Origin of the sequence: Bacillus sp. FSL H7-0578 (assembly GCF_038630855.1) — a bacterium.
Taxonomy (GTDB): Bacteria; Bacillota; Bacilli; order Bacillales; family Bacillaceae; genus Bacillus; species Bacillus safensis.
Genome location: NZ_CP152045.1, coordinates 115,344 through 229,633, shown reverse-complemented (window position 1 = coordinate 229,633; position 114,290 = coordinate 115,344). Strand labels below are relative to the sequence as shown.

General features: G+C 42.6%; 131 protein-coding genes, 7 tRNA genes, 3 rRNA genes, 1 pseudogene, 1 riboswitch and 2 other annotated features (2 of these 145 cut by a window edge). Of the genes and pseudogenes, 21 read left to right on the top strand and 121 right to left on the bottom strand.

The window, feature by feature from the left end:
- Window positions 1–763, bottom strand: the 5' portion of a protein-coding gene (locus MHB41_RS01320) for a PRD domain-containing protein (protein ID WP_024424409.1). Its footprint begins 74 nt before the window's first position; only the first 763 of its 837 coding nucleotides appear in the window; it begins with the start codon at window positions 761–763; the stop codon falls past the left edge of the window.
- Between the two features lie 185 nt (window positions 764–948).
- On the opposite strand from MHB41_RS01320, the gene MHB41_RS01315 reads away from it, so the two are divergent.
- On the top strand, window positions 949–1,149 hold the full coding sequence (locus tag MHB41_RS01315) for a hypothetical protein (protein ID WP_144496773.1): 201 nt from the start codon (window positions 949–951) through the stop codon (window positions 1,147–1,149).
- A 35-nt stretch (window positions 1,150–1,184) separates the two neighbouring features.
- Here the strand turns inward: MHB41_RS01315 and MHB41_RS01310 are convergent, their stop codons facing one another.
- Entirely contained in the window at window positions 1,185–2,804 is a 1,620-nt protein-coding gene (locus tag MHB41_RS01310; protein WP_340899471.1) for an APC family permease, read from the bottom strand.
- Between the two features lie 342 nt (window positions 2,805–3,146).
- On the bottom strand, window positions 3,147–4,115 hold the full coding sequence (locus MHB41_RS01305) for a rhodanese-related sulfurtransferase (protein WP_039176148.1): 969 nt from the start codon (window positions 4,113–4,115) through the stop codon (window positions 3,147–3,149).
- 197 nt (window positions 4,116–4,312) lie between these two features.
- Between MHB41_RS01305 and MHB41_RS01300 the strand changes: the two genes are divergently transcribed.
- Window positions 4,313–5,395, top strand: coding sequence for an iron-containing alcohol dehydrogenase family protein (locus MHB41_RS01300; RefSeq protein WP_101676995.1), 1,083 nt, complete (start codon window positions 4,313–4,315; stop codon window positions 5,393–5,395).
- 51 nt (window positions 5,396–5,446) lie between these two features.
- Here the strand turns inward: MHB41_RS01300 and MHB41_RS01295 are convergent, their stop codons facing one another.
- From MHB41_RS01295 to MHB41_RS01275, 5 genes are all read right to left on the bottom strand, one after another.
- Window positions 5,447–6,274: an aldo/keto reductase gene (locus MHB41_RS01295; protein WP_034283114.1), complete on the bottom strand. Its 828-nt coding sequence runs from the start codon at window positions 6,272–6,274 to the stop codon at window positions 5,447–5,449.
- A gap of 81 nt (window positions 6,275–6,355) precedes the next feature.
- Window positions 6,356–6,772 (bottom strand): DUF5301 domain-containing protein, encoded by a 417-nt coding sequence (locus MHB41_RS01290; RefSeq protein WP_034283111.1) that lies wholly within the window; start codon window positions 6,770–6,772, stop codon window positions 6,356–6,358.
- Window positions 6,773–6,801: 29 nt separating this feature from the next.
- Complete coding sequence (locus MHB41_RS01285; RefSeq protein WP_081123919.1) at window positions 6,802–7,263, bottom strand: DUF523 domain-containing protein; 462 nt, start codon at window positions 7,261–7,263, stop codon at window positions 6,802–6,804.
- Entirely contained in the window at window positions 7,260–7,490 is a 231-nt protein-coding gene (locus MHB41_RS01280; RefSeq protein WP_101676994.1) for a hypothetical protein, read from the bottom strand. The genes MHB41_RS01285 and MHB41_RS01280 overlap by 4 nt, the downstream gene beginning before the upstream one ends.
- Window positions 7,491–7,595: 105 nt before the next feature.
- Window positions 7,596–8,054: a MarR family transcriptional regulator gene (locus tag MHB41_RS01275; protein WP_034283105.1), complete on the bottom strand. Its 459-nt coding sequence runs from the start codon at window positions 8,052–8,054 to the stop codon at window positions 7,596–7,598.
- Between the two features lie 201 nt (window positions 8,055–8,255).
- Here MHB41_RS01275 and MHB41_RS01270 point away from each other — a divergent pair, with 201 nt between their 5' ends.
- Window positions 8,256–9,023 carry a GNAT family N-acetyltransferase gene (locus MHB41_RS01270; RefSeq protein ID WP_101676993.1) on the top strand — a complete coding sequence of 256 codons (768 nt, stop codon included), beginning with the start codon at window positions 8,256–8,258 and terminating at the stop codon, window positions 9,021–9,023.
- A gap of 59 nt (window positions 9,024–9,082) precedes the next feature.
- Here the strand turns inward: MHB41_RS01270 and MHB41_RS01265 are convergent, their stop codons facing one another.
- Window positions 9,083–10,255 (bottom strand): MFS transporter, encoded by a 1,173-nt coding sequence (locus tag MHB41_RS01265; RefSeq protein WP_065215402.1) that lies wholly within the window; start codon window positions 10,253–10,255, stop codon window positions 9,083–9,085.
- 76 nt (window positions 10,256–10,331) lie between these two features.
- Window positions 10,332–10,431: riboswitch (purine riboswitch) on the bottom strand.
- A gap of 387 nt (window positions 10,432–10,818) precedes the next feature.
- Here MHB41_RS01265 and proS point away from each other — a divergent pair.
- Both proS and MHB41_RS01255 read left to right on the top strand, forming a co-directional pair.
- Complete coding sequence (gene proS, locus MHB41_RS01260; protein ID WP_046313653.1) at window positions 10,819–12,252, top strand: proline--tRNA ligase; 1,434 nt, start codon at window positions 10,819–10,821, stop codon at window positions 12,250–12,252.
- A 143-nt stretch (window positions 12,253–12,395) separates the two neighbouring features.
- Window positions 12,396–12,572, top strand: coding sequence for a hypothetical protein (locus tag MHB41_RS01255; RefSeq protein WP_164512187.1), 177 nt, complete (start codon window positions 12,396–12,398; stop codon window positions 12,570–12,572).
- Between the two features lie 35 nt (window positions 12,573–12,607).
- Here the strand turns inward: MHB41_RS01255 and MHB41_RS01250 are convergent, their stop codons facing one another.
- From MHB41_RS01250 to MHB41_RS01220, 7 genes are all read right to left on the bottom strand, one after another.
- Complete coding sequence (locus tag MHB41_RS01250; RefSeq protein WP_041106144.1) at window positions 12,608–13,384, bottom strand: sulfite exporter TauE/SafE family protein; 777 nt, start codon at window positions 13,382–13,384, stop codon at window positions 12,608–12,610.
- A 58-nt stretch (window positions 13,385–13,442) separates the two neighbouring features.
- A complete protein-coding gene (locus tag MHB41_RS01245; RefSeq protein ID WP_340899477.1) occupies window positions 13,443–13,673 on the bottom strand; it encodes a sulfurtransferase TusA family protein in 231 nt (76 codons plus the stop codon).
- 33 nt (window positions 13,674–13,706) lie between these two features.
- Window positions 13,707–14,834, bottom strand: a complete 1,128-nt coding sequence (locus MHB41_RS01240; RefSeq protein ID WP_340899478.1) for an MBL fold metallo-hydrolase — start codon at window positions 14,832–14,834, stop codon at window positions 13,707–13,709.
- Between the two features lie 14 nt (window positions 14,835–14,848).
- Window positions 14,849–15,409 (bottom strand): sulfurtransferase TusA family protein, encoded by a 561-nt coding sequence (locus MHB41_RS01235; protein WP_061110451.1) that lies wholly within the window; start codon window positions 15,407–15,409, stop codon window positions 14,849–14,851.
- Between the two features lie 47 nt (window positions 15,410–15,456).
- Window positions 15,457–15,810: a rhodanese-like domain-containing protein gene (locus MHB41_RS01230; protein ID WP_340899480.1), complete on the bottom strand. Its 354-nt coding sequence runs from the start codon at window positions 15,808–15,810 to the stop codon at window positions 15,457–15,459.
- A 12-nt stretch (window positions 15,811–15,822) separates the two neighbouring features.
- Entirely contained in the window at window positions 15,823–16,305 is a 483-nt protein-coding gene (locus MHB41_RS01225; protein ID WP_041088802.1) for a DsrE/DsrF/DrsH-like family protein, read from the bottom strand.
- Window positions 16,306–16,429: 124 nt separating this feature from the next.
- Window positions 16,430–16,690: a metal-sensitive transcriptional regulator gene (locus MHB41_RS01220; protein WP_003217059.1), complete on the bottom strand. Its 261-nt coding sequence runs from the start codon at window positions 16,688–16,690 to the stop codon at window positions 16,430–16,432.
- A gap of 183 nt (window positions 16,691–16,873) precedes the next feature.
- Here MHB41_RS01220 and MHB41_RS01215 point away from each other — a divergent pair, with 183 nt between their 5' ends.
- Window positions 16,874–17,380, top strand: a complete 507-nt coding sequence (locus MHB41_RS01215; RefSeq protein ID WP_034283066.1) for a hypothetical protein — start codon at window positions 16,874–16,876, stop codon at window positions 17,378–17,380.
- 40 nt (window positions 17,381–17,420) lie between these two features.
- Window positions 17,421–18,029 carry a transglutaminase family protein gene (locus tag MHB41_RS01210; RefSeq protein ID WP_340899483.1) on the top strand — a complete coding sequence of 203 codons (609 nt, stop codon included), beginning with the start codon at window positions 17,421–17,423 and terminating at the stop codon, window positions 18,027–18,029.
- A 141-nt stretch (window positions 18,030–18,170) separates the two neighbouring features.
- On the opposite strand, the gene MHB41_RS01205 is transcribed toward MHB41_RS01210, so the two are convergent.
- Entirely contained in the window at window positions 18,171–19,007 is an 837-nt protein-coding gene (locus tag MHB41_RS01205; RefSeq protein ID WP_034283062.1) for a helix-turn-helix transcriptional regulator, read from the bottom strand.
- Between the two features lie 103 nt (window positions 19,008–19,110).
- On the opposite strand from MHB41_RS01205, the gene fabF reads away from it, so the two are divergent.
- Window positions 19,111–20,343: a beta-ketoacyl-ACP synthase II gene (fabF, locus tag MHB41_RS01200; RefSeq protein ID WP_211043957.1), complete on the top strand. Its 1,233-nt coding sequence runs from the start codon at window positions 19,111–19,113 to the stop codon at window positions 20,341–20,343.
- 334 nt (window positions 20,344–20,677) lie between these two features.
- On the opposite strand, the gene MHB41_RS01195 is transcribed toward fabF, so the two are convergent.
- Window positions 20,678–21,055, bottom strand: a complete 378-nt coding sequence (locus tag MHB41_RS01195) for a multidrug efflux SMR transporter (protein ID WP_034284218.1) — start codon at window positions 21,053–21,055, stop codon at window positions 20,678–20,680.
- A 278-nt stretch (window positions 21,056–21,333) separates the two neighbouring features.
- Between MHB41_RS01195 and MHB41_RS01190 the strand changes: the two genes are divergently transcribed.
- The 4 genes from MHB41_RS01190 (at window position 21,334) to MHB41_RS01175 (ending at window position 26,853) form a co-directional block, all read left to right on the top strand.
- Window positions 21,334–23,397, top strand: coding sequence for a thioredoxin domain-containing protein (locus MHB41_RS01190; RefSeq protein WP_326847820.1), 2,064 nt, complete (start codon window positions 21,334–21,336; stop codon window positions 23,395–23,397).
- Between the two features lie 152 nt (window positions 23,398–23,549).
- Window positions 23,550–24,320, top strand: coding sequence for a SurA N-terminal domain-containing protein (locus MHB41_RS01185; protein ID WP_039176104.1), 771 nt, complete (start codon window positions 23,550–23,552; stop codon window positions 24,318–24,320).
- Between the two features lie 224 nt (window positions 24,321–24,544).
- Complete coding sequence (gene glpT / locus MHB41_RS01180; RefSeq protein ID WP_340899489.1) at window positions 24,545–25,879, top strand: glycerol-3-phosphate transporter; 1,335 nt, start codon at window positions 24,545–24,547, stop codon at window positions 25,877–25,879.
- A gap of 92 nt (window positions 25,880–25,971) precedes the next feature.
- The gene (locus tag MHB41_RS01175; protein WP_340899492.1) at window positions 25,972–26,853 is read left to right on the top strand and encodes a glycerophosphodiester phosphodiesterase; all 882 of its coding nucleotides are present in this window, start codon (window positions 25,972–25,974) and stop codon (window positions 26,851–26,853) included.
- A 39-nt stretch (window positions 26,854–26,892) separates the two neighbouring features.
- Here MHB41_RS01175 and MHB41_RS01170 read toward each other — a convergent pair whose 3' ends face one another.
- The 28 genes from MHB41_RS01170 to MHB41_RS01035 all read right to left on the bottom strand — a co-directional run bounded on the left by MHB41_RS01170 (window position 26,893) and on the right by MHB41_RS01035 (window position 47,792).
- Window positions 26,893–28,281: an amino acid permease gene (locus MHB41_RS01170; protein WP_041115338.1), complete on the bottom strand. Its 1,389-nt coding sequence runs from the start codon at window positions 28,279–28,281 to the stop codon at window positions 26,893–26,895.
- Between the two features lie 287 nt (window positions 28,282–28,568).
- Window positions 28,569–29,174, bottom strand: coding sequence for an ABC-2 transporter permease (locus MHB41_RS01165; RefSeq protein ID WP_065215413.1), 606 nt, complete (start codon window positions 29,172–29,174; stop codon window positions 28,569–28,571).
- Window positions 29,158–30,033: an ABC transporter ATP-binding protein gene (locus tag MHB41_RS01160; protein WP_268480610.1), complete on the bottom strand. Its 876-nt coding sequence runs from the start codon at window positions 30,031–30,033 to the stop codon at window positions 29,158–29,160. The genes MHB41_RS01165 and MHB41_RS01160 overlap by 17 nt, the downstream gene beginning before the upstream one ends.
- A 5-nt stretch (window positions 30,034–30,038) precedes the next feature.
- The gene (locus MHB41_RS01155; protein ID WP_003217079.1) at window positions 30,039–30,410 is read right to left on the bottom strand and encodes a GntR family transcriptional regulator; all 372 of its coding nucleotides are present in this window, start codon (window positions 30,408–30,410) and stop codon (window positions 30,039–30,041) included.
- Between the two features lie 169 nt (window positions 30,411–30,579).
- A complete protein-coding gene (locus MHB41_RS01150) occupies window positions 30,580–31,707 on the bottom strand; it encodes a DUF418 domain-containing protein (protein WP_340899497.1) in 1,128 nt (375 codons plus the stop codon).
- Window positions 31,708–31,860: 153 nt separating this feature from the next.
- Entirely contained in the window at window positions 31,861–32,055 is a 195-nt protein-coding gene (locus MHB41_RS01145; RefSeq protein ID WP_340899498.1) for a hypothetical protein, read from the bottom strand.
- A gap of 18 nt (window positions 32,056–32,073) precedes the next feature.
- Entirely contained in the window at window positions 32,074–32,499 is a 426-nt protein-coding gene (locus MHB41_RS01140; protein ID WP_061110466.1) for a TlpA disulfide reductase family protein, read from the bottom strand.
- Window positions 32,499–33,014: a HEAT repeat domain-containing protein gene (locus tag MHB41_RS01135; RefSeq protein ID WP_340899501.1), complete on the bottom strand. Its 516-nt coding sequence runs from the start codon at window positions 33,012–33,014 to the stop codon at window positions 32,499–32,501. The genes MHB41_RS01140 and MHB41_RS01135 overlap by 1 nt, the downstream gene beginning before the upstream one ends.
- A 19-nt stretch (window positions 33,015–33,033) precedes the next feature.
- Window positions 33,034–34,455: a sporulation killing factor system integral membrane protein gene (skfF, locus tag MHB41_RS01130; RefSeq protein WP_340899503.1), complete on the bottom strand. Its 1,422-nt coding sequence runs from the start codon at window positions 34,453–34,455 to the stop codon at window positions 33,034–33,036.
- Window positions 34,448–35,170: an ABC transporter ATP-binding protein gene (locus MHB41_RS01125; RefSeq protein ID WP_340899505.1), complete on the bottom strand. Its 723-nt coding sequence runs from the start codon at window positions 35,168–35,170 to the stop codon at window positions 34,448–34,450. Before MHB41_RS01125 ends, skfF begins: the two co-directional genes overlap by 8 nt.
- A gap of 222 nt (window positions 35,171–35,392) precedes the next feature.
- Window positions 35,393–35,794 (bottom strand): RidA family protein, encoded by a 402-nt coding sequence (locus MHB41_RS01120; protein WP_340899507.1) that lies wholly within the window; start codon window positions 35,792–35,794, stop codon window positions 35,393–35,395.
- 115 nt (window positions 35,795–35,909) lie between these two features.
- On the bottom strand, window positions 35,910–36,674 hold the full coding sequence (locus MHB41_RS01115) for an ABC transporter permease subunit (protein ID WP_041115355.1): 765 nt from the start codon (window positions 36,672–36,674) through the stop codon (window positions 35,910–35,912).
- Window positions 36,671–37,588, bottom strand: coding sequence for an ABC transporter ATP-binding protein (locus MHB41_RS01110; RefSeq protein WP_041115357.1), 918 nt, complete (start codon window positions 37,586–37,588; stop codon window positions 36,671–36,673). Before MHB41_RS01110 ends, MHB41_RS01115 begins: the two co-directional genes overlap by 4 nt.
- Before the next feature lie 14 nt (window positions 37,589–37,602).
- Window positions 37,603–37,794 (bottom strand): PLD nuclease N-terminal domain-containing protein, encoded by a 192-nt coding sequence (locus MHB41_RS01105; protein ID WP_041115359.1) that lies wholly within the window; start codon window positions 37,792–37,794, stop codon window positions 37,603–37,605.
- Between the two features lie 162 nt (window positions 37,795–37,956).
- Window positions 37,957–38,313, bottom strand: coding sequence for a DUF2200 domain-containing protein (locus tag MHB41_RS01100; RefSeq protein WP_041115361.1), 357 nt, complete (start codon window positions 38,311–38,313; stop codon window positions 37,957–37,959).
- Entirely contained in the window at window positions 38,300–38,659 is a 360-nt protein-coding gene (locus tag MHB41_RS01095; RefSeq protein ID WP_041115362.1) for a hypothetical protein, read from the bottom strand. The genes MHB41_RS01100 and MHB41_RS01095 overlap by 14 nt, the downstream gene beginning before the upstream one ends.
- Before the next feature lie 62 nt (window positions 38,660–38,721).
- Entirely contained in the window at window positions 38,722–40,524 is a 1,803-nt protein-coding gene (gene glmS / locus MHB41_RS01090) for a glutamine--fructose-6-phosphate transaminase (isomerizing) (protein WP_007498541.1), read from the bottom strand.
- 575 nt (window positions 40,525–41,099) lie between these two features.
- Window positions 41,100–42,446: a phosphoglucosamine mutase gene (gene glmM, locus MHB41_RS01085; RefSeq protein ID WP_034284242.1), complete on the bottom strand. Its 1,347-nt coding sequence runs from the start codon at window positions 42,444–42,446 to the stop codon at window positions 41,100–41,102.
- A gap of 25 nt (window positions 42,447–42,471) precedes the next feature.
- Window positions 42,472–43,899 (bottom strand): YbbR-like domain-containing protein, encoded by a 1,428-nt coding sequence (locus tag MHB41_RS01080; protein ID WP_340899510.1) that lies wholly within the window; start codon window positions 43,897–43,899, stop codon window positions 42,472–42,474.
- Complete coding sequence (gene cdaA / locus MHB41_RS01075) at window positions 43,892–44,713, bottom strand: diadenylate cyclase CdaA (RefSeq protein WP_008344027.1); 822 nt, start codon at window positions 44,711–44,713, stop codon at window positions 43,892–43,894. The genes MHB41_RS01080 and cdaA overlap by 8 nt, the downstream gene beginning before the upstream one ends.
- A 217-nt stretch (window positions 44,714–44,930) precedes the next feature.
- Entirely contained in the window at window positions 44,931–45,557 is a 627-nt protein-coding gene (gene rsiW, locus MHB41_RS01070; RefSeq protein WP_034284245.1) for an anti-sigma-W factor RsiW, read from the bottom strand.
- 14 nt (window positions 45,558–45,571) lie between these two features.
- Window positions 45,572–46,135 (bottom strand): RNA polymerase sigma factor SigW, encoded by a 564-nt coding sequence (gene sigW, locus MHB41_RS01065; RefSeq protein ID WP_024424449.1) that lies wholly within the window; start codon window positions 46,133–46,135, stop codon window positions 45,572–45,574.
- Between the two features lie 187 nt (window positions 46,136–46,322).
- Entirely contained in the window at window positions 46,323–47,234 is a 912-nt protein-coding gene (rocF, locus tag MHB41_RS01060) for an arginase (RefSeq protein ID WP_024424450.1), read from the bottom strand.
- 136 nt (window positions 47,235–47,370) lie between these two features.
- Window positions 47,371–47,442 (bottom strand) — tRNA-Gln (locus MHB41_RS01055).
- A gap of 4 nt (window positions 47,443–47,446) precedes the next feature.
- Window positions 47,447–47,531: transfer RNA gene (locus MHB41_RS01050), tRNA-Tyr, on the bottom strand.
- 28 nt (window positions 47,532–47,559) lie between these two features.
- A tRNA-Thr gene (locus MHB41_RS01045) sits at window positions 47,560–47,632 on the bottom strand.
- A gap of 3 nt (window positions 47,633–47,635) precedes the next feature.
- A tRNA-Val gene (locus tag MHB41_RS01040) sits at window positions 47,636–47,711 on the bottom strand.
- A 6-nt stretch (window positions 47,712–47,717) separates the two neighbouring features.
- Window positions 47,718–47,792 (bottom strand) — tRNA-Glu (locus MHB41_RS01035).
- A gap of 220 nt (window positions 47,793–48,012) precedes the next feature.
- Here MHB41_RS01035 and murQ point away from each other — a divergent pair.
- The 6 genes from murQ to MHB41_RS01005 are packed head-to-tail and all read left to right on the top strand — an operon-like array spanning window position 48,013 to window position 55,742.
- Window positions 48,013–48,924, top strand: a complete 912-nt coding sequence (murQ, locus tag MHB41_RS01030; RefSeq protein ID WP_041115366.1) for an N-acetylmuramic acid 6-phosphate etherase — start codon at window positions 48,013–48,015, stop codon at window positions 48,922–48,924.
- A gap of 14 nt (window positions 48,925–48,938) precedes the next feature.
- Window positions 48,939–49,808 (top strand): MurR/RpiR family transcriptional regulator, encoded by an 870-nt coding sequence (locus MHB41_RS01025; protein ID WP_034283920.1) that lies wholly within the window; start codon window positions 48,939–48,941, stop codon window positions 49,806–49,808.
- Window positions 49,805–51,184, top strand: coding sequence for a PTS transporter subunit EIIC (locus MHB41_RS01020; protein ID WP_034283921.1), 1,380 nt, complete (start codon window positions 49,805–49,807; stop codon window positions 51,182–51,184). The genes MHB41_RS01025 and MHB41_RS01020 overlap by 4 nt, the downstream gene beginning before the upstream one ends.
- A gap of 13 nt (window positions 51,185–51,197) precedes the next feature.
- Window positions 51,198–52,553, top strand: a complete 1,356-nt coding sequence (gene pbp4b, locus MHB41_RS01015) for a penicillin binding protein PBP4B (RefSeq protein ID WP_034283923.1) — start codon at window positions 51,198–51,200, stop codon at window positions 52,551–52,553.
- Window positions 52,554–52,566: 13 nt separating this feature from the next.
- Entirely contained in the window at window positions 52,567–54,486 is a 1,920-nt protein-coding gene (locus MHB41_RS01010) for a glycoside hydrolase family 3 protein (RefSeq protein WP_061110479.1), read from the top strand.
- A gap of 11 nt (window positions 54,487–54,497) precedes the next feature.
- Window positions 54,498–55,742 (top strand): DUF1343 domain-containing protein, encoded by a 1,245-nt coding sequence (locus MHB41_RS01005; RefSeq protein ID WP_061110480.1) that lies wholly within the window; start codon window positions 54,498–54,500, stop codon window positions 55,740–55,742.
- A 43-nt stretch (window positions 55,743–55,785) separates the two neighbouring features.
- On the opposite strand, the gene MHB41_RS01000 is transcribed toward MHB41_RS01005, so the two are convergent.
- From MHB41_RS01000 to MHB41_RS00970, 7 genes are all read right to left on the bottom strand, one after another.
- A complete protein-coding gene (locus MHB41_RS01000) occupies window positions 55,786–56,751 on the bottom strand; it encodes a bile acid:sodium symporter family protein (RefSeq protein WP_034283929.1) in 966 nt (321 codons plus the stop codon).
- Window positions 56,752–56,812: 61 nt separating this feature from the next.
- Window positions 56,813–58,252, bottom strand: coding sequence for a SulP family inorganic anion transporter (locus tag MHB41_RS00995; RefSeq protein ID WP_061110481.1), 1,440 nt, complete (start codon window positions 58,250–58,252; stop codon window positions 56,813–56,815).
- Between the two features lie 355 nt (window positions 58,253–58,607).
- Window positions 58,608–58,680: transfer RNA gene (locus MHB41_RS00990), tRNA-Thr, on the bottom strand.
- Window position 58,681: 1 nt separating this feature from the next.
- Window positions 58,682–58,756 (bottom strand) — tRNA-Asn (locus MHB41_RS00985).
- Window positions 58,757–58,798: 42 nt separating this feature from the next.
- A 5S ribosomal RNA gene (gene rrf / locus MHB41_RS00980) occupies window positions 58,799–58,914 on the bottom strand.
- 61 nt (window positions 58,915–58,975) lie between these two features.
- A 23S ribosomal RNA gene (locus MHB41_RS00975) occupies window positions 58,976–61,906 on the bottom strand.
- 182 nt (window positions 61,907–62,088) lie between these two features.
- Window positions 62,089–63,637: ribosomal RNA gene (locus MHB41_RS00970) — 16S ribosomal RNA — on the bottom strand.
- Together the 16S, 23S and 5S rRNA genes with 2 tRNA genes alongside form the textbook arrangement of a ribosomal RNA operon.
- Before the next feature lie 376 nt (window positions 63,638–64,013).
- Between MHB41_RS00970 and pdaB the strand changes: the two genes are divergently transcribed.
- The gene (gene pdaB / locus MHB41_RS00965) at window positions 64,014–64,778 is read left to right on the top strand and encodes a polysaccharide deacetylase family sporulation protein PdaB (RefSeq protein ID WP_024425619.1); all 765 of its coding nucleotides are present in this window, start codon (window positions 64,014–64,016) and stop codon (window positions 64,776–64,778) included.
- Here the strand turns inward: pdaB and MHB41_RS00960 are convergent.
- Window positions 64,771–65,373: a KinB-signaling pathway activation protein gene (locus MHB41_RS00960; protein ID WP_034283864.1), complete on the bottom strand. Its 603-nt coding sequence runs from the start codon at window positions 65,371–65,373 to the stop codon at window positions 64,771–64,773. The genes pdaB and MHB41_RS00960 overlap by 8 nt on opposite strands.
- Before the next feature lie 90 nt (window positions 65,374–65,463).
- On the opposite strand from MHB41_RS00960, the gene gerD reads away from it, so the two are divergent.
- Window positions 65,464–66,048 (top strand): spore germination lipoprotein GerD, encoded by a 585-nt coding sequence (gene gerD / locus MHB41_RS00955; RefSeq protein ID WP_024425617.1) that lies wholly within the window; start codon window positions 65,464–65,466, stop codon window positions 66,046–66,048.
- A gap of 41 nt (window positions 66,049–66,089) precedes the next feature.
- Here the strand turns inward: gerD and MHB41_RS00950 are convergent, their stop codons facing one another.
- The 3 genes from MHB41_RS00950 to MHB41_RS00940 form a co-directional block, all read right to left on the bottom strand.
- On the bottom strand, window positions 66,090–67,148 hold the full coding sequence (locus MHB41_RS00950) for an Mrp/NBP35 family ATP-binding protein (RefSeq protein WP_024425873.1): 1,059 nt from the start codon (window positions 67,146–67,148) through the stop codon (window positions 66,090–66,092).
- A 103-nt stretch (window positions 67,149–67,251) separates the two neighbouring features.
- Window positions 67,252–67,965 carry an N-acetylmuramoyl-L-alanine amidase CwlD gene (gene cwlD / locus MHB41_RS00945; RefSeq protein WP_034283867.1) on the bottom strand — a complete coding sequence of 238 codons (714 nt, stop codon included), beginning with the start codon at window positions 67,963–67,965 and terminating at the stop codon, window positions 67,252–67,254.
- 58 nt (window positions 67,966–68,023) lie between these two features.
- Complete coding sequence (locus tag MHB41_RS00940) at window positions 68,024–68,467, bottom strand: DUF2521 family protein (RefSeq protein ID WP_044333888.1); 444 nt, start codon at window positions 68,465–68,467, stop codon at window positions 68,024–68,026.
- Between the two features lie 153 nt (window positions 68,468–68,620).
- Between MHB41_RS00940 and MHB41_RS00935 the strand changes: the two genes are divergently transcribed.
- Window positions 68,621–69,190 (top strand): DUF4825 domain-containing protein, encoded by a 570-nt coding sequence (locus tag MHB41_RS00935; RefSeq protein WP_046314389.1) that lies wholly within the window; start codon window positions 68,621–68,623, stop codon window positions 69,188–69,190.
- Between the two features lie 36 nt (window positions 69,191–69,226).
- Here the strand turns inward: MHB41_RS00935 and MHB41_RS00930 are convergent, their stop codons facing one another.
- From MHB41_RS00930 to gltX, 64 genes and pseudogenes are all read right to left on the bottom strand, one after another.
- Window positions 69,227–69,535, bottom strand: coding sequence for a hypothetical protein (locus MHB41_RS00930; RefSeq protein ID WP_340899522.1), 309 nt, complete (start codon window positions 69,533–69,535; stop codon window positions 69,227–69,229).
- On the bottom strand, window positions 69,532–70,302 hold the full coding sequence (locus MHB41_RS00925; protein WP_340899524.1) for a serine hydrolase: 771 nt from the start codon (window positions 70,300–70,302) through the stop codon (window positions 69,532–69,534). Before MHB41_RS00925 ends, MHB41_RS00930 begins: the two co-directional genes overlap by 4 nt.
- A 108-nt stretch (window positions 70,303–70,410) precedes the next feature.
- The gene (locus tag MHB41_RS00920; RefSeq protein WP_041115149.1) at window positions 70,411–70,884 is read right to left on the bottom strand and encodes a GNAT family N-acetyltransferase; all 474 of its coding nucleotides are present in this window, start codon (window positions 70,882–70,884) and stop codon (window positions 70,411–70,413) included.
- Window positions 70,885–71,006: 122 nt separating this feature from the next.
- On the bottom strand, window positions 71,007–71,531 hold the full coding sequence (locus tag MHB41_RS00915; protein ID WP_061110681.1) for a GNAT family protein: 525 nt from the start codon (window positions 71,529–71,531) through the stop codon (window positions 71,007–71,009).
- Between the two features lie 175 nt (window positions 71,532–71,706).
- Window positions 71,707–72,099 (bottom strand): 30S ribosomal protein S9, encoded by a 393-nt coding sequence (rpsI, locus tag MHB41_RS00910; RefSeq protein ID WP_039175996.1) that lies wholly within the window; start codon window positions 72,097–72,099, stop codon window positions 71,707–71,709.
- A 20-nt stretch (window positions 72,100–72,119) separates the two neighbouring features.
- Window positions 72,120–72,557 (bottom strand): 50S ribosomal protein L13, encoded by a 438-nt coding sequence (gene rplM, locus MHB41_RS00905; RefSeq protein WP_003217042.1) that lies wholly within the window; start codon window positions 72,555–72,557, stop codon window positions 72,120–72,122.
- 166 nt (window positions 72,558–72,723) lie between these two features.
- Window positions 72,724–73,467, bottom strand: coding sequence for a tRNA pseudouridine(38-40) synthase TruA (gene truA / locus MHB41_RS00900; RefSeq protein ID WP_061110680.1), 744 nt, complete (start codon window positions 73,465–73,467; stop codon window positions 72,724–72,726).
- Between the two features lie 11 nt (window positions 73,468–73,478).
- Window positions 73,479–74,276: an energy-coupling factor transporter transmembrane protein EcfT gene (locus MHB41_RS00895; protein ID WP_034283880.1), complete on the bottom strand. Its 798-nt coding sequence runs from the start codon at window positions 74,274–74,276 to the stop codon at window positions 73,479–73,481.
- A complete protein-coding gene (locus MHB41_RS00890) occupies window positions 74,273–75,142 on the bottom strand; it encodes an energy-coupling factor ABC transporter ATP-binding protein (RefSeq protein ID WP_039175989.1) in 870 nt (289 codons plus the stop codon). Before MHB41_RS00890 ends, MHB41_RS00895 begins: the two co-directional genes overlap by 4 nt.
- Window positions 75,118–75,960, bottom strand: coding sequence for an energy-coupling factor ABC transporter ATP-binding protein (locus MHB41_RS00885; RefSeq protein ID WP_340899527.1), 843 nt, complete (start codon window positions 75,958–75,960; stop codon window positions 75,118–75,120). Before MHB41_RS00885 ends, MHB41_RS00890 begins: the two co-directional genes overlap by 25 nt.
- A gap of 125 nt (window positions 75,961–76,085) precedes the next feature.
- Window positions 76,086–76,448: a 50S ribosomal protein L17 gene (gene rplQ / locus MHB41_RS00880; RefSeq protein WP_003216944.1), complete on the bottom strand. Its 363-nt coding sequence runs from the start codon at window positions 76,446–76,448 to the stop codon at window positions 76,086–76,088.
- Window positions 76,449–76,523: 75 nt separating this feature from the next.
- Window positions 76,524–77,468, bottom strand: a complete 945-nt coding sequence (locus MHB41_RS00875) for a DNA-directed RNA polymerase subunit alpha (RefSeq protein ID WP_003217009.1) — start codon at window positions 77,466–77,468, stop codon at window positions 76,524–76,526.
- A gap of 175 nt (window positions 77,469–77,643) precedes the next feature.
- Entirely contained in the window at window positions 77,644–78,039 is a 396-nt protein-coding gene (gene rpsK / locus MHB41_RS00870) for a 30S ribosomal protein S11 (RefSeq protein WP_003217231.1), read from the bottom strand.
- 20 nt (window positions 78,040–78,059) lie between these two features.
- Window positions 78,060–78,425, bottom strand: a complete 366-nt coding sequence (gene rpsM / locus MHB41_RS00865; RefSeq protein WP_003217023.1) for a 30S ribosomal protein S13 — start codon at window positions 78,423–78,425, stop codon at window positions 78,060–78,062.
- 21 nt (window positions 78,426–78,446) lie between these two features.
- Window positions 78,447–78,560, bottom strand: coding sequence for a 50S ribosomal protein L36 (rpmJ, locus tag MHB41_RS00860; protein WP_003156543.1), 114 nt, complete (start codon window positions 78,558–78,560; stop codon window positions 78,447–78,449).
- A 31-nt stretch (window positions 78,561–78,591) separates the two neighbouring features.
- On the bottom strand, window positions 78,592–78,810 hold the full coding sequence (gene infA / locus MHB41_RS00855) for a translation initiation factor IF-1 (protein ID WP_003217190.1): 219 nt from the start codon (window positions 78,808–78,810) through the stop codon (window positions 78,592–78,594).
- Window positions 78,788–79,076 (bottom strand): annotated as a pseudogene (locus MHB41_RS00850) (RNA-binding protein). The gene infA and the pseudogene MHB41_RS00850 overlap by 23 nt, the downstream one beginning before the upstream one ends.
- A 45-nt stretch (window positions 79,077–79,121) precedes the next feature.
- A complete protein-coding gene (gene map / locus MHB41_RS00845; protein ID WP_003217210.1) occupies window positions 79,122–79,868 on the bottom strand; it encodes a type I methionyl aminopeptidase in 747 nt (248 codons plus the stop codon).
- Window positions 79,865–80,518: an adenylate kinase gene (locus MHB41_RS00840; protein ID WP_034283883.1), complete on the bottom strand. Its 654-nt coding sequence runs from the start codon at window positions 80,516–80,518 to the stop codon at window positions 79,865–79,867. The genes map and MHB41_RS00840 overlap by 4 nt, the downstream gene beginning before the upstream one ends.
- Before the next feature lie 55 nt (window positions 80,519–80,573).
- Window positions 80,574–81,866, bottom strand: a complete 1,293-nt coding sequence (secY, locus tag MHB41_RS00835; protein WP_007496334.1) for a preprotein translocase subunit SecY — start codon at window positions 81,864–81,866, stop codon at window positions 80,574–80,576.
- A gap of 1 nt (window position 81,867) precedes the next feature.
- Window positions 81,868–82,308 carry a 50S ribosomal protein L15 gene (gene rplO, locus MHB41_RS00830; RefSeq protein ID WP_003216888.1) on the bottom strand — a complete coding sequence of 147 codons (441 nt, stop codon included), beginning with the start codon at window positions 82,306–82,308 and terminating at the stop codon, window positions 81,868–81,870.
- 30 nt (window positions 82,309–82,338) lie between these two features.
- Window positions 82,339–82,521, bottom strand: coding sequence for a 50S ribosomal protein L30 (gene rpmD, locus MHB41_RS00825; RefSeq protein WP_003217067.1), 183 nt, complete (start codon window positions 82,519–82,521; stop codon window positions 82,339–82,341).
- Between the two features lie 13 nt (window positions 82,522–82,534).
- Complete coding sequence (gene rpsE, locus MHB41_RS00820; RefSeq protein WP_007496332.1) at window positions 82,535–83,035, bottom strand: 30S ribosomal protein S5; 501 nt, start codon at window positions 83,033–83,035, stop codon at window positions 82,535–82,537.
- 24 nt (window positions 83,036–83,059) lie between these two features.
- A complete protein-coding gene (gene rplR / locus MHB41_RS00815; protein ID WP_008356544.1) occupies window positions 83,060–83,422 on the bottom strand; it encodes a 50S ribosomal protein L18 in 363 nt (120 codons plus the stop codon).
- Between the two features lie 32 nt (window positions 83,423–83,454).
- Window positions 83,455–83,991 (bottom strand): 50S ribosomal protein L6, encoded by a 537-nt coding sequence (gene rplF, locus MHB41_RS00810; protein ID WP_024425602.1) that lies wholly within the window; start codon window positions 83,989–83,991, stop codon window positions 83,455–83,457.
- 31 nt (window positions 83,992–84,022) lie between these two features.
- Window positions 84,023–84,421, bottom strand: coding sequence for a 30S ribosomal protein S8 (rpsH, locus tag MHB41_RS00805; RefSeq protein WP_007496327.1), 399 nt, complete (start codon window positions 84,419–84,421; stop codon window positions 84,023–84,025).
- A gap of 31 nt (window positions 84,422–84,452) precedes the next feature.
- Window positions 84,453–84,638 carry a 30S ribosomal protein S14 gene (gene rpsN / locus MHB41_RS00800; protein WP_008356542.1) on the bottom strand — a complete coding sequence of 62 codons (186 nt, stop codon included), beginning with the start codon at window positions 84,636–84,638 and terminating at the stop codon, window positions 84,453–84,455.
- A gap of 22 nt (window positions 84,639–84,660) precedes the next feature.
- Window positions 84,661–85,200, bottom strand: a complete 540-nt coding sequence (gene rplE / locus MHB41_RS00795; RefSeq protein WP_003217159.1) for a 50S ribosomal protein L5 — start codon at window positions 85,198–85,200, stop codon at window positions 84,661–84,663.
- Window positions 85,201–85,225: 25 nt separating this feature from the next.
- Window positions 85,226–85,537 carry a 50S ribosomal protein L24 gene (gene rplX / locus MHB41_RS00790; protein WP_008356538.1) on the bottom strand — a complete coding sequence of 104 codons (312 nt, stop codon included), beginning with the start codon at window positions 85,535–85,537 and terminating at the stop codon, window positions 85,226–85,228.
- A gap of 35 nt (window positions 85,538–85,572) precedes the next feature.
- Window positions 85,573–85,941 carry a 50S ribosomal protein L14 gene (gene rplN / locus MHB41_RS00785; protein WP_003216882.1) on the bottom strand — a complete coding sequence of 123 codons (369 nt, stop codon included), beginning with the start codon at window positions 85,939–85,941 and terminating at the stop codon, window positions 85,573–85,575.
- A 39-nt stretch (window positions 85,942–85,980) separates the two neighbouring features.
- Window positions 85,981–86,244, bottom strand: coding sequence for a 30S ribosomal protein S17 (rpsQ, locus tag MHB41_RS00780; protein ID WP_003216906.1), 264 nt, complete (start codon window positions 86,242–86,244; stop codon window positions 85,981–85,983).
- 25 nt (window positions 86,245–86,269) lie between these two features.
- A complete protein-coding gene (gene rpmC / locus MHB41_RS00775; RefSeq protein ID WP_003217155.1) occupies window positions 86,270–86,470 on the bottom strand; it encodes a 50S ribosomal protein L29 in 201 nt (66 codons plus the stop codon).
- Entirely contained in the window at window positions 86,460–86,894 is a 435-nt protein-coding gene (rplP, locus tag MHB41_RS00770) for a 50S ribosomal protein L16 (RefSeq protein WP_003156478.1), read from the bottom strand. Before rplP ends, rpmC begins: the two co-directional genes overlap by 11 nt.
- Window position 86,895: 1 nt before the next feature.
- The gene (rpsC, locus tag MHB41_RS00765) at window positions 86,896–87,552 is read right to left on the bottom strand and encodes a 30S ribosomal protein S3 (protein ID WP_003217241.1); all 657 of its coding nucleotides are present in this window, start codon (window positions 87,550–87,552) and stop codon (window positions 86,896–86,898) included.
- Window positions 87,553–87,555: 3 nt separating this feature from the next.
- Window positions 87,556–87,897: a 50S ribosomal protein L22 gene (rplV, locus tag MHB41_RS00760; RefSeq protein ID WP_007496316.1), complete on the bottom strand. Its 342-nt coding sequence runs from the start codon at window positions 87,895–87,897 to the stop codon at window positions 87,556–87,558.
- Window positions 87,898–87,914: 17 nt separating this feature from the next.
- Window positions 87,915–88,193, bottom strand: coding sequence for a 30S ribosomal protein S19 (gene rpsS, locus MHB41_RS00755; protein WP_003216920.1), 279 nt, complete (start codon window positions 88,191–88,193; stop codon window positions 87,915–87,917).
- A 57-nt stretch (window positions 88,194–88,250) separates the two neighbouring features.
- Window positions 88,251–89,084 (bottom strand): 50S ribosomal protein L2, encoded by an 834-nt coding sequence (gene rplB, locus MHB41_RS00750; RefSeq protein WP_024425599.1) that lies wholly within the window; start codon window positions 89,082–89,084, stop codon window positions 88,251–88,253.
- Between the two features lie 28 nt (window positions 89,085–89,112).
- Window positions 89,113–89,400 carry a 50S ribosomal protein L23 gene (gene rplW, locus MHB41_RS00745; RefSeq protein WP_003217016.1) on the bottom strand — a complete coding sequence of 96 codons (288 nt, stop codon included), beginning with the start codon at window positions 89,398–89,400 and terminating at the stop codon, window positions 89,113–89,115.
- Window positions 89,400–90,023, bottom strand: a complete 624-nt coding sequence (rplD, locus tag MHB41_RS00740) for a 50S ribosomal protein L4 (RefSeq protein WP_024425598.1) — start codon at window positions 90,021–90,023, stop codon at window positions 89,400–89,402. The genes rplW and rplD overlap by 1 nt, the downstream gene beginning before the upstream one ends.
- A 27-nt stretch (window positions 90,024–90,050) precedes the next feature.
- On the bottom strand, window positions 90,051–90,680 hold the full coding sequence (gene rplC, locus MHB41_RS00735) for a 50S ribosomal protein L3 (protein ID WP_024425597.1): 630 nt from the start codon (window positions 90,678–90,680) through the stop codon (window positions 90,051–90,053).
- A 37-nt stretch (window positions 90,681–90,717) separates the two neighbouring features.
- Window positions 90,718–91,026: a 30S ribosomal protein S10 gene (gene rpsJ / locus MHB41_RS00730; RefSeq protein ID WP_003156464.1), complete on the bottom strand. Its 309-nt coding sequence runs from the start codon at window positions 91,024–91,026 to the stop codon at window positions 90,718–90,720.
- A 218-nt stretch (window positions 91,027–91,244) separates the two neighbouring features.
- Window positions 91,245–92,204: an alpha/beta hydrolase gene (locus MHB41_RS00725; protein WP_340899529.1), complete on the bottom strand. Its 960-nt coding sequence runs from the start codon at window positions 92,202–92,204 to the stop codon at window positions 91,245–91,247.
- 109 nt (window positions 92,205–92,313) lie between these two features.
- Window positions 92,314–93,504: an elongation factor Tu gene (gene tuf, locus MHB41_RS00720; protein WP_034283892.1), complete on the bottom strand. Its 1,191-nt coding sequence runs from the start codon at window positions 93,502–93,504 to the stop codon at window positions 92,314–92,316.
- A gap of 118 nt (window positions 93,505–93,622) precedes the next feature.
- Window positions 93,623–95,701, bottom strand: a complete 2,079-nt coding sequence (fusA, locus tag MHB41_RS00715; protein WP_024425594.1) for an elongation factor G — start codon at window positions 95,699–95,701, stop codon at window positions 93,623–93,625.
- Between the two features lie 54 nt (window positions 95,702–95,755).
- Window positions 95,756–96,226, bottom strand: coding sequence for a 30S ribosomal protein S7 (rpsG, locus tag MHB41_RS00710; protein WP_003216884.1), 471 nt, complete (start codon window positions 96,224–96,226; stop codon window positions 95,756–95,758).
- Window positions 96,227–96,347: 121 nt separating this feature from the next.
- Entirely contained in the window at window positions 96,348–96,767 is a 420-nt protein-coding gene (gene rpsL / locus MHB41_RS00705) for a 30S ribosomal protein S12 (protein WP_003216962.1), read from the bottom strand.
- A gap of 113 nt (window positions 96,768–96,880) precedes the next feature.
- Window positions 96,881–97,129 (bottom strand): 50S ribosomal protein L7ae-like protein, encoded by a 249-nt coding sequence (locus MHB41_RS00700; RefSeq protein WP_024425593.1) that lies wholly within the window; start codon window positions 97,127–97,129, stop codon window positions 96,881–96,883.
- Window positions 97,130–97,274: 145 nt separating this feature from the next.
- Entirely contained in the window at window positions 97,275–100,874 is a 3,600-nt protein-coding gene (gene rpoC / locus MHB41_RS00695) for a DNA-directed RNA polymerase subunit beta' (RefSeq protein ID WP_034283894.1), read from the bottom strand.
- A 61-nt stretch (window positions 100,875–100,935) separates the two neighbouring features.
- Window positions 100,936–104,517, bottom strand: coding sequence for a DNA-directed RNA polymerase subunit beta (rpoB, locus tag MHB41_RS00690; RefSeq protein WP_024425866.1), 3,582 nt, complete (start codon window positions 104,515–104,517; stop codon window positions 100,936–100,938).
- Between the two features lie 255 nt (window positions 104,518–104,772).
- Window positions 104,773–105,378, bottom strand: a complete 606-nt coding sequence (locus MHB41_RS00685; RefSeq protein ID WP_034283897.1) for a class I SAM-dependent methyltransferase — start codon at window positions 105,376–105,378, stop codon at window positions 104,773–104,775.
- A 96-nt stretch (window positions 105,379–105,474) separates the two neighbouring features.
- Window positions 105,475–105,840, bottom strand: a complete 366-nt coding sequence (gene rplL, locus MHB41_RS00680; RefSeq protein WP_061110677.1) for a 50S ribosomal protein L7/L12 — start codon at window positions 105,838–105,840, stop codon at window positions 105,475–105,477.
- 48 nt (window positions 105,841–105,888) lie between these two features.
- The gene (rplJ, locus tag MHB41_RS00675; protein ID WP_024425590.1) at window positions 105,889–106,389 is read right to left on the bottom strand and encodes a 50S ribosomal protein L10; all 501 of its coding nucleotides are present in this window, start codon (window positions 106,387–106,389) and stop codon (window positions 105,889–105,891) included.
- A gap of 69 nt (window positions 106,390–106,458) precedes the next feature.
- Window positions 106,459–106,599, bottom strand: a sequence feature (ribosomal protein L10 leader region).
- Window positions 106,600–106,648: 49 nt separating this feature from the next.
- Window positions 106,649–107,347 carry a 50S ribosomal protein L1 gene (rplA, locus tag MHB41_RS00670; RefSeq protein ID WP_017359164.1) on the bottom strand — a complete coding sequence of 233 codons (699 nt, stop codon included), beginning with the start codon at window positions 107,345–107,347 and terminating at the stop codon, window positions 106,649–106,651.
- A 98-nt stretch (window positions 107,348–107,445) separates the two neighbouring features.
- Window positions 107,446–107,871, bottom strand: coding sequence for a 50S ribosomal protein L11 (gene rplK, locus MHB41_RS00665; protein ID WP_003216956.1), 426 nt, complete (start codon window positions 107,869–107,871; stop codon window positions 107,446–107,448).
- Between the two features lie 171 nt (window positions 107,872–108,042).
- Window positions 108,043–108,576: a transcription termination/antitermination protein NusG gene (nusG, locus tag MHB41_RS00660; RefSeq protein ID WP_003217197.1), complete on the bottom strand. Its 534-nt coding sequence runs from the start codon at window positions 108,574–108,576 to the stop codon at window positions 108,043–108,045.
- A 171-nt stretch (window positions 108,577–108,747) separates the two neighbouring features.
- A complete protein-coding gene (secE, locus tag MHB41_RS00655; RefSeq protein ID WP_008345422.1) occupies window positions 108,748–108,924 on the bottom strand; it encodes a preprotein translocase subunit SecE in 177 nt (58 codons plus the stop codon).
- Between the two features lie 34 nt (window positions 108,925–108,958).
- Complete coding sequence (gene rpmG, locus MHB41_RS00650) at window positions 108,959–109,108, bottom strand: 50S ribosomal protein L33 (RefSeq protein WP_008356502.1); 150 nt, start codon at window positions 109,106–109,108, stop codon at window positions 108,959–108,961.
- Window positions 109,109–109,184: 76 nt separating this feature from the next.
- Entirely contained in the window at window positions 109,185–109,841 is a 657-nt protein-coding gene (sigH, locus tag MHB41_RS00645; RefSeq protein WP_008345424.1) for an RNA polymerase sporulation sigma factor SigH, read from the bottom strand.
- 63 nt (window positions 109,842–109,904) lie between these two features.
- Window positions 109,905–110,417, bottom strand: coding sequence for a ribosome-dependent mRNA decay endonuclease Rae1/YacP (gene rae1 / locus MHB41_RS00640; RefSeq protein WP_024425589.1), 513 nt, complete (start codon window positions 110,415–110,417; stop codon window positions 109,905–109,907).
- Between the two features lie 2 nt (window positions 110,418–110,419).
- Window positions 110,420–111,169 (bottom strand): 23S rRNA (guanosine(2251)-2'-O)-methyltransferase RlmB, encoded by a 750-nt coding sequence (gene rlmB / locus MHB41_RS00635; RefSeq protein WP_024425588.1) that lies wholly within the window; start codon window positions 111,167–111,169, stop codon window positions 110,420–110,422.
- On the bottom strand, window positions 111,153–111,584 hold the full coding sequence (locus MHB41_RS00630; protein WP_024425587.1) for a Mini-ribonuclease 3: 432 nt from the start codon (window positions 111,582–111,584) through the stop codon (window positions 111,153–111,155). Before MHB41_RS00630 ends, rlmB begins: the two co-directional genes overlap by 17 nt.
- Window positions 111,585–111,587: 3 nt before the next feature.
- Window positions 111,588–112,988 (bottom strand): cysteine--tRNA ligase, encoded by a 1,401-nt coding sequence (gene cysS / locus MHB41_RS00625; protein ID WP_034283904.1) that lies wholly within the window; start codon window positions 112,986–112,988, stop codon window positions 111,588–111,590.
- A complete protein-coding gene (gene cysE / locus MHB41_RS00620; RefSeq protein WP_034283914.1) occupies window positions 112,985–113,638 on the bottom strand; it encodes a serine O-acetyltransferase in 654 nt (217 codons plus the stop codon). Before cysE ends, cysS begins: the two co-directional genes overlap by 4 nt.
- Before the next feature lie 81 nt (window positions 113,639–113,719).
- Window positions 113,720–113,950: a binding site (T-box leader), on the bottom strand.
- A protein-coding gene (gltX, locus tag MHB41_RS00615) for a glutamate--tRNA ligase (RefSeq protein WP_340899535.1) crosses the window boundary here: on the bottom strand, window positions 113,950–114,290 show its final stretch. 1,111 nt of this gene lie beyond the right edge of the window; 341 of the gene's 1,452 nt are visible here — the last part of the coding sequence; its start codon lies beyond the right edge, outside the window; it ends in the stop codon at window positions 113,950–113,952. It overlaps the preceding feature by 1 nt.

Genomic DNA, 114,290 nt, shown 5'->3' with positions numbered 1-114,290 from the left:
GATAGGTTTGATAGACATATTCTGCGATTTTCTTTGCGCAATCGTATGCTTTCGGATATTTCACTTTGATGAGCTGATATAAGTCCTGATCTTCGCTGACAAGGAGTGTTTCATTGATCAGACGCTGGACGAAAAAGCGCAAATGCGTGAGAAAACGATAGAAGTTGAGTGAGTCCTCATCAAATTCCATGTTGAGGTGATATTTCACAATGGTGAGAATGGCATTGACTTCCTTTGTGATATTGACCGTCGTATTCATATCCTCATTGAGCTCTGCGTTAATGATATGCATGGCAATAAAACCCGCTTCATCCTCAGGCAGTTCAATATGAAGACGCTCTTCAATCATCTCAAGACAGTCCTTTGCCACAAGAAATTCATCTTTGTATAAGCGTTTAATCTCCCAAATAAGCGAATTCTCAATCAGATGATTTTTCTTCAGCCGTTCGATGGCGTAATGAATATGGTCTGCCAGCGATACATGCAGACTTTCGTTTAATCTTCGGTTCAGCTTTGTATGTGCATATTGGATCATTTCCTCGGTCACCTTGACCACATCATACGGAACCTCTTGAAGCAGCATTTTCATCCGCTCGTGAACGGAATGATCCTCCAAGCGGAAGACTTTATCAATCAACGATTCGTCCACCGGGTCCCCGGGACGTCGCTGGAAAGCGATGCCTCTCCCCATGACAACGATTTCTTTTCCATGTTCATCTATGACACTAATGACATTATTGTTTAGAACCTTTTGAATCTGCATTTCCAAACACCTCCGTCTATGACCAACAACTTTACTCAAAATATGCTCTCATCTTAACACAATTGTCAAATCACTTGGTGCTTTTATCTGACTTTTGCAATAGATTTCACCATGATTCTACCCTTTCATAGATGGTCTGTTCCTTCAATTGCCTGCATACAATACTCCTGAGGAGGTGACCTTCTGTGAAATCTTTTTTCTGGTCTGCATCATTTTTATTCTTGCTCATGTTTACCCTCATCATTCTAGGCATCGTGTTCTGGCTGAGTGGACAAGGCTTAGGCCAGCTTTGGAGATATGTGCTCATTTCACTTGTCACAGCGGCCGTTTTGCGCGGCGTCACCACTTGGCTGAAACGGCATGTGATGCATCATTCAGCCAAATAAAAACGGCTGCCCGGAATGTTCAGGCAGCCGTTTCTTTATTCTTTGGTTGCTGCAGCTTCTTTCTGAGAAGCACGCAGCTCATCATTGATTTTTTTCGCATCCTCTAAAAACTCTGTTTCATATCCACTTTTGAGTGCCCACATATAAAATAGCAGAGCTACCACCGTAATCAGTGCCATGTCCCAGCCATAATGAATGATGTTATAACCGCCGAATTTATCACTGCCAAGACAGGAAATCGTCATCATCACAAGCAGGTACACAACCATCCAAGCACCCGCCTTAAAGTTGCGGCCGAAGCCTTTCCACTTCGCTTTTGCTTGATAGTAAAAATAGATAGGAAGACCAATGAGAATAATGAACAGCACCTGACCTGTTAACGGCCATCTTGCCCAATACAGCGTCAATGAGGCAAAGACAAAACCGAGAGGAGCAATGATGCTAAGTCCTTTTATTCGGAGCGGTCGATATAAATCTGTCCCTGTCTTTCTCAGCGTCATGACGGTCACTGGTCCAGTCAGATAAGAAATGAGTGTAGCGACCGAGATAATTTCAGCAAGTACACCCCAGCCTCTAAATAAAAACAGAAAGATAAACGATACGGCTAAGTTAAAAAACATTGCTGGACGAGGCACGCCGTAAATAGGGTGCAGACGGCCAAGCACACTTGGCATGTATTTGTTTTTTTCCATTCCATAAATCATACGAGACGTCGTTGCGGTATACGTAATTCCTGTACCAGAAGGCGACACAAACGCATCCGCATATAAAATCAGAACAAGCCAGTTAATACCAAGCGCAATGGCAAGGTCCGCAAATGGCGAGTTGAAATTCAAATAACCCCATCCATTCACGATCATAGATGGATCAACAGCACCGATAAAGGCGACTTGTAAAAGGACATAAATCACAGTCGCAATGAAAATCGATCCGACAATGGCAATTGGAATCGACCGGCCTGGATTTTTTGCCTCACCGGCCATGTTAATCGGGCTTTGGAAGCCATTGAAAGCAAACACAATCCCAGATGTCGCAACAGCTGTCAGCACACTCGCCCAGCCATTAGGGGCAATACTTGTTCCAGAAGTAAAATTCTCACTATGAAAACCTACGAATAAGAGCGCACCAATTGTTAATCCTGGAATGACAATTTTAAACACGGTAATGAATGTATTTGCTTTTGAAAATAACCCAACTGTCCAATAATTAAGCAGAAAGTAAATCACAAGAAGCACACTGGCAACCATAAGACCTTCTGTCGTCAATACCCCTTTTGTAACCAAATGAGATGTCCACTTTGCCCATTCCCAAGGCCAAGAGCTCATGTACTGGACGGAAGCAACCGCCTCAACAGGTATCACCGAGACAATGGCGATCCAGTTCGCCCAAGCTGCAATAAACCCAATAAAAGATCCGTGTGAATATTGCGTATATTTCACCATTCCGCCTGCCTCTGGAAACATCGATCCGAGTTCACTATAAGACAAAGCGATAAATAAAATCACAACCATCCCAATCAACCAGGATAAAATAGCAGCAGGACCGGCGATTTGAGCAGCACGCCAAGCACCGAAGAGCCATCCTGAACCAATGATTGAGCCAAGACCTACCATCATTAAAGCGAAAGTTCCCATCCTACGATGCAAATGATTCATGTTCATAACACCTTTCGATTAAAATACAGAGCATGTGTCAAGCAAGCGTCTTTCTTTCAAAGCAGCTCACTTTTCATTTTACTGGCAAATATTTCTTCTAATGAACCTTTACTCTTGTTCATTTTTTCGCCTGTTATATTATCTCTCAATTCTTCATTTTCTGAAATAGTCGAACATGCTTATTTCAAAAGAAAGCGCTTTTTTACCTGTTCAATCTATTAGACTGAATAACTACCTTTACCCTTATTTTGAAAAAAACAAAACAAAAAAGATAGAGGAAATGACTTCCTCTCCCTTCTAACCCACGCCATGTAAAGAAAAAAAGGATAAAGGGGGTTCCCTCTATCCTTGTGAAATCGCTTGTTCTTTTTCAATAACAGCTAGTCTTTCTTGAACTTCTTCTTCAGATAAATTGTGCTGTTTCACATACAGGTTCCGTTCGCTTGTGCGGCATTCATGACTGCAGCTGCGCATATACTTATGCTCACTCTCTTCAGTGGCAATCATCTTACGGTTACATGCAGGGTTCGCACAGTTCACATAACGCTCGCAAGGCTCACCAGTGAAGAAATCTTTTCCGACAACCACATGCTCTGTTTGATTCACTGGTACTGTTAAGCGATTATCAAATACATAGCATTGACCGTCCCATAGCTTCCCTTGTACTTCTGGGTCTTTTCCGTAAGTGACAATTCCGCCGTCGAGCTGAGAGACATCTTCAAAGCCTTCACGCTTTAACCAGCCTGAAAACTTCTCACAGCGTACGCCGCCTGTGCAATAAGTCAGGATTTTTTTGCCTTCAAGAATCTCTTTATTGTCACGAATCCACTCAGGTAATTCACGGAATGTCTCAATATCAGGACGAACTGCCCCTCTGAAGTGCCCAACATCAAACTCGTAATCATTACGCGCATCAATCACAACAGTATCAGGTGATTGCATTTGCTCGTAAAATTCAACCGGGCTAAGATGTTTCCCCGTTAATTCCAACGGATTCACATCATCCTCAAGGCTGAGGTTCACTAGTTCATTCCGATGACGGACATGCATTTTTTTAAACGCATGACCATCTGCTTCGTCAATTTTGATCGGCATAGACGCAAAGCGCGGATCTTCTTTTAACGCTTGCATGTACTTGTCCGTTTGCTCAATAGTTCCAGAAACCGTTCCGTTCAAGCCTTCTGCTGATACGAGGATACGGCCTAACAAACCAAGCTCCTTACAGAATGCTAAATGCTCTGCTGTAAACGTCTCTGGGTCCTCAATGGGGACATATTGATAGTAAAGTAAAACGCGATATTGTTTTTCCATCTATATAAACACCTCTTAAATTTAATCAAAACATACCATTCTTTATCATACAGGAAATACATACCTAAAGGCAATGTCGGCGGCTCAATTCCATAAAACGGAAGGGCCTTTCTTCTCATATATTTGACTATTTGACAGAACTTTCTGTAAAATGAGATGATTTATGAACAATATGATGTGTAAAGGAGCAATGATCCATGATCCAGCCAGAAGATATTGTCAGAAGCGGCCCTAACCAATTTATTTCTCAAAAGGGAATCTATCATGAACTTGAATCCCTTGTTTCTCCTTTTCAGTCACCTGCTGTAGTGACAGGATATGATTCATACCAAGCTTTTTCACAATACACAAAGCTGCCGTCCGAGTGGCCTTTCATTCAGCACAAAGGATACAGTTCACCTAATGCGGTCACACAGATCGCAGAAGAGCTTAACGGGTCAGATGTGATCATCGGCATCGGGGGCGGAACGATTTTAGATACCGCAAAATCAGTTGCAGACGCTCTTGAAATCGAAGTCATCATGGTGCCAACGATTCCCGGCACATGTGCTGCGTCTACACCTCTCAGCGTCATTTATGATGACAAAGGAAACTTCATGAGAGTTGATTATCATAAACGATCCAGCTACCTCACCTTAATTGATCATACTTTTTTGCTTTCCTCTCCTCTTTCCTACTTTCAAAGCGGAATTGGTGATACGCTGGCAAAATGGTATGAAGCAGAAGCGATTATTCGTAACACAAAAGGCGCCTTGCCGCTCATGGTACATGCAGCACTAAAGCAGGCGGTATATGTTCGAGACATTCTTCTTTCTCATAGTGAAGAAGCTGTCAACAGCTTAAAAACAGGTCAGCTTTCCCAAGCATTCGCGGATGTGACAGATACGATTATTACGTTAGCAGGAACAGTCGGCGGCTATGGGGGACGCTATGGAAGAATGGCAGGAGCCCATGCCGTTCATAATGGATTGACATTTATTGAAGAAACGCATCATGTGTTACATGGACAAAAAGTAGCTTATGGCATCCTCGTCCAGCTTGCCGCAGAAAACCGAATGTCCGAGGTTGAGGAATTACTTGAACTCTACAAAACTCTCGGATTACCTAGAAATATGCGCGATCTTGGTATGACAACTCAACTGGAAGAAGCGGCCCTTACGGTAGCAAACCATGCGGCACGTAAAGATGAAACCTTTTGTTTAATTGGAGACTATTCTAAAGAACAGATTGTTGACGCCATTCAAATCATTGAGACCTATCACCCCCAAAAATCTGTCTAAAGATGAGGGAAATAAAAAAGCACAGGCATCGCACCTGTGCTTTTCTTTCGATTAAAAATCAAAGTTATCTGGATCTGGACCTGTGCGCTCATCTTCATTGAGCTGATCAATGACACCCATCTCACGTGCGGACAGCTCGAAATCAAAAACTTGTGTGTTTTCGATGATTCGGCTCTTCGTCACAGATTTTGGAATGGTGATAATGCCATGCTGCAAGTCCCAGCGAAGAATCACTTGCGCTACTGACTTGTCATGTTTTTTCGCGATATCCTGGAGAACAGGATGGTTTAGAAGCTTCCCGCTGCCTAATGGCGACCACGCCTCTACATGAATTCCTTTCGATTTGCAGTAGTCTCGTAAAGGCTCCTGCGTCAGCTTCGGATGCAGCTCGATTTGATTCACCATTGGCACAACTTCTGCCTCTTCCAATAAATCCTCTAAATGATGCTGATGGAAATTACACACTCCGATCGCTCGAACGCGTCCATCCTTATATAGTTTCTCTAGCGCTTTCCATGTTTCTTTATATTTGCCTTCAACTGGCCAATGAATTAAATAAAGATCTAATACATCTAATCCCAGCTTGTTCATACTTGTTTCAAAGGCTTCGAGTGTTGATTCATAGCCTTGATCATTATTCCAGACCTTTGTCGTAATGAATAGATCATCGCGCGAGATACCTGATTGCTGAATGGCTTTGCCTACCCCTTCTTCATTTTGATAGGCGGCTGCTGTATCAATGCTGCGGTAGCCCGCTTCAAGAGCGTCTTTGACTGCATTTACAGCCTCATCTCCATCTTTTACCTGCCATACACCAAAGCCTAGCTTCGGCATTTTTACTCCGTTTGCTAATGTGACTGTATCTGTTAATCCACTCATCAAACAAACCTCCGCTTCCTTTTTACTTACCAAGCACTATACCCGAATTTTCGATTGATCATGCATGACATTCTGGCTGAGCTATTTGATATATTTTCCTATATCAACTTGATTGGTGTCAACGATTTGATATTCGCTGGTTTGATCTTTTGTTTTAGAAAAATCATATGTTTCTAAAAATGTTTGATCGTAAAAAGTCAGACCATATGTTTCCTTCTCATTCTCATACACTCTGATCCAATAAGACTCTTTTGAAGTTTTTTTAGTTTCATTCGTTTTCTTTAATTTCATACCCGAAAATTCCTTGAGTAACTTTTGAATATCTGCTTTCTTTTCCACCATAACACGCTCATTATCATGCTCAATTTGAATCGAAGTCACCTTGTTTTGATCAATTGAGGCCACATTATCAAAAGAGTATGTTTTTGCATTGATTAGAAAATAAATACCAATTCCTAATAAAATAATGACGACTAAACCAATCATCCACTTTTTCAACCTAACTCCTCCTTCTATTCACACCACACTTATAAAAACAGTGAAGTCCAATCATCCTCCTCAGAAAATACCTGAATTCCGTGCTGTTTAAGCAAGGCGGATGTCACTCCATCTCCAGCTTTTGTCCCCCCGTTAAAATCTCCGCGATAAATCATCCGGCTGCCGCAGGAAGGGCTGTACTCTTTTAACACAACCGCCGTCGCTTTCAAAGACTGAACCTGTTCCAGCGCGGCCTTCGCGCCTTTTACATACATCTCCGTAACATCATTTCCATGTACATCGATCACGGAGGCGAGGCCCTGTAATACATCATGTCCGTCTCCGCCAATGATTTCTGCGGGAGGCCTTGGCGTGGAAAGGCCGCCAAGCAGCTCAGGACAAACTGTGACTGCCTTTCCCTCCTCAACAAGCTCCTCAATTCGCTGATCTAATCGATGGCTGCCATTATAACGAACCTTCAATCCAGCAAGACAAGCACTGACGACAATCATGTATGTTCCTCATTTTTTTTGCTGACTTTAAAATAAATACATACAGGCAAGAAACATATCGTATTCACCAAAAAGGGCAGAGCACAATACAAAGCAGCAGCCCAAATTGGTTCTCCAGGTCCTGCAATACCAAAAAAATAAACAAATAATATCAAGCTGACAAACAATCCCACAAATGGCATGATGAATACGTATTTTTTATAATTTTCTATCATTTCTTTCTCCAATGAGCTCCCTCCCTTTCTTCATGGCTTCAAATAACATCAATATATGTTAATTTTACCATAAAAAACCGAAACCATCTCCTTTTTACGATGGTTTCGGTTTTTTATCTATATCTTTTCTTTCCAAGCTTTTAAGAAGCGTTCAATTACTTGTAATTCATCCTCATGAAACTGCTGAAGAAATTCTAAATAGGACGTGACTGCTTTTTCATGCAGCTCATCATGAAGCGCTGCCAATTGCTTGCCTTCCTCTGTCAAAGAATAATAGACAGATTTCTTATCACCCTGCCGGTGGCAATAGTCCACCATGCCTTTTTCAATTAGTTTTTTCACAGCCTTTGTAATAGCTGGCTTTGATAGTTTTAGTTGTTGAGATAGAAATGTATTGTTTGATTCGTTTGGATTGGCTTGAATCATCGATAAAATGTGAAGCTGTGTGAGTGTCCATTCTTGTTTGAGTGTATCAGTCGTGGTAATCAGTGGATCTGTTGGATCATTCCGTCTCTTTTCCCTATGCATAATCAGATCTTGAATCGCTTTTAATACAATCTGCTCTTTTGTTTCCATCTGAACCTCCACTCTTAACTGGTTAATAAAATGGTACTAATAATGAAGAAAGGAGTCAAAAGAAATGTGGTTGTTAGTAAAATAATAGGTCATCAGACCTTAAAATTGTATATGTACTTTTATACTAGATTCCCCTCATCCTGTCACATGCTATAATCATGGGGATGTCATTCAATTTATCATAATGAAAAGGTGAGCTAAATGAAACCTGAACAACTAATGGCCATTCGCCAATTAGAAGAAAAGATACATCTGTTTTCCTCTGCTGTAAACGGAATCTTCCTTGCATCGGACGATTTCGTTCTATCCAATACTCAAATATCGACTGACACGTTCAATTTGCTCTTACCGACATCAGCTCAAATCCAAGATCCAAAAAAAGTGAAAGCTGCCATTGAACACATGCGGTCACAGAAACTCATCTTCAGCACATGGGTCGATCACCGCTTACTCCATCCTGATTGGGCTGATTTATTAAAGGACTATCACCTTCAAGAGGTCGAACGCAATACCATCATGATGCTTGAGCATACAGGTGACATTGATCCAGTCACATCCTCATCACTTACAATCAAGGAAGTACTTGATGAGCAGACACTATTTGATTACACACATATCTTTATTGAACTATTCAAAGGATCGACTGAGGCCGCCGCCTTAGAAGACTATTTCCAGCATTTTTCGATTAAAAAATTACACTCAAAAGCTCGCATGTTCGTGGGGTATGAACACCACAAGCCGGTCACAACAGGCTTATTATTCGAGACAAACGACAGCTACGGTATTTATGATGTCATGACGAGGGAAGAACACCGCGGAAAAGGACTTGGCAGTGACATGTTCCATTACCTTCTGACCAAGACAGAGAATAAACAAAAATGTGTCATCTTACAAGCATCAGCAGACGGTAAAAATATTTATCAACGTGCCGGCTTCCAAGCAATCGGCGAAATGGCCGTCTTTGAATAGAAAGGTACTTTTCGTGTGAATTTGAAATGAACATAAAAAAGCTGCCTAAAGATAGGCAGCTATTCAGCATGATGCTGACGATCCATATAAAGCGGCGGTCTCTTCAGCGAAATCACCGCACAGCTAAAGGCAATCAGTACAAACACAGCACCGAATTTAGCCAGATCAACAGATGAACCGGTCATTGTAAACATGACTCCGCCAACCGCTGATCCAATCGAAATGCCGATTTGCAAGGCAGATGTATTTAAGCTCTGCTGAATATCAGACGTGACAGGATCTGTTTGAATCAAATAACTCTGCAAAGCAGGCGTCAGTGCCCAGCTGAGTGCTCCCCAAAGGACAACCATGACCATAAAGAGCGCGAACACCCCCGCTGTATAAGGAAGGATAAACATGACGATCGCAAACGCCATAGTCACAAGCAAAATGGCTTTTCCTGAACCCAGTTTGTCACTGAGCCAGCCGCCAAACCCATTCCCGCCTATAGACGCAAGTCCGAAGATCAAATAACAAATACTAATCCAAAACGGGGGCATATGCAGAACTTCCATCAGAAATGGAGTGAAATAAGAATAAAGCATATAATGGCCTGCAAGCATAAACAAACTGATCAAGTGTGCACTAAAAATTTTCGGATGCCCTAAAGAACGAATCTGTTCTCTAAGAGGCGTCACTTTTTCAACAGGCATTTTTTCCAATAGAAAATAGATCAGCACCATCGATATGGCAGAAAGAATACTGATTCCTAAAAACATCACTCTCCAGCCAAAGCTCTCTGTAATAAAAATACCGATCGGTACACCGAGAACAAGTGAGGAGCTAATACCAATAAAAATCAGCCCTAATGCTTTCGCACGATGCGCTGGTTCCACCAATTTGGCAGTGATCGTCAAAGACAACACCACCACAAGCGCTGTACTCATCGCAATCAACACCCTAGATATCATGACAAGGGCAAAGGTCGAACTAAAATAAGTGAACACATTTCCTATTGTAAACACCAATAACGCGATTAAATAAAGGCGCTTTCGTTCGATTTTGGCTGTCGCAGTCAGCAGCACGGGTGCTGAAATGGCATACACAATCGCAAATACCGTAATGAGCTGTCCGGCTGTTGCAAGAGACACATTCAAATCCTCTGCAAGACTTGGCAGAATGCCACCAACCACAAGCTCAACTAATCCAACCGCAAAAGTAGAAACGGCTAATAAATATACTCTCCAGTTCATGTCTAACATCCCTTCTGTATATCATCGCTTTCACTTTTGATACAGGGTGCAGACAAACAAAAAACCCTGATTACAAAAAAGGAAAGCGCGCTTTTGTAATCAGGATTTATCGGATCCTGGTAGAAACCCTCAAACCATATTATTGAGGTTATACAAGTCTATTTTTTTCTTCACATATATTAGCACAGCCTTACATAACTCGCAAGCTGTAAAAACAGAAAAATACTGCCATTCCATTACCTAAACAAAAGGCGCTGTAAAAGGAATCAGAACAGCTTGCTTTCTCCCCCATTTACAGGTAAACTGATGGAAAATCAACGAACAAGGATCAACGTAGATCTGGAATAGTAGCTTGAATCGATCTTTAACAGAGAGGGAACGGTGCTGAGAAGTTCCTACTGACATCTTCAAGTGAACCTGCCGATTTAGTTCTGTTTCATACAGCGGTTCATACCGTTATCATGATTGAGTGTAAAGCTGTGCTTTAAATTAGGGTGGTACCACCAGGAATGGTCCCTAACTTAAAGTACAGCTTTTTTGTTTTAAAAAAGGAGGAACCTGCAATGTCAAAAAAACAATTTGTTGAAAAAATTACAAGCATGGAAGACGACTTTGCCCAGTGGTATACAGATGTTGTCACAAAAGCGCGGCTCGTCGATTATTCAAGCGTGAGAGGCAGTATGATCATTCAGCCGTACGGCTTTAAAATTTGGGAGAATATTCGCGACGAACTTGACCGCCAGATTAAAGAAACGGGTCATGAGAATGTCTATATGCCCCTCTTTATCCCAGAGAGCCTGCTGCAGCAGGAAAAAGATCATATCGAAGGCTTTGCTCCTGAAGTGGCGTGGGTCACACATGGCGGTGAATCCAAATTACAAGAAAGGCTCTGCGTCAGACCAACCTCTGAAGTGCTGTTCGCTGAGCATTACAAAAACATTATTCATTCCTACCGCGATTTACCAAAGCTATATAACCAATGGGCCAATGTCGTCCGCTGGGAAAAGACAACACGTCCCTTCCTTAGAACCCTTGAATTCCTATGGCAGGAGGGACACACGTGCCATGAGACTGAGCAAGAAGCGATTGAAGAAACAGAAAGAATGCTTCACACTTACGCTTCTCTTTGCGAAGATCTCCTCGCCATTCCTGTCATTAAAGGGAGAAAAACAGAGAAGGAAAAATTCGCTGGCGCTCGCTTCACCTATACGGTTGAAAGCTTGATGCATGACGGAAAAGCGCTTCAAACTGCCACTTCTCATTTCTTCGGGAACGGATTTGCCAAAGCATTTGGCATCGAATTCTTAAACCGTGAAGGAAAACTAGAGCATGTCCAGCAAACCTCTTGGGGTTTCACAACAAGAATTATCGGCGCTATGATCATGGTGCATGGCGATGACAGAGGGCTCGTCCTCCCGCCAAATATTGCACCAACCCAAGTGCGTATCGTGCCAATCGCTTCTCATAAAGAAGGGGTGCTGGATCATGCCTACGAATTGAAGGATCGCCTCGCCCGCATCGCACGTGCTGACATCGATGCAAGCGATAAACAGCCAGGCTGGAAATTCAACGAATGTGAAATGCAGGGTATTCCGCTACGTGTAGAAGTAGGACCAAAGGACATCGAAAAAGGACAAGTGATGCTCGCACGACGAGACACTGGTGAAAAGCAAGCTGTCACATTAGATGCACTTGAACAAACCATCACAGCAACGCTTGAAGACATCCAGCGGACCATGTTCGAAAAGGCGAAGGAACGATTACATGAAAAAACATCACAAGCCCTCACAATCGAAGACATCGAGCAAATTCTTGCGGAAGAAAACCGATTGATTAAAGCCATGTGGTGTGGTGACGAAGCCTGTGAAAACGACATTAAAGAAAGAACAGGTGCGACCTCACGCTGTATTCCATTCGAACAGGAAACCATTTCTGACACATGTGTCTGCTGCGGAAAGCCTGCATCTGATATGGTGTTCTGGGCGAAAGCCTATTAAGAATATGAACGATAAAGAAGCATCTCTCATGATGCTTCTTTTTTGTTAAAAAGACCCAAACACCCATTGACCTCACCTGCATGATCCCCTATAATTCATATTAATATAATCGGTTTTTAAGACTTTAACTGGAGTGGTGATATATGAAACGCTGGCCCTCATTCTTTGCCGAACGCTGCCCTAAATGTAGAACAGCATTAGAAGTCTCAAAGTCCAATGCCCTGCAAGGCAAAGTCGTGAAAACATGTCCCAACCTTCATTATCAAAAAGAGTACCACCCCGCACTAGAAACGTATATCGAGCACGATGACGTCAAATAAAAAAGACCAACATGTTTGCTCTGTTGGTCTTTCTTTTATAAAATATCCAGCCAAATTTTGACCGCTGTCGCTGTAATCATTACAGCAAGGGCCCATTGCAAATAGACGGCATTGATTTTCTGACCGACCTTCGCACCAATCGGAGCTGCCACCAAACTTGCCGCCATCAGCACAACAGCAGGAAGAAGCATGACCTGACCCGTCAATACCTTTCCAGTCGATGCGCCTATCGCAGAAAGAAACGTAATCGCAAGTGACGATGCAATCGTCATCCGTACAGGAATTTTTAAAATAGACAGCATCACAGGCACTAAAATAAATGCGCCGCCTGCACCTAATACCCCGGAAACACTGCCAATCACAAAGGCAATAGCTGATGCCAGCCCTTTATGAAAAGTAACTTCTCCCTCTGCGTCTGCACGCTGTCCTTTTTTCGGAATCAGCATGAGAATAACCGCCACAATGGCGAGTAATCCATAGACGAGGTTCATCCCTTTCTCCGGCATAAAATGTGATACATAACTGCCTAATAAGCTGCCCGCCAATATACTGCTTCCCATATATAAAATCAGCGAGCGATGTAAAAATCCGCTTTTCCGATAAGCGAGTACACCACCCAGCGTCGAAAAAAGCACTTGAATGGCGCCAATCCCTGATACCTCGTGTGCTGATAGTGCCATCACACCAAAAAGAGGCGGGATATAAAGCAGCATGGGATAGTTGATCACAGATCCGCCGATCCCCACCATTCCTGATAAGAAGGAACCAATACATCCGATGATAAAAAGTGTAATCAAAAATGCAAAATCCACGCTGGTCTCCTCCTTTGCAAAAGGAAAAGGGGATCTTCAGCAGATACCCCTACATCCTTTAGGACCCTTTTCTCACCCAGAACTTCAGCACGTGACCTTCTTCTGTCTGCGTGATCAATTCATGTCCGCTTGACTTCGCCCATGCGGCCAAGTCAGCTTTAGCCCCTTTATCTGTTGCATGTATTTCTAAAACTTGACCTTTCGCCAAGTCGTTCATTTTTTTCTTCGTTCGAATAAGCGGCATTGGGCATGCGAGCCCTGTTACGTCTAAAATTTGATCTGATGTCATTTGATTGTTCCTCTTCTCTTATTTTATTGGACATTACCGAATCGCACAACGGTTTGGACCCATTTCCATTTCCCGCTGCTCTTCCACACCTGGGTTCAGCTTCCCCATATTGGCTTGACGAATCTCTTGAAAGGCATGCGGCTGTGCAGGCAGACCTTCCGTCACCATCTTTCTAAACACATGTTGATCTTCAATATGAAGCCCATGATTTTCTTTTAAAAGTGAGCCGAGCTCCTTCCAAACACTGCCGTCTTCATTCATTTCTTCTTTGGTCATGAAGTGCGCAGGCAGAACGATGTATTCCTTTGAAAACGCCATATACCGTTCATAAAGCGTCTCTCTCAAATCATCTACCCAGTCCTCCGCCATTCCAGCAAGATCAGGTCTTCCAATTGAATCAATAAACAAAATATCACCTGAAAGAAGATATTGATTGTCTACGATAAAAGATGTTGAGCCGATCGTATGTCCCGGGGAATAAATGGGTTGAATATCAATAGAAGCTGTTCCAATCGTTATCCGCTGTCCTTCTTCAAGACGTTCATATTCAAAGGTTACCTCTTCTGCATCTTTTGGCGGCAGCCAGTAGGTAGCACCAGTTTGTTCAGCCAGCTTTTTCCCACCAGAAATATGATCTGCATGAAGGTGAGTATCCATCACATGCGTCACAGAGACATCATGCTTTTTCGCAAAATCAATATAGACCTCCGTCATTCGAGCTGCATCCACAACCGCGGCTTCTCCATTGGACATGATCATATAGGACAGACACCCTTTGCCCATCCGTACAAATTGATACAGCTCTCCGCCGCCGCTTAAATCACCTATTTTCACTGGCTCTAGATGCTCACTCCATGCCTTCATGCCGCCCTGTAAATAACGAACAGGCACGCCAGCCTCTGACAGCATCTCCGCCACCAGGATAGAAGAACCTTCCTTGGCACAAACCACCAGCACTTCACGGTCACTAGGAATGTGCTGTAAAAGGCCCTCTACTCCGTCAAGCAGATCAAAATAAGGCACATTCATATCAACGATTGCTTCCCCTTCAATCTTCCAGTCCTGCACATCTGCTTGGTTTCGCACATCTAGCAAAAAGAGCGGCTCTTTGCCCACGATCTTTTTTGTTAACTGCTCTGCAGTCATGGCTTTTACCGTCATGTTTTATTCAGCTCCTATTTTTCAATGGCTCCTGTCCAGCTATTCATGCCTGGCACCACATTGATTAATTGTTGAAATCCTCTCTCTTTTAGCTTTTGCGCAGCTAATTCACTTCTTCTGCCTGAATGACAGATGAGATAAATGTCCGATTCTCTTGTTAACTCCTCTGCACGATCTTCCACCTCACCAAGCGGGATATGAACGGCTCCTGGGATATGCCCCGCTTCGTATTCATCCAGCTCCCTTACATCCAAAATAAACAGAGATTGATCTTCTTTTACCTTCTGTTGAAAGGCATTCAAAGATATTTCCGAAATCATGGGCTCCCCCTCTTCTTCTTGCGCTCCGCCCTTACGAATCAAATGATGAAGCACCTGTCCTTCTACTCTTGTTCCTAAAAACTCATGACCGGCACTTTTTGACCAAGCCGCTAAATCCGCTGCTGATCCTTTATCGGTAGCTTGCACTTCAAGCACATCTCCTGGCAAAAGCTCATTCATTTGTTTTTTTGTTTTCACAATCGGCATCGGGCATGCCAAGCCTTTTGCATCTAAAATGACTGTTGGTTGCTGCATGTGATGTCCTCCTTTATATAGGGGTGGGGGTATATTTTTATGCGTGCTTAATGCCAAGCATTCATACCACCCTTGATGTTTGTAATATGAGTAAATCCTTGCTTCTTCAATATTTTCGCTGCCTGCATACTTCTCATTCCACTTTGACATACGACATAGATCTCTTCATTTTTCTCAAGCTGAGAAGCTCGTTCTTTTAACTGAGGTAAAGGAATGTTTCGAAATCCTTTTATATGGTTTGTTTGAAATTCTACTGGAGATCGTACGTCAATGAGCTGTTGACCTTTGCTTTTCAGCTTTTTTTTCATATCGGCTGCATCTATTTGGTTCACACCTCGTGCCGGCAGGAAACGGCTCATAAGTAAGCCAATCACCAGGATGAACAAAATCGTTTGAATCATTTCATCACCTCACTAAATAAATAAATTCACATTCCCAATTTCAGCCTCTGCTAAATACGCCGCCACACCAGCATATTGAATATCATCTAATAACTCTTTCTCCTGCAGCCCTAAAAGGTCCATCGTCATTGTACATGCCACGAGGTTAATCTCCTGTTCCTTCGCCATATCAATAAGCTGCGGCAAAGTCATGGCATTGTGCTTTTTGATCACGTGCTTAATCATCTTTGGGCCCATTCCAGCAAAATTCATCTTTGAAATGCCCATTCGATCAGCCCCGCGCGGCATCATCTTGCCAAACATTTTTTCTAAAAAACCTTTTTTCATTGGCACCATCTCATCCTTGCGCAAGGCATTCAGCCCCCAAAACGTATGAAAAATCGTCACCTCATGATCATAGGCCGCTGCACCATTGGCAATAATGTAAGCCGCCATCGCTTTATCATAGTCTCCACTAAATAGCACAATCGTCGTGCGTTTTTTCTGTTCTTCCATTCTGCTCCTCCTTTTTCAATTACCCTTGGGGGTATATATAAAATAAAAAATATATACATATACCGGTAAGGGTATATTATAACAAGTAAAAAAATCCGTCAACCTCCAAAGGCTGAAGAATTTCTTACCGGCTTTTCACCAATAGCTCAACCGCTTCTTTCACAAGACCCTCCGTATCCTTCCCTTGTTCAAGACTTTCGCGGACACATTGCTCAAGATTTGTACTCACAATTACACCCATTGCACGATCAATGGCATTGCGTGATGCAGACAGCTGCGTCACCACCTCGCGGCAATCCTTTCCCTGCTCCATCATCGCAAGAACCCCTTTAATCTGCCCCTCAATCCGACGAAGACGGTTCTTCATCTGTTGATTATATTCCATGCACAAGTACCCCTTCCTATTCTTTCTATGAACAGATAGTATACCCTAAGAGGTATTTAGTCAAACGACTTGCCCTACTCTTTTGTAGAGAATGTATGTGAAAAGAATTGCACATTCCACCATTTATTGATAAAAAGAAAATAATCAACGAACGAGAAATCATTGAAGAAAAGAGGACAGCCCATGACTTTACATCATTATATTGGATCAAACAAAGAACTGCCGCTTGGTACCATTGGTCAAAATCCTACCTATAAACCATTCTCTGAACTCAATATCAACATGTTTGATAAAAAACAAAAAAAGCCAAAAACCTATCAAAAAGAAGAACTTTTGATAGAAGTATTTGAAACAGAAGAGGATTTCGAAGGCATTCACATTGATTATCTAGATCCCGTCTATGAAGCGGTAAGAAACAAATTCACGCATCCTTTTGTTTATGAATTAGGCATCATTCATTCTCTTCGTGCACTTTTTAAATTCATTGAAAAAGAGCTGTCAAAAGGAGAAAGCATCGAAATCTATTCTTGTCTAGATGAACTGGAAACGAAAGAAAAGGACGATCAATTGGATGTAGAAATTGACCTAAGCAAAAAACGGTTTGGAAAACATATCGATTTTAAAGAGATCGATGAACTGATTGATATGTTTGAATTAGAAAACTTACAATATGTGTTGGTGAAGAAATAGACCTCCTGCGGTAAAAGTATAGAGAAAAGGGGACATTATAATGAACTTGACATGTGAATCTAAAAATTTTGATGATTATTTATGTGAACTAGCTGAAGTTGATTATTCTCATCCTCTTATTCGAGCAAAATCAAATGAACTTTTCAACCCTTTGCAGACAGAAATAGAAAAAGCAAAAGTAGCCTATGAGTTTGTTCGAGATGAAATTCCCCATACATGGGATATTCAATCCAAACGAGTGACTTGTCATGCATCAGAGGTATTAACATTTAAAGAGGGAATTTGCTACGCAAAGTCCAACCTATTAGCTGCTCTATTGCGCTCACAAGGAATACCCACAGGTTTCTGTTACCAGCGATTAATGTTGTTCGATACGCCAGATAAAGGATATTGTATTCATGCATTAAATGCAGTATTTCTGCAATCACTTAATAAATGGATTCGATTAGACTCTCGCGGCAACAAAACAGGAATTGATGCTCAATTTTCACTTGATCATGAAAGATTAGCTTTTCATACCCAACAAGAATTAGATGAAGTCGACTATCCTTTGATATATGTTAAACCACATCCAAAGACAATGAGCGTTTTAAAAGAACATACAGATGCTATTGAGATGTATAAACATCATTTACCAGAAATGATATAGGCTTGGGGGCAAAAAGACTTTCGACAATGCCAAACGTGAAAATAAACCGGTGCATGTCAGCATCGGTTATGCCCCTTGTCACTGATTTGCATAGGATCTATTTTATATTAAATACACTCAATAACTTCATCCAAACGATATCTACCCTTCAATTAAACGTTTTAACTTAAGCTCCGTATCAGTATCCTCAACCGGAGTATAGACACTGCATCTTAAATCAGTATCCCCATACACTTGTAATGAAGTGAGATTAAACAACATTTTACCTGCCTTAGCATGACGAAATTCAATTAATACTTCAGGTGCATAGCTGATCTCATTTTCATTCCAAATTTTACGAAACTCCGGATATGCCTGCTCCATTTCTTCTATAAATTGCTCATACCAGTCATCCGCCACATACTGTCCATAATACGTTCTAAATATGGCTATATATCCTCTAACAAAATGCTCCCAATTCACCGCTAAACTTTTAAATTCCTTTCTTGCGAATAGTAAGCGTATGATATTCCTTTCAGCCGGATTGATTTGTTCAAAGTCCAAAAATACATTAGCTGCTGCTTGATTCCAGCCAACAATCTGACTTCTTCTATCAGATACAATCGTCGGGCAATAACGAAGCTCCTGCAACATTTTCACTAAAGCCGGACTGATTTCCTGCTCATTCTCAATGATAAAGGATTGTTTCACTCCTTCCTCTAACGCTAAAGCGTACAAATATCTCCTTTCATCGTTATTTAATTGTAATGCTCGAGAAATAGCATCTAATACCGAAGTGGATACTTTTATATCTCTGCCTTGCTCTAACCATGTATACCAAGTAAGACTCACACCGGCTAGTTGAGCCACTTCTTCTCTTCTGAGTCCTGGTGTTCTTCTGCGGGTTCCTACAGGTAAACCAACCATTTGGGGCGTAATTTTCGAACGTTGGTTTTTTAGAAATTCTGATAACGCTTGAAGTCTAGTTTCAGGTTTCATTTAGATCTCCCTTTAAAAGAGTATTAATTATACTAGGATAAACAACAACTTGTAATAGGATAACACAATGGATAAAGTTAATAAAAACAAGGAGGGAATGATCATGAAAAGAGTTGTCATTACTGGAATGGGAATTATTTCTCCACTTGGAAATGATGTAAATAGCTTTTGGAATCAACTAATCAAAGGACAATCGGGAATATCTCTCATTGATTCTTTTGATACAACTGATTATAAAACAAAAATAGCTGGAATCGTTCGTGATTTCGATGCAGATGAAATATTGGGAAGAAAAGAAGCAAAACGTTTAGATCGTTTTAGCCAGTTTGCCTTAGCAGCAGCCGAACAAGCATTAAAAAATTCGCAATTACAGTTAGATCAAGTTGATCTTGAACGTTTAGGCGTATATGTTGGTTCAGGAATCGGGGGAATCCAATCGCTTGTTGATAATGTCAATGTATTAGATAAACGTGGTCCCTCAAGAGTAAGCCCCAGCCTTGTCCCCATGATGATTTCAAATGCAGCTGCGGCCCAAATCAGCATTAAATTAGGGGCACAAGGGCCATCATTGTCACCAGTCACAGCTTGTTCTATTGGGAACACCTCTATTGGCGAAGCTTTCAATGCGATCCGAAATAATGATGCAGATATTATATTTGCCGGAGGAGCAGAAGCTGCCGTCTCACAGATATCTTTGGCTAGTTTTGGAAACGCACATGCACTATCTACTAGAAACCAAGACCCAAGTCGGGCCAGCCGTCCATTCGATACAGATAGAGATGGCTTTGTGATGAGTGAAGGCGCAGGTATCTTAGTATTAGAATCATTAGAAAACGCGATTCTTAGAGATGCGCCGATATTATGTGAAGTAGTGGGGTACGGAGCTAGTTCAGACGCTCATCATATGGTAGCATCCCACCCAGAAGGTAAAGGTGCCTACTTAGCCATGAAAAAGGCGTTGAGAAGTGCAAACATATCAACAGATGATATTGATGTTATTAGTGCACATGCAACAAGTACACAAGTAGGTGATCGTTCAGAAGTTCTAGCTATTAAGAAATTATTTGGTGAACGTTCAGGTGAAATTCCAACAACGGCAAACAAATCAATGACAGGGCATATGTTTGGTGCTGCCGGCGGAGTAGAAGCCATTGCTTTAGTGGAAAGTTTGAGACGAGGAATGATTCCGCCAACTATTAATGTAGAGAATCAAGATCCAGACTGCAACTTAGATGTTGTATTAGAAGCGAGACAGCTTCCTTTGAAATACGGGCTATCCAATTCTTTTGGTTTTGGAGGACATAATTCAGCCATCTTGTTAAAGCATTACGATTGATGTAGCTATCAAGGGTTTATAGCCCTTGATTTTTTTATTTTGGGAATACCTCACAGACGAATTATGAAGGGCCTCAATCTGATATATTAACCCCACAGATTTATAATATTATACTATATTTACATTTATTGTAATATATTAGATCAAAAAGCCATTAACAATTCTTAATGTAAAAAGGTACATTTTGGCTACGCGCAAGCAATTTGATTGCATTTCTTTGCTGCAATAGCAATACTTTCATGTCTTGACATGATAGATGTTGAAATGCAAAAAAAAGAAAAGAGGATAACAAAAGTTATCCTCCGCTTTGATATTTATGTTCATGCTTTTCTAATCACTCAGCTTCATTGTTTGTTGTAGCGCTTGCGTTTTCAACACTATGTGCTTCACCATGACCTGGCCCGAAAAGATTTAATATTACAACTCCTACAAGTATCAAAACAATCCCAGTAACACTGGCAACGTTAATTTTTTCTTTCCAAATCAAAATCGAGATTATTGTAGTAAGAATAATACCTATACCAGACCAAAGTGCATAGGCGGTATTCAAAGGTATGGTCTTCATTGCAAGTGATAAGAAGAGCAGGGAGCCTATAAAAGAAATAATTGTACCAATAGTAGGGTAAAGTTTTGAGAAGCCTTCTGCAGCCTTGAGCATAGAAGAACCAATAAGTTCACCAATAATTGCGAGCAATAAATATAAATATGCCATTATTACTCTCTCCTCCTGTATAAATAATCAACGACTTAAAAAACTGTATTAAACCTTTATAGGTTTACTTCACTAAATCTTTATTAAGTACAACTTTACAAGAAACCAAAAATGTTTTTAAGTCTTTATTTTTCAAAAAAATTGTGCGCAAAATGACTGGTGATCCTTAGTCCAGTAGATAAAATCTAATCTAGATAATCTAATAAGATATAAACTAAACTGCACTATGGTACAGTAAACATAAAAACAAATAATGAAAAGTGAAAGAAGGTGATCCAATGCCCACTAACAATAAGCCCAATAGATTAATCGCTGAGAAGTCTCCTTATTTACTTCAGCACGCTCACAACCCAGTTCACTGGTACCCATGGGGGCAAGAAGCATTCGATAAAGCCAAACGTGAAAATAAACCTGTGCTTGTCAGCATTGGCTATGCCACTTGTCACTGGTGCCACGTCATGGCACACGAAAGCTTCGAAGATCAACAAGTCGCTGACATCTTAAATGAGCATTTCATTTCAATCAAAGTCGATCGTGAGGAGCGTCCAGATATCGACTCGATCTATATGTCTGTTTGTCAGATGATGACGGGGCAAGGCGGCTGGCCGTTGAACGTGTTTGTGACGCCAGATCAAAAGCCTTTTTATGCTGGGACATATTTCCCAAAAAGAAGTGCATACGGGCGTCCTGGCTTCATCGAAGCACTGACACAATTGCTGGATGCGTACCATAATGACCGAGATCATATTGAATCATTGGCAGAGAAGGCGACAAATAACCTGCGGATCAAAGCAGCAGGGCAGACAGAAAACACGCTGTCACAAGAGGCAATTCACAAAGCCTATTACCAGCTCATGAGCAGCTTTGATACACTGTATGGCGGATTCGGCTCCGCACCGAAATTTCCTGCACCTCATATGCTCTCATTTCTGATGCGCTATCACGAATGGACAGGACAGGAGAATGCGCTGTATGCAGTCACGAAAACGTTAGATGGGATGGCAAATGGCGGTATATATGACCATATTGGTTCCGGTTTTTCTCGTTATTCAACAGACGAGAAATGGCTTGTGCCGCATTTTGAAAAAATGCTGTATGATAACGCCTTGCTGATGGAAGCTTACACAGAAGCGTATCAGCTCACCTCAAAACCTGAGTATGAAAAACTTGTCCAACGCCTGATTCAATTCATTAAACAAGATATGATGAATTCTAGCGGCTCCTTTTATTCAGCGATAGATGCAGATTCTGAAGGGAAAGAAGGACAATATTACGTCTGGGCAAAAGATGAGATCATCACCCATTTAGGGGAGGAGCTTGGCGCTTTATTTTGCGACGTCTATCACATCACAGAAGAGGGGAACTTTGAAGGGGAGAACATCCCTCATACCATTTCTACCTCTTTTGAGGACATCAAAGCCTCTTTTTCGATCGACGATAAAACCCTTCAATCCAAGCTGCAAGAAGCGCGGCATATTTTACAATCAGTCAGACAGCAGCGACCCGCGCCGCTTGTCGATGACAAGGTGCTTACATCTTGGAATGCGCTGATGATCGCAGCTCTCGCCAAAGCAGGAAGGGTCTTTGATGCAGAGGAAGCGATCCATATGGCGAAGCAGGCGATGTCTTTTCTAGAAACACATCTTGTTCAACATGAGCGGCTCATGGTCCGCTACAGAGAAGGTGACGTGAAGCATCTCGGCTTTATCGAGGATTATGCGCATATGCTAAAAGCGTATATGTCTTTATACGAAGCGACCTTTGAGTTAGCGTGGCTGGAAAAGGCGGCAGCCATTGCCGAGAACATGTTTGAGCTGTTTTGGGACAAGGAAAAAGGGGGCTTTTTCTTCTCGGGATCAGATGCGGAAGCGCTCCTCGTTCGAGAAAAAGAAGTGTACGACGGCGCCATGCCTTCTGGTAACAGCACCGCACTCCATCAGCTTTTGAAACTCAGCACAATGACAGGACGTCAAGACTGGCTGAAAACATTAGAACAGATGTTCAAAGCCTTTTATGTGGATGTCTCTTCCTACCCAAGCGGACACACAGCGTTTCTGCAAGGGCTCCTAAGTCAATATGCGGCGAAAAGAGAAATCATCATTCTCGGAAAAAACGGCGACCCTCAAAAAGAACAGCTTTTACAGGCGCTTCAAAAACGCTTCGTTCCATTTGATATCATATTGACTGCCGAAACAGGGAAAGAATTAGCGAAGCTCGCGCCCTTTACAAAAGATTACAAAACAATCGATGGCAAAACCACCGTGTATATTTGTGAAAATTACAGCTGCCGCCAGCCAATCACCGATATCGACGAAGTGATGGAACAATTATTCCACAATTGAGTTTGTCATGAGATGACTATGAGAAGACAAAATGAGGACAAACAGATAAAAAACATGTCAATCCGCTAACAAATTGTCTGTACGGTTTTATTTTTCCTAAAAAACGGTTAGAATGCGCACTAGACGTTCTCATACCGAAGGGAGAGAAAATGATGAAAAAGGTATCATACACACTCATCGCTTGTTTGTTATCTGTTGGACTTGCAGCCTGCTCGTCAAACGATGCCAAACAAGATAAGCAAAACGACGCAGCCAAAAACAAGGAAACAACACAGGCTGATCAAAAAGAGCAGCAAAAGCAAATGGAAGAAATGCAAAAGAAATTAGACGCACAAAAAATCGATGATCAAAAGGTCGTTGCGACCGTCAACAAAGACAAAATCACAGGCAGTGAATACAATAGCGCCTTATCTACCATTCAAGGCCAGCTTCAGCAATCCGGGCAAGACCCAACTTCTAAAGAAGGCGAGAAAGCAGTCAAGAAACAAACCATTGATGCGCTCGTAGGACAAGAGCTCATCCTGCAAGATGCTGAGAAGAAGGGCTTCAAAGCCTCTGACAAAGAGGTAGATAAGCAGCTAAAGGAAGAAAAGAAACAGTTCAAAGACAACGCTCAATTCGAAGAAGCACTTAAAAAGAGCGGACTCACATTGGATCAGCTGAAGAGTGACATTGCCGACAGCATCAAATACAGCCAATATGTCGATAAAGAAATCAAATCAGCCTCCGTCTCTGAGAAAGACGTCAAAGCGTACTATGATCAATACGCAGACCAAATGAAAAAACAAAAGCAAAAAGCACCAGAATACAAAGAGGTTAAATCACAAATTAAAAAACAGCTAGAATCTCAAGAAAAGCAAAAAGAAGTCCAAAAAGAAATTGAAAAACTAAAGAAATCTGCGAAAATTAATGTTTCTCTATAACCGCTAAGAAAAAATCCGCCATTGTGCGGATTTTTTTGTTACTTCATGAACTATTTTTCCAAATTTATGACAAAAGCCTCATCATAAACGTCTCTTCCATCCGATATGATGGGAGTACAAAAGAAAGCGCTAACAATTCTTTTGTCTCTGAAAAGGTACAGGATCAAAAGCCATTCTCGTACTTTTGCTTCAGTCAATCGGACATCTACAAAAGGAGGATCATTATGTTCAAATGGTTTAAACCTGCTCCGTATATCGACAGGCTTGATGATGCCAAAACAGACGAGACGTATAAGCGGCTGCGGCTGCAAGTCTTTCTAGGCATCTTTATCGGGTATGCGGGCTACTATTTGCTGCGCAAAAATTTCGCTTTTGCTATTCCATATCTACAGGAAGAGGGGTTCACAAAAAGTGAATTAGGCTTTGTACTCGCAGCCGTATCCATTGCTTATGGCTTTAGTAAATTCATCATGGGGATGATCTCAGACCGCTGTAACCCCAGATACTTTTTAGCTGCCGGACTCTTTTTATCAGCTCTTATCAATATCCTATTTGTCTCATTTCCATGGGTCACATCCAGTGTATGGATCATGTTTTTATTCATGTTCTTAAACGGCTGGTTTCAAGGCATGGGGTGGCCGCCATGCGGACGTACGATGGCGCACTGGTTTTCGGTTAGTGAACGTGGTACGAAAATGTCCATTTGGAACGTCGCTCACAATATCGGCGGGGGGATTCTTGCACCGCTTATCACATTAGGGATTGTACTGTTTGCGACGTGGAAAAGCATCTTTTTCTTCCCTGCCATCATTGCCATTATCGTCTCCTTCGTGATCATTCTTCTTGTACGGGATACCCCGCAATCCACTGGTCTTCCGCCAATCGAGGAATATCGAAATGACTATCCGGCACAAAACTATGAGGATCAAGAAAAAGAATTAACAGTGAAAGAAATTTTATTTAAATATGTACTCAACAATAAATTCCTATGGTATATCGCCATTGCCAACGTCTTTGTGTACTTCGTCCGTTACGGTGTCGTGGACTGGGCGCCGACCTACTTAACAGAAGCAAAAGGCTTTTCACCAGAGCATTCACGCTGGTCTTATTTTCTTTATGAATATGCAGGCATTCCCGGTACATTATTGTGCGGCTGGATTAGTGACCGGTTCTTCAGAAGCCGCCGCGCACCAGCTGGAGTCATCTTTATGGCCGGGGTGTTAATTGCCGTTCTCGTTTACTGGCTAAATCCTGCAGGCAATCCAATGGTCGATAACATTGCCCTTATCAGCATCGGCTTTTTGATTTACGGACCTGTCATGCTCATTGGACTTCAAGCCATTGATCTCGCTCCGAAAAAAGCGGCTGGCACTGCTGCCGGACTGACAGGCTTCTTCGGCTACATTGGCGGCTCTGCCTTTGCCAATGCCATGATGGGTGTCGTCGTGGATCACTATGACTGGACAGGAGGCTTCATTTTACTGGTTGGTTCTTGTGTGCTTGCGATTGTTTTCCTCGCCATGACATGGAATACAGGAAAGCGCGTAGAGCAAGCTTAATGAAAATCACATAAAAGATTCATATCCGCCCAACATGCTCTTTACATCTATTTCTTACGATGGAGGCAGTTACCGTAAAAGGAGGATAAAATATGAAGAAAAGTAGATTACTTGCTTTCGTGTTGCTCTCTTTTGCTTTACTGTCTTTTGCGTGGGTGCCGGCCACCGTATCGGCACATGAAAACCTTTTATCTCCAGATCGCATCTTAACCGTTGCACACCGCGGAGCATCAGGGTATGCACCAGAGCATACCCTGGCTTCCTACAAGCTCGCCAAAAAAATGAATGCAGATTACCTCGAACTCGACCTTCAAATGACAAAGGATGGACATCTCATCGTGATGCATGATGAAACCGTTGACCGAACCACAAACGGAACAGGCTGGGTCAAAGACCTCACACTTGCCGAAATCAAACAGCTTGATGCTGGTACCTGGTTTAACGAAGCCAATCCCGACAGACAAAATGCCAACTATATCGGACAGAGAGTCCTTACATTAGATGAGGTGCTGCGCTATTTCGGAAAACGAGAGAATTATTATATTGAAACAAAAAAACCAGACCTTTATCCGCAAATGGAAGAAAAACTATTGGCCGCCTTAAAGAAACATCATCTTCTTGGGAAACACACAAGAAAAGGGCAGGTTATCATACAATCCTTTAGTCAGGACAGCCTGATAAAGCTGCAGAAATTAGCTCCACGCCTGCCAAAAGTACAGCTATTAGACAGAAACCAAATGACATCCATCACAGACGATCAGCTCGACTTTATCAAAACGTACGCCGTGGGTGTTGGACCGAATTTCAGAGCATTAACACCTGAAAACGTCCAGCAGGTCAGAAGCCACGGACTCCTCCTTCATCCATATACAGTCAACAGCGAAGCAGACATGATCCGTCTACTGCAATACGGCGTCACCGGCCTTTTCACCAACTATCCAGATGTCTTTAACCGTGTAAAAGGCTCACTCTAAATAAAAAAAGCCTTGCGGTCCATCACGCAAGGCTTTTGATTATTTCACCGTTTGATCAGAAGAAGCTGTTTCAATCGGCTTTCGTTTTCCAATTCCAAATACAAAAAAGCTAAGTGCCACTAAAATCAAGAATCCAATTGCTACAATAAGAGAAATACGCGTATCCTGATTAATGAGCATAAACACAAGAACCATCAATAAAAATCCGATTGTAAGATAGTTAGAAAACGGTGCTAGCGGCATCTTGAACGGGTGCTGATCAAGTGCTGCCCCCTTTGCCTTTCTGAAGCCAATATGACTAATCAAAATGACAAACCAAGGCACCATCCCAGGAAGGACGCTCGCACTATACACATAGACGAAAATGTTTGGCGGAGAAACATAATTCAGGACCACTCCTATCGCTAAACCAATCAGCACAGCGAATGTCCCAAAATACGGTACACCGTTCTTCGAAATTTTCGTAAAGAAAGCAGGCGCCTGCCCATTCACTCCTAATGTATAAAGCATACGTCCCGCACTGAAAATACCACTATTACAGCCGGACATCGCTGCTGTAATGACAACAAAGTTAATAATACCAGCTGCTGCTGTAATCCCGATCTTCGCAAACGTCGCCACAAATGGACTGCCAAGGGTATTCAACTGATCCCAAGGATACACAGTCACAATGACAAAGATCGCACCGATATAGAAAATCAAAATACGCCAGATGATACTTTTGATGGCATTTGTCAGCGTCTTTTGAGGATTTTGCGCCTCACCGGCTGTAATCCCAATCAGCTCGACACCTTGATAAGCAGCAATGACTAGAGACAACGCAAACAGGAATCCGCTAAACCCACCTGTAAAGAACCCGCCATGCGCCCAAAGGTTAGACAGCCCAATAGGAGTTCCGCCATTTCCAAATCCGAAGAAAATAATGCCTAAACCTGCAATAATCATCAAGATAATTGTCACAATTTTGATCATCGCAAACCAAAATTCAAATTCACCGAACGACTTAACCGAAATCAAGTTGGCTGCTCCTAAAATGATCATCGCAATTAACCCTGGAATCCACGCAGGCAGCTCTGGGAACCAATATTTCATATAAGCCCCAACCGCAATAATTTCAGACATTCCGACAATGACCCACTGGAACCAGTTACTCCAAGCCGTCATATACCCTGCAAGCGGATGAATATATTGATGCCCGAATGTAGCAAATGACCCTGTACTCGGCTCAAGATATAACATTTCTCCCATCGCACGCATAATAAAAAAGATAAAAATACCACACACTGCGTACGCTAGAAGAACCGATGGACCTGTCCACTGAATGGCCTTCGCTGACCCCATAAATAAGCCAACACCGATTGTGCCGCCAAGAGCGATCATTTGAATATGGCGGGCACTTAACCCTCTCTTTAATTCCTTTTGAGCCACTTTTCTTCCCCCTCATCAACAAAACAACATAAAAAATAAAAATCAGAATTTTCATTCTGATTGAGAAACATCAATCTTTCGATGTATATTATCATAATAAATCTACCCTTAAAAAACAATTGTTTTTTTGAGGAAAACACTATTAACAAAATATTCTGACATAAAATTAAGTTCAAATTTTTTTATATTGATATAATCAATAACCAGAAAAATCTTCAAAAAAAGACCGCTCACACGGTCTTCTAAGCTCAAACTGTAAATTTATAGGAACATCAGCAATTGCTTTCCTAAAACACTTTCCTCTGATAAATCACAGTAGAAAGTCCCCAAGACAGCAAGTAGAAGAGCATAATCAGCACAGCTGACCCCGTATATAAAACAGGGATCGATAAATTCATAATAAAATCAGTGATCCCACTAAATTGCTCTGCCAAATAGAGAACAACAGGCGGTCCCATAGCAGATAATACGATAAAGCCAATGATCACTGCCGTTGTGATATAACCAGGCTTTAAGATATAAAACAATGGAAACGTACACGCCGCGAACAATAAAAACAACCCGCTGCCAATCGCAATATCTGACAGCGAAAACAGCTTCCCAAACACAAGTAATGCAGCACTTGTCAGCACGATCGCAATACTCATATAGAAAATGGCGCCAAGATAACGTGATGCGATAATTTCTTTACGTGTATAGGGCAAGGAGTTTAATAGAATATTCGTTTCTGCCTTTTCATCATACGCATATGTGTTAAATGGAATGAAGACACTAGCGACTAGAAACGTCAATACTGGATGGACATCCATGAAAATAAAAAATAAGATAAACGGAATAAAAATAAGTAACTGCTTCTTTTGCAAAATCACATCACGCTTAATTAAATGAAACATGCGCAACCCCGCCTTTCAAATAAAACATGATATCCTCAAGCGACGCCGGTTCAATCACAACAGCATCCCCAAAAATAAGTTTCACCTCATCAACACGATCGGTTAATGCTTCAAATCCGGCTGCTGTACGCTGGATATGGACAAAGGCCTTTTCTGTGTCTCGATCCAACAACTCCAGGCTCCCTTTCACAAGCGCATAACTTTCTGCCACTTCATGAATCGACTGTTGAAAGACCAATCTTCCATTTTGTATAAACGCAATATAATCCGCAATCCGGTCTAAATCAGTCGTCACATGCGTCGAGAAAAAGATCGTCTTATTTCCATCAATCATCAATTCTTGTAACGTGCTGAGCAGCTCTCTTCTAAAAACCGGATCTAAACCAGCAGTTGGTTCATCCATGATAATCAGCTCTGCATGATGTGACAGCGCAATCGCTAGTGAAGCCTTCATCTGCATCCCTTTTGAAAATGTTTTAATCGCTTTATTCAGCGGCAGACCAAACTGTTCAATATATTGATCAAAAAGCCGGTCATCCCAGCGTTTATAGGCTGGTGCCACAATCCGTTTGATGTCCTTTAAATTCAGCCCTGGAAAAAAAACATTGGCATCGTAAACAAATCCGATTCGTTCCTTAATTTCTTTTTCATGAGTATGATAATCCAATCCAAAGACCTTTATGTCACCTGAATCGGGTTTTAACAAATTCATGATCATTTTAATGGTGGTCGACTTACCCGCTCCATTCTCTCCAATAAACCCTGTGACAAAGCCTTTCTTGACCTGTAAATCAATATCCTGAACGGAAAAATCCTTGAATCGTTTCGATACTCCTTTGAATTCAATCACATGCTCCACTCATCTCACTCCTCATATAAGAACTTTAATAACTGCTGCAATTCATCAAAAGATAAGCCTAATTCTTTCCCGTTTGTGACTACTGCTCCAAGCTGTTCCTCGATCACCTTCAACTTCTTCTCTCTCATCACTTCTAGGTTTTGTTCCGCAACAAAAGATCCCTTGCCTACAATCGAATAAATAAATCCCGCTTTCTCTAACTCTTCATACGCTCGCTTTGTTGTAATCACGCTAATTTGTAGATCCTTCGCCAGTTTTCGAATAGACGGCAGCGCTGCACCTTCCGCAAGCTCACCCGTTAAAATCATCGATTTGATTTGATTCGTAATTTGCTCATAGATAGGCTCCTTAGAATGGTTTGAAATCGTAATTTGCATATAAAAACCTCTTTTTTCAGATAGTTGAAACAAAATATTGTATATACACTATATATACATTATATACACACTAAAAGAATATTCAAGCATTTTAAAAAGTGTTCTCCTCATTTTTTTAAAATAAAAAACCGCACAGCCCTTAAGCCATGCGGTTCTTTAACAAAATGCTTTATTTCCAATATACCCATTTTCCCATAAGCCACTCCACAGGACCTCTTCTCCATTTTTTCAAATAGAGATAGCTGATGAACAGCTGTGCTGTGTACAGTCCGACAGCAAGCAGCAGCCCAAACATTGATCCCAATTGTCCAAATAGACCAAGTCCATAAGAATAGAAAATCGTTGTACAAATAATCGACTGCGCCAAATAGTTTGAGAGAGACAAACGGCCAAGCCCTGCAAGCAGACGTTTGAGGCCGTCGGCTGCCTTCGAATAGTAGAAAACAATAAAAGCCTGAATATACCCAATCGCCAGCACATAACCACCAAGAATCATCACAAATTCACTCCAAGGCGCATCAATGAACGTCGCACATTTTAGTGCAAGGCCGACGACAATGACCCAGACCCAGCCTTTGCGATAGGTCATCCCTCGATCTTCTTCTGTGAGATGCCCTCGTTTACCAATCACCATGCCTAGCAAGGTGAACGGTCCCACCATCATAGTACCGAAAAGAAACCCTAGTATTGGCATGAACACAATGGTCACGATCGCCAGAATAATAGTCACAATCATCATATCGTCTTCAACAGTAATCCGGCTGACCAAAATATCCCCATAAGCCCCCTTCGCATACACATCAGTTAAAAGCTCATCGTTCCCATAAACGAGGTTCATCATATATGGCACAACGACTAAAGATAACGCCCCTAACGCACCAGACCAAATAAGCATTGTTTTAATCCGGCTTCTCAAAAACATCATCAAGAAAAATGTACAAGCTCCATAATAAAGAAGAATGTCACCATTCCAAATAAAGATGTAATGCAGCATCCCAAGCACAATAAGACCAAAACCTCGGCGAACGACTATGGCATTCGTATTTAATCCCTTGGCCTTCGTCGATTCAATCAGCTTGATAAAAGAATACCCAAACAAAAAGGAAAAGATCGGATAAAAAGACCCTTGGAACAAAATTTCCGTCACATATACACCGAATTCCTGCCCCCAAAAACTCGAATCAAACATTTTTTCAAAATCATAATCATATTGAAAATTAAGCATATTCACGATCAAAATACCTAATAAACTAAAACCACGTAAACTATCAATCAACTCAACCCTAGATCCCTTCAACACGACAGCTCCTTCGGACAATATAAAGATAAAGCATATTTATCCTACCACACTTTTAAAAAAATGGTTTCCATCCCCATGTGAAAAAGTGCGTTTTAAGGTAAATTTAATAAAAAAACCTAGAATCTATATTCTAGGTATCATACTGAATACTTATAACTTATGACTTTCTTCTTCCCGCAGCACACTCTTCAAATAAAACAAAATTCCCAAACCGAATAAAATCAACGCCATTTCCAAGTTTGCAGAAATCGGCAACCATTTCAGCATCATTAAAATTAGCAAAACCGCTTCAACACCTGCGAAAAAAATGCCGTTTCTTTTTAATTCTTTGTTTGATTGAAACAACACTCTCTCCTCCACTGTTTATCCAATTGAATGTTTTTCTAACTTTTTCAATATTCTTTCCCAGCCGGTATCTCCCATTTTTCGATCTATTAACTGCCCCTCTTGATCAAAGAGGCAAAAGCTAGGTAATCCTTGAATCTTATACTTTGAAACAATCTCATAATCTTGATCCAATACAATAGGAGCGTTCATATTCTTTTCCTCTGCATACTCTGAAACAACATCTGCCGATTTTTCCTCTTCTGTATATGGAACATGGACACAGGTTAAATGAATACCCAGCTCATTCACACGTTGTAGGATATGATTGGTTAATTCTTCACAATGAGGACAATTGACTGACCAAAAATAAAGAAGCTGATGCTGTCCCTTAGGTACACTCCTTTGATCTGAAGGGTAAATCCAAGGAAGATTCTCAGGCCAGTTGAGTTTCTGCGTTCCCACTATACATCCCCCTTATCTTTTAGCTGAAAGGCGATGATTTTTCCTAATGCTTCCTCAGCAGCAAAAGGAGTGACGCTGCCTGTTGGATTTTCTTGTTCTTGTTTTAAGCATTCGTACATGTTTTTTTCAATTTTTGATGGATCAATCCAAGAGATACACCATGATGCCCAGAAACAAGTAGGTCCCTCATAACGTTTAGCAAGTGCCAGAAGAAATGGCAAGCTAGGTTTCCCAATCCTCATGAGTGACATGGCAGCGGCCATTCTTGTATCTTCTTCGTCACTTTCTAATAGCCGAGCTAGCGGTTCTGCTGCGTCCCCCGCATCTGCTCCAAATTCACCAAGTACAGCTGCTGCAATGTTCCGCAGAGAGCCTTTTTCTTTTAAAGCCTCAACAAGGACGGGCACTGCATCTTTTCCATATTTTCTTAAATCACCTATTGCTTGAACGATCGTTACTTCATTTGTATTGGCCAATTGTTGAACGGATTGAGACAGCTTATTTTCTGGTTTCATTTACAATCAACTCCTCTTTTTAATGAACCGCACGGTATCGATAACAAAGCACATAAAATCCAGCCCCAGCCACTAGGGATACAATTGTAGTCAACAAGCCTTCAGTGATGAGATGAACGATAATAATGACCATAGCACTGATCACAGACGCAAATAGCAAGGATCGATAATAGGTGGCCAAAGCAAAACTCCTTTCTCGTCTCAGAGGCTGCATAAAGGCAAAGAGCCGTATGGCCAAAAACCATATATAAACTCCTCCACCAAATAAGGTCCAATACAATACATCCTGAATTTCAGCCAAATAAAGAGAAATCAAGTAGAACGCATACAGCCAAAAGGTTTGAAACACTTCTAACAGAATGATTTTTTGATATAAAGCACCTGGAAAAAGGTAGAGCACTCCTGTTTGTGCGTGTCTTACAATCCCTGCATAATATGAACTAAAAAGAACGGATGCCGCGATGACGATCAAGAATAGATTCAGCCAATCTGAAAAATAAGTAAAGACGACATAGTAAGTACCAATTAACAGCATGGTAAATAGCACATGGAAGGTGATATATTTTTTTATCAGCAATAATTCAATCCAAAGAAAAGCCCAAATGCCCGTTAATGCCGGAAGTCCCCACCATGTCTTGCCCTTTTTTTGAACCATTGGACTTGATTGAATATGTTTTCCCTCAAATTCCTCCCAAAATACTGCCTCCTTGACTAAAGACTCCTTCATCTCTAAACGATGACTAGCCCTGTACATCATCATGAAAGATAGGAACATCACTCCAATAAAGATGAAGACAGAAAGAATGGAGAACTCTTCGATCATACGTCCAGCTTGAAACATCAAAGAATCAGCAATGTTCATCAATGAGGGCTGTTTCATCATTAATTGATTCAAAACAAGCAGTGCATAGCTGAAAAACATCAATACAAAGCCGAGTAAGAGCAGTCGCTTGTATACTCTAATGGTTCTAGCACAAGACACCGCAATCATCCAAGTTTCGACCAAACATAACAGCCCTGTCAGGATGAGTGATTTGCCAAGCAGAAACGGGTACTGCTGCGTCATAAAAAACAGAAGAAGATCCGCAGCCAAAGCAGAGATAATGAGAAGAGCCCCTCGCCAGAAAATATGATACATCCACACACTGATAACAACCGTCCATAAAGAAGTGCCATTTCCATATAACCAAATGATATCGTTCATCTGACTAGGCAGCCGATTCGTAAACAAACCAAAACCCGTATAAAGAACAAACAAACAGACAATGATCCATCCTGCTGCACTTGTATCCCAATCACCCATACTTGAAATTGCGCTTAGCTGAAAACCAATTGCCGCTATGAAAAGAAGTAAGATCAGAAAAGGCATTTTCTTTTCTTGATTTTTACTGATCAAGCGCCTTTGAGATTTCATCCATAAAAGGGAGAGTGTGTTATTCACTTGACCACTCCCCCAAAAGTTGAATAACTTCTGCCCTCCACTCAACCTGTTCTTCCTTTATTTGAGGAACATCCATACTCTTCATGATGGCACCGTCTCGGATCAATACCACCCTGCTGGCCGTATCAAGGACAAACTCCAGACTATGAGTCGACACAAAGACCGCCCCACCTTGACTGCTTTTTTGTCTCAGCCAATCCGACAGCCACTGTTTTGACGGTATATCTAACCCAACAGTCGGTTCATCTAATATAAAAAGGGAGGCATCTTGAACAATGGCTCCTGCTAAGACGACACGCTGCTTTTGGCCTCTTGAAAGCCTTCCACACAGTTCATTCATCTTCTTTTCCATATGTACTTCTTTCAATGCTTCATATACTTTTTCCTTGATCTGTTTTAAGCCTTTATGATATCCACGTGCACGGAATTGAACATGTTCAGCAACCGTTAGGTCTGGATACAAATAGGGGTGATCAGGAATAAGCGCGACTTGTTTTTGAACATGGGAATGACCAGGCGGGAAACCCTCTATGAGAATTTCCCCTCCATCTGGTTTATATAGACCCGTTACACACCGAATCGTTGTGGTCTTCCCGGCGCCATTAGGCCCAAGCAGTGCCACAACCTCACCTGCTTCGATGGAAAACGACAAATCCTCTACCCCATCACCATTGCTATATCGTTTGCTTACATTCTGAACCTCCATGAATGGCATCAAATCTCTCCCTTTGATTAGAGTGATGTATGCTTATCTATGGTGTGTTATAAAATCAAAAAACGAATGTCATTAGACCTACTAATCTCTAACCCTAATATTACCATATAGAGAATAACAAGGTAATAGGAATGAGGTAATCTATTCTATATACAACGGGAAAATAAAATAGATTATGTACAAAATAAAAAAAGATTGGGTTGCAGCATCCCAATCTTTTATCTATTCACCCAAAACGATCTCCTGACACGCCCAAGCATCCACCTCTACCTTTAAAGCAGGAAAAGCCAATGCCACCACATAAATCATCGTCATACAAGGCAGATGATCGCCTAAAAACTGCCCCAAAATTTGTTTCCTGCTCTCAGCATCGAATTCTCCCACGAGATAAAATACTAGTTTCGTTATATCTTCCACAGCCATATCTGCCGCTTCTACATTTCGTCTCACATTCTCTAACGCTAATTCGAGCTGCTCCAACGGACTTTCGGGGATTTTCCCATCCGCCTCTATTCCCACCTGACCTGACAGGGTTAGCCACCGCTGTGGTCCAGTTGTCTCTATTTGATGGATATATGGTGCAAGTGGCGGGTGAATGGTCTCAGGATTACGTGATATTCTCATGAATAAAAACCCCTTTTCTGAAAATACAGTCAATTTTTATCATCATATCAAACTTTCTACCGTATTCAGACTTTTATGCTCATGGTAAACCTGAAGAAACAATCGCAACAGCCTGCTATAATTCCTGTTTTCTAAAAAGAAACCATCCGATGAGAAAAAAGAAAACAATCAATACCGATACACCTAGAAAACTTGTAAATGCCTGATCCGAATAAGTCCCCTTATGAATCACCTCTTCGGCTGCACTTGTCACGCCTTTAGGCGCAAACTTCCCTAATGTCTCTTCATAAAATGAAGGGACGGTAAACAGAATAAGGTTGATCAAAAGCGACACACCGCCAGCTGTGACAGAACGTTGAAAGAACGCCGAAGCACAAATGGTCGATACCACAATCAGCAATAAATTTGGATAATAAAGAAGTGTTCCTTTTAACACATTGACCCAATCCACATGACCAAATTGAATGTCCACATAATAAACAGAAGCAAGCACCGCCACCACCAGACTAAACAAAGTCAAACAGGCATAGGCGCATATTTTCGAGACATAGTAACTCGTTCGACTGATCGGTTTCACCATAATCATCGCGGTTACTCCAGAGGCACGCTCTCCAGCGATCGTCCCCATCACGATCATAATCAGGATAAACACACCTAGCGAATCAAATTTACTCAATGCACTCGCCAAAGCCTCTCCTGCACTAGGCTCTGGTATGTAAAATGTAGATCCTTCAGGTAAATTAGCTGATTTCGATAGAAGATCCGGCAGCATTTTGAGCGTAATAGGCTGCGTAATCATTAAAATCGTAAAAATGATTGGCACAAACAACATTTTATAACTAGTGAATAACTCCCTAAATTCCTTTTTCAACATCATCATGCATTCACAACCTTCATGAAAATATCTTCAAGCGTCAGCTTAGATAGTCGATAATGGAGGAGAACACCGCCAGATTCAGTGATGAGACGAGGCAGCTCCTTCAATGCTATTTGTTGATTGTTCACTCGCACCTGATAAGCATCTCCTGTCTCAAAGCATTCCTCCACCCAATCCCGCTCCTTTAACAAAGCCAATAATTTCGTATCCTGTTGTTCTAATTGAAATTCAATCACTGGCTGGATATAGTCTTCTTTGATCTGTTTCATGGAAGAAGACATCTCAATTTTGCCACTGTTGATCATGATAATATGATCTGCCACACGTTCAATGTCATCTAAAATATGGGTCGACATAAAGATTAACATCTCTTGTTTCAGACGCTCGATCAATGTCAGAACGTCTTTTCTCCCCATGGGATCAAGTGCAGACACAGGTTCATCCAAGATGAGAACCTTCGGGCTGTTGATAAGCGCTTGCGCAATGGCAAGCCTCTGCTTCATGCCTCCGCTATAGCTGCCAATGGCACGATCCTTCGCCTCATATATGCGGCAAAGCTTCAACAGCTCCTCTGTTTTGGAGCGAATGATTTTTTTCTCTAAATGAAATAACCCGCCAACCCAATGCATCCACTCCTGCCCCGTCATATCCTGATAAAATGCAGGATGCTGCGGACAATACCCAATCACATGACTGATTTGATCCATGTCCTTTGTGACATCCAAACCAGCCACCTTCACGACCCCAGAAGTAGGACGAGCAAGCCCCGTCAAAATCCGGATCGTCGTTGTCTTCCCCGCTCCATTGGCTCCTAAAAAACCGACACATCCAACCTCCCCAACAGAAAACGAGACATCTTTTAACACTTCATGCCGTCCATACGATTTCGTCAGCCCGTGACACTCCAACATATTCAAGCGAATCCCCCCTACTAAGATTGTTTACGACCAAAAATGAAATACGCAATAGGGCCGGCACTGGCCACAAACACAATCACCAAAGCCCAAACCCACTTCAACTCTCCTCTGATCCTCGATGGATCTCTTTTCAGCAAATCGAACAAACCAATCACCATCAAAATCGCTTGCAGCAAAATAAGAGGTAGTATCATCTTCATATCCATCCACGCCACTCCCTTTTCAAACACCAATTTATTTTGATATCACTTCTTTTGACGACATGAAGAGGGGATTCGTTCAAACGGATTTTATTTTTATCGATCGATTGATCTATAAGATATAAAAAAGCCCAGTGAAGGTTAGTTCATTGGGCTTGCTTGTTATTCTCATGATGAACCTCGCAAAATCTTCTCCATCGTCTTTCCTTTCGCTAACTCATCAATCAGCTTATCTAGATAACGAATATTTTTCATGGTTTCTTCCTCAATGTCCTCTACCCGTACACCACAGATGACTCCTTTGATTAAACTACGGGAAGGATGAAGCTCAGGAGCCTCAGCAAAAAAAGTTTCAATGTCTATCTGTTTATCTACCTGTTCCTCCAGCTCTTCTGGACTGTAGCCTGTTAACCAACAAATAATCGTATCGACTTCAGCTTTCGTTTTTCCCTTTCTCTCTGCCTTTGCGATATAGAGAGGATATACTTTTGCAAAACTCATTGTGTAAAGTTTATGTTTGGTCATTTGTTTTTCTCTCTTTCTTTATAAAATATTCAAGCTGTATGGCCTTCTCTATATGCTGCTCTCTTAGTATGCCTATTCTCTTTTTATTACCTGCATCTTTTTTGAAAGATCTATATTTATGAAATTGAACGAAACAGAATCCTAGAAATACACAAACCGGTCCTTCGATGGTAGCAGGACCGCCAATCAACAAATAAGAGCTTATAAACAATGCGATATAAACGATGAAGAAAAAAACAATTCCCCGTTTTTCCTTATTTAAATATTCACTCATAATGAACCCGCTCCCTTGAAAATATACGATTTTATCGAATCTATCTTTCATTTTATTCAGCTCTTTAGACACAAAAATACCCCTTTAGACAATTATATCTAAAGGGGTATCAAAAATCCGATTTTATTTAAAACCTACTCCACCGTCACACTCTTCGCAAGGTTACGTGGTTTATCCACATCACACCCGCGGTGAAGGGCTGCGTAGTAAGCGATCAGCTGTAATGGGACAACAGATGCAAGTGGTGCAAGTGCTGGGTGTACAGCTGGAAGGACGAAACGGTCGCCTTCGTCTTCTAGGCCTTTTAGTGAGATGACACATGGGTTTGCTCCGCGTGCAACGACTTCTTTGACGTTACCGCGAATGCTAAGGTTCACGTGCTCTTGTGTTGCAAGGGCAATGACCGGTGTGCCTTCTTCAATTAAAGCAATTGTGCCGTGTTTGAGTTCTCCGCCAGCAAAGCCTTCTGCTTGGATGTAAGAGATCTCTTTTAGTTTTAATGAACCTTCAAGGCACACATAGTAGTCAAGTCCTCTTCCGATAAAGAATGCGTTACGTGTCACTGTGAAGAAGTCACGAGCGATTTGTTCCATTTCATCCTTTTGATCGACAAGGGCTTCCATTGCGTTTGCTACAATACCAAGCTCTTTGACAAGATCAAAGTCAAGAGATTGACCGTTTAATTCAGCTGCAACTGATGCAAGGATTGCAAGTACAGCGATTTGTGCTGTGTAGGCTTTTGTTGAAGCCACTGCGATTTCTGGTCCTGCATGAAGAAGCAATGTGAAGTCCGCTTCACGAGAAAGCGTAGATCCTGGTACGTTTGTGATCGTTAATGCTTTATGACCAAGTTCTTTGACTTGAACAAGTACAGCACGGCTGTCCGCAGTCTCTCCAGATTGAGAAAGGAAGATGAACAACGGCTTTTTCGATAGAAGCGGCATGTTGTAAGAGAATTCACTTGCTACATGGACTTCTACAGGTACTTTTGCCCAGTCTTCAATGTATTGTTTACCGACAAGTCCAGCATGGTAGCTCGTTCCGCAAGCCACAATGTAAATGCGGTCTGCTTCTGCTACTGCGCTTGCGATATCGCCAGCGACTGACAGTTTGCCGTTTTCGTCTTGATATTCTTGGATGATTTTGCGCATAACAAGCGGCTGTTCATCCGTTTCTTTTAACATGTAGTGAGGATATGTGCCTTTCTCAATGTCGCTTGCATCAAGCTCAGCGATATAAGAAGGACGTGTCATGATATCACCGTCAAGGTTTTTAATAATAACCTCGTCTTTAGTAACAATGACCATTTCTTTATCCATTAATTCCGCATATTCGTTTGTTACTTGAAGCATCGCCATTGCGTCAGAAGCCACAACGTTGAAATCTTCGCCGAAACCAACCAATAATGGGCTTTTGTTTTTCGCCACATAGATTGTTTCTTTGTTTTCGTTATCGAAAAGAGCAATTGCGTAAGAGCCTTTTAGTTGAAGAAGCGTTTGACGGAAAGCTTCTTCTGTATCAAGACCTCTGTTTACAAATTGTTCGATGACTTGAACAACAACCTCTGTATCTGTGTCGCTTTTTAGTGTGACGTCTTGTAAATATTCGCGTGTCAATTGTACATAGTTCTCGATGACACCGTTATGAACAAGCGTAAAACGGCCAGAAGCACTTTGATGCGGATGCGCATTTAGATGGCTTGGTACACCGTGAGTTGCCCAGCGTGTATGTCCGATTCCTGCTGAAGATGCCACGTTTGCATCCACGACTTCACGAAGCTCAGCGATACGTCCTTTTTCTTTGAACACATGCACGCCATCTTCGTTTGCCACAGCGATACCTGCTGAATCATACCCGCGGTACTCAAGCTTCTCTAAACCTTTTAATAAGATTTCCTTCGCATCATTCTGACCAATATAACCTACGATTCCACACATAAATATTCTTCCTCCCGATCATGTGAAAGGGACAAAGAAAGCCTACTAAAATAGAAGGGACATTTCTTCGTCCCTCTCTACATGTTTAATTTGGGAGATCATGTGTATTCCCTTTGTACAAAGAGTCACCTCTTTGCTTTAAAGAAACACTTACGGCTGTGATCTCTTTTTTTGATCAGCCGGGAGGCATCCGCCGAAAATTCGATAACCTCCATCCTCGTCAACTAAGCATCTTTCGTCCGATCGCTTAGTTCGGGCGCTATAATTATAAGAGAGTTTCTGAACATCTACCCTGCCTTTCCTGATAGAATAAAAATCCAGTAACACAAGGATGATTGTACTATAAGGTCTGACCTCCGTCAATCACAATGTGCGGGTGATCCCCTTCATTTGAGAAAGTGAGACCTCCATACACTATATGCGATGAGGCTTGTCTCGTTCTACCTTTGATGTGCTCTCCTATGTATGAAGACAGCGGCAAATTGCCCTCGCTTATAAGATTCGTACAAATCCATCCATTTATGTCGCTTATTCGAAAAAAAAGCAAACCGCTGTTAGCGATTTGCTTTCATCTATTACTCAATACCCATTTCTTCTTTCACAACAGCTGTAATTCGAGCCACATATTCATTACACAGCTCTTTTGTTTTCGCCTCTGCCATGACACGTACAAGCGGCTCTGTTCCAGATGGACGAACAAGAATGCGGCCGTCACCATTCATCTCTTTTTCGACCTCTTGGATCACCGCTTTTACTTTTTCATTTTCTTCTACTTTATATTTATCAGACACTTTCACATTCACTAATAGCTGCGGGAACTTTTCCATTTCCGCTGCAAGCTCTGATAATGTTTTCCCTGTCGCTTTGAGCGTATTCACAAGCATGATCGCAGAAAGCATGCCATCACCTGTCGTATTGTAATCAAGGAAAATCAAATGGCCTGACTGCTCACCGCCGACATTATAGCCGTCCTTTTTCATCGCTTCGACCACATAGCGGTCACCAACAGCTGTTTGAATGCTCTTAATGCCTTGTTTCTCAAGCGCTTTATAGAAACCAAGGTTACTCATGACCGTTGACACGACGGTGTCATCCTTTAACCGGCCTTCATCCTTCAAATAACGTGCACATATGTACATAATTTGATCGCCGTCTACGATATCACCTTTTTCATCGACTGCAATTAAACGGTCACCGTCACCATCAAACGCAAGACCAATATCTGCACCCTTCTCCTTCACAAAAGCAGAAAGTGCCTCTGGATGAGTGGAACCTACACCATCATTGATATTCAATCCGTTTGGAGATGTTCCCATTGTGGACACATCAGCATCTAAATCTGCAAATAAATGTGTCGCTAGAGAAGAGGTTGCACCGTGTGCACAGTCAAGCGCCACGTGAATACCTGTAAAATCCTCGTCCGCTGTCTGCTTTAAGAATTGCAGGTATTTCTGACCGCCTTCAAAGTAGTCGTTCACCGTTCCAAGATCGGCTCCAACCGGGCGTGGTAATTGATCGACTGGCTGATCCATCAGCTGCTCAATTTCGTTTTCCTGTTCATCTGACAGCTTAAAGCCGTCACCTCCGAAGAATTTAATGCCGTTGTCTTGAACTGGATTGTGTGAAGCAGAAATCATGACACCCGCTTCAGCATCCATTGCCTTCGTTAAATAAGACACACCAGGAGTTGAGATCACACCTAGACGCATCACTTCAGCTCCAATTGAAAGTAAGCCTGCAACAAGCGCTCCTTCTAACATATGACCAGATACACGTGTGTCTCGACCAACGAGTACCTTTGGACGTTCTTTATCCTTCGTGAGCACATAGCCGCCAAATCTCCCAACCTTAAATGCGAGCTCTGGCGTTAATTCGCTATTCGCTACACCCCTTACACCATCAGTTCCAAAGTACTTGCCCATGTTTCAATCGCTCCTTTTTTACCATTCAAGAGGACGCTTCGTCCTCTTTTTTATCTTCTTTGACCCGCTGTCTTTGACTCGATTCTTTCTTTGCTTTATCTTGCGTGGATTCTTCTTTACTCTTCTCACCCTGATCATCGTCATCAGTTGATGGATCTTGTTGATCTTTTTGATTCTTCCGATCATTCGTCGAAGCCGGCTGATCCTCTGTTTCAGTAGAAGTGAGTTTCACTTTGACCTTTGATCTCGATAATGTCCAAGTCACATTTTGAGGACCATTCACTTGAACTTTGACCTCATGGGTTCCTTCGTTCAAGTCCCCTGCATTGATATAGGCTTCAACATCTGAAGCCTTTAGTTTATCAATCGCACTCTTTGATCCCTTTGCTGTTAACGTGAGCCGTCCAGAAGAGGGGCTCACAAAATCAGAAGTGAGATCCTTGCTCAAACCCACGACAGAAATCGGTACATTATCGATCTTTTTTTCTTCAGCTGTTGCAACCTTCACTTTGATCTTAACAGTTTCGGGTGATACCTTTTTCACACCATCTGGCAGGGGAATATCGGCATCAATCTCCTTATCATCTTTGATCTTGCTTAAGTCCAGCTTGACGCCATCAATAAAATCAAGTGCATCCAGCACCTTTTGAGAGCCGTACACTGTGACCTCACTCGGGCTTGTCTCAATGCTTGAGATGCTGATCCCTTCTGGCAAGCTGCCCGTCCGCTCAATTTTAAAAGGAACCTTTTTGCTTGGACTAGAGATTGGGACCGTAATATCCACCACGGACGGACTTACTTCAACTGGCAACTCATTCCCGCTGCTATCATACACAGTGAGCTTCGCTTCTTTTTCAATTTGCTGATCGACATCTTCTAAGTTTACAAAAGCTTTAATGACAGAAATTTTGTCGATGACGTCCTTTGATCCAGTAACTGTGACCTTTTTCGGATTCACAATGGGCTGTTCAGGTGAATAGCCGTCTTTGATTTTATTTTGATTATAAAACTCGGTTTCAACAGGAAATTCAGCTGTCGTTTTTTCTTGTATCGTCACAGTCGTCACAGATGGATTAATCGATAGTGTGAGTCCCTTCGATACATCTCTTGCCTTCAGCTCCACTTTATGTGTACCTGTCGATAAGTTCTGCATGTCTGCGTAAATTTCAAAATTCTTTGTTTGTCTTGCTGTTTTCACAGCACTAGTTGATCCTTTAATCGTGACATTGACTGTCTGCGGCACACCAGTGACGACATATTTCTCGTCATCATAATACGCTTTAACAGGAATGTCGGTTAAAGTTGCTTCATCTGTCGTCGATGTTGGGAAAAAGGATTCACCGATTTTTTTCGGCGTGGGCGCTTGCGCTGAATTGACTGCACCATACAGCAATAAAGCGAAGACCAATGCAAGAAGCTTAACGGCCCAGCGATTATTCAAAATCTTATCCATTTTTCTTGCCCCTCCAATACCATTTGGTCGAGGAAGCATCTTTGCTGTTCTTACTAAATTCAGCAATCAGCATTTCTTCAAGCGCTTCTTCTGTCAATTCTCGGTGGAGATCACCATTCCTTGCGACAGAAATACCGCCAGTTTCCTCAGAAACGATGACAGTTAAGCTGTCTGTCACTTCACTTATCCCAACTGCCGCCCTATGACGCGTCCCAAGCTCCTTAGAGATAAAAGGGCTTTCTGACAGCGGTAAATAGCAAGCTGCAGCTGCAATCTCATCCCGCTTCATAATGACAGCACCGTCATGAAGCGGTGTATTCGGAATGAAAATATTAATGAGCAGCTCTGAACTCACCTTTGCATTCAAAGGAATTCCTGTCTCTATGTAATCATTCATTCCGGTATCGCGCTCAATTGTCAGCAGCGCGCCGATTCTGCGTTTCGCCATATAGTTAATTGCTTTTGTAATTGCCTCGATCGTTTTCTGCTGCTGTTCCTCTACAGGTGTCCCGCTTCTTGAGAAGAAACGGCCGCGCCCAAGCTGCTCAAGCGCTCTCCTTAGCTCTGGCTGAAAAATAATAATGATCGCAAGGAATCCCCACGTAATCGCTTGATCCATCAGCCATTGAAGTGTGTTAAGACCGAGATACGCACTTCCCATCCTGACGAGAACAATGACCACAATTCCCTTTAAAAGCTGAACCGCTTTTGTTCCGCGGATGACCATCATTAATTTATATATCACATACCAAACAACGAGAATATCAACAGCATTACCGAGGTACTGCAAAAAAGGAATATCCCCTAAAGCCATTTCCTCGTCCTCCAGAATTTTCAGTTATTCTTCGTTTGATGCATTTTTTAATAAAAAAAGAGCCTATGTATCAATACATAGCGTGGCTATTATACCACATTTTGTTTCAGCAAGGAAAATAGTTGCCATATCTGGCTGACTTGCTAGTATGCTTGAATCTCAGCAATGTATAGAAAAAGAGCAGCCCCCCTTAGAGACTGCTCTTAAACCGCTTGAGTTACTTTTGCTCCTCTGGACCAATGACCCGCATCACGTTTTGTGCTGTTGATTTCATTTTGTACCAGATCCAATCAAACACTTCATTAATTTCATTAATTTGACCAGTGACTTGTCCGGCAGAAGCAGTCAGCTGTTCCCCATTGACGACGGTGACATTTCCATCAACCTTGCCTTCTACAATCAGCTTGCCATTTTTGACAGTGATGTCACCTTTTACGGTTTCCCCTTTAGGTACGGTCACTGTATCATTTTCAACGACGAGATTCGGCTGCTTTGACACACTGAAATTATGATCGGTATTCCAGCTTGTAAACAGACTGCCTCCCATCAAAATGAGAAAGAGGGCAGCGGCTACCATCAGCGGGTGAGCTTTGATCCATCTTTGAACCGACACACGCTTTTTCTCCTTTGGAAGACCTGCCATCACCTTTGCAGTGAAATCAGATGGTGCTTCTATATGAGATGTACTCTGCACTAGCGCGATGGATTTCTCAATTTGTTGAAAATGAGTACGGCATTCCTCACACGATTGCAGATGGCTTTTTAATTCTTTTTCGTCTTGGGGCTCAATGTCCCCGTCTAAATACTGATGCATAAGCTGGACGATTTTATCCTGACAGCTCATCAAAATCACCTCACTCAAAGGTCTCTCAACTGTTTCCGGAGAGCCTCTCTACCCCTGTGTATTCTCGTTTTCACCGTACCAACTGGTATATTGAGAATCTCACTAATTTCTTTTAACGAGAGTTCATCAATATACTTTAATACGATGACCGAACGATATTTGTCGGGTAACCTTAGAATTTTTTGCTGAATGGTACTCGATAATTCAAGAGATACCACCTCATCCTCTGGCAAAATGCCATCAGCAGCAATTTGAGAATACATATTTAATCCTTCTGTTCCTGCCACCTCTGCATCTAAATAATAATCCGGCTTTTTTTTGCGAATACGGTCGATGGTCAGGTTGGTTGCAATGCGGTACAGCCACGTGGAAAACTTACGATTCACATCAAAGCTTTCGATATTCACATAGGCTCGAATAAACGCCTCCTGCGCAATATCCTCCGCTTCGTGTGCATTCCCAAGCATACGGTAGCACAGCTGATAAATTTTGTCTTTATACAGGTCTACGATGTCTGCAAATGCGTTCTGGTCGCCTTTTTTCACTTGCTTAATTCTCTTTTTAATCATTGTGTCCATAGTATATTCAACCTCTGCCTTCACCGGTCTTTATGTATACGAACCTCTTTCCAAAAGGTTTCATTCTCCTCTAAAAAATAGTGTAACAAATTTTTGACAGTGTGTTACGCTTATCAACCGGTAAAAACCTTAACATATCCTTAAATTTTCCCAAAACAAAAAAGAACGGGAACAAGTCCCGCTCTACCTACAATAGCTTTTCACCCATTAATGAACCAATTAACGCAACTGCCGCTTCAGCGGTTTTGTTTTTCTCATCTAAAACCGGATTTACTTCAACAAATTCAGCAGACGTTAAAATACCCGCCTCCTCTAAAAGCTCCATTGCGAGATGACTCTCCCGGTAACTAATGCCGCCTGCTACCGGAGTACCTACACCAGGGCATTCCGCTGGATCTAATCCATCTAAATCAAGCGACAGATGGACACCATCGGTTCTCTCCTTTAGATACGCAATCGCTTCCTCCATCACCCTTGTCATCCCTAAACGATCAATTTCATGCATCGTATACACTTTAATGCCTTTCTCTCGAATCAATGCCCGCTCTCCTTCATCTAAAGATCGAGCACCAATTATAACGACATTTTCAGGCTTCAATTTAGGCGAATAACCGCCAATGTTCGTTAAATCTGCATGTCCAAAACCGAGACTGACAGCAAGCGGCATGCCATGAATATTTCCAGAAGGAGAGGTTTCCTCCGTATTCAAATCCCCGTGTGCATCATACCAAATGACACCTAAGTTTTCATAATGCTTGGCTACCCCAGCAAGTGTGCCTATCGCAATGCTGTGATCACCGCCTAAAATGAGCGGAAACGAACCAGATTGCACAATACTGTCAACCTTCTCAGCAAGCAGCTGATTTGCACCAGCATTCTCCGTCAAATTCTTCAGCTTTTCACTTGTATATAAACCTTTCTCATCATCTCTTTGTTCAACTGGAATATCTCCAAGATCCTCTACATCAAATGAGAGCGTTTCCAATTTTTCTTTTACGCCTGCACAACGAATCGCACTCGGGCCCATATCGACGCCCCTTCTCGTTTGACCCAAGTCCATTGGAACTCCAATAATCGTGACCTTCTTTTGCTCTCCCATATGTACATCCCCTTTCCGTTCATGCTTATATTTTACTTTCTTGATGCCTTCTGACTCAACTCGACAACATTTTGAATAGTTATACAGTCCCTCTGCCAACATAAAAAAAGACACCTTTTTCAAAAAGGTGTCTTAACTGGGCTAGCTGGATTCGAACCAACGCATGACGGAGTCAAAGTCCGTTGCCTTACCGCTTGGCTATAGCCCAAAAATGGTGGAGGGGGACGGATTCGAACCGCCGAACCCGGAGGGAGCGGATTTACAGTCCGCCGCGTTTAGCCACTTCGCTACCCCTCCACATATGGAATTGATAAAGAAAAAACAGTGCCGGCAAGAGGACTTGAACCCCCAACCTACTGATTACAAGTCAGTTGCTCTACCAGTTGAGCTACACCGGCATATGGTGGAGGATGACGGGCTCGAACCGCCGACCCTCTGCTTGTAAGGCAGATGCTCTCCCAGCTGAGCTAATCCTCCACATCATGGTGACCCGTACGGGATTCGAACCCGTGTTACCGCCGTGAAAGGGCGGTGTCTTAACCGCTTGACCAACGGGCCAGTTTGTCAAGTTTGTTGTTTCCGTGAAGCTGACAAAAGTTATTATATACAGGTTGTCCCCCTTTTGTAAAGGGGATTTTTATTTTTTTTATTTTCTAACTATTTACTCCCTATTCGTTCAACAATTTGACTGAAATATAATTTCAATATTCAAATATAATATTGAAATTTCATATCATACTCAATATACTGAAAATGAAGAAATAAGGAGGTATGTCACATGCAGCCATCTCAACTGCGTTCTTTGACAACAGAATCAAGAAACCCCAACACAATGGGAATTTCTCAAGCAGATCCGCTTGAAATACTCCAGATGATCAATGAAGAAGATATGAAGGTCGCTCAAGCAGTCAACCTTGTACTTCCACATGTCAAAACAGCAAGTGACTTTGCTTATGAATCCATCTCAAATGGAGGCAGACTCATTTATTTAGGCGCCGGAACAAGCGGCAGAATTGGCGTAATGGATGCTGTCGAATGTCCCCCAACCTATAGCGTCTCACCTGATGTCATTGTTGGCATCATGGCAGGCGGAGACTCAGCTTTTTCTCAAGCTGCCGAAGATGTGGAAGACAGTGAAGAAGCCGGCAAACAGGATTTAGTACACATCCACCTGACATCAAAAGATACAGTCGTCGGTATTGCCGCAAGCGGCAGGACACCTTATATCATCGGCGCTTTAAACTATGCAAAGTCGATTGGAGCTAAAACAGTAGCACTCAGCTGCAATGAACAAGCAGAAATTAGCGAGCTTGCAGATTGCGCCATTGAGGTCATTGTAGGACCAGAAGCCATCACTGGGTCAACAAGAATGAAAGCAGCATCCGCTCATAAAATGATTTTAAATATGCTTTCCACGTCTGTCATGATTAGACAAGGCAAAGTATATGAAAACCTGATGGTTGATGTAAAAGTCAGCAATCATAAATTAAAAGAACGCGCCATCACCATCATTCAACATGTGACAAACGCTTCCTACGAACAAGCCGTGAAGACTCTTGAAGCAGCAGACTTAGAAGTCAAAACGGCCATCGTCATGCTCCAAACAAACACAGACAAGAAAACAGCCAAAGATTTACTCAACAAAACGAATGGCCACATCGACAAAGCGATCTCACGTTATCAATCCTAAAGGAGGCAGAGCTCATGTCAGCAGGTGGACTTACCCTACTACACACAATCAAATCAAAGCTTCCCCAATCTGAAAAAATCATTGCAGACTATATCCTTGCCCATCCTGACAAAGTCATTAAAAGTACAGTACACGAAATCAGTCAGGCAGCCGGCGCAAGCAGCTCTGCAGTCATCCGCCTTTGTAAATCTCTCGGGCTGGATGGCTATCACGATTTAAAAATGCGGATCGCTGGAGACTTGATGCATGACGATAAACAAGGCTACAGAGATATCGAACAAGATGAACCGCTTCAATCCATTATTCAAAAAACAGCAGGAAACTCGATTCAATCGATTAAGGACACCGCTTCTATTTTAAATGCAGATGCTTTAGAAAAGGCTGTTCAATTACTGCTGCATGCAAACCAAATTCATTTTATCGGTGTTGGTGCATCTGGCATCGTCGCAGCTGATGCCCAGCAGAAATTTCTCAGAATTAACTATGCAGCGACAGCCTTCACTGACATGCACATTGCATCTACGGTCATTGCAAATGCGGGAGAGAATGACATTGTGTTTGGTATCTCCTTTTCAGGAGAAACGTTAGACATCATTCAAGCCCTTCAGCTTGCAAAAGACAACCAAGTGAAAACCATTGCTTTAACACATCCAGGTCATACAAGCGTTTCTGCTTTATGTGATGTTCACCTATCGACGTCCGGTTCCAATGAAGCACCTTTTCGCAGTGCTGCCACTTCCTCTAGAATGGCACAGCTCTACTTAATTGATGTCTTGTTCCTCAGTTTAGCTTCTCGTCAATATGAAGAGACAGCCCAATATATTGACAAGACAAGGCATGCCATCCGCTCCATGAAACGAAAATCAAAGGGGGATTCAACATGAGTCATCAAAAGAAATATCAGCAGTTGGCGAAAGACATTCTTTCACTCTGTGGTGGTTCTGAAAATATCTCTTCCCATACACATTGTATGACAAGGCTCCGAATTACACCGATGGACAATGAAAAAGTTCACGTCACAGCAATCAAAGAACTCGATGGCGTCATTGGCGTCGTCGAAGCAGAAACGCTTCAAATCATTTTAGGCACTGGCGTTGTCAACCAAGTATCAAGTGCGTTTGAAGAGCTGCTAAATGCCTCTGGCTCTTATGATTTAAACAACGAAGCACAAAAAAACAAGCAAGCCATTTCACAAAAGAACCGCACACCGTTCAAGCTGTTCTTACGTCGGATTGCCAGCATTTTCATTCCAATTATTCCGGCACTAGTTGCCTCAGGTCTGATTACCGGAATAACAAAAGCAATCGTGCAAGCAGGCTGGCTTGACGAAAAATCTCAAGCTGCGATTATTTTAACGGTTATCGGTTCTGGACTTTTCGCTTATCTCGGGATATTAGTCGGAACAAATGCCGCAAAGGAATTTGGAGGCTCTCCTGCATTAGGCGCATTAGCTGGTATCCTCATTATTAACCCAGCCTCCGCAGACATTATGTTATTTGGCACAAATATTCTACCAGGCAGAGGCGGACTCATCGGTGTTCTTCTAGCCGCCATCTTTATGGCACTTGTGGAAACCCGAATTAGACGCTTCGTCCCGCAATCACTTGATATCATCGTCACACCAACCATCACACTGCTCATTACAGGTATTTTCACGTACGTTGTCTTCATGCCAGTCGGCGGATTTATATCTGATGCCATCACCTCAGGACTGACTTATCTATTGAATATGGGCGGAATTTTCGCAGGATTTGTTCTTGGTGCTACCTTCCTCCCACTTGTTGTAACAGGACTTCACCAAGGGCTGACACCGATTCATATGGAACTCATCAATTCAATTGGAGATGACCCGCTTCTGCCAATTCTCGCTATGGGCGGTGCAGGACAGGTCGGCGCTGCATTCGCCATTTATATGAAAACAAAAAAGAAAAAGCTCAAAAGAGCCATCGCTGGCGGACTTCCTTCAGGGATGCTGGGCATTGGCGAACCACTCATTTTCGGTGTCACACTCCCGCTGGGACGACCATTTCTCACCGCTTGTCTTGGTGCAGGAATCGGCGGCGCATTTCAAGCCTACTTCCAAATTGCGACGAAAGCCATCGGGGTATCCGGTCTTCCATTAACCTTTATTGTTAACACACATCAAATGCTTCTTTACTTAATTGGACTATTTATCGCATATGTTGCTGGATTTTTCTTCACATACTTATTTGGATTTCATGATGATATGGCTGTTGAATTCGAGGATCACAATCAATAAGGAGGTTTAGACCTTGAAGAAATGTTTTCTTTTGATCACATGTCTGCTCATGCTCCTTGGGTTACCAGTACAAACATTTGCAACTAGCTCCCATCCTGTATCGTCTTTGTCTAAAACAGCACCTGAAGAATATCCCGTTTTAAAAAAAGCAAAACGACCGGAACAAGTAGGTGTTTCTTCCAGGCAGCTGAGGAAGGTTGATCAAATGATTCAAAATGACATCAAAGCAGGATTTCCAGGAGCCGCTCTCATCATTATCAAGGACGGAAGAATCGTCCATCAAAAAGCCTATGGCTACCGGCAAAAATACGATGGCACAACAGAGCTCAAATCGTATAAAAAAATGAAAAAGGATACACTATTCGATCTGGCATCCAATACAAAAATGTATGCGACCAACTATGCCCTGCAAAAGCTTGTCTACGAGAAAAAACTTGATGTCAACGAAAAAATACAGACCATCCTTCCAGATTTTCAGGATGAACCTGATGCAAAAGTAACCGGTAAAGACCAGCTCAGGGTAAAAGATCTTCTCACCCATTCTGCGGGTCTCCCTTCCAGTGTCTTATTTTATAGCAAAGAAACAGCTGGCTCTTTTTATTCTCAAGACAGAAAAACAACGATGAAATGGCTGCCAAAGATACCGCTGCAATACAAGCCAGGTACCCAGCACATTTATAGTGACATTGATTACATGCTGCTAGGCATGATCATCGAGAAGAAAACAGGCATGCCTCTTGATCAATATGTCGAGTCAACGATTTATCGGCCGCTAGGTCTCAAACATACAATGTTCAATCCGCTGCAAAAAGGGTTCAAGCCGAAGCATTTTGCAGCAACTGAACGTTTAGGCAATTCACGAGACGGTGTCATCGATTTTGAAAACATCCGACGGTACACCCTGCTAGGTGAAGTACACGACGAGAAAGCATATTACTCAATGGCAGGTATCTCCGGCCACGCTGGACTTTTCTCGAATACCTCAGATATGGCCGTGCTGCTTCAGCTGATGCTTAATAAAGGAGGCTATGGAAAAACAACCATCTTTGATCAGGCTTCTATCGATCTCTTTACAGCCTCATCTGATACGAACCCAACTTACGGGCTAGGCTGGCGAAAAAACGGTCATACTGACATGGAATGGATGTTTGGAAAATATGCAAGTAACGAAGCCTATGGGCATACTGGCTGGACCGGCACCATGACGTTGATTGATCCTAAACACAATTTAGGTGTCGTGTTGCTGACGAATAAGAAACATTCACCCGTTGTTTCACCAGAAACAAATCCTAATCAATTTGAAGGCGACCTGTTCCCAACTGGTACTTATGGAAGCATCATGACCGCAATCTACGAATCTTTTCAGTAAAAGGAGGAATTCGATGTTGAAAGCTCTCTTCCCCGCTGCACTGGTTTTAGCCCTGCTAACCTCTTCCATTCCAACGGAAAAGGTTAGCTCTGCCTCTCTGCCAACCGCTAAACAAATGGTTCAAGACATGTCACTGGATGAAAAGATAGGTCAAATGCTCATGCCGGACTTTCGCAACTGGCAAACAAAAGATGAATCCGCATCTACAGGCTTCACAAAGATGAATAACGAAGTATCTCACCTTGTAGAAAAATATCATCTAGGCGGTGTCATCTTATTTGCCGAGAATGTCGTTGATACAAAACAAACCGTGAAACTCACCCATGAATTTCAAAAAGCATCACCAAACATTCCTTTACTCATTTCCATTGATCAAGAAGGCGGAATCGTCACAAGGTTACAAAAGGGAACACATTTCCCAGGAAATATGTCGATTGGTGCCTCTAGAAGCAAAAAAAATGCATATGACACAGGAAAAATCATCGGAAAAGAATTAAACGCCTTAGGCATCAATACAAACTTCTCTCCTGTGCTTGATGTGAATAATAACCCAAACAACCCCGTCATTGGTGTCCGTTCCTTTAGCTCTGATCCTGCTCTTGTCTCTATACTTGGCCTTCAAACCATGAAAGGACTTCAAAAGGAAAAGACCATTTCCACACTAAAACATTTCCCGGGACATGGTGATACTGCCGTCGATAGTCACTACGGCTTGCCGCTCGTAGAGCATGACCTAGATCGTTTAAAAAAGGTTGAGCTGTATCCGTTCCAACAAGCGATCAATGCTGGTGCAGATATGGTCATGACCGCTCATGTGCAATTTCCTGCCATTGATGACACAACGTATCGAAGCAAAAAAGATGGCGAGGACATCATGGTTCCAGCAACCTTATCAAAAAAAGTCATCACACACTTATTAAAAGAAGAGATGGGCTTTCAAGGTGTTGTTGTGACAGACGCTCTAAATATGAAAGCGATTGCAGATAATTTCGGACAGGAAGAAGCCGTCGTGATGGCCATTAAAGCAGGCGTCGACATCGCTCTCATGCCAGCACCAGTCACCTCATTAAAAACAGAGAAAAACCTAGAGAATGTATTCAATGCTGTCAAACAAGCAATTTTAAAGAAAGAGATTCCGATGTCGCAGATCAACGAATCTGTCGAAAAAAATCTTCAATTGAAAATCAAACGCGGCATTATTTCCTCCAAAAAACCAATCAATCTTGAGAAAAAAATCAAAAAAGCCACTCAAGTCGTTGGGAAAAAGTCGCACCTTAAAGCAGAACAAAAAATGGCACGTGAAGGGATCACCCTGCTTAAAAACAACAAAAAAACCTTACCTTTCAAGCCTAAAAAGAATGACAAAATCGTGGTCATGGCACCTTACGAAGATCAGACAAAAGCAATGTCTGTCACAGTCGAATCTCTCATGAAACAAAAAAAGATCAAGTCTGTAAGCATCCAGTCATATGCTTTTGCGGATAAAACGTTCACCAAAGATACAGCCAAACTGATTCAAGAAGCTGACTATGTCATCACTGGCTCTTACGTTGTCCAAAATGATCCAGCAGTGAATGATGGCGTAATTGATGACAATGTCCAGGATCCGAAAAAATGGGCAACCGCCTTCCCTCGTGCTGTCATGAAAGAAGCAGCAGCACAAAACAAAAAAATGGTCATCATGAGTCTTAGAAATCCTTATGATGCGGCAAATTTTGAAGAAGCCGATGCCTTACTAGCTGTGTACGGTTTTAAAGGCTACTCAAACGGACAATTCAATCAGCCAAATATTCCTGCTGGACTAGAAGTGATATTTGGAGCTGCATCACCTAAAGGGAAACTGCCAGTTGATATCCCATCTGTCACTCATCCAAATCAAACCCTTTACCCATTCGGCTATGGCCTCAACTTGAAAGGGAAACAGATCAAATAGGAGGGATTCTCTTGAAGAAAACAGTCAGTTTCATACTCGCAAGCTTTCTCATGATGAGCACATTGACCGCTGCCTCTCCCGCAGAAGAACGAACAGTCACAAAAGGGAAAAAAGCATCAGTCAAAACAGGGATCGAAACACTACTCTCAAGCAATCTTTCATGGCTAAAAGGGAAAAGAGTTGGTCTCATTACAAACCCGACTGGCATCGATGCAAATATGAAAAGCAGTGTCGATCTCCTATTTGAACATCCAAATATCAAGCTCACTGCTTTATATGGACCTGAACACGGCGTACGCGGCGATGCACAAGCAGGAGAAGGCGTCGAATCCTATACCGATGAAAAAACAGGGCTTCCTGTTTACTCTCTTTATGGAAAAACAAGAAAACCAACTCCTGAAATGCTGAAAAATGTAGATGTCCTGCTGTTTGATATTCAAGACGTTGGTACTCGTTATTACACCTATATTTACACGATGGCCTATGCGATGGAAGCCGCTAAAGAAAACAACATTCCCTTTGTTGTCCTAGACCGCCCAAATCCCATTGGCGGACTAAAAGTAGAAGGACCTGTTTTAGAGCCTGAACACGCCTCATTTGTAGGGCTCTATCCCATCCCATTAAGACATGGAATGACTACTGGTGAGCTTGCAAAACTGTTTAACAAAGAGTTTCATATCAATGCTGATGTAACAGTCATCAAAATGAAAAATTGGAAGCGGTCCATGACATTCGATGATACAAAGCTGCCGTTCGTCCTTCCTTCTCCTAACATGCCAACAGTGGATAGTACCTTTGTATATCCTGCCACAGGGTTAATTGAAGGCACAAATGTCTCTGAAGGCAGAGGAACGACAAAACCATTCGAGCTCATTGGTGCACCATATATCAATAGCAGCGAGCTGGCAGATCACTTAAATCAGCTAAAACTAAAAGGCGTTCAATTTAGACCTGTGTCATTCACCCCCACATTTTCTAAACATGCCGGTACACTATCTCATGGTGTGCAGTTATATGTCACAGACCGCTCATCCTTCGAAGCGGTGAAAACGGGGTTATCCATCATCAAAGAAATACATGATTTATACCCTAATGACTTTGAGTTCCTTCAAACAGGCAGCTTTGACAAACTCATCGGGAATGGCTGGATGAAAGAAGAAATCAATAAAGGAACTTCCGTCAAACATATGATGAAACGCTATCATCACGACCTCAAAACATTCGAAAAGAAACGAAAAAAATATCTCATCTATTAAATCACAGAAAAAACCTCCATCTATCAAAGGATGGAGGTTTTTTTCATGAGAAAGATTTGGTCACAGCAGGTGCTTTCAGCTCAAAACGATTGAGTAAGAAACCAAACAAGGCAGCAAGCACTTGCTGAAACAGCATGCCAATCACCACAGGAACAGCGACAGCAGGCGGGAAAAAGCTAATGGCAAGCACAGCCCCCGCACTAATGTTTCTCATACCGCCCGTATACACGATAGCCACAATCTCTCCTTGAGTACATTTCATCGTCTTTCCAATCAACCATGCAAACGCATATCCGCTCATCGCAATGAGAAACACAGTCGCTGCCTTGCTAAAAAATGCGGCATCCAGTTCACGCAAGTATGGCGCAACAACAGAACTGTTAATCGACACCACTACAAACAAGCCTATTTTTGAAAAAGGTGACAGTGTCTGACTAATCATTTTTGTCACAGCAGGCTTTGCATATTGACGAACGAGCATCCCTAAAATAGATGGAAGCACCACCATCCCAAACAGCCCTTTCATGATCGCGACCATGTCCATATGAACCTGTGTACCGGCCAAAAGTGACAAACTGGCTGGCACAATCAATGGCGAAAGCAATGTATCAATTAAAATAATGGATAACGTTAACCCAACATTCCCTTTATACATTGCCGCCCATATCAAACTAGAAACTCCTGTGGGAATCACCATTGCAAGTGTCAAACCGGTGATCGTCATGGCATCACCCGCAAATATGAGATGTCCCGCTGACCAAGCATAAAGAGGCATCAACACGTGCAAAATCATAAACGATAAAATCAAAGGCAATGGGTGCATCACCGTATGCTTTAACGCTGAAAAAGTTGAAGACAAGCTCCCAGCAAAGGTCATAACAGCAAATACCCATGGCACTAAAAACGTAAAATCTTTTAAATAGGCCGCCAATAAAACACCGAGTAACACACTAAAAGGTGTAATGAGCGGCATCATCCGGCCGAGCACTTGATTCAAACGCACAAGCATGCCGGCCACCTCCATCCTTCACTTTCTTTCCTTCTCTATTGTAACAGACAGAAAGGCCTTTTTAAGAACCATTCACTTGTTTCACAAGCTTTCGACTTGATGTATCCATTCCAACTACGTCCACCTGGACGCCATTTGCTTGATACCTCTCCTTTATACGTTCTATCGCTGCTACGCCTGATTCATCCCATATACGCGCTTCAGACAAATCAATCACAACAGATTGGAGATCTTTCCCCTGATGGAAAGCTTGGATCAAGTCCGTGACAGAAGCAAAGAAAATTTGCCCTTTAACTCGATATACCCAAGTACCTGCCTGGCTTTCTTTAGAAGTAATATGAAGCTTCGATATCTTTGCGACAAAGAACACCGCACTAAGCAGCACACCTGCAAAAACGCCTTTTGATAAATCATGAGTCAACACCACCGTCACGACCGTGACAACCATCACAATAGAATCTGTTTTCGGATTCTTTTTTAGCTGCTGAAAAGAACTCCAATCAAATGTGCCAATGGAAACCATGAACATCACAGCCACTAGAGCAGCCATCGGAATTTGAACCACAACATCACCTAGTACAAAAATCAGCACCATTAAAAAAGCACCCGCTACAAAGGTAGAAAGCCGGCCTCGTCCACCTGCCTTCGTATTAATCACAGATTGACCAATCATCGCGCAGCCAGCCATACCACCAAAGAATCCTGCAACCACATTAGCAATCCCTTGACCTCTCGCTTCCTTGTTCTTATTACTAGACGTCTCTGTCATATCATCGACAATCTGTGCGGTTAAAAGAGACTCAAGTAAACCAACCATCGCAAGTGCTAAAGAATAAGGAAAAATGATAGCAAGTGTTTCCCAACTAAACGGAACTTGAGGAATCAGAAAAACAGGCAAAGAACTTGGAAGCTCTCCCATATCTCCAACTGTTCTAACATCAATATGTCCAAATACAGCCAATATCGTCATTACAATAATGGCAATGAGTGGGGAAGGTATCACCTTTATCACCATAGGCAATAAATAAATGATCAGCAGGGCACCACCTGTCATCATATACATGGCTAATGATTCCCCAACGAAATGTGGAAGCTGAGCCATGAAGATCATAATAGCCAACGCATTGACAAAGCCAACCATGACGGACCTCGGAATAAATTTCATCAAACGAGATACTCGGCACAATCCGAACACAATTTGAATCAAACCCGTCAAAATCGTAGCTGCAAACAAATATTGCAACCCATGATCAGCAACCAAGTTAACCATGACGAGAGCCATAGCCCCTGTTGCAGCCGAAATCATGCCTGGGCGTCCACCAACAAACGAAATCACAATCGCAATACAAAACGATGCATACAACCCGACTTTCGGATCAACGCCCGCAATAATCGAAAACGCAATGGCTTCAGGAATTAAAGCCAGTGCGACTAATATACCCGCAAGAACGTCCTGACGTACATGTCCAAACCATTCTTGCTTTACAAATAAATCTTTCAAACCATCTACTCCTTTTTATATACATTCCGTACATGGAAAAAGAAGATCAACTATACCTGGAGATGAAGAAAGGAAAAACAAACGATACTTCACTTTCGGGGGAAAAGAGGAACGTACAGAGTCTTTTGATATAGAGGATAGCACTTTAGTAAGAATAAAAGAAAGAGACTGAAGAATCAAGATCAAAAAGAAGGAGATAAGTAAAAAAGCGATGCAACAATGCTGTGCAAGCCGTTTTATTCGCTTTCCTAAAGTCATCAGTCTACTGATCATCGAGCAGTTCAATATATATGTAAACAAACAAAAAAAGCCTTCTCATCATCGAGAAACCTTGTCATATCAACATATAGAGGAAAGCTTCCAAGCGGGCTCGAACCGCTGACCTCTTCCTTACCATGGAAGTGCTCTACCTACTGAGCTATGGAAGCATGGCTCCGCAGGTAGGACTCGAACCTACGACCGATCGGTTAACAGCCGATAGCTCTACCACTGAGCTACTGCGGAATGATAAAGTAACTTCTTCCATTGGAAGGATATAAACAAAAAGCTTGGCGGCGTCCTACTCTCACAGGGGGAAACCCCCAACTACCATCGGCGCTGAAGAGCTTAACTTCCGTGTTCGGTATGGGAACGGGTGTGACCTCTTCGCTATCGCCACCAAACCTGATGGAGAGAATGTTCTCTCAAAACTAGATAACAATGTTCATGCTTCACATTAGAATATAGGTTAAGTCCTCGATCTATTAGTATCTGTCAGCTCCACGTGTCACCACGCTTCCACCTCAGACCTATCAACCTGATCATCTTTCAGGGATCTTACTTCCTTGCGGAATGGGAAATCTCATCTTGAGGGGGGCTTCATGCTTAGATGCTTTCAGCACTTATCCCGTCCGCACATAGCTACCCAGCGATGCCCTTGGCAGAACAACTGGTACACCAGCGGTGCGTCCATCCCGGTCCTCTCGTACTAAGGACAGCTCCTCTCAAATTTCCTGCGCCCGCGACGGATAGGGACCGAACTGTCTCACGACGTTCTGAACCCAGCTCGCGTACCGCTTTAATGGGCGAACAGCCCAACCCTTGGGACCGACTACAGCCCCAGGATGCGATGAGCCGACATCGAGGTGCCAAACCTCCCCGTCGATGTGGACTCTTGGGGGAGATAAGCCTGTTATCCCCGGGGTAGCTTTTATCCGTTGAGCGATGGCCCTTCCATGCGGAACCACCGGATCACTAAGCCCGACTTTCGTCCCTGCTCGACTTGTAGGTCTCGCAGTCAAGCTCCCTTGTGCCTTTACACTCTGCGAATGATTTCCAACCATTCTGAGGGAACCTTTGGGCGCCTCCGTTACATTTTAGGAGGCGACCGCCCCAGTCAAACTGCCCACCTGACACTGTCTCCCTGCCCGATAAGGGCAGCGGGTTAGAAGGTCAATACAGCCAGGGTAGTATCCCACCGATGCCTCCACCGAAGCTAGCGCTCCGGTTTCCAAGGCTCCTACCTATCCTGTACAAGCTGTACCAACATTCAATATCAGGCTGCAGTAAAGCTCCACGGGGTCTTTCCGTCCTGTCGCGGGTAACCTGCATCTTCACAGGTACTATAATTTCACCGAGTCTCTCGTTGAGACAGTGCCCAGATCGTTGCGCCTTTCGTGCGGGTCGGAACTTACCCGACAAGGAATTTCGCTACCTTAGGACCGTTATAGTTACGGCCGCCGTTTACTGGGGCTTCAATTCGCACCTTCGCTTACGCTAAGCGCTCCTCTTAACCTTCCAGCACCGGGCAGGCGTCAGCCCCTATACTTCGCCTTACGGCTTCGCAGAGACCTGTGTTTTTGCTAAACAGTCGCCTGGGCCTATTCACTGCGGCTTCTCGGGGCTTTAACACCCTAAGAAGCACCCCTTCTCCCGAAGTTACGGGGTCATTTTGCCGAGTTCCTTAACGAGAGTTCTCTCGATCACCTTAGGATTCTCTCCTCGCCTACCTGTGTCGGTTTGCGGTACGGGCACCTCTCACCTCGCTAGAGGCTTTTCTTGGCAGTGTGGAATCAGGAACTTCGCTACTAAATTTCGCTCGCCATCACAGCTCAGCCTTTACGGGAAACGGATTTGCCTATTTCCCAGCCTAACTGCTTGGACGCGGATATCCAATACCGCGCTTACCCTATCCTCCTGCGTCCCCCCATTGCTCAAATGGTGAGGAGGTGGTACAGGAATATCAACCTGTTGTCCATCGCCTACGCCTTTCGGCCTCGGCTTAGGTCCCGACTAACCCTGAGCGGACGAGCCTTCCTCAGGAAACCTTAGGCATTCGGTGGACGGGATTCTCACCCGTCTTTCGCTACTCATACCGGCATTCTCACTTCTAAGCGCTCCACCAGTCCTTCCGGTCTGGCTTCACAGCCCTTAGAACGCTCTCCTACCACTGTTCGTAAGAACAGTCCGCAGCTTCGGTGATACGTTTAGCCCCGGTACATTTTCGGCGCAGAGTCACTCGACCAGTGAGCTATTACGCACTCTTTAAATGGTGGCTGCTTCTAAGCCAACATCCTGGTTGTCTAAGCAACTCCACATCCTTTTCCACTTAACGTATACTTTGGGACCTTAGCTGGCGGTCTGGGCTGTTTCCCTTTCGACTACGGATCTTATCACTCGCAGTCTGACTCCCAAGGATAAGTCATCGGCATTCGGAGTTTGACTGAATTCGGTAACCCGGTAGGGGCCCCTAGTCCAATCAGTGCTCTACCTCCGAGACTCTTACCTTGAGGCTAGCCCTAAAGCTATTTCGGAGAGAACCAGCTATCTCCAGGTTCGATTGGCATTTCACCCCTACCCACACCTCATCCCCGCACTTTTCAACGTGCGTGGGTTCGGGCCTCCATTCAGTGTTACCTGAACTTCACCCTGGACATGGGTAGATCACCTGGTTTCGGGTCTACGACCACGTACTCATGCGCCCTATTCAGACTCGCTTTCGCTGCGGCTCCGCATCTTCTGCTTAACCTTGCACGGGATCGTAACTCGCCGGTTCATTCTACAAAAGGCACGCCATCACCCGTTAACGGGCTCTGACTACTTGTAGGCACACGGTTTCAGGATCTATTTCACTCCCCTTCCGGGGTGCTTTTCACCTTTCCCTCACGGTACTGGTTCACTATCGGTCACTAGGGAGTATTTAGCCTTGGGAGATGGTCCTCCCGGATTCCGACGGAATTTCACGTGTTCCGCCGTACTCAGGATCCACTCTGGAGAGAACGACATTTCAGTTACAGGGCTGTTACCTTCTTTGGCGGGCCTTTCCAGACCTCTTCGCTTATATCGTTCCTTTGTAACTCCGTATAGAGTGTCCTACAACCCCAAGAGGCAAGCCTCTTGGTTTGGGCTGTTCCCGTTTCGCTCGCCGCTACTCAGGGAATCGCATTTGCTTTCTCTTCCTCCGGGTACTTAGATGTTTCAGTTCCCCGGGTATGCCTTCTCATACTCTATGTATTCAAGTATGGATACTACTCCATTACGAGCAGTGGGTTTCCCCATTCGGAAATCTCCGGATCAAAGCTTGCTTACAGCTCCCCGAAGCATATCGGTGTTCGTCCCGTCCTTCATCGGCTCCTAGTGCCAAGGCATCCACCGTGCGCCCTTTCTAACTTAACCATTTCTTACTTTAGAAAGAATCACTATGTGTGATGAACTTTGCATTGCATTCAATGTGAATGTATTACTTATTGTTATCTAGTTTTCAAAGAACAATCCTGTCTCGCTAGAGACATGTTTTGAAGGAATGATCCTTCAAAACTAAACAAGACGAAAACGTACGCTGCTCCATATATCCTTAGAAAGGAGGTGATCCAGCCGCACCTTCCGATACGGCTACCTTGTTACGACTTCACCCCAATCATCTGCCCCACCTTCGGCGGCTGGCTCCATAAAGGTTACCTCACCGACTTCGGGTGTTGCAAACTCTCGTGGTGTGACGGGCGGTGTGTACAAGGCCCGGGAACGTATTCACCGCGGCATGCTGATCCGCGATTACTAGCGATTCCAGCTTCACGCAGTCGAGTTGCAGACTGCGATCCGAACTGAGAACAGATTTATGGGATTGGCTAAACCTTGCGGTCTTGCAGCCCTTTGTTCTGTCCATTGTAGCACGTGTGTAGCCCAGGTCATAAGGGGCATGATGATTTGACGTCATCCCCACCTTCCTCCGGTTTGTCACCGGCAGTCACCTTAGAGTGCCCAACTGAATGCTGGCAACTAAGATCAAGGGTTGCGCTCGTTGCGGGACTTAACCCAACATCTCACGACACGAGCTGACGACAACCATGCACCACCTGTCACTCTGTCCCCGAAGGGAAAGCCCTATCTCTAGGGTTGTCAGAGGATGTCAAGACCTGGTAAGGTTCTTCGCGTTGCTTCGAATTAAACCACATGCTCCACCGCTTGTGCGGGCCCCCGTCAATTCCTTTGAGTTTCAGTCTTGCGACCGTACTCCCCAGGCGGAGTGCTTAATGCGTTAGCTGCAGCACTAAGGGGCGGAAACCCCCTAACACTTAGCACTCATCGTTTACGGCGTGGACTACCAGGGTATCTAATCCTGTTCGCTCCCCACGCTTTCGCTCCTCAGCGTCAGTTACAGACCAGAGAGTCGCCTTCGCCACTGGTGTTCCTCCACATCTCTACGCATTTCACCGCTACACGTGGAATTCCACTCTCCTCTTCTGCACTCAAGTTTCCCAGTTTCCAATGACCCTCCCCGGTTGAGCCGGGGGCTTTCACATCAGACTTAAGAAACCGCCTGCGAGCCCTTTACGCCCAATAATTCCGGACAACGCTTGCCACCTACGTATTACCGCGGCTGCTGGCACGTAGTTAGCCGTGGCTTTCTGGTTAGGTACCGTCAAGGTGCGAGCAGTTACTCTCGCACTTGTTCTTCCCTAACAACAGAGCTTTACGATCCGAAAACCTTCATCACTCACGCGGCGTTGCTCCGTCAGACTTTCGTCCATTGCGGAAGATTCCCTACTGCTGCCTCCCGTAGGAGTCTGGGCCGTGTCTCAGTCCCAGTGTGGCCGATCACCCTCTCAGGTCGGCTACGCATCGTCGCCTTGGTGAGCCATTACCCCACCAACTAGCTAATGCGCCGCGGGTCCATCTGTAAGTGACAGCCGAAACCGTCTTTCATCCTTGAACCATGCGGTTCAAGGAACTATCCGGTATTAGCTCCGGTTTCCCGGAGTTATCCCAGTCTTACAGGCAGGTTACCCACGTGTTACTCACCCGTCCGCCGCTAACATCCGGGAGCAAGCTCCCTTCTGTCCGCTCGACTTGCATGTATTAGGCACGCCGCCAGCGTTCGTCCTGAGCCAGGATCAAACTCTCCGAAAAAATACAAAACCGAAGTTTTGCTTTTCGCCAGTTTGACTGACTACCTATGAAGTATCATAGGATTTTTTTATAAAAACTCGAATTAACAGGTACGTTTTGTCTTGTTTAGTTTTCAAAGATCATCTCCGCCGTTCTTAGCGGCTTTAATAATATAACATTTCGCTTCATCTTATGTCAACAACTTTTTTCAAGTTTATTTCCCGAAGCGTTTTGTGTTTGTCACTGTGTGTCAGCGACGATTAATAATATATCACGAAAACATTCTATCGGTCAACGCCTTTTCGAAACTTTTTTTGAAATAGTTTTATTAAGCATCTTAAACCCTTGTCCTGCATACAATCAAGTAACAATCTTGGACAAGGCAGGAGTGTTTGAATTGAGTCGATTATATGTGTTGCCTATTAAACGGCTGAAGCAAGTTGTCATTATTCTTGTAGCAGCCCTTGCAGCTGCAACCTTTTTTTATGTACAAAAGGCACCGCCGCTGTCGGTATTTAAAACTGAACATGGACCCCGAGCCATTTATAAAGGAGAGACTTCATCAAAACATGTCTCTCTCACTTTTAATATTGGCTGGGGGGATGAGAAGGCTGTTCCTATTTTAAATGTCCTTCGAGAGTACGGTATAAAGAACGCCACTTTCTTTCTGTCTGCTTCTTGGGCTGAGCGTCATCCTGATATCGTGAAACAAATTAGGGAGGACGGCCATCAAATTGGAAGCCTCGGCTATGCTTATAAAAATTATAGCCAGCTTGAAGATAGTGAAATCAAGCAAGATCTTGTCCGTGCACAAAATACATTTCAAAAGCTTGGACTAGATGACATTCAACTATTAAGACCGCCAACTGGACAGTTTAACGAAACAGCACTGAAAATTGCCACACAGTACGGTTATACCGTTGTTCATTACAGCATCAATTCACAGGATTGGCTGAATCCGGGTGTCGACCAAATTGTTCAAAATGTAAATGATCGAATGAAAAGCGGAGACATTGTTCTCCTTCACGCCTCAGATTCAGCAACCCAAACCGCTCAAGCCTTACCAGCTATTTTGAAACAAATAAAAGAAAAGCATTTAAAAAATGTGACGGTTGGCGAACTGATCTCCAACACGAAAACAAAGTCATCAGAAGTTAAGTAGCTTTCGCTTTTGAAAACCGCGGCATCGCTAACAGCTGAAACGCATTACAGCCTAATAGCGGGAACAGCATTAAATACAGCCAGTCCTCTTCATTGACTCTGAGCGCCGGGAACCATTCTAACGACGTGATGACAACCATGAGAAACATTGCAGAAACAAATGTTTTCTTAGAGGACTGCTGCTGTTTAAAATAAGCCACGATCAATGCAAACACACCGATAAAAACAGGCAGCCACAAGTATGGAAGAAATGAATCATTCTCCCCGAAAAACAAAAATCGCAAGTAAGCTAAATCAAACAGCACAAAAATCACAAGAAACAGCTGAATGGTATTCCATAAAGAATGTGACCGGAAAATCTCTAACGCAAACCGGTGCACCGTCAAGAAGACAACAAACCCCATCTGGCTAATGACACTAAAGATCATCCCTACACCAATGAACCAAAACAACACAGATGCGATCTCTAGAATTTCAAACGATATAAAAAGCTTCTGATATTTCCCCCACTCCAGCGCAAAGCCTACCACGCTTGTAATGACCGCTCCAACAGCTAGCACAGAGAAGAAAAAACGAACTAAATCCCGACTTTTCATTGAATTGATCCAACCCCTATTTTTGTTATGTATAAATTTACGTGAAACATTCATATTAAAAGTAAGACATGTAACGAAAGGAGCCACAGTATGTCAAAAGGCATCTTGCGTATAATGAGCTGTTTTCTTCTTTTATCTCTAACAGCTTGTGCTCCCAAAACCCAATCCTCATCTAATATGGACTATGACGAAACAAAAAAAATGGTCGTCGATATATTAAAGACAGATGACGGTAAAAAGGCCATTCAACAGTTATTAAATGACGAGGCAATGAATGAAGCTTTGGTAATGGATGAACAAACTGTGAAAAAAACGATAGAGAAAACACTGACTTCTGATAAAGGCAAAGAGTTCTGGAAGAAGGTCTTTGAGGATTCTAAATTTGCCGAGACTTTCGCAAAATCCATGCAGCAACAGCATGAAAGAATGTTAAAACAGCTAATGAAGGATCCTGACTATCAACAGCTGATGATGGATATTCTCAAGGATCCTGAGATGGAAAAGAAATACGGTGAATTGGTAAAAAGCAAAGAGTTTAGAAAACACTTAGAAAAAGTCATTACGGAAACATTAAGCAGCCCTCTTTATAAGAAGAAATTCGAAGATGAGCTCAAAAAGGCAGCATCCGAGAGCGGCAGTGATTCCGGCTCGAAAGATAGCGAAGGAAGCGATTAGTTAAACATCACCCGAGTGGCATTCATCCACTCGGGCTTTCATTATGCTTTCACTGCTAATTGTTCAATGACTTTATTCGCAATGTGTTGATACACTTCTCCTGTCGGATGACTTGCATCATAGACAGAAGGCGCAAAATCATCCTCATTCCAATCAGGCTGTCTTAAAGGAATTTGGCCAAGGACTGATACACGCAGCTCTTCAGCCAGCTTGTCCCCGCCGCCTTTTCCAAAGACGTATTCCTTTTCACCTGTTTTTTTGCTTTCATAATAGCTCATATTCTCAACGACCCCGAGCACCTCATGATCTGTTTGCAGTGCCATTGCGCCTGCTCTTGCTGCAACGAAGGCAGCTGTCGGATGCGGTGTAGTGACAATGATTTCTTTACAGCTAGGCAGCATTGTATGAATATCAAGCGCCACATCTCCCGTTCCAGGCGGAAGGTCTAATAGTAAGTAATCTAATTCTCCCCACTCAACTTCATGGAAGAAGTTATTTAACATTTTTCCAAGCATCGGTCCTCTCCAAATAACCGGTGCATTTTCTTCAACAAAAAAGCCCATTGAAATCACTTTGACACCAAAGCGCTCCACAGGAATAATTTTTTCCCCTTTAACTGTTGGTCTGACAGTGATTCCCATCATATCCGGTACACTAAAGCCATAAATATCAGCATCAATCAGCCCGACTTTTTTCCCTAGACGAGCCAGCGCTACAGCAAGGTTAACAGAAACAGTCGATTTACCAACGCCGCCCTTTCCACTCGCAATCGCTAAGAACTCAGGCGGATTTTTAGAGTTAAGCAGAGTTTCTTCCTCATCTTGTGATGGCATAAACTTTTCAAGTGTTTCCTGAGGCAGTTCCTCAAAACGAAGTCCTACTGTGTTAGCACCTGCTGCTTTCAAGGCTTGTACGATGTCTTGCTGCAGCTTCATCTGCTCAGCAGTGCCTGTTTTAGCAATGGCCACCTTTAGGCTCACATGCTCTTTCTCAGGCTTTAGGCTGATTTCCTTGATGGCATCCAGCTCACCAAGCGGTATATGAAGGAAAGGTTCGTCCATCTTCCCAACTAGTTTTCTCACATCATCTTGTCCGATCATAGCAGAACCTCACCCTTTATTGAATTCGTTTACAATCCAAGTATATCATACATATCCTTACAATGTCTGTCCTGTTTGCCTGCGATCAAAAGGAAAAAGCCCCTTATTCAGGAGGCTCTTTTTGCTCTGTTAAATATCTTAAAATCCCTTTATAAATAGAGGCAGCAATTTGATCCTGATATTTAGGTGTTGCCAGCTGGCCAGCCTCTTTCGGGTTGGAGAGAAATCCAATTTCCACAAGAGCTCCTGGCTTTGTGACATTTTGCATTAAATAAATGCCATTAATCCGCTTCGCCTTTCGATCCGTGTTTTCAAGATTTCTGCGTAATTCATCTTGAATAAACTTCGCTGCCTTTTCATTCTCTTCATACTTTCCATAAAAAAACGTCTGAGCCCCGCTCCATTTGTTTGATGGTATCGCATTTAAATGAATGCTTAAATAGAGATCCGCTTCAGATTCATTGATGACTTTGACGCGGTTCCTTAAATCCTCCGCTTTCTTTCTGGCATATCCCCTTGTATTCTTTGATGATAAATCAGAATCATCCTCTCGGGTCATGAGAACAAGCGCTCCCTGCTCCTGCAAATAGTCACGTATCTTCATGGATACATCCAGTGCAATCTCTTTCTCAAGCAGTTCTCCTCCTACAGCCCCTCCATCTGGACCGCCGTGACCCGGATCTAAATAGATGATCTTCCCGCTTAGAGGCAAATTCCACGATTTCCATGAATCATCATTTAGAAATTGAAACCTGAATAAGAATAAGAGGACAATAAACCCAATTAAAAACCCTGTCCACTTCAGCTTTCTTTTCATCCCTGTCCCTCCCATACACCATTATTTTATAGATATGGGACAAGGACTGGAAATATGCTTAGTGCAGCCGAAGCTTGTGTCTTTTTTCTGATTCACGAAAGCCTTCCTGCCACCACATGCTTAAAAAATCCTTCGCAAATGGATATAAACATGACATCTTCCGCTCCATACGGAACATATTCCCCCACGATTGCAAGCACCCTGCGAGCTCTTCAATCAGCTCAGCTTCCTCCTGGGAGGACCGCTTTTTGATATCGTCGAATGATTCGCCGTATTTACTCGACTCACCGTATCTCCCGCCAGCTAAGAAAGCTTCAATGGCGAAATCGATGCAGCCATCACTCATTATACCGGCTGGATCATCTGCAAATGGAAACAGCTTCTTTGTGAATTTCTCAGAAGCGGCCGTTACTTGTTGAAGAGACAATGTACGCAAAAGCTTCTTTTCAAGCGTGACATCTCGTTTTGTTTTTAGTTGATAAAATGAAAGCACTTCTGCCATGGACTGAACTCCTTTTTTCTTTGTATTGTTCGTTGGTTTGAACAAAACATGCAGTTCAGTAAATGGAAATGACGGTCAGTGAACGATCGGAATGGAAAATTGTGATAAAATAGATATTTACATATAGAAAGAAACAATAAAGGGGCAAAATCAATGAAGAAATGGATGTATATCCTGCTGCTATTAACTGTCGTCTTATCTGCATGCAGCAGTCAAGCCGCAGAGAAAAAGAGCGGTATAAAAGGAATAGAAGACATATCCTTAAAACAACTTTCAACACACAAAAACACGTATCTCGGTGACAATTCAGCCATTCGTGAAATCTTATCAGATCTTCCTGGAGGCGTAATACGTGAATTTGAAATCATCGATGGGAAAGCATTAGACGTCACGTATGGAGTAAAAGAAAATGCAGGCTATACAGAAGAACAGTTTGACGCCTTCTGGTTTGATCAAAAGGATACGATCGAAAAAACGTATTTATACAACGCCATCGCACTTTTTATTCTTGTCGATAACGTAGAGCAAGTGACACTTAACATGAGCTCGAAAGACGAGCCGTCCGTCACGTTTAAAAGAAAACAGATAGAAAAAAAACTCCCTCACCCTTTTAAAAAGTACAAAGACGATACAACACTTTGGCAAAAGGAACTGGTTGATGGAGTTGTGAAGTCAAAAGAGAAACGCCAAGATGTATACAAAACGTTTCCAATGCAGAAATAATAAAACAGAGGGGTGTTTCCCTCTGTTTTTTAATGTTTATGTAGTGAAAGCCTGTATCAATCGTTGTCGAAAGTTTTGATCCACTGCTGCAGTAAGCATAAATTCGTTGAATACTCCCCCAATCCAGTGAGAATTGTTCGCTTTCAGATCATTGATAAAAAGAGAAATGGATATAGAAGATGTATCTGTTCTTCGATATAAAGCACCTGTGAAAACGAACAATGTTGCTCCGCCTTTATACCAAAGATATTGATCTGTTTCCTTTTTCAATGTTTCTCCCAGTACGATTTGGCTAAAAAGACTCTTTTCTTCTATTGTTAACAGCTCATCCTGGAGACGTTTCATAAATTGTGCATATTGATTGTAGACTTTGTCAGCTTTTGCGTCAGTAATGATTGTATACGCCAGCCTAATAAGTTCTTTTTTTTCATTTTTTCTTCTAACGCCTTTTTATACTCTGGGTCATTTTTCATGATATTAAAAATCTCATTCATTAGAGATTTGTATTGTTCTTCGGATACACCGCTCATTTTCTTGAATGCATCCCGCCGACGATCAGATACATAAGCGGACCACAAAATCATTGGCGTCAGCGGCATGAGTTCATCATGTTCTGTAAGACCTGCTTGTTTCATCTGATCATTGATCTTTTCTAAGCCCAGCCGGTCAATCAAATAATCCGTACAAGCATTCGAACTGAATTGCATCATCCCTTTGGCAACATCTAATAAAGCCGCATGCTCAGAAAAATCATTGACCTCCAGCCAGTACGCGTGCGCACCACCGTCTGTTCTATCAATATAAAACCGCTCTATATCAGACAATGCCACTTTTTCCTCTAGCTTGATGGCGCCGCTCGATACAGCTTTAACAAAATGAAATAAAACTACTAATTTCACCGTACTTGCAAGTGGTGTTTTTTGATCAGCATTCCATTCTAACACCACATCATCATTTTCAATGATTGTCACTGAAACATCCTTTTTGTTTTTTGCGACAAATGTCAAAAGATCTTCCTTCGTTTTCTTCATATCTCTTTTATACAGCAAGACTTGAACCACCACGTAAAGTATGACCACACCTATGACAACTAGACCGATTTTGAGTAACATGTTTCTCCTTTCCAAATAACAGAGGATTTATATATTAAATATAGCAAATATTCCTAATAAAGGCACAAAAAAGGCAGAGGTACGTGAATCCTCCGCTTCTTGATATCCTTATTCATGAGGCAAATGCAGCTTCATTCCTTCATGAGTGGCTTCAAATCCTAATTTCTCATAAAAATGGCGTGCTTCTGGCCTCTGTTTATCTGTTGTCAGTTGAATTATATGACAGCCGCGGTCGCTTGCGCGTTGAATGGCCCACTTTATAAGCAGCGAACCGACTCCTTTTCCTCTATGACTCGAAGCCGTACGAACTCCTTCGATGGATGCTCTCCATCCCCCTTGATGTGTAAGAAATGGCGTCATGGTTAACTGAAGAACACCAACTGCTTCTTCCTGGTCACACGCAACAATGAGTTCAATATTTGGATCAGCATCGATTGAACGAAAGGCTTTGATATAACTTTCTAATAATGGGCGAGTGTAACGCTCTCTCTTTTGACCTAACTTATCATCTGAAAGCATGAAGACGATTTTGTCGAGGTCTTCTTGCACGGCTTCTCTCAATGTCAATTGATTTAAATTCAATGAAAGCACCTCCTATGATGGATGGAAGATTGTTTTCACTTACCAAAATACCAGTTAAGAGTGTTCATATAAGATTTGATCAGCTGCTTTTTCATCAAAGTATTTCATACCATGAAAACTGATCAAGCCCTCTTCACGAACCATTCCTCTTGTAAGATGGCATAGTAAAACTCATCCCACCACTCATTTCCTTGTGGTATACATTTTTTAAAATACCCCTCTCTCCTCATCTCCAATTTCTCCATCACTCTCCACGATGACACATTTTCAGGCTGACAAGTCGCAATGATTCGATGTAAATTCATTGTGTGAAAACCATGATGCAGAACGGCATAAGCCGCTTCTGATGCATAGCCCTTGTTTTGATAGGCAGGATTGAAAACCCAGCCAATTTCATATGTGTGCTCACCAAAGTAAGGATGAAACACGATATGCCCGATACATGTATGATCTTCTTTTAAAAGGACAGCAACATACTTAGCATCTTCATGACAATTATTTTTGACAAATTCCTTCGCATCTTCTTTAGAAAATACATCTTCCGGAATATACTTCATCACCGTCTCATTAGATGTATATGCATAGACATCCTGCCAATCATCCTCAGCAAATGATCGAATGATACACCTTTCTGTTGTTAGATTCATATGACACCCTCCATAGACTTCGTTTTTTAAATAGAAACCTTGCTATGATCCTATTTTATATGTTTCCAAACAGAAAAAAACACAAATAAAAAAGCACCAGCAGGATGCTGATGCTTTTTTTATAAGGTTTGTCTGTAACAAACCTTTGTAAAACGTCCATACAATATAAAATTGATTAACGTTTTGAGAACTGAGGTGCGCGACGTGCGCCTTTAAGACCGTATTTCTTACGCTCTTTCATACGTGGGTCACGAGTAAGAAGTCCAGCACGTTTAAGTGATGTACGGTACTCAGGATCTACTTCTAGAAGAGCACGAGAGATACCGTGACGAATTGCTCCAGCTTGACCAGAGAATCCACCACCGTGAACATTTACAAGAACATCGTAGCTGTTAGCTGTTTCTGTGATGTTCAAAGGCTGTTTCACGTCTTCGATTAAAGCAGCGAATGGAATGTATTCAGTAATTTCACGATTATTAACGACGATACGGCCTTCACCTGGAACTAAGCGAACGCGCGCTACAGAACTTTTACGACGACCTGTACCGTAATATTGAACCTGTGCCAAATTGTTAACCTCCCTTATAATTAACCGCGAAGTTCGTAAACTTCAGGTTGTTGTGCTTGATGTGGATGCTCAGAACCACGGTACACATTTAATTTTTTGAACATTTGACGACCTAGTGGACCCTTTGGAAGCATACCTTTGATAGCAAGCTCCAGCATTTTTTCAGGGTAGTTTGTACGCATCTCAAGAGCAGTTCTTTGTTTCAAACCACCTGGGTGCATCGTGTGACGGTAGTAAATTTTGTCCGTCAATTTCTTACCTGTTAATTCAATTTTCTCAGCATTGATGATGATGACGTGATCACCTGTATCAACGTGTGGTGTATAAGTTGGTTTGTGCTTACCGCGCAAAAGTGATGCTACTTCAGTAGAAAGACGACCTAGAGTCTTGCCTGCCGCATCAACAACTAGCCATTTGCGCTCAATTGTGCTTGCGTTCGCCATTGGTGTTGTACGCATGAGTTTCCCTCCTAAATAAATCAATGAATTTTCCTTGAATCAAATGCTACGTTCTATTTCAAAACACAAGATAAGTCTTCCGGGGCTTATTTGTGGGGTTGAAATACATACCATATGATATCTTATAACTTTCTGCTTCCTGTGTCAAGAACATGTTACACCTGGTTTAGTTGTCATAGAAAACTTCCCATAAATACAGTCCGTGACTAGGCGCAGTCTTGCCTGCCGCTTCGCGATTTCGGGCGGCAAGCATAGCTTTTATCTCCTCAGGGTGAAATTTACCAGAACCGATTTCAAGCAACGTTCCAGCGATAATCCGCACCATGTTGTATAAAAAGCCATTCCCTCTCACACGCATTTCAAGCCCACCTGAGACGTTTTTCCACTCAAGGGCATAAATAACCCTCACCTTGTCCTGAACCTCCGTATTGGCCGCACAGAAGCTTGTAAAGTCATGCGTCCCAATCAGGTGCTCAGCGGCTTCTCTCATTTTATCGATATCCAGCCGGTAAGGATAGTGGCAGGCATACTGTCTCGTGAACACATTTTGGTGTGTTTCCGTTGAGACCTTATAACGGTACTCCTTCGAAACAACACCAAATCTGGCATGAAACGAGTCATCGACCTCCTCAGCCTTTAGAACACGGATATCATCCGGCAGCAAGCTGTTAAGGGCAAAAGGCCATCTCTCCATCGGGATCGAGAGCGGGGTGTCAAAATGGATGACCTGTCCCTTTGCATGGACACCGCTGTCCGTCCGGCCGGAAGCCACAATCGGAATCAGTTCATCCTGTTTGTGCATTCTTGCAAGGGCTGACTCTATCTCCGTCTGAACGGTTCGCTGCCCTGGCTGCACCTGATAGCCTTTAAAATGTGTCCCATCGTAGGATACGGTACATTTGACCTTCATCTAGGAATCACCTAATTTCTAAGCAGCACAAGGAGTGCTGTTAACAGGATGAATAAAAGCAGCGTGAACGTGTCCTTCATGCCCCAGACAAGCTGACGGTACTTCGTCCGTCCTTCTCCCCCGCGGTAGCCTCTCGCTTCCATCGCGGTCGCCAGTTCTTCTGCACGCTTAAACGCACTGACGAAAAGCGGAACAAGCAAAGGAACGATGGCTTTCATGCGATCCTTTAAAGGCCCGCTTGTAAAATCAACACCTCGTGCCATTTGTGCCTTCATGATTTTATCCGTCTCTTCTAATAACGTCGGAATAAACCGAAGAGAGATGGACATCATGAGAGCAAGCTCATGAACAGGCAGTTTGATTTTACGGAATGGGTGCAGAAGCTTCTCCATCCCGTCTGTCACTTCTATAGGCGTTGTGGTTAACGTAAGAAGTGTCGTCATCATGATGAGATAGACAAAACGGAGTGAAATGAATATTCCTTGCTTTAAACCTTCTTCATAAATATTCAGAAAACCAAAGTGGAATAGCAAGGCGCCATCCTTTGTCATGAAAATATGCAGAATAAAGGTAAACAGGACAATCCATAGGATCGGCTTCATTCCCTTGAGAATAAAGTATAGCGGCACCTGAGAAACCATCACCACAAGGATGGTAAAGACACCTAAAAGCCCGTAAGTGATGTAATTATTAGCAAAAAAAACAATAAAGACAAAAAAGAAAATTGATAACAGCTTTGTCCTTGGATCAAGACGATGGACAAAGGATGAACCTGGCACATATTTGCCGATAATCATACTATCCATCATGATGTCGTGTCCTCCTGATAAAGAGCTGTTAAGGCTTCTGCCATTTCATCCATGGTCAGAAGCGGCCTTGGAAACGTAATACCAAGCTTTTCTTCTACAGTCTGCTGGAATTTAATCGTTTCTGGGAGGTCGAGACCAAACGAAGACATGTCTGTACGATTGGCAAACAACTCTCTCGGCGTGCCTGTCGCCTTCACTGTCCCTTTATGCATCACAATCATTTGATCCGCATAATGAGCGGCATCTTCCATACTGTGTGTGACCAGAATCGTGGTGAGGTTTGCCTTTTGATGAAGGTCATAGAACATGTCCATGATTTCCTTCCGCCCGCGTGGATCCAGCCCAGCAGTCGGCTCATCAAGCACAAGCACTTCTGGCTCCATCGCTAAAACGCCTGCAATCGCCACACGTCTCATTTGACCACCGCTTAGTTCAAAGGGAGATCGAGATAATAGGGACTCAGGAAGACCAACCAGTTTCAGCATCTCCTTCGCCTTCGCTTCTGCCTTCTCTTGAGGAACACCGAAGTTCATCGGGCCAAAGCAGATATCCTTGAGGATGGTTTCCTCAAAGAGCTGATGCTCAGGAAACTGAAACACGATGCCTACCTTTTTCCGGAGGGGTTTCATATCCTTCTGCTTTTTATTGGCTTGTAAAACTGTCTCTCCAAGCGCAATGCTCCCCTTCGTTGGTTTGAGCAATCCATTTAAATGCTGCAGCAATGTAGACTTACCAGAGCCCGTATGACCAATGACAGCGACATAGCTGCCCTCTTTGATGGAAGCATTGACATCATACAAAGCGAGACGCTCAAACGGCGTTTTCATTTGATAACGATGCTCTAATTCTTTGATCGTAATGTCCATAGCTCTTTCACCAATCCTTCTTGTGTCAAATGGGCATTTGCAAGCGGCACACCTTGCTGCTTCAATTGCTTGCTCAATCGATAGGAAAATGGCAGATCAAGTCCAATCTGAACCAGCTGTTCATCTAGTTCAAATACTTCCTCTGGCGTTCCCTCGGCAAATTTCTTCCCGCCATTCATCACAATGACGCGGTCTGCTTTGGCAGCCTCGTCTAAATCATGTGTGATGGAAATGACTGTGACCGTTCCTTGTTCCTTCAGTAGTCTAACAGTCTCTAACACTTCTTCACGGCCAATCGGATCAAGCATTGATGTTGCTTCATCCAAGATCATGATGTCAGGGCTTGCGGCAAGCACACCTGCAATGGCGACTCTCTGCTTCTGCCCGCCTGATAGATGGTGCGGCTCTTGATCAAGAAACTCCTGCATATTGACCTGTTTGACAGCCCAATCTAAACGTTCTATCATCAATTCCCGCTCAACCCCGTTATTTTCTAAACCAAAAGCCACATCATCACGAACCGTTGAGCCCACAAATTGGTTATCTGGGTTTTGAAAGACCATTCCGACCTTTTTGCGAATATCCCACACACTTTCTTCTTTAAGCTCAATCTCTCCAACCTTGACCGTACCAGCATCCGGTAAAATGAGCCCATTCAGCACACGGGCAAGTGTGGATTTACCTGAACCGTTATGACCAACAATGGCGAGCCATTCATTTTGATTCACATGCAGTGACACTTGATCTAAAGCGGGCTTGTCCACATCCTTGTGATAACGAAATACAATGTCCTTTACGTCAATTAATGTCTTCCCCATCTCTACCGGACCTCCTCTCAGCTCAACCTCTTCTTTGCTTATTCTTAAAAAAGCCGTAGTACCTAAAAAAGGGCATAGATCCAGTTATGAACTGTCCCGCCCTTTCTTAGATACACGATATGTGATTAAACTAATTCAATGACAGCCATTGGTGCGCCATCGCCGCGACGAGGTCCAAGCTTCATGATACGAGTGTATCCACCTTGGCGATCTTCGTAGCGAGTTGCAACGTCAGCGAATAATTTTTGAAGTGCATCTTGGTTTGTTTCAGCGTTAGCTACTTCATTACGAATGTAAGCTGCAGCTTGACGGCGAGCATGAAGATCTCCGCGTTTGCCAAGAGTGATCATTTTTTCAACTACAGAGCGAAGTTCTTTCGCACGTGTTTCAGTTGTTTCGATGCGTTCGTTGATGATCAAATCAGTCGTTAGGTCACGAAGCATTGCTTTACGTTGTGCACTAGTGCGTCCTAGCTTTCTGTATGCCATGTGATGTCCCCTCCTTAATTAGAGATGCTGTATGAATAAAAAACACACGAAAATCCTAGTTCACAATGAAACTAGTCAATCGTCTTTACGAAGACCCAGTCCAAGTTCTTCTAGTTTCGCTTTCACTTCTTCAAGAGATTTACGTCCAAGGTTACGAACTTTCATCATATCCTCTTCTGTCTTGTTAGCAAGCTCTTGAACAGTGTTAATACCCGCACGCTTCAAACAGTTGTAAGAACGAACAGAAAGATCAAGCTCTTCAATTGTCATTTCAAGCACTTTTTCTTTTTGGTCTTCTTCTTTCTCAACCATGATTTCAGCATGCTGAGCTTCGTCAGTTAACCCAACGAAAATATTCAGGTGTTCAGTTAAAATCTTAGAACCTAGAGCGATCGCTTCTTTCGGTCCTGTGCTTCCATCAGTCCATACATCTAGTGTTAATTTATCATAGTTTGTGATTTGCCCAACACGGGTGTTCTCCACTTGATAAGTCACACGAGATACAGGTGTATAGATTGAGTCGATCGGAATCACACCGATTGGCTGATCGTCTCTTTTGTTTGCATCAGCAGGATTATACCCGCGACCTCTTTGTGCAGTTAAGCGAACACGGAAGCTCGCATTCTTGCCAAGAGTTGCGATGTGAAGATCTGGATTTAAGATTTCAATATCGCTGTCGTGTGTAATATCAGCAGCTGTTACAGTACCTTCATCTTGTACATCAATTTCAAGCGTCTTCTCTTCTTCAGAGTAGATTTTGAGTGCAAGCTTTTTAATGTTTAAGATAATCGTTGTAACATCTTCAACCACGCCTTCGATCGTTGAGAATTCGTGTAAGACACCATCTATCTGGATCGATGTTACAGCTGCACCAGGAAGTGAGGATAAAAGGATACGACGAAGGGAGTTCCCTAAAGTGGTACCATATCCACGCTCAAGTGGCTCTACGACAAACTTGCCATACTTGGCATCGTCGCTGATTTCAACCGTTTCGATTTTTGGTTTTTCAATTTCGATCATCTAATAAAACCCTCCTTCAAAACGTCGAAACCTCGAATAGAATCATATGAGATTCCATCCGAAATTCCTCATTGTTTAGTCCCGTATGTGCTCAGGCAACGAGTCGTGTATTCGTCTCATAAATAACTGTATCATAACCCATTATTGACAGGGACACAAAATCTATACAAACAAATTACACGCGGCGACGTTTTGGTGGACGGCATCCGTTATGAGGAACTGGAGTTACGTCTCTAATTGCAGTAACTTCAAGACCTGCAGCTTGAAGTGCACGAATTGCAGCTTCACGACCAGAACCAGGACCTTTAACAGTTACTTCAAGTGTTTTAAGACCATGTTCGATAGAACCTTTAGCAGCAGTTTCAGCAGCCATTTGTGCAGCGAAAGGAGTAGATTTACGAGAACCTCTGAATCCTAATGCACCAGCACTTGACCAAGAAATTGCGTTTCCATGAACATCAGTAATCGTTACAATCGTGTTGTTGAAAGTGGAACGGATATGAGCGATTCCAGCTTCAATATTCTTTTTCACGCGACGTTTACGCGTATTTTGTTTACGAGCAGCAGCCATTCTTTAACTACCTCCTCTACTTATTTTTTCTTGTTAGCTACAGTACGACGCGGACCTTTACGAGTACGCGCGTTGTTTTTTGTGTTTTGTCCACGAACAGGAAGTCCTCTACGATGACGGATTCCGCGGTAGCTTCCGATTTCAATTAGACGCTTAATGTTAAGTGAAACTTCACGACGAAGGTCACCTTCTACTTTAAGTTTGTCAATGATATCACGGATTTTACCAAGTTCGTCTTCAGTTAGATCGCGAACGCGAGTGTCTTCAGAAACACCTGCTTCTTTAAGGACTTGTTGCGCAGTCGTACGACCAATTCCAAAAACATATGTTAAAGAAATGACAACACGCTTATCACGTGGAATATCTACACCAGCAATACGAGCCATGATTTGGGCACCTCCTTGTTATTAGCCTTGTTTTTGTTTATGTTTTGGGTTTTCACAGATCACCATTACTTTTCCTTTTCTGCGAATCACTTTACATTTTTCACAGATAGGTTTAACAGATGGTCTCACTTTCATGTGTTTCCAACCTCCTTCTTCCGGAGTTGCTTTATTTGTAACGGTACGTAATTCTACCACGAGTTAAGTCATATGGAGATAATTCTACCGTAACTTTGTCTCCAGGTAAAATGCGAATGAAGTGCATACGGATTTTTCCTGATACATGAGCCAAAACTGTATGACCATTCTCTAGTTCAACTTTGAACATTGCGTTTGGCAAAGTTTCTGCTACAGTACCTTCCACTTCAATTACATCGTCTTTCGCCATTCAAGTGTTCTCCCTTCTTCAAATCAGTAACTTGCTCTCTGACAAATGCCCAAATGAGAATCTCTCAATTGTTCATCTATCACCCGACCTGTTTTGAATATACTGTTCTGAACTTCCGGAGATACGCAATCATAAAAGGTTATATGATTGATATTTTTTCTTAGGAGAATGAAATTTACGCTTTTCTCCGTCTGCGATTAGTACATGGCAGCCAACGAACATGCCGATGACACCTGTATACTGATCTTGTTCTTTCTTTGGACTATACAGACAACCTGCCCGATTTGGGCCTGAAAGGCTTCAGTGAAGACCTAAATCTTAGTCAGTATATCAAAACCTGTATCTGTAATCGCAATCGTATGCTCAAAGTGAGCACACTTTTTCCCATCAACCGTTACAACCGTCCAGTTATCAGCCAATGTTTTCACATATCGGCTGCCTGCGTTCACCATCGGTTCGATGGCCAACACCATCCCAGGTTTTAGCCGCGGGCCTTTGTTGGGCGGACCATAATGAGGAATTTGAGGGTCCTCATGAAGATCCTGTCCGACCCCATGTCCAACATATTCTCTAACAACTGAAAAATTTTCATTTTCAACATACGTTTGTATGGCATGGGAAATGTTCGACAGACGTTCGCCTGGCTTTGCTTCCTGTAAGCCTTTATATAGAGATTCCTCTGTGACTTCCAGTAGTTTGCGGTCTTCATCACTGATTACCCCAACTGGATAAGTCCAAGCAGAGTCACCATGATAGCCATTTAACTTTGCGCCAATATCGATACTAATGATGTCACCATCACGTAAAACCCGTTTACCAGGAATACCGTGAACGAGTTCTTCATTCACCGAAACGCAAATGCTCCCGCGAAAACCATTATACCCTTTAAAAGATGGGATTGCACCCTGCTTTGTAATAAAACGTTCGGCAATTTGATCCAATTCTTTTGTCGAAATACCTGGTTTTATATGTTTCTTCAGCTCTTCATGAGTCAGTGCGACAATACGTCCAGCTTCTCTCATAATCTCAAGCTCGCGAGGAGTTTTACAGATAATCATTTATTTAATCCTCCAAGCAGGTCCTTGATATCTGCATACACATCGTTAATGTGCTTCGCACCATCAATGTTTACAAGATATCCTTTTTCTGAATAGAAGTTCAGTAAAGGTTCAGTCTGCTTTAAGTTTACTTCAAGTCTAGTCGAAACGGTTTCTGCATTATCATCTGCACGTTGATAAAGCTCGCCTCCACACTTGTCGCAAACATTTTCTTTCGCAGGTGGATTGAATACTAAATGATATGTTGCTCCGCAATTTTTGCAAATTCTTCGGCCAGTCAGACGCTCCATCAAAGCATCTTTATCGACTTTAATATTAATGACATAATCAATCGTTCTGCCAAGGTCCTTTAGAATTTCTTCTAAAGCTTCAGCCTGAGCGACTGTTCGCGGAAATCCGTCCAGAAGAAAACCTTGTTCACAATCATTTTTGCCAAGTCTTTCTCTAACAATACCGATTGTGACCTCATCAGGAACAAGCTCTCCTTTATCGATAAAGGATTTTGCTTCGAGCCCAAGTTGTGTCTCCTCTTTCATAGCAGCGCGGAACATATCTCCTGTTGAGATATGAGGGATCCCATAATCATCAACAATTCGTTCTGCCTGAGTGCCTTTACCAGCACCCGGAAGCCCCATTAAGACTAAGTTCATTTCGGATTTCCCCTTCCTTACTTAGAGAGGTTGGGCAGCTGCCCAGCCCTCTGTTTTATTTCATAAATCCACGGTAATTTCGTTTCACTAATTGGCTTTCAAGCTGTTTCATTGTTTCAAGTGCAACACCTACAACAATGAGAAGACTTGTGCCGCCAATTTGTGCAGCGGAAGGTAATCCAGCGAATTGAATGAAAAAGATAGGAAGTATTGAAATCACGGCTAAGAAAATGGCGCCCACAAACGTGAGTCGGTACAAAATGCTCGTAATTCTATCTTGAGTCATTTTCCCTGGACGAACTCCCGGGATATAGCCACCCTGCTTTTGCAGATTTTCAGCCATTTGTTCAGGATTGACTTGGACAAAGGCATAAAAATATGTGAAAGCAACAATCAGTGCTACATAAATCGTCATACCGATTGGCTTAGTATAGTCAAAGTTGTTGGTTATCCAAGTTGTTACATTATTGGTTCCGAAGAACGATGCGATCGTCTGCGGAGTAATAATGAAAGAAACGGCAAAGATGACTGGAATCACCCCTGCTGGATTCACTTTTAATGGAAGGTGCGTTGCTTGACTAGCAGACATTTGTGCACGGCCAGTTCCCTTTGAATATTGAATTGCAATCTTTCTCACTGCCATTTGAATGTAAATAACACCGATAACAATGACAAGAATGGCAATGACAATAAGGGCAATTTTAAGGATTTGCATGAACAGCTGTCCATCTCCACCTACAAATTGTTGAGCGTACACTTGTTTTAATGTTTGAGGGATACCAGCGATGATACCGGCAAAGATAATAATCGAAATACCGTTACCAACACCGTGAGCAGTAATCTGCTCACCCAGCCACATTAAAAATGCTGTTCCCGCAGTGAGTACGACCGCAATTAAGAGATACGTTGAAACACCAGGGTTTTCAATCAGCATGCCTCCTGCCATATTGTTAAATCCATATGACATTCCTAGCGCCTGGATAAATCCTAGAACAATTGTAAAATACCTTGTGAATTGTGCTAATTTTCGGCGGCCAACCTCTCCTTGCTTTGACCACTCAGTAAACTTCGGAACAACATCCATCTGCAAGAGCTGAATGATGATCGAAGCAGTGATATACGGCATAATCCCCATTGCAAGAATGGAGAATTGGAAAAGTGCCCCGCCCCCAAACGTGTTGAGGATTCCGAAAACACTCATTTGATCCTGTGCCTGGAGAACTTCGGCGTTCACATTAGGCACAGGGATGAAAGCACCTATACGAAAGACGACTAACATTAAAAGTGTGAATATAATCTTATTCCGTATATCTTTCACGCGCATAAAATTGGAGATTGTCTTAAACAAGTTAGATCACCTCGGCTGTACCGCCAGCAGCTTCAATCGCTTCTTTCGCAGAAGCAGAGAATTTATTGGCTTTTACAGTTAATTTTTTTTCTAATTTACCGTTGCCAAGAATTTTTACTCCTGCTTTTAACTTGCTTATTGCACCAGTCTCTAGAAGAAGTTCAGGAGTTACTTCCGTTCCTTCGTCAAAACTGTTTAATCTGTCTAAGTTGATTACCGCGTAATCTTTACGGTTAATGTTTGTAAAACCACGTTTTGGAAGGCGTTGGAATAAAGGCATCTGACCACCTTCGAAACCAGGGCGTACACCGCCGCCAGAACGAGCGTTTTGACCTTTATGACCTTTACCAGAAGTTTTACCGTTACCTGATCCAATACCACGACCAACACGGTTGCGTACTTTACGTGAACCTTCTGAAGGCTTCAATTCATGAAGTTTCATTTGGGCACCTCCTTATCGATTAAAAATGTTTTATTGTTCTTTAACAGAAACTAAATGAGACACCTTGTTAATCATGCCGCGGATCGCTGCATTGTCTTCATGTACGACTGTTTGGTTTGTTTTCTTAAGACCAAGAGTACGAACAGTGACACGCTGATCTTCAGGGCGACCGATTACACTGCGTTTGAGGGTAATTTCTAATTTATTTGCCATTATTGTTCCCTCCTTATCCTAACAGGTCTTCTACAGATTTTCCACGAAGCTTCGCTACATCTTCAGCACGTTTAAGCTCACTTAAACCTTGAAGTGTTGCGCGGATCATGTTGATCGGTGTATTAGAACCTAGAGATTTAGAAAGGATATCAGCTAGACCAGCAAGCTCAAGTACCGCACGAACTGGGCCTCCAGCGATAACTCCTGTACCTTCTGAAGCAGGCTTCAATAGAACGTTTCCTGCACCGAATCGACCGATGATTTCATGTGGAATTGTAGTTCCAACCATTGGTACTTCAATTAAATTCTTTTTCGCATCTTCAACAGCTTTGCGGATCGCTTCTGGTACTTCTTGTGCTTTACCAGTACCGAAACCTACATGACCGTTTTTGTCACCGACAACAACTAAAGCTGCAAAACGGAAACGACGTCCACCTTTAACAACTTTCGCTACGCGGTTAACCGTAACTAAGCGTTCTTCTAACTCTAATTTGCTTGGGTCAATACGACTCATTCGGATGTGTCCCTCCTTCTTTTATTAAAATTTAAGTCCAGCCTCACGAGCAGCTTCAGCTAGAGCTTTTACACGTCCATGATATAGGTATCCTCCGCGGTCAAATACCACGTTAGAGATTCCTTTTTCAACAGCACGTTTTGCAACAAGTTCGCCAACTTTCGTAGCAGCTGCAGTGTCAGAACTATTCTCGATCTTTAACTCTTTATCAAGAGTAGAAGCACTTACAAGTGTTACACCGTTAACATCATCAATTACTTGAGCGTAGATATTCTTGTTAGAACGGAAAACGTTAAGGCGAGGTCTTTCAGCAGTACCTGAAAGTTTCGCACGAACACGAGCATGTCTTTTAAGACGAGTAGCGTTTTTGCTAGTTTTCGTAATCATCCGAGTCACTCCTTTCTTCACATTAAGCGATCTTACTTACCAGTTTTTCCTTCTTTACGGCGAACGAATTCACCTTCGTAACGAATTCCTTTACCTTTGTAAGGCTCTGGAGCACGGACAGCGCGGATGTTAGAAGCTAGAGCTCCTACACGCTCTTTATCGATACCTTTAATGATTACTTTCGTTTGAGATGGAACTTCGATTTCAACTCCAGCCTCAGGAACGATTTCAACTGGATGAGAGTATCCAACGTTAAGAACAAGTTTGTTTCCAGATTTAGCTGCACGGTAACCGACACCGATAAGTTCTAAACCTCTTTCGAAACCTTTAGATACACCTTCAACCATGTTTGCAATCAAGCTGCGTGTTGTACCATGTAATGCACGGTGTTCTTTATTTTCAGACGGACGGCTTACAGTTAAGACGTTGTCCTCAATTTTAATTTCCATATCAGGGTGAAATGCACGAGTTAGTTCACCTTTTGGTCCCTTTACTGTCACTGTGTTATCGTTGTTTGTCACAGTAACTCCTGAAGGGATCTCGATTAGTTTTTTACCTATACGAGACATACCAAGCACCTCCATTCATCTTAAACTTTTTTTACCATACGTAAGCAAGTACTTCTCCACCAGCTTGTTTAGCACGGGCTTCTTTGTCCGATAAAACACCTTGTGATGTAGAAATAATTGCGATTCCAAGTCCGTTAAGTACACGTGGTACTTCATTTGATTTCGCATATACGCGTAAACCAGGTTTACTGATTCTTTTAAGACCAGTGATAACACGTTCGTTGTTTTGGCCGTATTTAAGGAACAAACGGATAATTCCTTGTTTGCTGTCTTCGACGTACTCAACGTCACGGATAAAACCTTCACGCTTTAAGATTTCAGCAATTTCTCTTTTGATTTTTGAAGCCGGTACTTCTAGCTTCTCATGACGTACCATGTTCGCATTGCGAATACGAGTCAGCAAATCTGCAATCGGATCTGTCATAACCATTATTTAATAACCTCCTTCCCATTTATGGGGATTACCAGCTGGCTTTTTTAACGCCAGGAATTTGTCCTTTATATGCAAGTTCGCGGAAACAAATACGGCAAAGTTTAAACTTACGAATAACTGAATGTGGACGACCACATCGTTCGCAGCGCGTATACTCTTGAACTTTAAACTTTTGTTTGCGTTGTTGTTTCGCAATCATAGACTTTTTAGCCACGATTTCGCCTCCCTTTCATTGATTATTTCTGGAACGGCATACCTACTTGAGTTAATAACTCACGTGCTTCTTCGTCCGTATTGGCAGTAGTAACGATAACGATATCCATACCGCGGACCTTTGTTACTTTATCGTAATCAATTTCTGGGAAGATTAACTGTTCTTTAATACCAAGCGTGTAGTTTCCACGACCGTCGAAAGATTTCTTAGAAATCCCGCGGAAGTCACGTACACGTGGTAAAGACACAGAAATAAGTTTATCAAGGAAATCATACATGCGCTCTCCGCGAAGTGTTACTTTCGCACCGATTGGCATTCCTTCACGTAGACGGAATCCAGCAATAGACTTCTTCGCACGAGTAACGACAGGTTTTTGACCAGCGATAAACGTTAATTCTTCAACAGCAGTATCGATTGCTTTAGCGTTTTGAACAGCGTCACCAACACCCATGTTGATCACGATTTTTTCGATTTTTGGCACTTGCATTACTGATTTGTATTCAAACTTAGAAACTAATGCAGGTGTAATTTCTTTTACATACTTTTCTTTAAGGCGGTTCATGAGAAAGACCTCCCTTCCTTATTTACTATTTATCTAGAACTTGCCCAGATTTTTTCGCTACACGGACTTTCTTTCCGTCCTCAACTTTATACCCAACACGTGTCACTTCACCCGTTTTAGGATCAAGCGGCATTACGTTTGATACGTGGATCGGCGCTTCTTGTTCAGAAATTCCGCCTTGAGGGTTAGCTTGGGTTGGTTTAGAGTGTTTTTTCACAAGGTTAATACCTTCTACTAAAACACGTTCCTTTTTAGGGAAAGCAGCAAGGATGACACCTTGTTTACCTTTATCTTTACCAGAGATAACCACTACTTTATCGCCCTTTTTAACATGCATTTAATCGCACCTCCTTGAGTCGCGGATTGTATTCATTAAAGTACTTCTGGTGCTAGAGAAACAATTTTCATATAGTTGTTTTCACGAAGTTCACGTGCTACTGGTCCGAAGATACGAGTTCCACGTGGGCTCTTGTCGTCACGAATGATGACACATGCATTTTCGTCGAAACTGATGTAAGATCCATCGTTTCTGCGAGCTCCGCTCTTAGTACGAACGATAACTGCTTTCACAACTTCACCTTTTTTGACAACGCCTCCAGGTGTTGCTTGTTTAACCGTACAAACAATGACATCACCGATGTTAGCCGTTTTACGTCCAGAGCCACCAAGAACTTTAATCGTTAGTACTTCGCGTGCGCCAGAGTTGTCAGCTACTTTTAAACGAGTCTCCTGTTGAATCATTAATGTTACCTCCTTTCGGAAAAAGAAATCCGAACTTTATTAGATAATAACGGCTTCTTCGACAACTTCAACTAGACGAAAGCGTTTAGTCGCAGATAAAGGACGAGTTTCCATGACCTTTACGATGTCTCCGATTTTTGCTTGGTTGTTTTCATCATGTGCTTTGAACTTCTTAGAGTATCTTACACGTTTGCCATAAAGTGAATGCTTTTTGTATGTTTCAACTACAACAGTGATGGTTTTATCCATTTTGTCAGAAACAACACGACCTTGATACACTTTACGTTGGTTACGTTCGCTCATGTTTGCGGGGCCTCCCCTCTAATTATTATTTATTAGCAGCGATTTCTCTTTGACGAATCACAGTTTTCATGCGTGCGATTGATTTACGCACTTCACGAATGCGAGCAGTATTTTCAAGCTGCCCAGTCGCTAATTGGAAACGAAGATTGAAAAGTTCTTCTTTAAGAGACTTTACTTTTTGTTCAATTTCAGCAGTGGTAAGGTCACGAATTTCATTAGCTTTCATTTGATTCACCACCAATTTCTTCACGTTTTACGAACTTCGTTTTAATTGGCAATTTGTGAGATGCAAGACGAAGAGCTTCACGAGCAACTTCTTCAGACACACCAGAAATTTCAAATAAAACTTTGCCCGGTTTCACTACAGCTACCCATCCTTCTGGAGCACCTTTACCGGAACCCATGCGGACCTCTAGAGGTTTAGCTGTGTATGGCTTAGAAGGGAAAATTTTAATCCAAACTTTACCGCCACGTTTCATGTAACGAGTCATAGCAATACGAGCAGCTTCGATTTGACGGTTTGTGATCCAAGAAGCTTCAAGAGCTTGGATACCGTACTCACCGAAATGTACTTCAGTACCGCCTTTTGCACGACCACGCATTTTTCCACGATGTTCTCTGCGATACTTCACGCGTTTTGGCAATAACATATTATTTTCCTCCTTCCGCAGTATTCTTCTTAGTTGGAAGGACTTCTCCACGATAGATCCATACTTTTACGCCAAGCTTACCATAAGTAGTGTCAGCTTCAGCAGTAGCATAGTCGATGTCAGCACGAAGTGTGTGCAATGGAACAGTACCTTCACTGTAATATTCAGAACGAGCAATATCTGCACCGCCAAGACGACCAGAAACCATTGTTTTGATTCCTTGTGCTCCAGCACGCATTGTGCGTTGGATTGTTTGTTTTTGTGCACGACGGAATGAAATACGGTTTTCAAGTTGACGAGCGATGTTTTCAGCAACTAGCTGAGCATCAAGATCTGCTCTCTTGATTTCAAGAATGTTGATGTGTACACGTTTGCCAGTTAGGCTGTTAAGAGCTTTACGAAGTGCTTCAACTTCAGATCCGCCTTTACCAATTACCATACCTGGTTTAGCCGTGTGGATTGTGATATTTACGCGGTTTGCAGCACGTTCGATTTCTACTTTAGAAACAGACGCGTCAGACAAACGCTTGCTGATGAATTCACGGATTTTCAAGTCTTCATGTAAGAAGTCAGCGTAATCTTTTCCTGCGAACCATTTAGATTCCCAATCACGAATGACGCCAATACGAAGACCTACTGGATTTACCTTTTGACCCACGGATTATCCCTCCTTCTTTTCTGATACAACGATTGTAATGTGGCTAGTACGTTTGTTAATTGCACTCGCACGACCCATAGCACGTGGACGGAATCTCTTAAGTGTTGGACCTTCGTCAACGAATGCTTGAGTAATCACTAGGCTGTTAGCGTCCAACTCGTAGTTGTGCTCAGCGTTTGCGATAGCAGATTTTAATACTTTTTCAATAATTGGTGAAGCAGCCTTAGGTGTAAGGTTTAAGATAGAAACTGCTTCTCCTACTTGCTTACCTCGGATCAGGTCCATTACTAGACGTGCTTTACGAGGAGCAATACGGACTGTTCTTGCGACAGCTTTAGCTTGCATTTAAAAGCCTCCTCTCATTAGCGTCTTGTTTTTTTATCGTCACTAGCATGACCTTTGTAAGTACGGCTTGGTGCGAATTCGCCCAATTTGTGACCTACCATATCTTCAGAAATGAAAACAGGTACATGTTTGCGTCCATCATAGACAGCGATTGTGTGACCGATGAATTGTGGGAAAATTGTAGAACGACGAGACCAAGTTTTTACGACTTGCTTTTTGTCAGTTTCATTCAATTTCTCGACTTTAGCCATCAAATGATCATCAACAAATGGTCCTTTTTTTAAGCTGCGAGCCATTGTGGAACCTCCCTTCGTGATTGAACTACGGTCCTAAATGAACCGTAGACAACCCCGTTACTTGTTTTTACGACGACGTACAATGAATTTATCAGACTTGTTGGTTTTCTTACGAGTCTTGAATCCAAGAGTCGGTTTACCCCATGGAGACATTGGTGATTTACGTCCGATTGGAGCGCGTCCTTCACCACCACCGTGTGGGTGATCGTTAGGGTTCATTACAGAACCACGAACTGTTGGGCGTACGCCTTTCCAGCGAGAACGTCCAGCTTTACCGATGTTGATTAATTCGTGTTGCTCGTTTCCAACTTGACCGATAGTCGCACGGCAAGCAGAAAGAATCATGCGAACTTCTCCTGAGTTCAAACGTACAAGAACGTATTTACCTTCTTTACCAAGAACTTGAGCAGAAGTACCAGCAGAACGAACTAATTGTCCACCTTTACCTGGTTTTAATTCAATGTTATGCACAACTGTACCAACTGGGATGTTGATAAGTGGAAGAGCATTACCTGGTTTGATGTCAGCTTCTGGTCCAGAAGTAACTTCAGTACCAACTTGGATTCCTTTCGGAGCAAGAATGTAACGTTTCTCACCATCTGCATAGTTTACAAGAGCGATGTTAGCTGAACGGTTTGGATCATACTCGATTGTAGCAACGCGTCCAGGTATACCGTCTTTATCACGCTTAAAGTCGATGATACGGTATTGACGTTTGTGACCGCCACCTTGATGACGAACAGTCAATCTACCTTGGTTGTTACGTCCGCCTTTTTTGTGTAGCGGTGCAAGCAACGATTTTTCTGGTTTGTCAGTCGTGATTTCAGCAAAATCTGAAGTAGTCATGCCACGACGACCATTACTGGTTGGTTTATACTTTTTAATCGCCATTTTGAATTTCCCTCCTTCTTTTTAAGATTTACGCTTCAAAAATTTCGATTTCTTTGCTGTCAGCAGTTAATTTCACGATCGCTTTTCTGCGACGGCTAGTCATACCAGTGTAGCGTCCAACGCGTTTTGATTTTCCTTTGTAGTTTTGAACGTTGACTTTCTCAACTTTCACTCCAAAGATTTCTTCAACAGCGTCTTTCACTTCTGTTTTGTTAGCTCTGACATCAACTTCGAACGTGTACTTCTTCTCTGTCATTAGATCAGCAGAACGTTCAGTAATGATAGGGCGCTTTAGAACATCACGAGGATCTTTCATTATGCAAGTCCCTCCTCTACTTTTTCAACCGCTGCTTTAGTGATCAGAAGTTTGTCGTGGTTGACAACGTCAAGAACGTTGATACCGTTAGCTTCAACAACTGTTACTCCAGGGATGTTACGAGCAGATAAAGCAACTGTTTCGTTTGCATCCGCAGTGACGATCAACGCTTTCTTCTCGACAGATAATCCTTTAAGGATGCCTGCGAATTCTTTCGTTTTCACTGCATCAAGAGTCAGATCTTCAAGAACGATGATGTTGTTGTCGATTACTTTAGAAGACAATACTGACTTGATAGCCAAGCGGCGAACTTTTTTAGGTAATTTATAAGAATAACTGCGTGGTGTTGGACCGAATACGATACCGCCTCCGCGCCATTGTGGTGAACGGATAGAACCTTGACGAGCACGACCTGTACCCTTCTGTCTCCAAGGCTTACGACCTCCGCCACGTACTTCAGAACGAGTTTTTACTTTGTGAGTTCCTTGACGTAAGGAAGCTCTTTGCATAAGAATAGCATCGAATACTACGCTTTCGTTTGGCTCGATTCCAAACACAGAAGCGTTTAATTCGATTTCACCGTTAGTAGAACCGTTTTGGTTATATAATGCTACTTTTGGCATGACTTGTTTCCTCCTTTCCTAAGAGAGTTATTTAGATTTAACTGCACTCTTTACAGTTACTAGAGATTTTTTAGCTCCTGGTACGTTTCCTTTGATCAATAGAAGATTGCGTTCTGCATCAACTTTAACGATCTCAAGGTTTTGGACAGTAATTTGCTCTCCGCCCATACGACCTGGAAGAAGTTTACCTTTGAATACACGGTTTGGATCAACAGGTCCCATTGAACCAGGACGACGGTGGTAACGTGAACCGTGAGTCATTGGTCCGCGTGATTGTCCGTGGCGTTTGATAGCCCCTTGGAATCCTTTACCTTTTGATGTTCCTGTTACATCTACGATATCTCCATTTGCGAAAATATCAACTTTGACTTCCTGACCAACTTCATACGCATCTAACTCCGCACCGCGTAATTCTTTTACGAAGCGCTTAGGAGCAGTTTCCGCTTTAGCAACGTGGCCTTTCTCTGGTTTGTTAGAAAGCTTTTCACGTTTGTCATCAAAACCGATTTGGATTGCTTCATAGCCATCCGTGTCAACAGTCTTCTTTTGAAGAACAACGTTAGCAGCAGCCTCAACAACAGTTACAGGGATAAGATCACCGTTTTCTGCGAATACTTGCGTCATACCAATTTTTCTACCTAAGATTCCTTTGGTCATTCGTCACACCTCCTATAATATGTGTTTTCTATTTGAATTAAAGTTTGATTTCGATATCTACACCAGATGGTAAATCTAAACGCATAAGTGCATCAACTGTTTGCGGAGTTGGATTCACGATGTCGATTAGACGTTTGTGAGTACGCATCTCGAATTGCTCACGAGAATCTTTGTACTTATGCACCGCACGAAGGATTGTGTAAACTGATTTTTCAGTTGGAAGCGGAATTGGACCAGATACACTAGCACCAGAACGCTTAGCCGTTTCAACAATCTTCTCAGCAGATTGATCAAGAATTCTATGATCATATGCTTTTAAACGAATACGAATTTTTTGTTTTGCCATTATTTTCCCTCCTTTTCGCCTACTTACGTTAGACAGTTCTCCGTGAGAAAAACCTGATCACCTCGCCATGGCAAAGCGGCCGGGTGTGTCAGCAACCTCTCACTTCATCGCAGTCAAAGACCAACATGCACTATTGTACCAAATTGGCCTGCGTGTTGCAATAATAAATCGGATAAATTTATGATTTGCACACTTTTCATATTATACAGGGATTCAGCCTATAAATCAAGCTTTCCCTGAAGATGATGTATAGCAGTCTTTCTTATGATACGTATAAATTCATCTGGTTCCTCAATGTGCGGGGAATGTGCAGAGTCTTTAAAGGTAAACCATTCTTTGATTGGTGCTTTTAATTGATCAACATATGGTTTTGATACAGCAGCTGGTGTAATCATGTCGTGATCGCCAATGAGAAAGTAGCACGGTATTAATATAGTAGAAACTCGGAATTGAATACTCTCATTCATTAGCTGATCCCATAGCTTGTCTTGACTAAACTTCTGTCCTTTCATGAACTTCCATTTATCTTTAAGCTGATATTGCTTACTAAAAAGAAACCCTTTTAGCATTTGAAAAACCGGTTTCCATCTATGTGTGAGACCTACGCTCGCAAACTCTTTATATAGAGAAAACAAGGCATGAGCTGATGTCCGTTTCCATGGAGGGGGCGTCAGTAATCGCAGACACCCAGTAAACAGACGATTGCGATGATATTTCTTCAAAAGGAGCTCGTACGATACGATATCTTCCTTTAACACATCTACTACCTGACTAATCCCGTAATATGCATGATAAAGATCTGGACGCTTATGTACTGCTTGTATGGCAATTAATGATCCCCACGAGTATCCTGCGATATACAATTTTGAATGACCTAGATAAGTTAGAAGCTTCTCTGTCAGTTCAATCGTGTCTTCAATAAATTGCTGAATGGTCATCGATGCATCGGGAAGATTCTCTTGATAGGAAAGTCCTGCACCTCTCTGATCCCAATGGACAACTGTAAAGTCCTGATCAAGTTCCCCGTGAAAGGAATCAATATAACTGATTTGAGCCGAGCCGGGCCCGCCGTGTAAAAATAAAAGGACAGGCTCCGTTTCACTCGTCTGGTCTTCTTTCATCATAATCCATTGGTCAATCCCGCCGATCGACCATTTTTTCAAATATGTCTTTACCATTCCAGCGATCCTCTCGGTTCCATTTAGATTCTATAGCTTATAGTAGCCGTTCTGATCTGGAAAAGCAAAAAAAGAGACCCTTTTGCAAGGAGTCTCTTTTGTATGTTTATTACTTAATGATAGTTGAAACGACACCAGAACCTACAGTACGTCCACCCTCACGGATAGAGAAACGAGTTCCTTCTTCGATAGCGATAGTAGAGATAAGTTCAACTTCCATCTCAGTGTTATCGCCAGGCATTACCATTTCAGTACCTTCTGGAAGATGTACGATACCAGTTACGTCAGTTGTACGGAAGTAGAACTGCGGACGGTAGTTAGCGAAGAATGGAGTATGACGTCCACCCTCTTCTTTAGAAAGTACATAAACTTCAGCTTTGAAACGGCTGTGTGGAGTGATTGTACCTGGTTTAGCAAGTACTTGACCACGTTGGATATCTTCACGAGATACACCACGAAGTAGTGCACCGATGTTGTCACCAGCTTCAGCGTAGTCAAGAAGTTTACGGAACATTTCAACACCTGTAACAGTTGTTTTACCGTTTTCTTCTTGAAGACCGATGATTTCAACTTCGTCACCGACTTTAACTTGTCCACGCTCAACACGACCAGTAGCAACTGTTCCACGACCAGTGATTGAGAATACGTCCTCAACTGGCATCATGAATGGCTTCTCAGTGTCACGCTCTGGAGTTGGGATGTACTCATCAACCGCATCCATAAGTTCAAAGATTTTTGCTTCGTAATCAGCATCTCCTTCAAGAGCTTTAAGAGCAGAACCTTTGATAACTGGTACATCGTCACCAGGGAAGTCATAGTCAGAAAGAAGGTCACGAACTTCCATTTCAACAAGTTCAAGTAACTCTTCATCGTCAACCATGTCACATTTGTTAAGGAATACTACGATGTATGGTACACCTACGTTACGAGAAAGTAGGATGTGCTCACGTGTTTGTGGCATTGGACCATCAGCAGCAGATACTACTAAGATCGCGCCGTCCATTTGAGCAGCACCAGTGATCATGTTTTTAACATAGTCAGCGTGTCCTGGGCAGTCTACGTGTGCATAGTGACGAGTTTCAGTTTCATACTCAACGTGTGCAGTTGAGATTGTGATTCCACGCTCGCGCTCTTCTGGAGCACCATCGATTTGGTCATAAGCCATAGCTGTACCTTTACCAGATTTCTTATGAAGAACTGTTGAGATAGCAGCAGTTAGAGTTGTTTTACCATGGTCAACGTGTCCAATTGTACCAATGTTAGCATGCGATTTGGAACGGTCGAATTTTTCTTTAGCCATTCTAAAAATCCTCCTTAAAGGTTCATTGTATTTGGTATAGAGTGATAGAAAGTGAAGAGTTACCTCTCACTTTCTGATCTTCAATAGTAGTTATACTTTAGTTTAAAGGCAAAATCAATTATTCACCTTTATTTTTTTTGATGATTTCTTCACTGATGCTCTTAGGCACTTCTTCGTAGTGATCCATGTGCATAGTGAAAGTACCGCGTCCTTGTGTGTTAGAACGGAGTGCAGTAGCATATCCGAACATTTCAGAAAGTGGAACCATAGCGCGAACAACTTGAGCGTTACCGCGAGCTTCCATACCTTCTACACGTCCACGACGAGATGTGATATCACCCATGATGTCTCCCATGTATTCTTCAGGGATAACAACTTCCACTTTCATCATTGGCTCAAGTAGAACTGGGTTACATTTGCTGACAGCATTTTTCAATGCCATAGAAGCAGCAATTTTGAACGCCATTTCGTTAGAGTCAACATCGTGGTAAGATCCATCAAATAATTTTGCTTTGATGTCGATTAATGGGAATCCAGCTAATACACCATTTTCAAGTGAATCTTCAAGACCTGCTTGAATTGCTGGGATGTATTCACGTGGAACAACCCCACCGACGATTGCATTTTCAAATTCGAATCCTGCGCCTTCTTCGTTTGGTTCGAATTCAATCCAAACGTGTCCGAACTGACCGCGTCCACCAGACTGACGTACGAATTTACCTTCAACTTTTGCACCAGAACGGAATGTTTCACGGTACGCAACTTGAGGAGCACCTACGTTAGCTTCAACCTTGAACTCACGCTTCATACGGTCAACAATGATATCAAGGTGAAGCTCACCCATACCAGAGATGATCGTTTGACCAGTTTCAGGGTTTGTTTGTGTACGGAATGTTGGATCCTCTTCAGCTAGTTTAGCTAAAGCGATGCTCATTTTATCTTGGTCAGCCTTAGATTTAGGCTCGATAGCTACATCGATAACTGGCTCTGGGAATTCCATAGACTCAAGGATAACAAGATTTTTCTCGTCACAAAGAGTATCACCAGTAGATGTATCTTTAAGACCTACAGCTGCTGCGATATCCCCTGCATATACAGTAGAGATTTCTTCACGGCTGTTTGCGTGCATTTGAAGGATACGTCCAACGCGTTCACGCTTGTTCTTAGAAGAGTTCTTCACGTATGAACCAGAATCAAGTGTTCCAGAGTATACGCGGAAGAAAGTTAGTTTCCCAACATAAGGGTCAGTCATAACTTTAAATGCAAGAGCTGCGAATGGTGCGTCATCAGTAGACTCACGAACAACCTCTTCATTTGAATCTGGCAGGATACCTTTAATTGCAGCAACATCAGTTGGTGCAGGCAGGTAGTCAAGCACAGCGTCAAGTACAAGCTGAACACCTTTATTTTTGAAAGCAGATCCAACAAGAACTGGGTAGAATTCAACATTCAATGTTCCTTTACGGATTGCAGCTTTCAATTCAGGAATTGTGATTTCTTCACCCTCAAGGTATTTTTCCATAAGCTCTTCATCAAGCTCAGCAACAGCTTCAATTAGGCTGCTGCGAAGCTCTTCAGCTTTGTCTTTATACTCAGCAGGGATTTCTTTAGCATCAGAGCGAGTTCCAAGGTCATCTTCGTAGAAGTATGCTACGTTTTCTACAAGGTCGATGATTCCTTCGAATTGATCTTCAGCGCCGATCGGCAATTGAATTGCATGAGCGTTCGCTTGAAGACGATCTCTTAATGTGCTTACAGAGTAAAGGAAGTCCGCACCAGTTTTATCCATTTTGTTAACGAATACGATACGAGGTACTCCGTAAGTTGTTGCTTGGCGCCAAACTGTTTCAGTTTGTGGCTCTACACCTGATTGTGCATCAAGAACAGCAACCGCACCATCAAGTACACGTAAAGAACGTTCAACTTCAACAGTGAAGTCTACGTGTCCTGGTGTATCGATGATGTTTACACGGTAACCCTTCCATTGTGCTGTAGTAGCAGCAGAAGTGATTGTAATACCACGTTCTTGCTCCTGCTCCATCCAGTCCATTTGTGAAGCTCCTTCGTGAGTTTCACCAATTTTATGGATACGACCAGTGTAGTACAAGATACGCTCAGTCGTTGTCGTTTTACCGGCATCGATGTGAGCCATGATACCAATATTACGAGTTTTGTCTAAGGAGAACTCTCTTGCCATTGGGTAATTTCTCCTTCCTCATTAGGGAATAGTTTTTTTAGTTTGGTATAAATCCTACCAGCGGTAGTGAGCGAATGCTTTGTTCGCTTCTGCCATTTTGTGTGTATCTTCACGTTTCTTAACAGCAGCACCAGTGTTGTTAGCTGCGTCAAGGATTTCGTTAGCAAGACGCTCTTCCATCGTTTTTTCTCCACGAAGACGAGCATAGTTTACTAACCAGCGAAGACCTAAAGTAGTACGACGGTCTGGGCGAACTTCTACAGGAACTTGGTAGTTAGCTCCACCTACACGACGTGCTTTAACTTCAAGAACTGGCATGATGTTTTTCAAGGCTTGTTCGAAAACCTCCATCGCTTCATTACCAGTACGTTCTTTGATGATATCAAATGACTTGTAGAGGATTGTTTGTGACTTTCCTCTTTTACCGTCGATCATCATTTTGTTGATCAAACGAGATACAAGTTTAGAATTGTAAATTGGATCTGGCAATACGTCTCTTTTTGCTACAGGACCTTTACGTGGCATCTGAATAGCCTCCCTTCTCTTTTAAAAGGATTTCTATCTGTCTCTCATCTCAATATCATTGTCAGCTGCCTGACTCCACTGATCTGATATCAACTTCTAAAAACCCTTATGTTTGTTTGTATTATTTGCTTTGTTTAGGGCGTTTTGTTCCGTATTTAGAACGTCCTTGCATACGACCGTCAACTCCGGCAGTATCAAGCGCACCACGAACGATGTGGTAACGTACACCCGGTAAGTCTTTTACACGTCCGCCACGGATAAGTACTACACTGTGCTCTTGTAGGTTATGTCCGATACCAGGAATGTAAGCTGTTACCTCAATCAGGTTAGACAAACGTACACGAGCATATTTACGTAGTGCTGAGTTTGGTTTTTTCGGTGTCATTGTACCGACACGAGTACAAACCCCGCGCTTCTGTGGAGATGTTACGTTAGTGTGCTCTTTTTTGAAACTGTTGTATCCTTTGTTAAGTGCAGGTGACTTTGAGTTTTCAACTTTACTCACGCGTCCTTTGCGTATTAGCTGATTAATTGTAGGCATGTTGTTATTCCTCCCTTCATTACTTTTTTTATAACCCACATACCCAGGTGGTTCATCAAAAGGCAAAAAACAATGCTTTTGCATTTTATACATGCAAAAACAAAACAAGTACGCTATAACATAATGGCAACAGCTGCTGCCCCAACTTCAATTCCGCAGGCCTTGCCGAGCTTTTTCATGGAATCTACCACTAAGATGTCTACACCCTTCTCTTGCGCTAGTTTCAATACACTAGCGGTTAAAGCAGGATCAGCATCTTTCGCTACGACGACTTCCTTAACTGAATCTCGTTTCAGAGCTTTTACTGTTTGCTTCGTACCAATAATAATGGATTGAGCCTGTGATACTTTATCATAAGACATCGAATATCCTCCAAAGTAACAGGTTTTATTTTGAGCACCTTGGTTATATTATCATCATGGCAGAAGGATGTCAATATCGTATGACAGATTATCTTGACATCCTTCACCATTTTTTGATGATTTTATAGGAATCTCACGAGAAAGATTACTCTACAGGAACCATGTCGTCAGACGGCTGCACTTGCGAAACCGGCTTAACTTTACGGTAGTTTGGCATTCCCGTTCCAGCAGGAACAAGTTTACCGATGATAACATTCTCTTTCAAGCCAAGCAGTTCATCACGTTTTCCTTTGATCGCCGCATCTGTTAGGACACGAGTCGTTTCTTGGAAGGATGCCGCAGACAAGAATGAGTCTGTTTCAAGTGAAGCTTTTGTAATACCAAGAAGAACTGGACGGCCTGTTGCAGGACGTTTGCCTTCGAATAGTACTTTTTTGTTCGCTTCAGTGAATTGATGTACATCAAGAAGTGTGCCTGGTAATACATCTGTATCCCCTGCATCAGCGACACGCACTTTACGAAGCATTTGGCGAACCATTACCTCTACGTGCTTATCTCCGATTTCTACCCCTTGCATACGGTATACTTTTTGTACTTCATGAAGCAGATATTCTTGAACAGCTGTCATGTCAGTCACTTTAAGAAGTTCTTTCGGATCGATCGAACCTTCTGTAAGTACTTGACCACGAGTGACTGCGTCACCTTCAACAACTTTCAGACGTGCATTGTAAGGAGCTGTGTATGAGCGAGTTTCAACTTCGCCTTGAACCACAATTTCCTGCTGCTTGTCACGAACATCGTTAATTTCAGCAACGACACCATCAATTTCAGAAATTGTCGCTTGCCCTTTCGGATTACGCGCTTCAAATAGCTCTTGGATACGAGGTAAACCTTGAGTGATATCGTCTCCTGCTACCCCACCGGTGTGGAACGTACGCATTGTAAGCTGTGTTCCTGGCTCACCGATTGATTGTGCAGCGATGATTCCAACCGCTTCACCGACTTCAACGTCAGTACCAGTTGCAAGGTTACGGCCGTAGCATCGTTTACATACACCATGAGGCGTGTTACATGTAAATGCTGAACGGATCCATACTTCCTCAATTCCTGCTTCAACTACTTCAAGTGCTTTATCTTCATCAATTAGTTCGTTTTCGGCTACAATGACTTCGCCTGTTTCAGGATGAACAATTGGTTTTCTCGCAAAACGTCCGATCAGACGTTCTTCAAGTTTCTCAATAATTTCATTTCCTTCTTTAATGGACTTCGCCAAGATTCCACGGTCTGTACCGCAATCTGTTTCACGGATGATAACATCCTGTGCAACGTCAACGAGACGACGCGTGAGGTAACCTGAGTCAGCTGTTTTAAGGGCTGTATCGGCAAGACCTTTACGCGCACCGTGAGTGGAAATAAAGTATTCCAATACGGTTAAACCTTCACGGAAACTAGATTTAATCGGAAGTTCGATGATACGTCCAGCCGGGTTGGCCATCAGACCACGCATACCAGCCAGCTGAGTGAAGTTAGACGCGTTACCACGCGCTCCAGAGTCACTCATCATGTAGATTGGGTTGACTTCATCAAGGGACTTCATCAGTTTACCTTGGATGACATCTTTAGAAGAACTCCAGATTGAAATAACTCTCTCATAACGCTCTTCTTCAGTAATCAAACCACGTCTGAATTGCTTCATGACGTTATCTACTTTTGCTTGTGCTTCTTCAAGAATTTGCTGCTTATCATCTAATACGACGATATCAGACACACCAACCGTAATACCGGCTTTAGTAGAGTATCTGAAACCAAGGTTTTTCATGCGGTCAAGCATTTTAGATGTCTCAGTGATATGGAATCTCTTAAAGATTTCCGCAATGATTTTCCCTAAAATACCTTTTTTGAACGGCGCATTGATTTCTTGTTTCTCGATCGCAGCTTTTACATCCTCACCTTTTTCAAGGAAGAAACGATCAGGTGTTTTTTCTTCAATATTGCTCTTTGTCGGCTCATTCATGTATGGGAATGATTCCGGTAAGATTTCGTTAAAGATCAGTTTTCCAACTGTTGTAATCAACAATTTAGAACGCTGTTCATCAGTGAATGTCACATTCTTCAACGAGCTAGCTGCAACAGCTACACGTGTATGAAGATGCACATAACCATTTTGATAAGCTAGAAGGGCTTCGTCAGTATCTTTGAAGACCATACCTTCTCCGATAGCACCTTTGCGCTCAAGTGTAAGGTAGTAGTTACCAAGCACCATATCCTGAGATGGCGTAACAACTGGTTTTCCATCTTTCGGGTTCAAAATGTTTTGAGCAGCAAGCATTAAGATACGAGCTTCAGCTTGAGCTTCAGCAGATAATGGTACGTGAACCGCCATTTGGTCACCGTCAAAGTCAGCGTTGTAGGCTGTACATACAAGTGGATGAAGACGAATTGCGCGTCCTTCCACAAGTGTAGGTTCAAACGCTTGAATACCAAGTCTGTGAAGAGTCGGTGCACGGTTTAGTAAGACTGGATGCTCACGAATAACTGATTCTAAAACATCCCATACTTCCGGCTGCACGCGCTCAATTTTACGCTTCGCACTCTTGATGTTGTGAGCTAATCCTTTTTCAACAAGCTCCTTCATCACGAATGGTTTGAATAATTCAAGAGCCATTTCTTTCGGAAGTCCACACTGATACATTTTCAAATGTGGTCCTACGACGATAACGGAACGTCCAGAATAGTCAACACGTTTACCAAGCAAGTTTTGACGGAAACGTCCTTGTTTCCCTTTCAGCATGTGAGAAAGAGATTTCAATGGTCGATTTCCTGGTCCTGTTACTGGTCGGCCTCTACGTCCATTATCAATCAAGGCATCGACAGCTTCTTGAAGCATACGCTTCTCGTTCTGAACGATGATGCTTGGCGCGCCAAGATCTAATAAACGCTTCAGACGATTGTTACGGTTGATGACACGACGATAAAGGTCGTTCAAGTCAGAAGTAGCAAAACGTCCACCATCAAGTTGAACCATTGGACGTAATTCTGGCGGAATAACCGGAAGTACATCAAGAATCATCCAAGATGGTTTGTTTCCTGAGTTACGGAAGGCTTCTAACACTTCAAGGCGTTTGATCGCACGTGTACGTCGCTGTCCTTGAGCAGTTTTCAGCTCTTCCTTCAGTGTATCTACTTCTTTTACAAGATCGATATCTTGAAGAAGTTTGTTGATTGCTTCTGCACCCATAGCTGCTTGGAATGTATTACCGTATTTATCTAAATAAGCACGGAATTCTTTCTCAGAAAGAAGTTGTTTCTTCTCAAGCGGTGTGTTGCCCGGATCTGTCACGACGTAAGAAGCGAAGTAGATCACTTCTTCTAACGCACGTGGTGACATATCAAGAACAAGACCCATACGGCTTGGGATACCTTTGAAATACCAAATGTGGGAAACTGGGGCAGCCAGTTCGATATGCCCCATTCTCTCACGACGGACTTTTGCCCGTGTTACTTCTACACCACAACGGTCACATACAACACCCTTATACCGAACGCGTTTATACTTCCCACAATGACATTCCCAGTCTTTTTGCGGTCCGAAGATACGTTCACAAAAGAGACCATCTTTTTCAGGTTTCAGTGTACGATAGTTAATCGTTTCAGGCTTTTTCACTTCACCAAAAGACCAAGAACGGATTTTATCAGGTGATGCGAGACCGATGTTCATATACTCAAAATTGTTCACATCTAGCAAGGGGCCTACCTCCCTTTTAATCTTCGGGTTATACCCTAGTCACTTGCTCTAATCGTTTCTGCTATTCTTTTGTGACTGCGTCACGTTCAAGATCGACAGGTGCGAGGTCTGCAGCATCTTCGTCATTAGATAACGCTAATCCGTCTGCTTTCTTCGTTTCCTCATCGTCTTCTAAATCTCTCATTTCTATCTCTTCTTCATCGCCGGATAGGATTTTCACATCCATACCTAAACTTTGAAGTTCTTTGATTAACACTTTGAATGATTCAGGGACACCTGGTTCAGGTACGTTATCCCCTTTGACGATGGCTTCGTATGTTTTCACACGACCCACAACGTCATCCGATTTAACTGTTAAGATCTCTTGAAGTGTATATGCTGCACCGTAAGCTTCAAGTGCCCATACTTCCATCTCTCCGAAACGCTGACCACCAAACTGTGCTTTACCGCCAAGTGGCTGCTGCGTAACAAGTGAGTATGGTCCAGTTGAACGAGCGTGAAGTTTATCGTCAACCATGTGAGCCAGTTTGATCATGTACATGATTCCGACAGATACACGGTTGTCGAATGGTTCACCAGTTCGACCGTCATAAAGGACTGTTTTCGCATCACGGGACATACCTGCTTCTTCAAGCGTTTCCCAAACATCTTCCTCGCGCGCACCATCAAATACTGGTGACGCAATGTGGATGCCAAGGTAACGTGCAGCCATACCCATATGAAGCTCAAGTACCTGACCGATGTTCATACGAGATGGTACCCCTAGAGGGTTCAACATGATATCGATCGGTGTTCCGTCTGGAAGATAAGGCATATCTTCTTCTGGAAGGATTTTAGAGATAACCCCTTTGTTACCATGTCGTCCGGCCATTTTGTCACCTTCAGAAATCTTACGTTTCTGAACGATGTATACGCGGACTAATTGGTTTACACCTGGAGGTAATTCATCTCCATCTTCACGGTTGAAGACTTTTACATCGTGGATAATTCCTCCGCCGCCGTGTGGAACACGCAGTGACGTATCGCGAACTTCACGAGCCTTTTCACCGAAGATTGCATGTAATAGACGTTCTTCAGCTGTTAGTTCAGTTACACCTTTAGGCGTTACTTTACCTACAAGAAGGTCTCCGTCTTTTACTTCTGCACCAATACGGATGATTCCGCGCTCGTCAAGGTTGCGTAAAGCATCTTCCCCAACGTTTGGAATATCACGAGTGATTTCTTCTGGTCCAAGCTTTGTATCACGAGCTTCTGATTCATATTCTTCAATATGAATAGACGTGTAGACGTCATCTTTTACAAGGCGCTCACTCATGATGATCGCATCCTCGTAGTTGTAACCGTCCCAAGTCATGAAGCCGACCATGACGTTACGTCCTAGAGCCAATTCACCTTTTTCCATAGAAGGACCGTCTGCAAGGATTTCCCCTTTAACGACTTCATCTCCAACACTTACGATAGGACGCTGGTTGTAGCAAGTCCCTTGGTTAGAGCGGACAAATTTCAGCAGGCTGTATTTGTCTAGGTTTCCTTTGACTTGTTGTCCGTCAACGTCTTCATAACGGCGAACCCAAATATTTTTTGCTTCTACACGTTCTACAACACCTGGGTAGCGGCAGATGACAGCAGCACCAGAGTCTTTACCTGATACGTACTCCATACCTGTACCAACAATCGGTGATTCTGGCTGCATCAAAGGCACAGCCTGACGCTGCATGTTCGCTCCCATTAGAGCACGGTTAGAGTCATCGTTTTCTAAGAATGGGATACATGCTGTCGCTGCAGAAACAACCTGCTTTGGCGAAACGTCCATGTAGTCAACGCGGTTTCGAGGAACAACGGTGTTTTCCCCTCTGAAACGAGCAATGATATTATCATCGATAAACGAACCATCATCAGCTAACTGAGCGTTCGCTTGTGCTACTACGTAGTTATCCTCTTCATCAGCAGTTAAGTAATCGATTCTCGGTGTTACTTTACCAGTCTCAGGATCAACCCGGCGGTAAGGTGTTTCGATAAATCCGAAGCGATTCACTTTTGCAAATGAAGATAGAGAGTTGATCAAACCAATGTTTGGACCCTCTGGTGTTTCGATCGGACACATACGTCCATAGTGAGAGTAGTGAACGTCACGAACTTCCATTCCTGCACGCTCACGTGTCAAACCACCCGGTCCAAGCGCTGACAGACGACGTTTGTGCGTCAATTCAGCAAGCGGGTTTGTTTGATCCATGAACTGAGAAAGCTGAGAGCTACCAAAGAACTCTTTGATAGAAGCGATCACAGGACGAATGTTGATCAGCTGCTGAGGTGTGATCGTGTTTGTGTCTTGAATCGACATTCTTTCACGAACAACACGCTCCATTCTGCTTAAACCAATACGGAATTGGTTTTGCAGAAGTTCACCTACAGAACGCAGACGACGGTTACCAAGGTGGTCGATATCATCTGTGTCACCTACACCATGAAGAAGATTGAAGAAGTAACTGATTGATGCAATGATGTCAGAAGGCGTGATGTTTTTCACAGCTTCCTCTACATATGCATTTCCAATCACGTTAATCACTTGCTCGCCTTCTTGATCAGTCGGTGCATAAATCTTAATAGATTGAAGTTCTACTTCATCTTCTACTACGCCACCATTAGGATAAAGCTTTCTAAATCCGATGCCGTTTTCTAAGTATGGAAGAACTTTATCAAGAACTCTTCTGTCTAAAATTTGACCTTTTTCTGCTAGAATTTCACCTGTTTCAGGATCAACTAGCGTTTCAGCCAATTTTTGATTGAACAGTCTATTTTTAATATGAAGCTTCTTATTAATCTTGTAGCGTCCAACATTTGCTAGGTCATATCTCTTCGGATCGAAGAAGCGAGAGTCTAGCAAGCTTTTCGCATTTTCAACAGTTGGCGGCTCTCCAGGACGGAGGCGCTCGTAGATTTCGAGAAGTGCTTTATCGGCATTCTCTGTATTGTCTTTTTCCAGCGTGTTGCGTAAGTATTCATTCTCGCCAATGAGGTCAAGAATCTCTTGATCAGAGCTGAAGCCGAGAGCACGCAAAAGAACCGTAACCGGCAACTTACGTGTGCGATCGATGCGTACATAGACTACATCCTTCGCATCAGTTTCGTATTCTAACCATGCGCCACGGTTTGGAATGACAGTCGCAGTAAAACCTTTTTTACCGTTTTTGTCTACTTTACCACTGAAATATACACTTGGAGAACGCACTAACTGAGAAACGATTACACGTTCCGCACCATTAATGATAAAAGTACCTGTGTCTGTCATGATTGGGAAATCACCCATAAACACATCTTGGTCTTTTACTTCTCCAGTTTCTTTGTTAATTAAACGAACTTTTACTCTTAGTGGAGCAGAGTAAGTTACATCACGTTCTTTTGATTCTGCTACAGGATACTTAGGATCCCCTAGGCTGTAATCAATGAATTCAAGAGAAAGGTTACCAGTAAAATCCTCAATTGGGGATATATCTTGAAACATCTCTCTAAGACCCTCATCAAGAAACCACTGATAAGAAGAGGTTTGAATTTCAATGAGATTTGGTAATTCTAACACTTCGCTTATGCGTGCGTAGCTTCTGCGCTGGCGGTGTCGTCCATACTGAACTAGTTGACCTGTCAACTGATTCACCCCTCAAATCATGCGTATTATATGTGTAAAAAGTATTTCTGTCTTTCAAATGTCAGTAAAGAAATACTTTTACAAGACAAAAGAAAAAAGGGTTTCTAAAATAAGAAAACCACATCCAAAAACAAATACCGATTTTATTAGTTTTCCCAAGTATGCATAATTTATACAAAATAGTTGTTTTTTAAGCCTATCAAGCAAAATATACACATTGGCATTTTATAATGTTAACACAGCTAGGAAACTGCGTCAAACTTTTTTAGCTTTGATGATATAGTAGCCCTTTTTTTTCAGCACAACCTCGACTTCTTCAAAGAGCTGCTCTAATTTTTCAATCGCAGATGGTCCACCTTGCTTTTTCTGAATAACCACCCACAACTCACCTTCCGGCAATAAATGATCAGCACTTTTTTCAAAGATCGCATGTACAACTTTCTTCCCTGCCCGTATTGGGGGATTGGTCAGTATAGAGGCAAAAGCAGCTGAGGAATGAACATTCGAGAACAAATCACTTTGATAGATGCGGACATTATCAATGCGATTATGTTTAGCGTTTTCCTTTGAAAGTTCGACTGCTCTTTCGTTCACATCAATCATATGAATGGTACGGCTAGTCATTTCGTTTGCTAACGATAAGCCAATCGGTCCATAACCGCAACCGACATCTAAGACATCGCCATCCAAATCAGGTTCTTCGAAAGCTTCAATTAAAAGCCTTGAACCAAAGTCGACTTCTTTCTTAGAAAACACTCCACTGTCACTTGTAAAAGTAAAGGTACGGTTTCTCAAGGTGAAGTCCCATGTCTGTTTATTGCTTTTCACTGATGGCTTTTCCGTATAATAGTGGTCACTCATGGTGAATGGACCTCCTCTGGATTCAATCGTTTCAGGAGATTAGAAAAGAAAAAGCCCGCCAGTAAAAGCGAGCTTTCCCAAAAGATTAGGCGAAGATTACTTAACTTCTACAGAAGCGCCAACTTCTTCAAGCTTAGCTTTAAGTTCTTCAGCTTCTTCTTTAGCAATACCTTCTTTAAGTGGTTTTGGAGTGTTGTCAACAAGTTCTTTAGCTTCTTTCAAGCCAAGACCAGTGATTTCACGAACCACTTTGATAACTTTGATTTTTTGGTCTCCAGCACCAGAAAGTACTAGATCAAAATCAGTTTTTTCTTCAGCAGCAGCACCGCCACCAGCAGCTACAGCTACAGGAGCAGCAGCAGTTACGCCAAATTCTTCTTCGATTGCTTTTACTAAGTCGTTTAACTCAAGTACAGTTGCTTCTTTAACTGAAGCAATGATTTCTTCGATATTTAAAGCCATTTGTAATTCCTCCATTTTAAGTTTTTTTACGTAAACGTAAAGTACGCATTAAGCGCCTTGTTCTTCTTTTTGATCTGCAACTGCTTTAGTAGCAAGAGCAAGATTACGAACTGGAGCTTGAAGAACGCTAAGCAACATAGAAAGTAAGCCTTCGCGAGACGGAAGTTCCGCAAGAGCCTTCACTTCTTCTACAGTCGCTACGTTTCCTTCGATGACACCAGCTTTGATTTCTAAAGCTTCGTGGCTTTTCGCAAATTCGTTGATGATTTTCGCAGGTGCGATAACATCTTCGTTACTGAATGCGATAGCGTTTGGACCTGTTAAGAAATCGTTTAAACCCGTTAGTTCAACTTGTTCAACTGCACGGCGAGTCAAAGTGTTTTTGTAAACTTTGAATTCTACGCCAGCTTCACGAAGCTGTTTACGAAGTTCAGTCACTTCAGAAACAGAAAGACCGCGGTAATCTACAATGACAGTAGACATACTATCTTTAAATTTAGAAGTAATTTCATCAACGACAACTTTTTTAGTATCGATTGCATTGCTCATGGTTACACCTCCTGTACATTCTTTGTGTAACACTTATACCGATCAGGCCATCACGTTCCTAACGAACGGTTCTCCATATAAAAAGCCTCCATTAAGACATGGAGGCTGTATATACAAGCATACGTTAACGTAAGACTGTGACATATACACCTCGGCGGGTTATTTAAGCCATAAGGCCCCTGCTGTCTACGGTATAAATGGACATTATTCTATTTTACAACATTTTGATATTATCAAAATGGTTGTCATAAGTCAAGAATTATTTTGCAGAGAAAGAAGATGGATCCACTTTCACGCCAGGGCCCATAGTAGATGTAACAGAAACGTTTTTCACGTATACACCTTTAGCCGCTGCAGGTTTTGCTTTAAGGATTGTGTCATAGATTGTTGCAAAGTTCTCAACAAGCTTTTCGTCCTCGAAAGAAACCTTTCCGATTGGCGCGTGGATATTACCAGCTTTATCAACGCGGTATTCTACTTTACCAGCTTTGATTTCATTGATTGCTTTTTCAACTTCGAACGTTACAGTTCCTGTTTTAGGGTTTGGCATAAGACCTTTTGGTCCAAGTACACGACCGATCTTACCAACTTCACCCATCATGTCAGGTGTCGCAACGATTACATCGAATTCGAACCAGCCTTGTTGGATTTTAGTGATGTAATCAGAATCTCCAACGTAGTCTGCTCCAGCAGCTTCTGCTTCTTTTGCTTTTTCACCTTTAGCGAACACAAGAACGCGTTGAGTTTTACCAGTTCCGTTAGGAAGTACAACTGCACCGCGGATTTGTTGGTCGTTTTTACGAGGGTCTACGCCCAAACGAAAAGCAACTTCTACAGTCGCATCAAATTTAGCTGTATTTGCTTTTTTTGTAAGAGAAACAGCTTCAGCTACATCATACGCTTTAGTACGATCGATCAGCTTAGCAGCTTCTACATACTTTTTACCTTTTTTAGCCATTATAAAAATCCTCCTTATGTGGTTTTAGCGGAATAACCTCCCACGAATAAGGGTTGCGAACTTGTCAAAACCAAACTCGCAACCCAACAAGACAAAAATTAATCTTCGATGACAATACCCATACTGCGTGCAGTACCTTCAACCATGCGCATAGCTGATTCAACGCTAGCAGCGTTTAAGTCAGGCATTTTTGTTTCCGCGATTTCGCGTACTTTATCACGCTTAACAGTTGCCACTTTATTACGGTTAGGTTCACCAGAACCAGACTCAATACCAGCTGCTTTTTTAAGTAAAACTGCAGCGGGTGGAGTTTTAGTAATAAATGTAAATGAACGGTCTTCAAAAACCGAAATTTCAACAGGAATGATAAGACCAGCTTGGTCAGCTGTACGAGCGTTAAACTCCTTACAGAATCCCATGATATTAACACCGGCTTGACCTAGTGCAGGTCCAACTGGTGGAGCTGGGTTAGCTTTTCCAGCAGGAATTTGCAATTTAACAACTTTAACTACTTTTTTAGCCACGAGACACACCTCCTTAAAGTCCGTGATGTGGTAATAGGGGAATCCCCCTCCCACTCAACAACTTCATTCTTTATATGAATGACGAAATAACTAGCTAGCGATCTTGAGCGAACTCAAGACGTACCTTTGCTATATTACCACTTCTATACACTCATTTCAAGCTCTTTTGAATTACAATTTATCGATCTGCGTGAACTCAAGTTCAACAGGTGTTTCTCTACCAAACATATTAACGAATACTTTGACTTTGCTTTTATCGTAATCAATTTCTTCAATAGAGCCAGTGAAGTTAGCAAATGGTCCATCGATGACCTTAACTGTTTCTTTCAGTTCAAAGTCGATTTCTGTTTTGCGTTCTTCAAGACCCATTCTCTTCAGAATGGTTTCAGCTTCGCCTGGCAGCAGCGCAGTCGGCTTTGAGCCTGATCCAGCTGATCCAACGAATCCAGTGACACCTGGTGTATTACGAACGACATACCAAGAGTCGTCAGTCATCACGATTTCCACTAGGACATAGCCAGGGAATACTTTCTTTTTGACAACTTTTTTCTTACCATTTTTAATATCCGTTTCTTCTTCTTCTGGTACGACTACGCGGAAGATTTTATCCTGCATGCCCATTGATTCAACACGCTTTTCCAAGTTCGCTTTTACTTTGTTTTCATAGCCAGAGTACGTATGCACAACATACCAATTCTTTTCCATTTTCGTTCAGGACTATTTAGTCCTTCCCTCCCCACATTTCATAATGTCTATTTGACGAATCTCGAGTACCGGTAAATATTTTCAAGCAATTGAAAAAACCCGTAAAACGGGTTTTTTGGCAAGTCATATTATGATCTATTATAGCACGTTCAGCAGACCATTATTCAAGTATTAATGAATTAATTCGATTAATTGTGAGATTCCTATATCAAGAAAAGAGAAAAAGATGGCAAAGAATACGACTGTTAAAATAACAGTGATTGTGTAGCGGACCATTTCGTTCTTCTTTGGCCAGCTGACCTTTTTCATTTCTTTTCCGACACTTTTTAAGAAACTGATAATACGCATGTAAAAGACCTCCACAGATTAAAGAACGCAAATCTTACTTCGTTTCTAAATGTGTTTTATGTGAATTACAAGTCTTGCAATATTTCTTAACTTCTAATCTTTCAGCTGCTGAAGCAACACTTTTCATTGTCGTATAATTGCGGCTTCCGCAGTCTTTACAGGCTAGAGTAATCTTTTTCCTCATATTTACACCTATTTTCTCGACATCATTTCATTAGTACCTTATCACAGTGTCGAAAAAGCTGTCAATATAGGTTTGATTAGAGACTAATCTCGCGAAGCTCTAAATATTTCTCTAATTTTCTCTTTACTCTTTGGAGTGCGTTATCAATTGATTTCACATGACGATTTAAATCTTCAGAAATCTCTTGATAGGATCTGCCATCAAGATAAAGCACAAGTACTTTTCTTTCCAGCTCGCTTAGCAGTTCCCCCATCTTCATTTCGATATCATCAAATTCTTCTTTGCTAATAATTAAGTCTTCTGGGTTAAGCGCTTTAGCACCGGAAATGACATCCAATAATGTTCTGTCCGATTCTTCGTCGTAGATCGGCTTGTCTAATGATACATAGGAATTTAACGGGATATGTTTTTGGCGAGTAGCTGTTTTAATTGCGGTGATAATTTGGCGGGTAATACATAATTCTGCAAAAGCCTTAAATGAAGTAAGCTTGTCCTCTCTGAAATCGCGGATAGACTTATAAAGTCCGATCATTCCCTCTTGGACAATGTCCTCTCGATCCGCTCCTATCAAGAAATAAGATCTTGCTTTCGCACGTACAAAATTGCGGTATTTCGTTATTAAATAATCTAGCGCATCACTATCTCCGACATGAACCCTTTCAATGACTTGTTCATCTTCCAACTGGCAAAATTGCTCTCTGATGGACTTACCCTTGCTGTTGTTTAGATTCACTTCGATCCCCCCGACCGCACCTAGATAGAAATATTATACATTAATGGTTGAAATATCGTCAAGCTATTCCAGATTCCCGCGCCGCCATTTTTCAAACGTTTTCAATACATCTTCTGACAATTCAATCTTAGATGCTGGTTTATCAGAAGTAATCTTTTTGACCCTCGTTTCAATCTTTCGTTCTATCACTTCAATCTCTCTTAAAAGCTCACGAGCCGACTTCCGAAGAGCTCCTTGTCCAAAAATAGCCCATTGTTCCGTAAAATCTGAGGTTGCCACATGAATTTGCGTCCGGATATTATTCAAATCCTGCGCCAGCTTTTCAATCCGCTCATCCGCCGTTTCATTCTCTCTCGTAAAGATGACCTCTACTCGGTGGTTGGTCCGCTTCTTTTCAATTCCTTTGACCATATGGGCATCGAATACGACAATGACTCGATACCCTGTGTATGCTTGATATTCTGCTAAATGTTGAATCAGTACGTCTCTGGCTTCTTCAAAGCTGTTTTCCTTTAAGTGCTGCAGCTGAGGCCATGCACCTATCATGTTGTATCCATCGACTAAGAGGATATCCATCTCTATTCTCCTAACGGATAACGTTTTCGATACACTTCATACATCAATAAACCAGCGGCAACTGATGCGTTTAACGAAGTAACCTTCCCGGCCATAGGCAGTTTAATCAGAAAATCACACTTTTCCTTAATCAATCGGCCAATTCCTTTTCCCTCGCTGCCAATCACAAGAGCCAGCGGCATCGTGCCATCAAATTGTCTGTAATCCTGTTTAGCAGACGCATCTGTTCCCGCAACCCAGATTCCTCTTTCTTTCATTTCATCAAGGGCTCTTGAAAGATTGGTCACTTTTGCAACAGGAATATGCTCAATTGCTCCAGTGGATGCCTTAGCAACTGTTGTTGTTAGACCGACCGCTCTCCTTTTCGGAATGACAATCCCGTGTGCACCTACAGCATCTGCCGTTCTCATAATAGATCCTAAATTATGCGGGTCTTCAATCTCATCTAAAATCAGAAAGAAAGGCTGTTCATTCCGCTTTTCAGCGATTTGATACAGGTCGTCCAATTCTGCATATTCATATGCTGCTACTTGTGCAACGATTCCCTGGTGCTGACCTGTAACCATTTGATCAAGCTTTTTCCTCGGAACATACTGAATGGTGATATTTTGCTTTTTAGCGAGTTCAATGACCTGCTGGGCTTGTCCTTTTACAGTGTTTTCTGCCATCCAGAGCTTGTATAACTCCCGATCTGACTTCAGTGTCTCAATCACTGCATTTTTCCCAATGACATAATCATGTTGCTGACTCATTTGTCTTCCTCCCTGACGTTCCGATTTCAATCGCCTGACCAATCAGCTCTTCTAAGCGTTCGTCCTGCTTTTCGATAAATAAATAACCCATGAGCGCTTCAAACGCTGTACTATAACGATACGTTTGAACGTCTGTGTTTTTAGGCACTGTGCCTGATTTTGCGTTTCTTCCTCTTTTCAGCACCGCTTCTTCTGCTTCAGTGAAAAAGCCTTGCTGCTGAAGCGTAAATAAAATAGCAGCCTGTGATTTAGCTGAAACAATTTTGCTTGCTCGTTTGTGCAGCTCATTTGGTTTTGTCGCCCCCGTTTGGAGGAGGTGATGCCTCACATATACTTCAAAAATGGCATCACCCATATAAGCCAGCGCAAGTCCGTTCAGCTGTTTACCGTCTTTCAGCTTTTCAAAATTCAACATTGCCTATTCTCCTCTTTTCCAGCGAGTACCTTGAGGAGTGTCCTCCAACACAATATTCATGTTCTTTAATTGATCACGAATTTGATCAGATAGGGCAAAGTCACGATTTCTTCTAGCTTCATTGCGTTTTTCAATTAACGCTTCTACCTCTTCGTCAAGCGTGTGCTTTTCTTCTAATGAGAAGCCGAGAACAGACGTAATTTCTTGGAACAAGCCGATAAATGCCTTGATCACTTCCTCCGAAGTATGATCATTTTCCATATAATAATTCGCCTGTTTCGCTAATTCGAATAAAACAGAGATCGCATTTGCCGTATTGAAGTCATCATTCATTTCGGAAATAAATGTTGCACGCTGCTCTTCAATTTTTGCCAGCCATTCAGCATTGTCTTCCGTGATATTTGTGCTGCTCTCTAGACGGTGATGTAAATTCGCATACGATGTTTTGAGTCGGTTAAACGCACTCTTTGTACTTTCTAATAAATCCATTGAGTAATTAATTGGGTGGCGATAGTGCACCGACAACATAAAGAAGCGAAGCACATCAGGATCTTGTTCTTTCACAATGTCATGCACCAGCACAAAGTTGCCAAGTGATTTTGACATTTTTTCATTATCGATATTAATATACCCGTTATGCATCCAATACTTCGCAAAAGGCTTCCCTGTCAAAGCCTCAGATTGGGCAATTTCATTCTCATGGTGAGGGAATGTTAAATCCTGTCCGCCAGCATGAATATCGATCGTATCACCTAAATATTTTTTGACCATTGCCGAGCATTCAATGTGCCAGCCTGGGCGTCCTTCGCCCCACGGGCTATCCCAAGAGATTTCCTGATCCTTTGCAGCCTTCCAAAGAGCAAAGTCCAGTGCATCTCGTTTCTTTTCACCTACTCGAATACGGGCACCTGTCTTCAGTTCATCAATTGATTGGTGAGAAAGCTTTCCATAACCTTCAAATGAGCGTGTGCTGTAATACACGTCGCCATCTGCTTCATAGGCGTAGCCTTTTTCAATCAATGTGGCAATAAACGCAATGATATCATCCATGTTTTCCGTCACTCGCGGGTGAAGGTCTGCTTTTTTGCAGCCGAGTGCACTGACGTCTTCGAAGTAGGCCTGGATAAACCGGTCAGCAATTGTCGGCACATCTTCTCCGAGTTCGTTGGCTGCTTTGATGAGTTTATCATCCACATCTGTAAAGTTTGATACAAAGTTCACATCGTAACCGCTGTATTCTAAATACTTACGTACAGTGTCATAAACAATAGCAGGTCTAGCATTCCCGATATGAATGTAGTTATAAACGGTTGGTCCGCACACATACATCTTGACCTTTCCTGGCTCAAGCGGGACAAATTCTTCCTTCTTACGTGTCAATGTATTATAAATATTGATTGTCATGATTGTTCTTCCTTTCTGCTCAATGAAGCCAGCTCACCTTTTAGCTTTTCCATTTCTCGTTCCAATTCTTTGAAACGATCGGAAATTGGATCTGGCAAATCTTGATGATTGAGATCACGATTGATTTTCTTTCCATTTTGAACGACGACTCGCCCAGGTATACCGACAACGGTGGAATGGTCGGGTACGTCCTTTAACACGACTGACCCTGCTCCAATCTTGGCTCCTTTTCCAACTGTAATGGAACCTAGCACCTTGGCACCTGTCGCAATGAGGGCATCGTCTAAAATGGTCGGATGCCGCTTTCCCTTTTCTTTCCCTGTTCCCCCTAATGTCACGCCTTGGAAAACAGTGACGTTGTCTCCAATTTCACATGTTTCCCCGATCACGACGCCCATGCCGTGATCAATGAAGAACCGCCTGCCAATGGTTGCCGCCGGATGAATTTCCACCCCTGTGAAAAAGCGGCTGACCTGAGAAATGATCCGCGCAATAAAATACAGCTTCCGCTTATAAAATGCGTGCGCAATACGGTGAGCCCAAATCGCATGAAGCCCTGAATAGGTTAGCACTACTTCAATATAGCTTCTAGCAGCAGGATCTTGATCAAACACAGTATCAATATCTTCTTTCAGCATTTTGAAAAACACATGCTCCCCCCGTTCTTCCCCATGAATCTCTCTTAGGACTTGCTCTCTTTTTTGGACAAATAAAAAACGCCTCTGCCATATGACAGAGACGTTTTGAAAACGCGGTTCCACTCTGTTTAGAAAGCCACTTATCTTGAAGCCTTCTCAACTTAATCCCATAACGGAGGGTACCGCCCTTGCATACTAACGTACGTGTTCCTCAAGGGTCTTGAGGGTGCATTTCCAACATCTGCCCATAAGTCTCTTTCAGCCGGTGGAGACTCTTTCTGTGATGGACGAGTACATTGTACTTCTCCCTCGCAACGATTTCCTTATATTTGTTTAATGCGGTTTAATACCGTTTCTTTACCTAGTAATTCAATACTTTGCGGAAGTTCTGGGCCATGCGTTTGTCCTGTGACAGCCACACGAATCGGCATGAATAGTTTCTTGCCTTTATGCCCTGTTTCTTTTTGTACCGCTTTAATGGCAGCCTTGATTTCATCAGGTGTGAAAGACTCAAGCTGTTCAAGATGACCTGCAAAAGATGCCATGACTTCTGGTACTTGCTCCTCTGCTAGAACTTCCTTTGCCTCTTGATTATACTCAATTTGCTCCTTAAAGAACAACTCTGTCAACTCAACAATTTCTGCTCCGTAGCTTAATTGTTCGT

Coding starts and splice junctions, on each gene's coding strand:
- rplD (WP_024425598.1), bottom strand. CDS start 90,023: ATGCCAAAAGTAGCATTATATAACCAAAACGGTTCTACTAACGGTGAA.
- rplL (WP_061110677.1), bottom strand. CDS start 105,840: ATGGCTTTAAATATCGAAGAAATCATTGCTTCAGTTAAAGAAGCAACT.
- rpsK (WP_003217231.1), bottom strand. CDS start 78,039: ATGGCTGCTGCTCGTAAACAAAATACGCGTAAACGTCGCGTGAAAAAG.
- MHB41_RS00930 (WP_340899522.1), bottom strand. CDS start 69,535: ATGAAACGTCTCCAGGATGAGCTGTTAACAATAGAAGAAAAGAGTCTT.
- glpT (WP_340899489.1), top strand. CDS start 24,545: ATGTTCAAATGGTTTAAACCTGCTCCGTATATCGACAGGCTTGATGAT.
- MHB41_RS00725 (WP_340899529.1), bottom strand. CDS start 92,204: ATGGTAAAGACATATTTGAAAAAATGGTCGATCGGCGGGATTGACCAA.
- MHB41_RS01020 (WP_034283921.1), top strand. CDS start 49,805: ATGAGTCATCAAAAGAAATATCAGCAGTTGGCGAAAGACATTCTTTCA.
- murQ (WP_041115366.1), top strand. CDS start 48,013: ATGCAGCCATCTCAACTGCGTTCTTTGACAACAGAATCAAGAAACCCC.
- rae1 (WP_024425589.1), bottom strand. CDS start 110,417: ATGGATATCCTCTTAGTCGATGGATACAACATGATAGGTGCATGGCCT.
- rpsQ (WP_003216906.1), bottom strand. CDS start 86,244: ATGAGCGAACGTAACCAACGTAAAGTGTATCAAGGTCGTGTTGTTTCT.
- MHB41_RS00840 (WP_034283883.1), bottom strand. CDS start 80,518: ATGAACTTAGTCTTAATGGGGCTTCCGGGTGCTGGTAAAGGCACTCAG.
- glmS (WP_007498541.1), bottom strand. CDS start 40,524: ATGTGTGGAATCGTAGGTTATATTGGTCAGAATGATGCGAAGGAAATC.
- MHB41_RS01220 (WP_003217059.1), bottom strand. CDS start 16,690: ATGGAATATAATCAACAGATGAAGAACCGTCTTCGTCGGATTGAGGGG.
- MHB41_RS01100 (WP_041115361.1), bottom strand. CDS start 38,313: ATGACCAAACATAAACTTTACACAATGAGTTTTGCAAAAGTATATCCT.
- rplQ (WP_003216944.1), bottom strand. CDS start 76,448: ATGGCATACAGAAAGCTAGGACGCACTAGTGCACAACGTAAAGCAATG.
- MHB41_RS00700 (WP_024425593.1), bottom strand. CDS start 97,129: ATGTCTTATGATAAAGTATCACAGGCTCAATCCATTATTATTGGTACG.
- truA (WP_061110680.1), bottom strand. CDS start 73,467: ATGAAGGTCAAATGTACCGTATCCTACGATGGGACACATTTTAAAGGC.
- rpmG (WP_008356502.1), bottom strand. CDS start 109,108: ATGAGGAAAAAGATTACTCTAGCCTGTAAAGACTGCGGAAGCCGCAAT.
- rplM (WP_003217042.1), bottom strand. CDS start 72,557: ATGCGTACAACACCAATGGCGAACGCAAGCACAATTGAGCGCAAATGG.
- MHB41_RS00875 (WP_003217009.1), bottom strand. CDS start 77,468: ATGATCGAAATTGAAAAACCAAAAATCGAAACGGTTGAAATCAGCGAC.
- MHB41_RS01300 (WP_101676995.1), top strand. CDS start 4,313: ATGATCCAGCCAGAAGATATTGTCAGAAGCGGCCCTAACCAATTTATT.
- MHB41_RS01025 (WP_034283920.1), top strand. CDS start 48,939: ATGTCAGCAGGTGGACTTACCCTACTACACACAATCAAATCAAAGCTT.
- cdaA (WP_008344027.1), bottom strand. CDS start 44,713: ATGGCTTTAGGGGATATTCCTTTTTTGCAGTACCTCGGTAATGCTGTT.
- MHB41_RS01000 (WP_034283929.1), bottom strand. CDS start 56,751: ATGCTTGTGCGTTTGAATCAAGTGCTCGGCCGGATGATGCCGCTCATT.
- MHB41_RS01195 (WP_034284218.1), bottom strand. CDS start 21,055: ATGGCATATTTATATTTATTGCTCGCAATTATTGGTGAACTTATTGGT.
- MHB41_RS01210 (WP_340899483.1), top strand. CDS start 17,421: ATGAACTTGACATGTGAATCTAAAAATTTTGATGATTATTTATGTGAA.
- rlmB (WP_024425588.1), bottom strand. CDS start 111,169: ATGAGTCAGCAACATGATTATGTCATTGGGAAAAATGCAGTGATTGAG.
- MHB41_RS01255 (WP_164512187.1), top strand. CDS start 12,396: ATGAAACGCTGGCCCTCATTCTTTGCCGAACGCTGCCCTAAATGTAGA.
- rplJ (WP_024425590.1), bottom strand. CDS start 106,389: ATGAGCAATGCAATCGATACTAAAAAAGTTGTCGTTGATGAAATTACT.
- cwlD (WP_034283867.1), bottom strand. CDS start 67,965: ATGAAAAGAAAGCTGAAGTGGACAGGGTTTTTAATTGGGTTTATTGTC.
- rpmC (WP_003217155.1), bottom strand. CDS start 86,470: ATGAAAGCTAATGAAATTCGTGACCTTACCACTGCTGAAATTGAACAA.
- rplO (WP_003216888.1), bottom strand. CDS start 82,308: ATGAAACTTCATGAATTGAAGCCTTCAGAAGGTTCACGTAAAGTACGC.
- rplN (WP_003216882.1), bottom strand. CDS start 85,941: ATGATTCAACAGGAGACTCGTTTAAAAGTAGCTGACAACTCTGGCGCA.
- MHB41_RS01275 (WP_034283105.1), bottom strand. CDS start 8,054: ATGGAAACAAAAGAGCAGATTGTATTAAAAGCGATTCAAGATCTGATT.
- proS (WP_046313653.1), top strand. CDS start 10,819: ATGTCAAAAAAACAATTTGTTGAAAAAATTACAAGCATGGAAGACGAC.
- rpmJ (WP_003156543.1), bottom strand. CDS start 78,560: ATGAAAGTGAGACCATCTGTTAAACCTATCTGTGAAAAATGTAAAGTG.
- rpsM (WP_003217023.1), bottom strand. CDS start 78,425: ATGGCTCGTATTGCTGGTGTAGATATTCCACGTGATAAGCGTGTTGTC.
- MHB41_RS01285 (WP_081123919.1), bottom strand. CDS start 7,263: ATGATTGTCGTCAGTGCTTGTCTTGCTGGATTGAAGGTTCGTTATAAT.
- map (WP_003217210.1), bottom strand. CDS start 79,868: ATGATTATCTGTAAAACTCCTCGCGAGCTTGAGATTATGAGAGAAGCT.
- rocF (WP_024424450.1), bottom strand. CDS start 47,234: ATGGGAGAGCAAAAGAAGGTCACGATTATTGGAGTTCCAATGGACTTG.
- MHB41_RS01175 (WP_340899492.1), top strand. CDS start 25,972: ATGAAGAAAAGTAGATTACTTGCTTTCGTGTTGCTCTCTTTTGCTTTA.
- MHB41_RS01295 (WP_034283114.1), bottom strand. CDS start 6,274: ATGAGTGGATTAACAGATACAGTCACATTAGCAAACGGAGTAAAAATG.
- MHB41_RS00885 (WP_340899527.1), bottom strand. CDS start 75,960: ATGGGGAAGACATTAATTGACGTAAAGGACATTGTATTTCGTTATCAC.
- rplF (WP_024425602.1), bottom strand. CDS start 83,991: ATGTCTCGTATAGGTAAAAAACTAATCGAGATCCCTTCAGGAGTTACT.
- MHB41_RS01205 (WP_034283062.1), bottom strand. CDS start 19,007: ATGAAACCTGAAACTAGACTTCAAGCGTTATCAGAATTTCTAAAAAAC.
- MHB41_RS01270 (WP_101676993.1), top strand. CDS start 8,256: ATGAAACCTGAACAACTAATGGCCATTCGCCAATTAGAAGAAAAGATA.
- rplR (WP_008356544.1), bottom strand. CDS start 83,422: ATGATTACGAAAACTAGCAAAAACGCTACTCGTCTTAAAAGACATGCT.
- MHB41_RS01155 (WP_003217079.1), bottom strand. CDS start 30,410: ATGCAAATTACGATTTCAAACCATTCTAAGGAGCCTATCTATGAGCAA.
- MHB41_RS01010 (WP_061110479.1), top strand. CDS start 52,567: ATGTTGAAAGCTCTCTTCCCCGCTGCACTGGTTTTAGCCCTGCTAACC.
- sigW (WP_024424449.1), bottom strand. CDS start 46,135: ATGGACACAATGATTAAAAAGAGAATTAAGCAAGTGAAAAAAGGCGAC.
- nusG (WP_003217197.1), bottom strand. CDS start 108,576: ATGGAAAAGAATTGGTATGTTGTGCATACGTACTCTGGCTATGAAAAC.
- rpsS (WP_003216920.1), bottom strand. CDS start 88,193: ATGGCTCGCAGCTTAAAAAAAGGACCATTTGTTGATGATCATTTGATG.
- rpsE (WP_007496332.1), bottom strand. CDS start 83,035: ATGAGTCGTATTGACCCAAGCAAATTAGAGTTAGAAGAACGCTTAGTT.
- MHB41_RS01235 (WP_061110451.1), bottom strand. CDS start 15,409: ATGCAGCAACCAACAGTCATTTTAGATGCAAAAGGCTTGGCATGCCCG.
- MHB41_RS01240 (WP_340899478.1), bottom strand. CDS start 14,834: ATGACGGTAAAAGCCATGACTGCAGAGCAGTTAACAAAAAAGATCGTG.
- MHB41_RS00940 (WP_044333888.1), bottom strand. CDS start 68,467: ATGGCAGAAGTGCTTTCATTTTATCAACTAAAAACAAAACGAGATGTC.
- MHB41_RS01115 (WP_041115355.1), bottom strand. CDS start 36,674: ATGATGATGTTGAAAAAGGAATTTAGGGAGTTATTCACTAGTTATAAA.
- rpsL (WP_003216962.1), bottom strand. CDS start 96,767: ATGCCTACAATTAATCAGCTAATACGCAAAGGACGCGTGAGTAAAGTT.
- MHB41_RS00890 (WP_039175989.1), bottom strand. CDS start 75,142: ATGGACATTACGATCAAAGAATTAGAGCATCGTTATCAAATGAAAACG.
- rplP (WP_003156478.1), bottom strand. CDS start 86,894: ATGTTATTGCCAAAACGCGTGAAGTATCGCAGAGAACATCGTGGAAAA.
- tuf (WP_034283892.1), bottom strand. CDS start 93,504: ATGGCTAAAGAAAAATTCGACCGTTCCAAATCGCATGCTAACATTGGT.
- rpmD (WP_003217067.1), bottom strand. CDS start 82,521: ATGGCAAATAAATTAGAAATTACCCTCAAACGCAGTGTAATCGGTCGC.
- MHB41_RS01135 (WP_340899501.1), bottom strand. CDS start 33,014: ATGAAACCAGAAAATAAGCTGTCTCAATCCGTTCAACAATTGGCCAAT.
- MHB41_RS00895 (WP_034283880.1), bottom strand. CDS start 74,276: ATGATGGATAGTATGATTATCGGCAAATATGTGCCAGGTTCATCCTTT.
- infA (WP_003217190.1), bottom strand. CDS start 78,810: ATGGCGAAAGACGATGTAATTGAAGTGGAAGGTACTGTAGCAGAAACT.
- MHB41_RS01215 (WP_034283066.1), top strand. CDS start 16,874: ATGACTTTACATCATTATATTGGATCAAACAAAGAACTGCCGCTTGGT.
- rplV (WP_007496316.1), bottom strand. CDS start 87,897: ATGCAAGCTAAAGCTGTCGCAAGAACAGTCCGTATTGCTCCTCGTAAA.
- MHB41_RS00935 (WP_046314389.1), top strand. CDS start 68,621: ATGAAGAAATGGATGTATATCCTGCTGCTATTAACTGTCGTCTTATCT.
- MHB41_RS01225 (WP_041088802.1), bottom strand. CDS start 16,305: ATGGAAGAACAGAAAAAACGCACGACGATTGTGCTATTTAGTGGAGAC.
- MHB41_RS01080 (WP_340899510.1), bottom strand. CDS start 43,899: ATGGATAAGATTTTGAATAATCGCTGGGCCGTTAAGCTTCTTGCATTG.
- glmM (WP_034284242.1), bottom strand. CDS start 42,446: ATGGGCAAGTACTTTGGAACTGATGGTGTAAGGGGTGTAGCGAATAGC.
- MHB41_RS01305 (WP_039176148.1), bottom strand. CDS start 4,115: ATGGAAAAACAATATCGCGTTTTACTTTACTATCAATATGTCCCCATT.
- MHB41_RS01105 (WP_041115359.1), bottom strand. CDS start 37,794: ATGGATATGAAGATGATACTACCTCTTATTTTGCTGCAAGCGATTTTG.
- secE (WP_008345422.1), bottom strand. CDS start 108,924: ATGCGTATTATCAGTTTCTTAAAAAGTGTCGGAAAAGAAATGAAAAAG.
- rplW (WP_003217016.1), bottom strand. CDS start 89,400: ATGAAAGATCCTCGTGATGTTCTAAAGCGCCCTATCATTACTGAACGT.
- rpsJ (WP_003156464.1), bottom strand. CDS start 91,026: ATGGCAAAACAAAAAATTCGTATTCGTTTAAAAGCATATGATCATAGA.
- cysS (WP_034283904.1), bottom strand. CDS start 112,988: ATGACAATCAATATTTATAATACATTGACACGTAAGAAGGAAGAATTT.
- gerD (WP_024425617.1), top strand. CDS start 65,464: ATGTCAAAAGGCATCTTGCGTATAATGAGCTGTTTTCTTCTTTTATCT.
- rplB (WP_024425599.1), bottom strand. CDS start 89,084: ATGGCGATTAAAAAGTATAAACCAACCAGTAATGGTCGTCGTGGCATG.
- MHB41_RS00630 (WP_024425587.1), bottom strand. CDS start 111,584: ATGTTGAATTTTGAAAAGCTGAAAGACGGTAAACAGCTGAACGGACTT.
- rpsH (WP_007496327.1), bottom strand. CDS start 84,421: ATGGTTATGACAGATCCGATTGCAGATTTGCTGACTCGTATTCGCAAT.
- fusA (WP_024425594.1), bottom strand. CDS start 95,701: ATGGCAAGAGAGTTCTCCTTAGACAAAACTCGTAATATTGGTATCATG.
- MHB41_RS00925 (WP_340899524.1), bottom strand. CDS start 70,302: ATGTTACTCAAAATCGGTCTAGTTGTCATAGGTGTGGTCATACTTTAC.
- rplA (WP_017359164.1), bottom strand. CDS start 107,347: ATGGCTAAAAAAGGTAAAAAGTATGTAGAAGCTGCTAAGCTGATCGAT.
- rplX (WP_008356538.1), bottom strand. CDS start 85,537: ATGCATGTTAAAAAGGGCGATAAAGTAGTGGTTATCTCTGGTAAAGAT.
- fabF (WP_211043957.1), top strand. CDS start 19,111: ATGAAAAGAGTTGTCATTACTGGAATGGGAATTATTTCTCCACTTGGA.
- MHB41_RS00960 (WP_034283864.1), bottom strand. CDS start 65,373: ATGAAAAGTCGGGATTTAGTTCGTTTTTTCTTCTCTGTGCTAGCTGTT.
- MHB41_RS01265 (WP_065215402.1), bottom strand. CDS start 10,255: ATGAACTGGAGAGTATATTTATTAGCCGTTTCTACTTTTGCGGTTGGA.
- MHB41_RS01310 (WP_340899471.1), bottom strand. CDS start 2,804: ATGAATCATTTGCATCGTAGGATGGGAACTTTCGCTTTAATGATGGTA.
- MHB41_RS01245 (WP_340899477.1), bottom strand. CDS start 13,673: ATGACATCAGATCAAATTTTAGACGTAACAGGGCTCGCATGCCCAATG.
- rplC (WP_024425597.1), bottom strand. CDS start 90,680: ATGACCAAAGGAATCTTAGGTAGAAAAATTGGTATGACGCAAGTATTC.
- rpsG (WP_003216884.1), bottom strand. CDS start 96,226: ATGCCACGTAAAGGTCCTGTAGCAAAAAGAGACGTATTGCCAGATCCA.
- MHB41_RS00915 (WP_061110681.1), bottom strand. CDS start 71,531: ATGAATCTAACAACAGAAAGGTGTATCATTCGATCATTTGCTGAGGAT.
- MHB41_RS01230 (WP_340899480.1), bottom strand. CDS start 15,810: ATGATTCAAACGATTTTGTTCATCCTGGTGATTGGCTTACTTATGAGC.
- MHB41_RS01120 (WP_340899507.1), bottom strand. CDS start 35,794: ATGAGAATATCACGTAATCCTGAGACCATTCACCCGCCACTTGCACCA.
- MHB41_RS01125 (WP_340899505.1), bottom strand. CDS start 35,170: ATGCCATTCATGGAGGTTCAGAATGTAAGCAAACGATATAGCAATGGT.
- MHB41_RS01190 (WP_326847820.1), top strand. CDS start 21,334: ATGCCCACTAACAATAAGCCCAATAGATTAATCGCTGAGAAGTCTCCT.
- MHB41_RS01165 (WP_065215413.1), bottom strand. CDS start 29,174: ATGTTTCATTTAATTAAGCGTGATGTGATTTTGCAAAAGAAGCAGTTA.
- rsiW (WP_034284245.1), bottom strand. CDS start 45,557: ATGAGCTGTCAGGATAAAATCGTCCAGCTTATGCATCAGTATTTAGAC.
- MHB41_RS00950 (WP_024425873.1), bottom strand. CDS start 67,148: ATGATCGGACAAGATGATGTGAGAAAACTAGTTGGGAAGATGGACGAA.
- rplE (WP_003217159.1), bottom strand. CDS start 85,200: ATGAACCGCCTTAAAGAAAAGTATGTAAAAGAAATTACACCTGCATTA.
- MHB41_RS00685 (WP_034283897.1), bottom strand. CDS start 105,378: ATGAGTGACCACTATTATACGGAAAAGCCATCAGTGAAAAGCAATAAA.
- MHB41_RS01185 (WP_039176104.1), top strand. CDS start 23,550: ATGAAAAAGGTATCATACACACTCATCGCTTGTTTGTTATCTGTTGGA.